Raw genomic sequence first — 94052 nt, forward strand, 5'->3', positions numbered from 1 at the left:
GTCCGCCGGAGCCGCTGTTGTCGGTCATGATGTTCCTTCCTCCGGCCACCCTGACGAGCCGCCGGTCAACGCTGTCCAGTGTCCTCAGGAATCAGTGGCTCCGCCACTCCGATCCTCAGGAATCAGTGGCTCCGCCACTCCGGTCCTCAGGAATCAGCGGCTCCGCCACCCGCGTTCTCCGTCTCGTCGAGCCGCTGATGCAGGCGTGCCCGGACATCGTCGGCCGAATAGGACTTCCGCTGCCGCTGGTCACGCGCGACCATCACCCCGCCGGTGGCCACCCCGACCGCGCCCGCCAATCCCAGCCATTTCCACAGGTTCCTCATGCGGGCAGGATAGGTCGCGCGGGCGTCGTGCGTGCTCCGGACGCATTAGCCTGCTCTCGTGCCCACCAGCAGAATTCTCCTCGGCCGAGACCACGCCGACGCCGGTATCTCGTTGACCGACGCACTCGACGCCACCCGCACCGGCGACATCTGGCTCTTCCGCGGCCATTCCGGACCGGACCGGGCCATCCGCACCCTGACCAACGCGCCCGTGAACCATGTCGCGATGGCGGTCTGCATCGACGATCTGCCACCGCTGCTGTGGCACGCAGAGCTCGGCGATCGGCTGACCGACGTGTGGACCGGATCGAATCATCGCGGCGTGCAGCTACACGACGCTCGAGAAGCCGCGGAGCAGTGGATGATTCGCTACAAGCAGGCGTGCTGGTTCCGACAGCTCACGCCGGAGGTCTCCCCGGATCAGGAGAATGCTCTCCTCAAGGTGATCGCCGAACTCGACGGGACGCCGTTCCCGACCACCGCGCGCCTGGCCGGCCGGTGGTTTCGCGGCCGGGTGCCCAACTCGACCGACCTCGTCCGGGGCATCCCCTACCTCGACCGCAAGGTCCGTCAACGACGCGACGAACGGCAGCAACGGAAAAGCCAGAACACCGAGGGCGTCGGATTAGAAGCCGCCTACTGCGCCGAGGTGGTGGCCATCACCTATCGGGAGATGGGCATCCTCGACGCGTCCAAGGACTCCAACTGGTTCGACCCCGGGCGATTCTGGAGCGGCGACAATCTCCCCCTCCACGCGCCGCACGAACTCACCCCCGAGATCGGAGTCCGGCTGGACTGACGACGGCGCGGACCGGGCCGACCGTCATCTCCCTCCGAAGGCCCGGAGCGTCGCCTCGACGAGTGCGTCGGCGTAGATGTCGGTCAGCGGGCCGCTGCGGTGCAACCACCGCTGGAACAACGGGGCGTAGAGCATCTCCAGAAACAGGTCGAGGTCGGTGTCGGGGGGCAGCTGGCCCGCCCGCTCGGCCGTGCGAAGCCGAGCCTTCTTGGCGTCGTCCAGCGGTCGCGACAGCTTCTCCCGGTACTCCGCCGCAAGGTCGGCGTCATTCGCGATCTCCGTGTTCACCGCCCGGATCAGGCGATCGAAGGACGGATCGGCGAACTCTGCCACCGTCTCCCGCATGACCTGTTTCAGGTCCGCCTCGAGATCTCCGGTATCCGGCAGTTCGACCGACTGCCCGTCGGCCCCCTCGCTCAGTGCGAGCACCGCTGCGAAGACGACCGCGCTCTTCGACGGCCACCGTCGATAGATCGTCTGTTTGCCGACACCGGCCCGGGCCGCGATCGCCTCCACCGTGACCTTGTCGTACGACTGCTCCACGACCAGGGCTCGGGTCGCTTCGAGGATCGCCTGGCGAGACCGCTCTCTGCGGCGTGAGTGATCGGGACCTGCAGCTGTCGTCATGGGTCGAGCCTAGTTCATGAAACGAGACGTTGCGTTTGACAAGCGAGGCGGACTTGGCCATAGCCATTCTGAGACGGACCGTTCCGTTTACTTAGGAGGAAATTCGATGATCGACGCACGGGTCTGGTTCATCACCGGCGCATCCCGCGGACTCGGACGCGCGTTCACCGAAGCGGCACTTGCCGCCGGCGACGAGGTCGTGGCCGTCGCCCGCAACATCGAACCGCTGGCGTCGCTGGCCACGCGACATCCCGATCAACTCCATCCCCTGTCGCTCGACGTCACGGACCGGCAGGCCGTGTTCGACGGCGTCGATGCAGCGGTCACCGCGTTCGGCCGACTCGACATCGTCGTCAACAACGCCGGCGGAATGCTCTACGGGATGGTCGAGGAAGCCACCGAGGCCCAGATCAGGGCGCACCTCGACCTGAACTTCTTCGGTGCCGTCTGGGTCGCGCAAGCCGTGCTGCCCCACCTGCGCGCCGGCGGCGGCGGACGCCTGCTGCAGGTGACGTCGATGGGCAGCGGCGGAGGAATGGCCACCGTCGGCTTCTACGGAGCGGGCAAGGCCGCGCTCGACTCGGTCAGTGAGGCGCTGGCGATGGAGGCCGAGCAATTCGGCGTCAAGGTCACCATCCTGCAGATGGGCGGTTACGACACCGGGTTGTTCACTGCCGGTACGACGAACACCGAACCGATGCCGGAGTATCGGGACCTGCGAGCCGAGATGGAATCGTCGTGGGGTGACGACGCCGGACCTCCGCCGACCACGGCCGCGCCGGTCATCCTGGAACTCGTGGCGCTCCCCGACCCGCCTCGGCGCCTGATCGTCGGCAGCCAGTCGTTCGACCACGTGCTCGAGATGGACCGCGCACGTGACCGGGACTACCACAAGTGGGAACACCTCAGCCGGCAGGCGCCCGGCTGAGGTGGCCCGCGCGTCGTACTAGATCGTCATCGCCTCGCGCACAGCACTTTCGGCGGTCGTGCCGCCCTCACCCGACGACGTCACGCGGCCGCTCTCCAGCACGTAGTACCGCTGCGCCGCCTCGAGGGCGAACCCGATGTGCTGTTCGACGAGGAGTACGCCCAGCCCCCCGCGCTGGGTGAGCGTGGTGATGGTCTGCTCGATCTCGGCGACGACCGACGGCTGGATGCCCTCGGTCGGTTCGTCGAGGATGAGCATCCGCGGCTCGGTGATGAGCGCCCGCGCGATCGCCAGCTGCTGACGCTGGCCGCCGGACAACAGGCCGGCGCGTCGTCCCAGCAGCTCCTTGAGTGCCGGGAACATGTCCAGCATCTCGGCGACCAGCTCCTTGCCGCGTTTGCGGCCGTCGGCCACCACCTGCAGGTTCTCGGCGGTGGTGAGGTGGCCGAAACTCTGCTGCCCCTGGGGCACGTAGGCGATGCCGTGCCCGACCCGTACGCTCGGACGCGCCCGGGTGATGTCGACGCCGTCGAACGTGATGGTGCCCTTGGTGGTCTTCACCAACCCGACGGCCGCGCGCAGCAGGGTCGTCTTCCCGGCCCCGTTGTGTCCCATCACCGCGACGACGCCGTCGGCCGGTACCTCGATGTCGACCCCGTGGATCACCTCGGTCCGACCGTAGCCCGCATGGACTCCGGAGATCTTCAGCATGGTTCAGCCCTTCTCCGTGATCGGTTGCGTTGCAGCCGCGCTCACCGCAGTCGCAGTCGTGTCGGTGTCGGCGGCGATCTCCTCGAGTTCCTCACCGCCGGCCGCGGTCCCGAGGTACACCTCCTGGACCTTCGGGTTCGCCTGGACCTCGGCGACCGTGCCCTCGGCGAGCACCCGCCCCCGCGCGAGCACGGTGACCGATGTCGCGAAGGACCTCATGAAGTCCATGTCGTGCTCGACGACCACGACGGTGCGCTCACCGCCGATGCGGCGCAACAGGTTCCCGGTCTCCTCACGCTCTTCGTGGCTCATCCCGGCGACCGGCTCGTCCAGCAGCAGCACCGAGGCGTTCTGCACCAGCAGCATCCCGATCTCGAGCCATTGCTTCTGACCATGGGCCAGTACGCCCGCGGGTGTGTCGGCCAGGTCCTGCAGGCCGATGGTTTCGAGCGCCTCGGCGATCGAGTCGGGGATCTGTGTCGGTCGACGCCGCAGCATCGTCCACACCGAACGCCCGGCGCCCGCGGCGATGTCGAGGTTCTGCAGCACACTCAGTTCCTCGAAGACGCTCGCGGTCTGGAAGGTCCGGCCCACCCCGAGCCGCGCGATCTGGTGCACCTTCTTGCCGACCAGTTCGACACCGGACTTCTGGATCGAACCGGTGGACTTCACCAGGCCGGTGATGGCGTCGATGATGGTGGTCTTGCCGGCACCGTTCGGACCGATCAGGAACCGCAGATCACCCTGCAGCAGTGTGAGATCCACGTCGGAGACGGCCTTGAAACCGTCGAACTCCACGCTGAGACCGCGCACCTGGAGGTAGTCGCTGTCCATCCCGGCGTTGCCGCCGGCGACCGGCGGGTGCCCGACGACCGTCGAATCTGCTTCGGTCATGACGACGCTCCTACCTTGCTGCTGGTGTGTTCGTCGATGTCGCCGGTCGGGGACGAATCCGGTGCTCTCTTCCGGCGCCACTTGACCAGTGCTCCCAGGCCGGCCAGCCCGGCCGGGAAGAACCCGACGACCACGATGAACAGGATTCCCTGCGCGTATGTCCAGCCGGACGGGAAGCTCTCCGACAGACTGGTCTGCGCCCAGGCCACCGCGATGGCGCCGAGGACCGGCCCGAGAAGCGTTGTGCGCCCGCCGATGGCGACGCCGATCAGGAAGGCGATCGACGGCACGATCCCGACGTCGGCGGGCGAGATGATGCCGACGATGGGAACGAACATGGCCCCCGCGATGCTCGCGAACAACGCCGCGATGGCGTAGGCGACGACCTTGGTGTTGGCCGGGTCGTAGCCGAGGAACCGGACCCGCTCCTCCTGGTCGCGGACGGCGACCAGCAGTTCGCCGTACCGGCTGTACATCAGCTGACGGGTGATCGCCACGACGGCGAGCAGGATGGCCGCGGTGATGAAGAACAGCAGCTGCCGGTTCACCGGGTCGTTCAGGGCGAGCCCGAAGAAGCTGCGAAAACGGTTGAGTCCGTTGCTGCCACCGGTGGTCTGCTGACCGATGAGCAGGATCGCGAAGGCGGCGGCCAGCGCCTGGGACAGGATGGCGAAGTAGGCACCCTTGACGCGCCGTTTGAACACGCCGAGACCCAGCAGGATCGCCAGCAACGTCGGTACCAGCAGGATGCCCAGGATCGTCACCACCGGTGAGGCGAAGGGCTTCCAGTACCCGGGCAGTTCGCTGATCCCGGCGATCTGCATGAAGTCGGGCACGTCGTCGCCGCGCAGTTCCGCGTCGGAGATCTTGAGGTGCATTGCCATGATGTACGCACCCAGCCCGAAGTACACACCCTGGCCGAGGGTGAGCATGCCACCACGACCCCAGGCCAGGCCGATGCCCACCGCGACGATGCCGAAGCAGAGGAACTTGCCGAGCAGGTTGAGACGGAAGTCCGAGAGGACGGCGGGCGCAACCGCGAACAACAGGATGGCGGCGACGCCGAAGCCCGCCCAGACCTTCCAGGAACTGCTGAAATAGTCCTTCACACAAGACTCCTCGACTGGACCGTGAACAGCCCCTGCGGCCGGATCTGCAGGAAGATCACGATGATGACGAACACGGCGACCTTCGCCACCGACGCGGTCGTGTTGTATTCGATGAACGAGTTCAGGACGCCGAGCGCGATGGCCGCGATGACCGCGCCCTTGATCTGGCCCAGCCCGCCGATGACGACGACCAGGAATGCGTCGATCAGATAGGTCATCCCGGTGTTCGAGCTGGTGGAGCCGATCAACGTCAGTGCGACCCCGGCGATGCCGGCGAGTCCCGAACCGATGAAGAACGTCGTGATGTCGGTTCGGCGGCTGGAGATCCCGCTCGTCTCGGCGAGATCCCGGTGCTGCACGACGGCGCGGATGCGACGACCCATCGGCGTGTACTTCATGGTCACCGCGATCGCGGTGACCGCGACAATGGCCAGCAGCATGATGAACAGGCGCGTCTTCGGGACGACCGCGCCGAGGATGTCGACGCCGCCGGACAACCACGACGGTGCGACGACGTCGACCGCCGGCGCGCCGAAGATGTCGCGGGCGAGCTGCTGGAGGATCAATCCGACACCGAACGTCACCAGGAGTGTGTCCAGTGGGCGGTCGTACATCCGCTTGATCAGGGTGACCTCGAGGAGAACGCCCATCAGGCCGCCGACGAGGAACCCGATGACGAGCGAGACCAGCAGGGACACCCCGGCATTGGAGATCAGGTATTCCTGCACCGTGTACGCGGTGTAGGACCCGGCCATGATGAACGACCCGTGGGCCATGTTGATCACGCCCATCTGACCGAAGGTCAGGGACAGGCCGAGAGCTGCGAGAAGCAGGATCGAACCGAGACTGAGCCCGGTGAAGAGCTGTCCGATAACGGTTTCCACGTGTCTATCCGTTCGTCGTCGGCGAGTGCCGCGTTCGCCGGGAGGGACCGTGCGCGACCCGTCCCGCGTCGCCGGAGGACGCGGGACGGGTCGTCGACGGTGTCAGTTGCTCAGGCCCTCGGCCCACGGGTACGACTTCAGGTAGGGGTCCGGCTCGATCGGCTGACCCGAATCCCACACCGTGTAGATCAGTCCGTCGCCACGGATCTCACCGATGCGCGCGGTCTTGGTGATGTGGTTGTTCTCACCGTCGATCGTGACGAGCCCCTCCGGAGCATCGAAAGTGACTCCGCCGGCCGCCTTCTGAACGTCGGCGACGGCGAACGACTGGGCCTTCTCGACGGTGTTCTTCCACAGGTAGACCGAGACGTAGGCGGCCTCCATCGGGTCGGAGGTCGGCTTGTTGGCACCGTAGGCGGCCTTGTAGTCACGGACGAACGAGGCGTTCACCGGGTTGTCGACGGTCTGGTAGTAGTCCCACGCGACCAGCTGGCCCTCGATGTTGTCCACACCGATACCGCCGACCTCTTCCTCCGCGATGGACACCGAGACGACCGGCATGGCCTGCGGGGTCAGTCCGACGTTCTTGTACTCGCGGAAGAACGCGACGTTGGAATCGCCGTTGAGAGTGTTGAACACGGCGTCGGCGTCGGCGGTACGGACCTTGTTGACGATCGTCGAGAAGTCCGTCGAACCGAGCGGGGTGTAGTCCTCGCCCTTGATCTCGATGCCGTTGGCCTCCGCGTACGCCTTGATGACACGGTTGGCCGTCTGCGGGAAGACATAGTCGCTACCGACGAGGTAGAGCGACTTCACGCCCTCCTCCTTCAGGTACTCCAGGGCCGGCACGATCTGCTGGTTCGTCGTGGCGCCGGTGTAGAAGATGTTCGGCGACGACTCCAGGCCCTCGTACTGCACCGGGTAGTACAACAGCGAGTTGTTGTCCTCGAAGACCGGCAGCATGGCCTTGCGGCTCGACGACGTCCAACCGCCGAACACCGCTGCGACGCAGTCACTCGAGATCAGCTTCTCGGCCTTCTCCGCGAAGATCGTCGGCTCGGAGGCCCCGTCCTCGCCGATGAGCTGAATCTGTTTGCCCAGCACTCCGCCGTTGTCGTTGATCTGATCGACGGCGAGCTTGATCGAGTCACGCACGGTGACCTCGGAGATCGCCATGGTGCCCGACAGCGAGTTCAGCGAGCCGACCTTGATGGTGCTCCCGGAGGTGTCGACACACGATTCGGCGCTCGATGCCGATTCCTCGCTGGCCGAACTGCCACAGGCGCTCAGGACCAGCGCCACCGCGGACAGCGCCGCGGGGACCAGGATGCCGTACCGCCGACGGCGTGACCGGGTCGGGGCGGACGGCGGGATGTCCGCCGGCGGGGGGCCGGGCGGCAACGGAACAGACGGCATCGGCGAAGCCTTTCTCATTACGTCTCAGGTCCACTCAGATGGGGGCACGACGAACACGCGGCCTGTCACCGCGTGACCCCCGATGAGATACGCGTCGCAAGCCTTGCGATCTGGCGTATGGGAGGTAAACGTAAATTGACTTTGTTACACCGGCGTGACGTGAGATGAAATCGATGTTTCCGCTTCCGGACCCGCCGTCACGATCTGATGCCGGCGAATTCCGTTGCCTTCATTGAAGTTTCGGAGCGACCCGGTTTGACACGAGCGCCCACAGCGGCTAACGGGCGAACGAGGCCTCGATTTCGGCACGGGTACGCTCGGGGTCAGATCCGAGTTCATAGCGCGGAAGCGTGTGCGGCACCGTCGTCCCGTGCGCCACGCGACGACGAGCGGCCGCGAACTCCGGCGCCTCCCCCATCGTCAGGTGGGCGGAGTTGATCAGACCCCACACCGCACTCCGGCGCGCACGCCGTTCGACCGGATTGGGCGGGCGGTACATGATGAGCTGCTGGGCCCAGCGGGGCATCGTGTCACGGATCGCCCAGTCCACGGCGCCCTGGGCCGGGTTGCGTACGTGAGCAGATGTCCTCACCGACCCGCTGGGCGGGCGTACCGCTCGCGGACCGGCGCGCGGAGCGTAGAGCGGCCCTGATCGCGGCTGCCTTCGACATCTTCGGAGGTGTCGGCGCGGAAGCCGAGCTGTCGGTTCGCTCGGTGTGCCGGTATTGCGGCTACAACACCCGGTACTTCTACGAGAGCTTCTCCGACACCGACGATCTGCTCGGCGCCGTCTACGACACCGCGACCGCGGAACTCGGTGCGGTGGTCGAGGCCGCGATGCGCGAGGCGGGCCCCTCGGTCCGGTCACGCACCCGCGCGGGTATCCGTGCGGTCCTCGGCCACGCGTCGTCGGATCCGCGGCGCGGCCGCGTGTTGTTCACCGCCGGGGTGACCAATCCCGTTCTCGCCGAACGGCGGGCCACCACCCAGGGCATGCTCCGCGACCTCGCGTTCGCCGAGGCCGACGCCCGCGACACCGACCGGCTCACGAGCCGGGTGCGGGCCGCGATCTTCACCGGCGCGATGGCCGAACTGGTGCAACAGTTCTTGGCCGGCAGCCTGGGCGCGGACCTCGACCGCGTCGTCGACGAGGCGATGGCGACCCTCCTGCCTACCCGAGACGTTTCATGAGACCGCGATCGAGGGCCCTGATCATGACCAGGCAGCCGAGGCCGGACAGGATCAGGCCGGTCGCGAAGATAGCCGGGAAGCCGAACAGGTCGCCGACGACCCCGGCGGCGAACCCGGCCGCACCCTGCACGCCGACCACGGCGCACGCGAACAAGGTGTAGTCGCTGCCCTCGTAGCCCTGCTGGCACGCATCCATCATCAGGGTGAACACCGCGACGGTCGCCGCGCCACCCAGGATGTGCTCGGCGAGGCTGGCCGTGACCACCAGCGAGAAGCCGCCGACGCCGATCGACGCGACCAGATACAGTCCGAGACTGAGTGTCTGGGTGACACCGCCGACGAGTAGTGCGTGCCGCCGACCGTAGGTGTAGGCGAGCCACCCGCCGAGCGCGGCTCCGCCGAGCGCCCCGGCCGACGACAACGCACCTTCGACGAGAGCGATCTGGCCCAGCGTGAGTCCGATGTCGGACATGAACGGGCCGACGAGCGCCGACGCCATCGAGTTGCCGAACTTGAACGCGCCGACGACGAGGATGAACGCGATCACGCCCGGACGTCGGAGCCGCGACGACCAGCCCGTCAGCAACAACCCGGGCGACACCCGCTTCGACGGTGTCGGCGGCGCATCGCCGGTCGGTCGGCTCGGCTCACGCGCGAGAAACCACACGCCGACGGTGACCGCGAACAGGAGCACCGCCATCACCACGAACAAGGCACGCCAGCCGGCGAACGAGAACAGCCAGAGGAGCCCGCCGCCGCCGGCGATCATGCCGATTCGGTACGCGCCCACCTGGATTCCGTTGCCCAGACCGCGCTGACGCGGCTCCAGCATCGACACCGCCAGCCCGTCGGTCGCGATGTCCTGCGTCGCCGACAGCAGGTTGATGACCGCGATGCCGATCAGGAGCCAGACCAGGGACCCGGACAGATCGAGCGTCGCCAAGACGAGTGCGACGACCGCCGACGACAACTGGAGGGACACCAGCCATCTGCGCCGGGTGCCGTAGGCGTCGACATAGGGCGCCCACAGGAATTTCAGACCCCAGGGCGCGAACAACAGTCCGTACACGCTGATCTGGGTCAGTGAGTAACCCTCCTCGCGGAGGATGACCGGCACCGCCTGGCTGAAGAATCCGTAGGGCAGGCCCTGCGCGAAGTAGAGAACGGTGAGCAGCGACAGCGTGCCGACCGCGAGCCGGCCCGAGCGCACAGTCGACATGGGTGACATCATGCCGCACCGATGCGAGTGCGGCGGTGGGCGGCCGGTCAGCGTGCCCGGTGACGCGTCAGGGCGAGCCGGTGGCGCGCGATGCGATGCCGTCGAGAATGAGCTGCAGCCCGAATTCACGGTCGTCGGACTCCCCGCCCGCGCTCTGCATCGCCGCGAACAGGTACGGGTACTGCGCGGGATCGGCGAGACCGGTCAGCACCTGCTCGAAGTCCGACTCCACATCGGTACCCGTCGCACGTCGCATCTCGATCTCCAACCGGGTTGCCGACAGCACATACTGGGCGAGCAGGCCGAGGATCTCGAGTTTGTCGTCACCGGGCAGGTCGAAGTCCTTCAGGATCTCGAAACCCGCCTCCATCCAACGCATTCGACGCGGCCCCGGGACCGCGACCGTCAGCGGCAGTTCGAGGAACCAGGGGCGTTCGACCATGCCGTCGATCTGCGCCCGCGTCCACGCCGCCAGATCCTCGCGCCACTCCCCTCGGCGCGGCGGCAACGGGAGCTGACCCGCCACCGCGTCCACCATGAGGCTCAGCAGCTGAGCCTTGCCGGACACGTGGCGATACAGGGCCATCGCCGAACAGCCGAGCGCCTCACCCACGCGCGCCATGGAAACCGCGTCGAGGCCGTCGGTGTCGGCGATCGCGATCGCGGCGTCGACGATGCGGTCGAGATCGAGGGCCGGTTTGGGACCACGGCTGCCCGCCCTGCCACCAGTCCACAGCCGTTGCAGCGTCCCGTCCCCACCCTCTGCCATTCGCGGTCCTCTCGGTCGGCGACCCTTGCCGTCGCGCACAACTGCGTCTACTGTACGCAGTTACCAACATAAACAGTTTCGGACATAAACAGATCGGAGTCCGACATGACCGTCCCGGACCGTTCGTCACCCATGCCGGTCGAGGCCGTCGGCCTCACGAAATCGCTGGGCCGCGGGGACTCCCGGGTGCCCGTCCTGCGCGGACTCGACCTCGACGTCGGCGCCGGGGAGGTCGTCGCCCTGCTCGGCCCCAACGGCGCGGGTAAGACGACCACCGTGCGCATCCTGTCCACCCTCACCCGCCCCGACGGGGGGACCGCCCGCGTCGGCGGCTTCGACGTCGTCGCCGATCGCCGCCGGGTCCGCGAGATCATCAGTCTCACCGGGCAATACGCGGCCGTCGACGACAAACTCACCGGTCGCGAGAACCTGAGGATGATGGGTCGGCTCGCGCACCATCCCCGCCGCACCGTCGATCACCGCGTCGACGAACTCCTGCTCGCCTTCGATCTCACCGACGCCGCCGACCGACTGGTCGCGACGTACTCCGGCGGTATGCGCCGGCGTCTCGATCTCGCCGCGGGACTCCTCGACCGGCCGGTGGTCCTCTTCCTCGACGAGCCGACCACCGGCCTCGACCCGCGCAGCCGTCAGATGCTCTGGCAGGTGATCGACGACGTGGTCGCGCAGGGGACTGCAGTCCTTTTGACCACGCAGTATCTGGAGGAGGCGGACCGCCTCGCCGACCGCGTGGCCCTCATCAGTGGCGGCCGGATCGGGACCGCCGGTACACCGGCCGACCTGAAACGCCGCGTCGGCGAGGCCGCGCTCGAGTTCGTCGTGCCGACTGCGGCCGACGCCGCCGCACTCGCCTCCGACCTGGCGGCTTTCGGGCCGTCGGTCCAGTCGACCATCGTCCGCGTGCCCACCGACCGGTCGGTGGCCCACACACGCGCGGTCCTCGATCTCGCCGATCGGACCGTCGCCACCGTCGATTCCTGGGAATTGCGCTCTCCCACACTGGACGACGTGTTTCTCGCGGCAACCGGACAACCCGCCGAACCGGCCACCGGGAACGAGGTCGCGGCATGAGTCTCACCACTGTCCTCGCCGAGGGCTCGTCGTCGAAGCGACTTCGGCACCTGCAGATCGACGCGACCACGATGTTCGGGCGATCGCTGCGCATGATGAGCCGCGATCCGGACGAGTTGATCCTCGCGCTCGTCCTGCCGATCGCCATCATGCTCATGTTCGTCTACGTCTTCGGCGGCGCGATGTCGGTGGGTACCGACTACATCACCTACGCGACTCCGGGAGTCATCCTGCTGTGCGCGGGTTACGGCGCGTCCAATACCGCACTGGCGGTGGCGAACGACATGAGCGGCGGCGTCATCGACCGCTTTCGGTCGATGCCCATCGTGGGCGCGACCATGGTGCTCGGCCATGTCGCGGCCAGCCTGGTGAAGAATTCCGTGTCCACCGCGGTCGTCCTGATCGTCGCGGTCGCCATCGGTTTCCGGCCGTCGGCGTCGCTGTTCGAATGGTTCGGTGCCGCCGGGATGGTCCTCGCCTACATCCTGGCCATCACCTGCATCGCCGCGTTCATCGGCGTGGCGGTGCGAACGCCCGCCGCGGCAGGCGGTTTCGGCTTCGTCATGCTCTTCCTGCCGTATGTCTCGAGTGCGTTCGTGCCACCCGAGACGATGCCGGCCTGGCTGCGCGGCTTCGCCGAGGCACAACCGGTCACACCGGTCATCGAGTCCATTCGAGCCCTGCTGGTCGGCATGGGCACCGGCGGGTCACCGGTGCACGATCTGCCGTCGACAGCGGTGACGGGCCTGGCCTGGTGCGCGGCGATCGCGCTGGTGTCACTCGCGGCGGCCGGCTGGGTGTTCGCGCGCAAGGGGCGGTGAGGCGAGGACGCCGACTAGCCTGTCGCGCCACGGGTGAACGGTGTTGCCGCCTTCTGCGGCGAGGCGCCGGGCCGGGGGCGGTACCCGCTCACGATGGACATCCGGTTGAACGCGTTGATGGTCACCGCCGCCCAGATCAGCACCGCGGTCTGGTCGGTGTCGAGGATGTCCGTCGCCCGGTCGTAGGCGAGGTCGGCCGCGTCGTGCGCCGGCAGTTCGGTGACGAGCTCGGCGATCTCCAGGGCCGCCTGCTCGACGTCGTCGTAGAGGTCCGGCGCATCCCGCCACCCGGCCATGACGTCGACCTGCTGTGTCGTCAGACCCGCGGAGCGGCCCAGTTGCGCATGGAGATCCATGCAGAAGGCGCAACCGTTGAGCTGCGAACACCGCAGGTTCACCAGTTCCACGAGGGACCGACTCAGCCCGATCGATTCGGCGGCCGCGGCGACCTCGGCCGATACCGCGATCAGCTTTCGGTAGACCTGCGGCGTGGTCTTGTCGATTCGCACCCGTTGCGCAGGCATGGCCCCACAGTAGACATCAGCCCGTCACAGTGGGAAACAGGCATCAGCCCGCCATCGCGGGAAACGCCAGCGCCACGAGCATGAGGGCGAACAGGAACCACGCCGCGCCCTGCCACATCGGCCAGGTGCCGCCCCGGCGATAGGTGCGGTAGGCGTTGACCAGCGCACCGATCCCGCCGAGAAGGAACACACCGGGGACGAGCGACGCGAGGACGATATTGGCGCGGTCGACGGCGAGGAAGACCGCGCAGGCCACCGCGCCGAGCGCGACCACGGCCACGACATACAGGGCCGCGGACCGGTAGCTTCCGGTGTCCTGCCAGCGCTTCTCGACGTCGGCGCGTCCACGGTCGGCGGCATTGTGCGGATCAGTCATGGTCCAGCGATACCCTGCCGGGCCGTCCGGCAATCACCTCGCCGCGCACCCCGTCACACGAATCCCCCACCCCTGATGGGTAGGACTACTCATCCATGCCGGGGCGCGACCGGTCATCGTCGACACATGAACTCTCCCAGCAGCACATTCGGCGGCGATCCGAGTACTGCCACCCTGGCGCGGATCTCGACCGAGTTCGACGCTATAGCACGCCAGATGTCCACCGTGTCAGCCGAATTCGCCGAGCTTCGACGCATCGTCGCCCAGCCCGACGAGCCTGCTCGCGACGTCGCCCCCGCACCGCAATCCGCCGCACCGAAACCTTCCGGGCAGCCACCCGCCGCCGGCCTCACACCACCGACGGTGGCGGCAGCTCCTGCGCAGGCCGCGGGACCTCGGCCCACACCCCCGTCCCGGCCCTGGTTGCCGACGGCGCCGCCAGTCGGCCACCAACGACCTCCGATCGCTCCGCCGGTCCCGCAAGGCCCTCCGCCGATGCCCCGCCCGGCGAGTGCGCGACCGTATCCGCCGGTCGCCTCGCCTCCGCGGCCGGCCGGGCCGTCGATGTCCGAACGGATCGGCGCGGCCGCCGAACGCGGGTTGATCGGCAAGATCCTCGCCACCGCCGGCGTCGGCGTGACCCTCATCGGTGTCGCACTGCTCCTCGTCCTGGCCGCGCAGGCGGGAATGCTCCGGCCGGAATTCCGCGTCGCGGGTGGCGCGGTCCTCGCCGCAGCGCTCGTCGCCGGCGGGATGTGGTTGCGCGGGCGGGCCGACGGCCGGATCGGTGCCATCGCGCTGACGGCCACCGGCATCGCGGCGGGTTACCTCGACGTCCTGGCCGCGACCAAGATCTACGACTGGTTGCCCATCGTCGTGGGCCTCGGCGTCGCGGGACTCGTCGCCGCGGCTGGGCTCGCGCTGGCCCATCGGTGGCGCAGCGAACACCTGGGGCTGCTCGTCGTCGTGCCGTTGATCGCTCTGGCACCGGTGCTCACCGGCGGACTGGACACCACCCTCATCGCGTTCATGGTGGTCCTCGCCGCCGGTTCGGCGTGGGTCCAGCTCGGTCGCGACTGGATCTGGTTGCATGCCGTACGGCTCGCCGCGCCCACGATTCCGTTGACCCTGGTCGGTGTCCTCGCGCTGGCCGGGTGGACGTCGGCCGGTGCCGCCGACACCGTCTTCGCGGCCGCGGTCGTCGTGGTCGTCGTGCTGGGGGTCGCCGGCGCCCTGATCGCGATGCCCACCACGCAGTTCCGGGAGACGCTGGCCGGTCTGGCGAGTGCGACGACCATCCCCGCGTTGTTCGCCGGAGCGGTGATGGACATGCCGGGCGCGGTGATCCTGCAGACCTGCATCGCCGGCGCGCTGATCGGAACCGTGTTGATCGGATCGGGGCTTCCCGACTCGCGTACCGGCTCCACCCCGCGCGTGCCCGACGTCGTTGCGCAGATCTGGTCCGCGACCGCCCTTCTGCTGCTGTTCGTCGCCGTTCTGGTGGCGTTCGACGGCACGGTGGCGGTCACCGTCCTGCTCGGCCTGGCAACGGTGACCGCGCTTGTCGCCCGGACACGGTCGACGACCTCGCGGGTACTCCTAGCCGGTGGCTCGGTCCTGTGGGCCATCGGTTTCGCGGCGCTGCTCGACGCGGCGCCGCCGTATGTGCTCGCCGATGCGGACCTGATGCGACGGGACGCGTCTCTGGGGATCGTCGTGGCGAGTGTGTTCGCGGCCGCCGGCGCCCTGGTCCTGGCCGCCGGGTGGGCCCGCCTCACCGACGAGAAAGTTTCGCGCGCAGCCCATATCGCCGCCGGAGTGGTCGTCGTCTACGCACTCACCGCGATCAGTGTGACCGCGGGCGTCCTGGTCGCCGGGTCGGACGGCTTCCTCGCCGGTCACGTGCTGGCGACAACCTGCTGGATGGTCCTCGCGGGGACGGCGCTGGCCTATGCCCGGCGTCGCACCGGTGCCGCACGTACCGCCGCGGTCACCGGGGGTCTCGTCCTCGTCGCCGCGGCGATGGCGAAACTGTTCCTCTTCGACCTGGCCACCCTCGACGGAATCTTCCGCGTGATCGTGTTCATCGTGACCGGACTCATCCTGCTCGGCCTGGGCGCCTGGTACGCCCGCGCTCTCCAGGACGACCCGGCCGAGCCGGATTCGGCGACAGCCGTATGACCCTGCCGAACAGTATGGCGTCGTGCCCGGAATGCGGGCACGACGTCATACGGGTCGGCGTCGGGACTAAGCGGTCGTCGTACGGACCGGCGCGGCCACGTCGACCTCGGTCGTCGCGTCGTGGGCGGGGGGTCGACGATCCGGAGCGGTCCGTACATGGGTGAAGTACAGCGTCAGACCGACGAAGGTGAGTCCGCCGACGAGATTGCCGATCACCGTGGGGATCTCGTTCCAGACGAGGTAGTCGGCGATCGAGAAGTCACCGCCGAGCATGAGACCCGAGGGGAAGAGGAACATGTTGACGATCGAGTGCTCGAAGCCCATGTAGAAGAACAGCATGATCGGCATCCACATCCCGATCACCTTGCCGGGCAGGGATGTCGACATCATCGCGGCGACGACACCGGTGGACACCATCCAGTTGCACAGCACGCCGCGGATGAACAGCGTCAGCATGCCGGCGGCGCCGTGCTCGGCGTAACCGACGGTACGGCTGTGGCCGATTTCGCCGAGCCGCTGTCCCACCTCGTCGGGTGCGACGCTGAATCCATAGGTCAGGATGACCGCCATCATCACCGCGACCAGGATGGCGCCGAGGAAGTTCCCGAGGAACACCAGACCCCAGTTGCGCAGCATCGACCGGACCGTGACTCCTCGTCGCTTGTCGAGCAGTGCGAGTGGCACCAGCGTGAACACACCGGTGAGCAGGTCGAATCCCATCAGGTAGAGCAGGATGAAGCCGACCGGGAACAACAGCGCACCGACCAGCGGCTGGCCGGTCTGCACGGTGACGGTCACCGCGAAGGCCGCGGCCAGAGCCAGGATCGCGCCGGCCATGAACGCCCTGATCAGGGTGTCGCGGGTGGACATGAACGCCTTGGACTCGCCGGCGTCGACCATCTTCACCGCGAATTCGGACGGTTTCACATAGGACATGTGGTTCTCCTCGAACTCCTCAGTTGATGCGCCCATGGAACCGAGGCCACATGTCCGTTCGGTGTCATCGACGAGTCTCCCTGTTACACCGCCCTCACTCGGTCCAGGTCGCGGTGTGAAGTTCTGGTGTCGTCGCGGTCGGCGGTGGGCGTGTCGATCGTGTGAACACTGCCGAAAGTCGCTGACTCGACTTGGCATCGTGCCCGCCGATGGGCAATGTGGGTGTGGTCCAACACTATCGATGGAGATGACGATGACCACCCCGATCATGCCGAAAACCGATGCCGCAGAGCTGATCAACGCCGCGCGAATTCGCCAGGGACTGACGTGGGCGACAATTGCCGAGAAGATCGACGCCCCGCTGGTCTGGACCGTCGCTGCGCTGCTGGGCAAACATCCGGTCCCGGCCACGAAGGCCACCGCCGTGGTGGAACTGCTCGGCCTCGGCGAGGGCGTCGCCGAGAGTCTGCGGCAACAGCCGACGCGTACACCCGACGAGGCGGCGACGAGCGATCCCACCATCTACCGCTTCTACGAGGCGCTCGACGTCTACGGGCCCGCGCTGAAGGCACTCATCCACGAGGAGTTCGGCGACGGCATCATGAGCGCCATCAACTTCAACGTCGACATCCGACGCCGGCCCGACCCGAACGGCGACCGCGTGGTCGTGACCTTCGACGGGAAGTTCCTCGACTACAACTGGTGAGCCACCTGGTGAACCTCGCGGGTCACCGAACGGAGGGCCAGCATCGTCGACGCGTAGACGGCCGGGTCGGTGGGGTCGAAACCGAGCACAGTCCGGATCCGTTCGAGCCGCTGATAGAGGCTCTGCCTGCCGATGTGGAGCGCCGCAGCCGACCGCGTCGCGCTGCAGCCGTGCGCCAGGTGCACCGCCAGGGTCCGGACGAGGTCCGACGAGGAGCGTCCATCGGCCGCGACGAGTGGTTCCACCAGGGACCGCAGCTCCGTCCGAAGAGCGGGATCCAGCGCACCGATCGCCTCGTCGACGAGGAGTTCGCGCGAGGTGAACACCCGTCGTCCCGTCCCGAGGCCCGCGGCGGTGGACGCCGCGAGCCCGAGTTGCCGCCCGCATCGGCGCAGTGCGGCGGAGAGGACGGACGCCACATCCGCGCCGGGCCCGACATCGTCGATGACACAGGGGTTTCCGACGACGACCGTGGTGCGTCCGATTCGGTTGCCCTGCCGTGTCAACGAGGACGCCACCCGGTCGACCGGGTCGGTGGCGCCCTCTCCTCCCCCGGCCGGCACCGCGGCCAGTGCGTAGACCGTGGCGTCGACGATGCTGCGTGCCACCGAATCCAACTCGGCGCCGGCGACCGCGGCATCGGCCATCCGCGGGTCGGGGGCCTCCGCCGCAAGGGGCACCACCACGGTGGGCGCCCCCACGGACACCCCCGCGGCGGCCAGGCGTGCCCGCAGATCCGCTGGTCGCATCGGTCTGCCGTCGACCAGGTCTTCGACGAGCCGCGCGGCCAGGGCCGAACCCCGGACCCCGGTCCGGGTCAGGCCGACCGCCACCGGACCGGCGGCCGCACGCAACAGACTCTGCGCGAACGGGATCGGGCCGGCGTCGGTGCGCTCGCCCACGATCAGCCGGGCGATCGGACGTCCCTTGCTGTGGACCGTGGCCTCCGACACGGCCCGGTCGACGACCCGCCACGCCGCCGAGTCGTCGTCGACACCGTGCGCGGACAGCAGCGCCCCGGATGTGGACACGAGAACGACAGGCGCATGCAGGGTTTCGGCCACATGACCGAGCATCGGCGCGACCCCCGCTCCGGCCGCCAGGTCGTCGTGGAGTGACTCCACGAGAGTCGAACGGACTCGTAACTCGTCGACCTCGCGGGCGGCGATCGCGGTGTTGACCGCTCGGCACACGTCGATGAAGGGGACCACCGCCCGGAGTTCGATGATTGGCAGCCGGACCGCCGATCCCGCCCGCACCATCTCCTCGGGTACCGCCTCGAACGTCCGACCCACTTCGATCGCGACCGCCGCGACCCCGCGCTGCGACAGGTCCTGCACATAGTGCTTGCGGGTGCCGGCATCGAGTCCGCGCAGACCGAGCCCCGTCGTGAGCAGCAACTCGCCGCCGGTGAGCAGCGGCCCGATCTCGTATATCTCGCTCGAATGCACCCACCGCACCGGTGCGTCGAGACGTTCGTGGCCGCTCAGGACCCGCGGCTCGGCGACCGCCAGGTGGTCGTCGAGGATCTCCCGAAGCGTCGGGGTGGCGGTATCCGTCGGGGGTCGATCGAGCGTCATGGACGAAGACAATATGCACCGGCGGCCTCGGCCGCAGTACGACGATCTGTCAGTTGTCACCGTCGGAGCCACCCGGCACTCTCGAAGCATGACGATTTCGCTGCCCGGCCATGCCGGTCTCGACGTGTCCGGGATGCTCGACGTCGCCTACCGGGAGGCACGGATGAGCCTCGACGAGGGCGGCATCCCGATCGGTGCGGCCCTCTTCGCGGCCGATGGCACGCTGCTCGGCGCGGGCCACAATCGGCGCGTGCAGGCCGACGATCCGTCGGCCCACGGCGAGACGGATGCCTTCCGCGCCGCGGGGCGGCAACGGGATTACGGGCCGACGATCATGGTGACGACCCTGTCGCCGTGCTGGTACTGCTCCGGCCTCATCCGCCAATTCGGCATCGGCACGGTCGTCATCGGCGAACACACCTCGTTCTACGGCGGAGAGGACTGGTTGCGTGAGCACGGTGTCGAGGTCATCGTGCTCGACGACGAGCGGTGCTCGGAGATGATGTCGTCCTACATCGCGGCCAATCCTGCGGTGTGGAACGAGGACATCGGGGTCGCCCCGGCCGACGAGAACGTGGAGATGTCATGACCGACAGCCCGGTGCTCACCGTCGACCTTCGGGAGTGGCAGGCCGGAGGTGCTGCCGCGCAACGGGTCTGCGCCGCTGTCGATGAATCCCTGCAGCAGGCCGGGTTCCTGCTCGTCACGGGGCACGGACTTGATCCCGAGTTGCCGAGCTCCCTTCGCGCGGCGGCCCGTCGGTTCTTCGCTCTCCCGGCCGACGTCAAGAGCCGGTACTCCGCCGGTGTCGGCGGCCGCGGCTGGATCGGTCCCGGCAAGGAGGCCAACGGTTTCGCCGAGGGCACCGAGACCCCGCCGGACCTGAAGGAATCGTTCACCTCCGGCGCGCAGACGCCGGTGGGCATACCCGAGATCGACGGGTACTGGTTCGCCCCCGACGTCTGGCCGGCGGAAACGCCCGAACTGCGAGAACTGTTCACTGCGTGGACGTCTCAGATGCGGCGGCTGTCCGACGACCTGCTGGCGCTCATGGCCGCCGCACTCGGCCTCGTCGGCCCGGACAATCCGTTCCGCGACCTCGCGTCGAAGCCGACGTGGTCGTCCAACATCAATCACTACCCGCCGCTGCACGACGTCGGAACCCCCGAACCCGGCCAGTTCCGCATCGGACCGCACACCGACTTCGGCACCGTCACCATCCTCGACCGCGAACCCGGCGCCGGTGGATTACAGGTCTACAGCGAGCATTCGGGGTGGGCCGACGCACCGTGGAACGCCGACGCCCTGACCGTCAACATCGGGGACATCCTCGAGTACTGGTCGGCCGGGCGCTGGCCCGCGGGCCGGCACCGCGTCCTGCCACCGCAACCCGACGCACCCGCCGAAGACCTCGTCTCGCTGATCTTCTTCTACGAACTCGATCACGACGCCCTCGTCTCCCCCGTCGCCCCACCCGTGGGCCGCCGCGCCGGACTCGAACCGGTGGTGTCCGGAGACTTCATCCGGCAGCGCCTCGACGCGATCACCGTCGGCTGAGACCTGGCCCTCCACTCCCGAGGCGGAAAAGCGCGAACCCCCTCCGCTCCCTGAGGAGCGCCCGGAGCTTGCGGAGGTCGCGTCACGAAGGGTCCGGCGACCGAGGGTTGCGTAACCCTTCGTGACGCTCGCAGGCTCGCTCCTCAGGGAGCAGAGTGCTTTCGTGGTGCACGACGGGCGCCAGGCCGCAGATACTGAGGTGCTAGGTGCGCGACCCCCGCTCCCTGAGGTGCGAGGAGCGATAGCGACGAGCCTCGAAGGGTCTGGTGGGAATGTTCCTGTAGCCATTAGCCTTCGAGGCTCGCTTTACTCGCACCCTGGGGAGCGGCCGGCCGGCCCGGAAAAGCTCGTCCCCGTGAGCAGGGTCGAAGGGCAATGTGCCCTTCGATCCTGCTGAGGGGGACGCGAATTCACGCGTAGCGCCAGACCGCTGGAGCGGCCCGGCGTCGTCAACGCGGTTCCGGTCCGGTGACCAGCGGGAGCGACGGGTCGTTGGCCCACGCAGTCATCGATCCATCGTAGACCGCGACGTCGTCGCGACCGACGAGGGCGAGCGCGTGCGCGATCCCGGTGGCCGCGATGCCGCCTCCGCAGTACGTCACGACCTTGGTGTCGTCGGCCAGCAACCCGGCCGCTTCGAATTCCCGGCGTAGCTCCTCGACCGGGCGGAGGTCGCCGGTCTCGGCGTCGTGGATCGAGAACACCGGGAGATTCACCGATCCCGGGATGTGGCCCTGACGGGCGTACGTGGTGGTCTCACCCCGATAAGTCGCCTCGTCGAGGACGTTGACCAGCAGCGTCGACGGATCATCAAGCGCGGCAGCGACCTCCGTGGTCGAGCGCAACAGTTCGGGACGACGCGTCCCGTGAAAAGTACGCGGGGTGACGGTCGACTCGGCATCGGTCACCGGGGCGCCGGCCGCCTTCCAGGCCGGCAGGCCGCCGTCGAGCACGGTCACGGCGTCGAAACCCTCGAGTCGCAGGTGCCACCAGAAGCGCGTTGCCCAGAACCCCTCGAGCTGGTCGTACACCACGACGGTCGCCCCGTCTCCGATCCCCAACGCCGATGCGGCCGTGGCGAACTGCTCGGATGACGGGACCGTCCACGGTTCGGGGCTGTCGGCGTCGGCGAAGTCGGTCAGCAGATCGGCGAACACCGCACCCGGGATGTGTTCCGCGCGAAAGGACTCCGCTCCCGATTCGGGGACATATGGCCCCTCTTTCGGAATCGGGAGATGGGTGGTCGCATCGACGATGACCACGGTGGGGTCGTCGAGCCGCTCCCGCAACCAGGCGACGTCGACCAGCGGGGGCAGGACAGATGTACTCATCGGAACCTCTCGAGAAACGGGCAAAACACCCCCGACGTCACCGAGACTAGGTGCCCGTCGGCTTCTCGGCACCGTGCCGAATCTCACCGAGCACGACGGTTGACGCACGTACGAGACCGATGCGTCGTGTCGCGGCGGCGTACGGCCCCGTCGCCGTCAGGCGCGCTCGCGCATCACTCCGACGTGGCGGACCGTCCCGGAGATGCCCGGGATCTGTTTCACCGGCGACCAGGTGCGCATCCCATCGGTGCTGTCGGAGTACAGATATCGACCGTTCCGGTAGGCGTCGAGGTACATCCGCCAGGCGCCGTTCGGTAGCTGGACGACGGCCGGACCCTCCACGAGACGACCCCAGTTGCCCGGCGGCACGAACCGGTAGGGCCCGTACAGCGAGCCCGAGACCGCGTGCTCGATGAACTTTCGCGTCTCGTTCTTGGTGAATGCATGATAGATCGGCCCGACCTTGATGACCGTGGTGTCGATGTGGTCGGCGCCGATGCTCAACAGCGGCACGGGCGGACTCCACATCCGCAGCCCAGGATCGAGCGCCGTCATCACGTACGGGACGAAACCACCACCGGTCGACATCGACAGGATCACGTTGACCCGGCCACCCTCCACGAACCATTCGGGCGCCCAAGCCTTGGTCGTGAACGGCGACAACGACGGACCGTCACTCGAACCCGCCGACCCGGACGAGCCGGACGAACCTGATCCGCTCGAGCCGAATCCCTTGCCGTCACCGGTCCCCGGCAGGAACGCACAGCACAGCGGCACCGGCCAGTTGTACAGGAAGTTCCAGTTGACGCGGTCGCGGCTGCGCGCGAACCCGATACTCGCCCCGTCGGCGGTCGTGTACGTCACGTAATACCAGCCGTCGGTGTGCCGGAAGATGCTCGCATCCCGGACGTAGCCCGTCGGCGGCCGGTACGCGGACCTGCGCACCAGGGTGTACTCGAGGCCGTCTGAGGACTCGTACACGTCCATGTCGCGCGCACTCGCATTGCTGAACGCGACCATCGTGTACCGCCAACCCGAGGGCGCGGCGGCACTGCTCGCCGGCGTCGGGACGAGAAGCCCGGCCACCGCGAGCAGGACCACGATGGCCGCGGCGAGCACGGTTCGTCTGGAAGGAGTCACCGATGCAGTATCGACGACGAACGGCGCACGATGTGCAACTTTCACCCGGAAGGTCGTCAGGTTGTTCCTGCACAGTGGATTTGACGTGGCCGAGCGGCCATTCGTCTCAGTCAGGCGTCCCAGTCGTCCGTCTGCGCGACGCCCGCAGCCGGCTGTCGAGTTCGGCCATCAGGCGGGCCGCCCGCGATGCCCCGGCACCCGGTTCCGGGTAGCGACACAGCACATCGATGAGCTCGGGTGGTGTCCGGTTGCACACGGCCTCGACCATCTCGTTCCCCACCGCCGGGTCTCCGCCGTTCTCGAGCTCGGCGATGTACACCCGGTTCGCCGCGGCCCGCAGGATGTGACCGACCTGATGCGCTTTCGCGATCGGATGCAGATATGCCGCCGCCGCGGCGTCGCCCGCGGCTTGGGCGGCCAGTCGGGCGGTTTCCGACGGGGCGTCCTTCGCGGCACGATGCGCCGCAAAGGCGGCCGTCCGCTGGCGCGTCGATCTGCTTGCGCCGGCGGCGAATTCCCGGGCCGCCTCGATGGCCGCGCGGGGACGCGGGTCGTCGGGTCGCGTTCGCTCGAAGACCGGCAGCACTTCTTCGGCCCACTCCGTGGCACAGCGCACGACGACCCGCAGGTCGTCGTCGGTCAACTCGAAGTCCGCCATCGACCGAACGCTAGCAGTGTCCTCACACGGTCGCCGACAACCCGCCGTCATCCGGATCGCGGAGCATCGAATGGACGACGAGGCCCGTGTCGACCGGAGTCGTTGCGGTGACGACGAACCCGGCACGTTCGTAGATCATCACATTGCGATCGTCGGAGGTCTCGAGCGCGACGCACGCACCCGGAGGAGGAGTCCTGTCGTCGACCGCGGCGAGTCCGGCGCGGACCAGCGCACTTCCCAGCCCCTTGCCCTGGCGGTCCGGGTGGACTCCGAGTGTCGCCAGGTTCCATGCGCCTGCCGGGTGCGCAGGGGTCTCGGCCCGGGCGACCGCGGCCAGCCGATCGGCGTGCAGGGCGGCCGCTTCGGCCTGAAACTGTCCATCCGGCTCCGGCACATCCGGGGGCAGCAGGGCGATCACGCCGCACCGGTCCGTGGTGACCAGCACGACACCGTGGTCGAAGGCGTATCCCAGATACATCCGTTGTAGTCGGTGCAACCGTTCCCGATAGCCGTCCTCGGGAATGGACCATCGAGTCCAGGGATAGGCGTCGAAAGCGGCGGCGAGAGTGCCGGCGGCATCGTCGAGATCCGCGATGATCGCGTGGTCGATGGAAATGTCACTGTCCTCGAGGGTTGAGTCGGATGCGGGTGGTCGGCGGGTCACATTACCGCGGAACCACATTCGGTCGACACTGATATCTCGTGGCGCGGGAAATCCGCAGTGGACAGGTCAGAGACACCTGAGAGTCCGCGTCGAGCTTGTCAGCAAATCCGCAGGATTTCCGTAGCCCTGTTCACATGAGGCGCAGGCATCGTGGTGTCGTGAACACGCCCCAGACCCCCATTCCCGACGACGACCACGACCCGATCACCGAACCCTTTGCGCCGCCGCGCGGACCGGTGCCGCCGCCCGGGCCCTGGGCGATGAACCCGCAGGCCACCCCGCCGCCATTCGTCTCACCCCCGCCGCCTCCTCCGGTCGCGCGGCAGCGGGCCGGCGTGACGAAGCCGATCATCGTCACCGCGCTCCTCGCGGGACTGCTCGGCGGCGCCGTCGGCATGGGAGGCAGTTCGCTGCTCGGGCACGACGCCGCGTCGGTACCGATCCTCAACTCGCAACCGGCCGCCGCGGCCAACGCCGCCGACGCGCAACCCGGTTCGGTGACGTATGCCGCGAGCGTGGCGTCGAAGTCGACGGCCGACATCAAGGTCCAGACCGCGAACGGCACGGCGGTGGGCAGCGGTATCGTCCTCTCCCCCGACGGTTACGTCCTGACGAACCACCACGTCGTCGCCGGGGCCGGCTCCGGCAGCACGATCGTCGTCACCACCGGCGACGGGCATCAGCACAACGCCACCGTCACCGGCAACGCCCCGTCGTACGATCTCGCGGTCATCAAGCTCGAGGGTGCGTCGGGCCTGACCCCGGCGGCACTCGGTGACTCGGACGCATTGAAGGTCGGCCAGCAGGTGGTCGCCGTCGGCAGCCCGGACAGCCTGACCAACACGGTGACCTCCGGCATCGTCAGCGCGCTGTCGCGGACGGTGACCGCCGGCGACGCCAGTGGCTCGTCGCTCACCGTGTACAACGGTCTGCAGACCGACACCCCCATCAACCCGGGCAATTCCGGTGGGCCACTGGTGAATCTGCAGGGGCAGGTGATCGCGGTCAATTCGGCGGTGGACACCGGCCAAGCCGCGTCCGGTGGGCCGCAGTCCTTCGGGTTGGGTTTCGCGATCCCGATCAACACCGCCAAGCGCATCGCCAACCAACTATTGCAGGACGGTCAGGCAACCAAACCCGTGATGGGAGTGTCGGGTTCACTGTCGGCGGGCGACCGGACCGAGGGCGCGACCGTCTCGTCGGTGCAGCGTGGCGGGCCCGCGGCAGATGCGGGTATCCGGCAGGGCGACGTCATCACCAAGGTCGGGGACACCACCGTCTCCGACTACGCCGACCTGATGGCGCAGATCCTCACCCACGAGCCGGGTGAGACCGTGCCGGTGACCATCGGTTCCGGTTCGGGTGCCCGGACGGTCCAGGTGAAGCTGGGCAGTGCCGTCGACGAGCAGGAGACGACGGTGCCGGAATCCGGCAGCGGATCGGGCGGTTCCCCGTTGCCGTTCGGCGGCAGCCCCTTCGGTCAGAACCCGTGACCCGAGCTGCGCCGGATCAGCCCGGCGAGAGTCGTTGGGCGAGCATGACGAGGATGTCGCTCGGCCCGCGCACGTAGGTCAGTTTGTACACGTCCTCATAGGTGGCGACGCCGCGCACGGGATGACACCCGTGCCGTGCCGCCACCTCGAGGGCCTCGTCGATGTCGTCGACCGAGAACGCGACGCGGTGCATCCCGATGTCGTTGGGTTGCGTGGGTGGCGTCTCGATGGCCTCGGGGTGGATGTATTCGAACAGTTCGAGCCGCCCGTGACCGTCGGGGGTCTGCAGCATCGCCACCTTCACGTGGTTGCCGTCGAGCCCGACCGCCGTGTCGGCCCACTCCCCGCGGACCGTGTCCCGGCCGATGACGTCGAGACCGAGGTCGGTGAAGAAGGCGATCGCGGCATCGAGGTCACGCACGGCGATGGCGACGTTCTCGAGTGTGATGGGCATGGAGGTCACGCTAGTGGGCGCCGCTGCCGGATACGACTCGTCCGACGAACCTCATCTCGACCGATGGACTTCGATCGAGGTCTGGCTGTCGAGTCGAGGTCTGGCGGTCGCTTCGTCAGACGCGGTACTTGGTCAGCAGCTCGTGCGGTAGGTGGCACGCGCTCTTCGGAAACCGCGCGAGCCGATCCTGGTGCTCGTCGGCGCTACGGACGTAGTTCGTCAGCGGGAGCACCTCGACGGCGATGCGATCCGCGTCGGCCCGCGCACCGATGAAGAGTCGCGCCTGGTCGAGGTGCTCGGGCCGGTCGGAATACACACCAGTGCGGTATTTTTCGCCGACGTCGGGACCCTGTCGGTTCACGCTGTACGGGTCGATGATCTCGAAGAGATACGAGACCAACTGCTCGACGCTCACGACAGCCGGATCGAACCGGGTCCGCACGCATTCGGCGTAGCCGTCGTACTCACCGTCGAGGGTGTGGCTCGTGCCGTTGGCCCGGCCGGCCTCGGTGAAGGTCACACCCGGCAGCGTCGCGACGAATGCCTGCACACCCCACAGGCAACCGCCCGCGAGGTAGAGCTCGTCGTTCGGCGGCACGGAAGTCATCGTTTGCCTATACGTTGAACCGGAACTCGACGACGTCACCGTCTTTCATGACGTAGTCCTTGCCCTCCATGCGCACCTTGCCGGCGGACTTGGCCGCGGCCATCGAGCCGGCGGCGTCGAGGTCGTCGAACGAGACGATCTCGGCCTTGATGAAGCCCTTTTCGAAGTCGGTGTGGATGACACCGGCCGCCTTGGGCGCGGTGTCGCCCTGGTGGATGGTCCAGGCACGGGATTCCTTGGGGCCGGCCGTGAGGTAGGTCTGCAGGCCCAAGGTGTGAAAACCGGCGCGCGCCAACGAGGTCAGGCCCGGCTCGTCCTGCCCGATCGAGTCGAGCAGCTCCTGGGCGTCCTCCTCGTCGAGTTCGAGGAGTTCGCTCTCGACCTTGGCGTCGAGGAACACCGCGTCGGCGGGTGCGACGGCGGCGCGCAGCTCCGCCTTACGGGCGTCGTCGGTGAGCACACCCTCGTCGGAGTTGAAGACATAGAGGAACGGCTTCGCGGTCATCAGGTGCAGCTCGCGCACCGACGCCAGGTCGAACGAATCCTTCTGCGAGAACAGTGTTTTGCCGGTGTCGAGGATCTCCTGCGCCTTCCTGGCGGCAGCGAGGGTCTCGGCCAGGTCCTTGTTCTTGCGCGCGTCTTTCTCCAGACGCGGGATGGCCTTCTCGAGCGTCTGCATGTCGGCCAGGATCAGCTCGGTCTCGATGACCTCGATGTCGGCGAAGGGATCGACGCGACCGTCGACGTGGACGACGTCACCGTCGTCGAACACCCGGACCACCTGGCAGATGGCGTCGGCTTCGCGGATGTTGGCGAGGAACTGGTTGCCCATGCCCTCACCTTCCGACGCACCCTTCACGATGCCGGCGATGTCGACGAAGGAAACCGTGGCGGGCAGGATCCGCTCGCTGCCGAAGATCTCCGCGAGGCGGCCCAGGCGGCTGTCCGGCAGTTCGACCACGCCGACGTTCGGCTCGATCGTCGCGAACGGGTAGTTCGCCGCGAGGACGTCGTTACGGGTCAGGGCATTGAACAGGGTCGACTTACCGACGTTGGGCAGACCGACGATTCCCAGGGTGAGACTCACGGGCGCCCAGTCTATCGGCAGGCAGCGCGACGCCCGGCGGGGCGTCGGTCCGAGGAGTCAGTCCCGGTCGAGCAACCCCTTCACCGGGTTCGGTGGATCCTTCGGCGGGTCATCGTTCGGAACACCGACCTGGGTCGTCACCGGTGTGTTCGCGGGTGGCAACGACTCGCCGGCCCGCTCGGCGATCTGCTCGTTCAGGTAGCGGAGCACAACGGCGAGCGAGGCCACCGCGGGAACCGCGAGGAACGCGCCCGTGATACCGAACAGCGTGCCGCCCAGGGTCACCGACAACAGCACGATCACCGCGTGCAGATCCATCGACTTCGACTGCAACCACGGCTGGAGCACGTTCCCCTCGAGTTGCTGCACCGCGAGGATGATGCCCAGCACGATCAGGGCCGTGGTCAGACCGTTGGACACGAGTGCGATCAACACCGCGAGCGCGCCGGCGACGAAGGCACCCACGATCGGGATGAATCCGCCGAGGAAGGTGATGACCACCAGCACAGAAGCCAACGGGACGCCCAGGATGAACAGACCGAGACCGATCAGCGCGGCGTCGACGAAACTCACGATCGCCTGTGTGCGGATGAAGCCGCCGAGGCTGTTCCACATGCGGGTCAGCACCTCACCGAGGTGGTTGCCCGAGGGCTTGCCGACGGTGCGGTCGAGCCACGGCACGAACTTCGGACCGTCCTTGAGGAAGAAGAACACCAGCACGAGCGAGGTGAACATCGTGATCAGCAGCGACGTCGCCGTTCCGACGCCGCTGAACACGCCGGCCGCGATGGTCGACGCGCTCGACTGCAGTCGGTCGGTGATGGTGCTCACCATGTTGTCGAGTTGTTGGTCGTCGACGTTCAGCGGCGGACCCTGCACCCAGTCCTGCAGACGCTCCACACCATCGGTCGCGCGGCTCGCCAGCTCGGGCGCCTGGTCGACGACCGACGGGACGATCAGCCCGATCACACCGGCGAACACACCCAGTCCGATGAGCATCATCAGGAACGACGCCGCGGCGGCCGGCACGCCCTTGTTGCGCATCCACCGCACCGGCGGCCACAGGATCGTGCACGCGATGATGGCCAGGAGGACCGGCAAGAGGATCACCCAGAACTTGCCGAGCAACCAGAACAGCACCCACAGCGCGGCGGCCACCAACACGATCTGCGCGCCGACCGTCGCGCACGACCGCAGGCCGGTCATCATCACCTGGAGCCGGGTCGGATACGTCTTCTCACCGCCGCCGAGCACCGCATCGCCGCCGAGGACGGCGTCGGCACCGACCTTGGTGGTGTCTGGTCTTGCGTCGGCGGACGAGTCGTCCGCGCGCTGATCGTCCGAGCTGTCGGTCACCCGAGGATCCTCACACATCGGCATGACAATGCGACATCGACGCGGCGACGGTCGTACGAACATGTGGTCCGTCCGACGACATGATCAGCGGCGGCGGAATTTCCGTCCGAGGTAGCGAACCAGCGAGTTGATGGCCTCGAGTTCGGCGTCGACCTGGTTGAAGACGACCGGGGTGTCGTCGCGCCCGGCTGGCCCGGCGTCCGATCGCGGCGGGGGCTCGGCCGACGACGGAGCGCATCCGGCGGCCGGGGCGACCCGCTCGGTCCGCGCCGTGATGCCGAGCTCGGTTTCCTCGGCGCAGGCACGCCTGATCGTCTCCGGGCCGTAGAGGCCCATCATCATCTCCAGCCCCCACGCGGGGAGTCCGGACAGGGACTGGTCGTCGTGCCGACTTCTGCGGCGGCCATCGAACCGGGTGGTCATGGCGCCATGCTGCCACAGACATGTAACCCAGATCACACTTTTCGTCCGCTCAGTGGGATGCCGTCGCGATGTCCGATTCCCGCCAGACCGGGACGTCGACGGATGACACAGTGGACGGGTGAGCACAGGCACCGCAACAGAACCCGACACCGGGGGTTTCGCGCCGGACTTCGACCGGTGTTATCGCGCAGTGCAGGCCCGCGACGCCCGCTTCGACGGTCAGTTCTTCGTGACGGTCCGCACCACCGGCATCTACTGCCGTCCGTCGTGTCCGGCACAGACCCCCCGGCCCGCCAACGTGGCGTTCGTCCTCACCGCGGCGGCCGCCCAGCAGCAGGGTTTCCGTGCTTGCCGACGCTGCGCACCCGACGCCGTTCCGGGGTCCCCGCTGTGGAACATCAACGCCGACATGGCGGCTCGCGCGATGCGGCTCATCGCCGACGGCGTCGTCGAGCGCGAAGGGGTCGACGGACTCGCGGCGCGTCTGAGGTATTCACCCCGGCACCTCACCCGCGTGCTGACCCGGCATCTCGGAGCCGGGCCGCTCGCGCTCGCCCGAGCACATCGCGCCACCAACGCCCGCGTGCTCATCCAGTGCACGACGATGCCGATGACCGACGTCGCGTTCGCCGCCGGATTCGCCAGCGTGCGCCAGTTCAACGACACCGTCCGCGCCGTTTTCGGACTCACCCCCACCGAGCTTCGACGCCTGCACAGCCGCAGGAAGGATGCGATCGGCACCGATTCCGCCCCGGGAAGCGTCACCCTGCGCCTGCCGTTCCGCGCGCCCTATCGCTGGCCATGGATGCGCTGGTTCCTGGACGCGCACGCCGTGGCCGGGGTCGAATCCGTCGTCGACGCCCCGGACAGTCCGCACGGCTGGCGTTACCGCCGGGTCCTCGCCCTACCCCACCGAACGGCGTCGGCGGAGGTGGAGCCGCAGGACGACCACGCCGTCGTCGCCCTTCACGGACTGGACATGCGTGACGTGGGGGTCGCGGTCAACCGGATCCGGCGTCTGCTCGACCTCGACGCCGACATCACCGCGGCCGAGGACGCACTGGCCGCCGACGCCACGATGCAGCGGCTGCTGCGCCAGGCGCCGGGCCTCCGTGCGCCCGGCAGCCTCGACCCGGCCGAGACGATCATCCGGACCATGCTCGGTCAGCAGGTGAGTCTCGCCGCCGCGCGCAACCAGGTGAACCGGCTCGTCGAGGCCCTCGGCGAACCGGTCGGCGACGCCTTCGCCACCCCGTCCGAGACGGCGACGACAGTCGACGGTCCGGCGTCGAAGTCCTTCCCGACGCCGGGTGTCATCGCCGCCCGTGGACACGAGGTCCTCCGCGGCCCGCGGCGGCGGATCGATGCCGTGATCGGCGTCGCGGCGGCACTCGCCGAAGGTCGGGTGGAACCGCATGTGGGGGTCGATGCGTCTGATCTTCGTGCCCAGCTTCTCGAGTTGCCCGGCATCGGCCCCTGGACCGCCGACATCGTCACGATGCGAGTCACCGGCGATCCCGACGTCCTGCTCACGAACGACCTCGTGGTCGTCCGGGCTGCCGCCGACCTCGGGATCGATCTGCGGGACACGCGGCACTGGGCGCCGTGGCGCTCGTACGCGACCATGCACCTGTGGCGACACCGACTCGACGCCGCCGGACAGGCCGTGTGACGAGCGGTGAGCAGACTCCGATGACCGGCATCTCGTAGCGATCCCTTCTCCGATCACATCCCAGCGATCCGCAAGGAGCGACAATGTCCGCACCGGCCACCACCCCCGCCACCTCCGGGCCCGACACCCCTGAACCGGGGAGTGCCCAATCCATCGGCCACACAACGACAGTCGGCGGCTACGCCACCGTCACCACTCCCAACGGGGCGTTCACCGTCGTCGCCGATCCCGACCACCGGGTCCTGGCGTCGGGGTGGACCGACGATCCCGCCTACCTGACGGCGCTCGTCCACCGCGCGCTACGACCGGAATCGATCCAGCCGTCCGCCGCGCTCGGCACCATCACCGACGCCGTGTCGGCGTACTACGACGGCGATCTCGCCGCGCCGTCGCGGATTCCGGTCGTCCAACGTTCCGGCGGGACCTTCCTCGGTCCGGCCTGGGACGCCCTGCGCCTGGTCGAGGCCGGGAACCCCGTCACCTACACCCGCTTCGCCGAACTGGCCGGTCAGCCGGCGGCGGTCCGGGCCGCGGCAGCCGCCTGCGCGCGCAACGCGGCTGCCCTGTTCGTGCCCTGCCACCGGGTGAAGCGCAGCGACGGAAGCCTCGGCGGTTTCCGCTACGGCCTGCCCACCAAGCAGTGGCTGCTCGACTTCGAGGCCGGCGCGCGGAGCGGCCCGGACGAGCGGAGCGGTTCCGACGACCGATAGTGCCCGTCGCCCGCGGTCCGGCCGAACTTGTCGGGGGTGTCCGACACCATCGACGACATGACTGCTGCCGCCCTCTCGCTCGTCGTCGGCCTCGCCCTGGGGATCGCCCTGGGCTGGTGGGCGCACGCCGCTCGCAGTGCCGCGACCGTGGCGGCGGCTCGTGCCGAGGTGGAGATGCTGCGCGCCGCGCGCGACGATGTGGCGTCCTCGTTGTCGTGGGCCACCGAGGACGCGGCACGCCGGCAGTCGTCGGCGATCGGCAGTTCGGTTGCGCACATCGTCGAGCCGTTGCGCGCCAACCTCGCGCAGCTCGCCGACGAACTGCGCCGGGTCGAGAACAACCGGATCGGCGCGTACGCCGGACTGACCGAGCAGGTGCGCGGGATCCACTCGGCGTCGATCGCGCTCAACGACCAGACCCGCCAGCTGGCCAACGCGTTGCACAGCCCGCACGCCCGCGGCCGATGGGGTGAGGTCCAGCTCGAGCGCGTGGTCGAGCTCGCCGGCATGACCAAGCATTGCGACTTCAGCACCCAGGTGTCGGTCACCGACCCCGCCGATCCGAACGGTTCGGGAAGCGGCCGGGGTGCCACGACGCTGCGGCCGGACCTCGTCGTCCACCTCGCCGGCGGCCGCGACATCGTCGTGGACGCCAAGGTGCCCCTCGACGCCTACCTGCGGGCGGCCGAGGCCACCGACACGTCCGTTCGCGACAAACTCATCCGCGAACATGCTCGCGCCCTGCGCGCGCACATCGCACGACTGTCTGCGAAGTCCTACTGGTCCGCCTTCGACAACACACCGGAGATGGTGGTGCTGTTCGTGCCCGGCGACGTCGTCCTGGAAGCCGCCGCCCGCACCGACCCCGATCTCCTCGAGTTCGGCTTCGCACGCAACGTCGTCATCGCCACCCCGACCACCCTCATCGCATTGCTACGGACCGTCGCACTGGGATGGCGTCACGATGCGATGGCTCGCGACGCCGCGGTCATCCATGATCTCGGTCTGCAGCTCCATCAGCGGCTCACCGGGGTGCTCACTCACCTCGGCACCCTCGGCACGTCGCTGCAGCGCACGGTCGACGCCTACAACTCGACGATCGGTTCGGTGGACAGTCGCCTCGGCGTCACCGCACGCCGGCTGGCCGAGCTCGACGCGCTGGGCGATGTCCCGGACGCCCCACGACCACCGGTGATCCACGACACCTGCCGCCCGGCGGGGCCGACCGCCCGGCCTGGGACGGCGCCGGAGGCGGCATCGACGCCCCGGTCCGGGGGTGAAACGATTTCTGTCGAGGACCCGGTACCGTGACCATGTGCCTTCCCCGCAACGTCTCCAAACCGCGGTACCACTGGACCAGCAGTCGGTACTGCCCGCGGTCCGCGGTGTGCCGTGGTGGGGCGCCGTTCTCCTGGCCACCGGGATCACGGGCCTCGGTGCGGCCATCGACGCCGGCAGCAACGATTCGCTGGGGTCGATCTACAAGTTCTGCTACCTCGTCGGATGTGTGATCGCCGCGCTGGCGGTGCGTCGTCGTGCCCTGTTCACCGCCGCCGCGCAGCCCCCGCTCATCGCCTTCTTCGTCAGCATCGTCACGCTGTACGGACTCAATTCCGAGCAGGCGTCGTCGGGACTGAAGAGCCTCGTCTTCAATGTCCTGCTCCCCATCGCGGCGGACTTCCCCTGGATGTTGACGACGTTCCTCGTGACCCTGGGGATCGTGCTCGCCCGGTGGTTCCTGACCCGCGAGGCCGCCGAGCCGGCGAAACGCCGGGCCGCGGGTCGCGACAAGGCGGGCCGGACGCCCCCGAGCAGGTCCGCGGCCGGGAGCGGCGATGCCGACCGGCCCTCGGTCCGCGCGGCAACGCATCGTCGCGCCAAGGGAGCCGGCTCGTCCGGAGCCGCCACCGAGGCCCCGTCGGCGTCTCCCGAGAAGAACCGATCGGCAGCGCAGTCTTCGCCCTCCTCGACCAAGGCCGCGCCGGGATCGCGGGCGAAACCGCGTTCGACCGGCGCTCCGGACCGGCCGTCCGCGACGTCCCGCTCGGCGACGAAGGGTTCTCGTACCGCAACGGGCGCACCGCGACCTACTGTCGCCGACCTCGCGGCCCCCGACCTCACGCCGTCGGACGCCACGCCCGCGCCGCGACGCCCGGACATCCCGACGTACGAGTCGGCAACCGACATCCCCCCGGCCGGAGTCGCCGACACGCGGTCCTGAGCCTCAGCTCGCGACGTTGCGTTCCAGCCAACGCCCCAGCCGACGCGCTGCGGCGTCGACGAGCGCGGGCCACTCCATCGCACCCTCGTCCGCGTTGTCGGTGACCGCCTTGATCAGGCGGCAGGGCACGCCGAACTCGGCACTCACGTGGGCGACCGCGCATCCCTCCATGTCGACGAGGTGGGCATGCCGGGCGAGTTCGCGCCGACGAACCGGATCCGCGACGAAGGTGTCCCCGGACGCCAGCACCGTTCCGTCGCCGCCGGGTAGCTCCCAGCGGTCGGTCATCTCATAACCCATCGCCCGTAGTTCGGCGCTGCTGATGTCGTGCTCGAGCACGGCCGACGGGAGGAACAGACCCAACTCGGCGTCGCCGCTCACACCGTCGCGCAGGGCCCCCGCGGTACCGATGTTGATGACCTCGGAGACCGGCGCCCCGCCGGCGAGTTCCCGGCTCAGCGCCATCGTCGCGCGCACCTTGCCGATGCCCGTCACGAGCACCCGCATCCCGGGCGGCACATGTCTGGCCTCGGCCCGCGTCGCCGAGACGACGAGGACACCGGGTCGGGGCAGCGCGTTGTGAGTCACGCCGACGATTATGGCGTGTGTCAGCCGCGGGCGAGCGCGGCGGACGCCCGCGCCGCGCGGCCCAGCGACGAGCCGTATCCGGGTCCGTGGCCGGCCGCGTGCACGGCGAGCGGATGCAATTGGTGGACGTCGACGCGGTCCTGCCAGCCGGGGACGAGCGGGTGCTCGTCTCGATAGCCGTCGAGGACCGCATCGAGGTGCGGGCACCCGAACAGTGCGAGCATCGCCAGATCGGTCTCCCGGTGACCGCCGTGCGCGGCCGGGTCGATCATCACGACGCCCCGCGGAGTCCACATCACATTCCCGTTCCAGAGGTCGCCGTGGATGCGTGCCGGCCCCTCGTCGTCGTCGAACACGCCGTCCGCGATCAGGGCACATGCGTCGCGGACCGCGTCCTCGTCCTCGGTCGTGAGGTTCCCGGCCGCGCGTGCCGGGGCCAGATACGGTTCCACCCGTTCCCGGACATAGAACTCACCCCACGACCGGTATTCGACCGAGCTCAACTCTCGGCGACCGATGAACAGCTGACCGGAGAACGGTGTTTCGTCCGCATCGGCAGGCGGGGAACCGAACTGCGGGGCGCCGGCGTCATGCATCCGAGCGAGCGCGGCCCCGAACTCCCGTGCCGCTCCGGGCGATGGCCGACCGCGTTCGAGGCGTTCGAGCTCGATGGCGTCTTCGCTCACCGAGATCACCTGTACGACAGGCGCTCCCGACGCCGACAGCCAACGCAACCCGGCGGCTTCGGCCGCGAAGAAGTCGGGATGACCGCCCCGCGGGCCGCTCTCGCGCAGCGTCTTGGTGAAGGCGGGACTCACCGGGAGGAATGCTCGTCGGTCGCCGTCGCCTCGAGACTCTTCGCACTCACTCGCGCGAGCCGGTCGAAACGATCGTTGGCGACTCGCATCGCGATCTCATACGGCAGTGCGAACTTTCGCGCCCACCAGTACCCGAACCGGATGTCGAACGAGGTGTAGACCATGAAGCGGTTCTTGCGAATCCCGGTCAGGATCGCCGCCGCCGCCACGTCGGGCGACACCGCGACCTTGTGAAATCCGTTGATGGCGGCCTTGACCCGCGGGTTCTCGCGGTCGATGCCGACGATCTCCACGGAGTCGACCAGCGGCGTGTCCACCCCGCCGGGGCACACCAGCGACACCCCGATCCCGTGACGCCGCAGATCGAATCGAAGAACCTCCGACACGCCCCGCAGCCCGAACTTGCTGGCGCTGTATGCGGCGTGCCACGGCAGCGCCAACAGGCCGGCGGCCGACGACACGTTCACGATGTGTCCGCCGCGTCCTCGTCGGATCATCTGCGGCACAAAGTTTTCGATGATGTGGATCGGCCCCATCAGGTTGACGTCGACCAGCTTCCGCCAGTGCCGGTGTTCGAGATTCTCCACCGTTCCCCACGCCGAGATCCCGGCGATGTTCATCACCACGTCCATGACGCCGACCTCGGCGTCGACCTGGCGGGCGAACCCGGCCACCCAGTCGAAGTCCGAGACGTCCCCGGCCACGTGGTAGAGGACCGTTCCGTCGGCCGCGGTGATGGCCGCGACGACCTCGTCGAGCTGATCCGCGTGCAGGTCGGTGAGCACCAGTTCGGCGCCCCGGGCAGCGGCGGCCTGGGCGGTGGCCCTGCCGATTCCGCTCGCCGCACCGGTGATGAGGACCTTGCGGCCACGCAGCGACGGCACCGGGGTGTCCATGAACAGCAGCTCTCTGAGACCCATGACGCGAGGTTAGCCGTCCGCCGCGGCGGACCTCAGCCGATCGACGGATCGCCCACGCCGGATCGGGCCGCGCGCCGGCGACGTCAGCCGATCGGCAGTTTCCCGTCGAAGAGCGCGTAGACGATGGTCAGCATCGCCTTGAGCACTTGTGCGGACACGTCCTGGCCCTGGGTCATCAGCAGCCGCGCCACGGCTTCGGGGTCCTCGGTGGCGAGGAGCTGCTCGACGAATGGGATGACCGAGGACAGTCCGCTGGCGTCGTCCGTCGGCACCGACGGCGCCGGGCCCGCTCCGGTGGCGGCGTTCCCGTTGACGTAGTTCAGGATGCCGTCGGTGATCGCCATGGCGTACTTGACCTGACCGTCCCGGCCGGCGAGCGCCTTGGCCTCACCGGGGTTGGCGAGGTTGCCCATCTCGATGAAGACCGCCGGGACCTTGGTCAGGTTCACCGCGGCGATGTCCGGACGGGTCTGGATGCCGTCGCGGACACCGGCGTAGTTCGCCGAGGGGAACCCGGCCTTGACGAAGGCGTCGCGCATGGTGGTCGAGGCCTTGCGTCCCTCGCCGAACTGCACGCGGTCGACGGTGGCATCCGGGACCGGCAGCGACGGCACGATCATGTGGAAGCCCTTCTTGGACTCGTCGGCTCCCCGCGCCGTCGAGTCGGCATGAAGGCTGACCGCGACCGCGGCGCCCGAGCGGCTGGCGGCGGCGGCGCGTTCGTCCACACAACCGCCCCAGCCGGTGTCGTCCGGCCTGCTCAGGACCACACGAGCCCCCTGGCTCTCGAGGCCGGCCTTCACGAGTTGCCCGATCTGCCAGTTGACCGTGTGCTCCTTGGCGCCGTTCACACCGGTCGCGCCGCTGGTCTGGCAGTCCTTCTTGCCACCGCGCCCGTCCGGCACCTGTGCCCTGAGGTCGTGACCGGCGGCCGAGGCCTGGTGACCGGGGTCGAGGAAGATCGTCTTCCCCGCCAGTGCCGTCCCGCGGGCGGGGGCCGCTTCGGCGGGTGCCGCGGCCACATTCGAGGCGACCGCCATCGACGTGGCGGCCACCATGGCGAAGCCGATCGTGGCAAGGCGTTGGGCTGTCGTCTTTCGGAACATTGCGCTGTCGAGGCCGCGACGCGCCGAGGCGCTGGTCACTTGCCTCACTCCCTCCCGTTGAGTACCACTGGTCACACTGGTCACAGACATAACAGTGAAACAAACGAATGCGGGATTCCGAAATGGTCGTCCTGGGACAACGGCATTTCGTTAGGGAGCTGTGACCTCTCCGATCGGCGTGTCGAGCGTGTCGCGGGTCAGTCCGCCAGGTGCCGCAGGATTCCGAGGATGCCGTTCTCGTCCGCAGCGCCCTCCGGTCGGGCGACGGCGGCCTCCAGCTCGGCGCGCACGGCCGCCTCGTCGAGACCGCGCCCGATCGCGACGAGTTCGGTGGCCGGACGCCGCCCTTCCCAGGATTCACGCATCACGCGCACGAAGCCGCCGACTCCGTGCACGACGAACCGCTGCCGATGCCTCGGTTCGTCGAAATGGACGATTCCCTTGATCCGGAAACACCCATTGGGCGGACGTTCGAGAAATCGCGCCAGGCGCCGCGGATCCATCGGCCGGTCACTGGAGAACGACACCGACTCGTATTCAGCGTGCAGATGCTCGTGGTCAGCGTGACCCGCGTCGTCGAGCAGCAACTCGTCGAAAGCCATCTGGCCGGACCGAGCCTGCGCGACGTCGCGCTGAACGACATCGAACAGGAGCGCCGGATCGATCGCGGCATTCCGGGTCGCCACCCGCGGTGCGGTCGCATTGAGTTGTGCGACAAGCTCTTCGACGACGCGTCGGGACTCATCCGGGATCAGGTCGACCTTGTTGACGAGCACCAGGTCGGCGATCGCGACGTGCGAGTCCAGCTCCGGATGCGTACCGCGCACCTCCTCGACGTGCGCGGAGTCGACCACGTAGACCAGTCCGCCGTAGCGGAGTCGTGCGTCCGCCACCGACGTCACCATCCGGATGAGCGCTTTGGGTTCGGCGATCCCGCTCGCCTCGATCACGATGGCGTCGATCCCCGCGCTCGGACGAACCAGCGAGGTGAGCGCGTCCGCGAGGCCGTCGGTGTCGACGGTGCAGCACATGCACCCGTTCCCGAGGCTCACCGTGCCGTCCGCCTGCGCCGAGACGAGCAGCGCGTCGATGTTCACCTTGCCGAAGTCGTTGACCAGCACGCCCAAACGGGTGCCGGTGCGCCCGGCAGACCGCAACAGATGATTGAGCAGTGTCGTCTTTCCCGAACCCAGATACCCGGCCACCACGACGACCGGAACCGGACCGCGGCGATCGGGGGTCTTCGCAGCGCTCATCACCGGCGGTCGGGTTCCAGACAGTCCGCACAGATCACGGCGAGGTCGCGGCCGTCCCGATCGGGGTGATTGGCGACATTGCTCGTCGGACGACGGCATTCGACGCAGCGGCCGAGCACCTCCGCGTGGTCGGAGAACTCCACGCCCATGCGGTCGTCGAAGACGTAGAGCGAACCCTGCCAGAGCCCGTCGTCGCCGTACCGCTCGCCGTAACGCACGATGCCACCGTCGAGTTGGTAGACCTCGGCGAACCCGCGGTTCCGCATCACCGTGCTGAGGACCTCGCAGCGCACGCCGCCCGTGCAGTACGTGACGATCGGCCGGTCCTTGAGATGATCGAACGCGCCGCTCTCGATCAACGGCACGAAGTCCCGGGTGGTCCGCGCCTTGGTCGTGACCGCGTCGGCGAATCGCCCGACCTCTGCCTCGATCTCGTTGCGCCCGTCGAAGAAGACCACGTCGTCGCCGCGGGCGTCCACGAGCTCGTGCACCTGCTCCGGACTCAGCCGGGTTCCGGTGCCGACGACCCCGTTCTCGTCGACCTCGATCTCGTCCGGAACCCCGAAGGTCACGATCTCGGGCCGGACGCGCACGCTCAACCGCGGGAAGTCCCGGCCCGTGCCGTCGGACCATTTGATGTCCGCCCCCGCGAACCCGGGGTACGCGCGGGTCGTCCTGACGTAGCGTTTGACCGCGGCGATGTCGCCACCGACGGTGCTGTTGATCCCGTGGCGTGACACGATGATCCTGCCCCGGACCCCGAGCGACTCGCACACCGCCAGCTGCCACAACCGGATGGCCTCGGGATCGGGCAGCGGAACGAAGACGTAGAACAAGACGATCTTGGGGGTCGGCACAGTGCAAGGGTACGGAAATCGGCGACCCCGCCCCGAATCCACATCACGGTCCCGCGACCGCCGATTTCTGCGCGTGATCTGCGCAACCGCGGCAATCGGGACTCTGACCGTTTCGGTCGCACTCGCCGGATGCTCCCTGCCGTCGGACTCCGGCCCGTCCCGAATCGTCATTCCGCCCACCGACGAGTTGTCGACGGTGACCGAAATCGAGTCCTCGTCGACGACATCGACCACCGGCGAGGACTCGGCGCGGAATCTGCCCGACTGGACAATCGGGCGAGTCGTCGCAATGGCACCACGCGTCGACAACTCGCGTTTCCACCAGGGCTCGGTGACGGAGGATTCGCCGCTGCAGGACTCGTCCGGTTTCCATTTCTCGACGCCGGATCGGGCGGTGAATTGCTCGACCGGTACCAACGGTTCGTCGGCCCTCGCCTGTCGGATCGATGAGGATGCGGACGACGATTCCTCGGCGGAACGCCCGTCGTCCGACTCGGGCGCCTGTGACTGGGCCCGCGATTATGCCGTCCTGGGACCGGATGGACCGCAGCGCGGTGCGTGCGCCAATCGATATCCCGTTCTGTATCGCAGTTCGATTGTCGACTTCGGTCGCACAATTTCGATATCACGATTCTCTTGTCTCGTTGAGACCGTCGGAATGTTCTGTCTCGAATCGCGTTCTCAATCAGGATTCGCAATCACCCCGAACGGTTACCAAACCATCTATGCAGCAGATCGGGCGCCCGAAGCGTTGGTGAGCGTGTCGCCCGAGGAATCGGACGAATCGTCCCGGCGGACGACCGGGACTGTGCCCACGAGCTAGACCACACCTACTTCGAACCGGACCGCCACTGCGCGTAACCCGCCGTCGAGACCAGCATGGATCCGACTTGTCAACAAACGGACGTGTCTCGACTTCCCTAACGCTATTCAATGATTTATGGTCTAGGCGGGGGTTCTCAGCAAGTACTCATGGTTTGAGGCTAAGCTGTGCACAGTTGGAATAGATCAAAACGGGGGGACGCAGGTTTTCGGGCCTTGCACGTCCGTCTTGGTCGGATGACACAATTCGAGGGGACAAGCAATTCATGGCGAAAAAGGAAATCGTTCAGGTCATCGACGATCTCGACGGTAAGGTGCTGGATCAGTACGAAACCGTCCGGTGGTCACTCGATGGAAAGAACTACGAGTTCGACACTTCGTCGAAGCACGCGCAGCAATTCCGCGATTCGCTGTCGAAGTACCTCGACATCTCCCGCCAGACCGGTCGCGTGACCAAGCGCACCGCAACGGCGTCGACTGCGACCGGGGGCGGACGCAACAAGGAGACCACCAAGGCGATTCGCGAGTGGGCCATCCGCGAAGGTTACGAACTGAGTGATCGCGGTCGCATCCCACAGAGCATCATCGAGGCCTTCGAAGCCGCACACTGATCGGTCAGACCTGACCGTCATCACACATGAGACCTGTTGCCCGGCCGCCTTTCGCGTGCCGGGCAACAGGCGTTGAAAGGGCTGTTCGCCGATGAGGCCCCTGACCCCGCTGTCGGCTCCGGTGGACCCGATTCGCGCACTCGAGCGCATCTCGTGGCTGCTCGAGCGGCGTCGGGAGAGCACGTACCGCGTGGAGGCCTTCCGCCGCGCCGGGCAGGCGGCCGCCGGACTCGACCCGTCCGCGCTACACGCGCGGGCTGCCGCCGGCACTCTCACCGCGATCAAGGGAATCGGCAAGACCACCGCGGCGGTCATCGCCGAGGCCGCCGACGGTGAGCTACCGGGGTACCTCGCACGTTTGCAGGGCGAAGATCCACCCCTCGCCCCCGACGGCGCCGAGGGCCTCGTCGAGGCCGTGGTCGGCGACCTGCACGCCCACACCGACTGGAGCGACGGCGGCGCGCCCATCGACGAGATGGCCGCGGCTGCGGAGGCCTCCGGCCACGACTGGCTCGCGATCACCGACCACTCGCCGCGCCTCACGGTCGCGAACGGACTGAGCGCGGAACGGCTCGCCGCCCAGATCGAGGCGATCGACAACTGGAACACCGGTCACAGCAGCCACTTTCGTCTCTTCCGTGGAATCGAGATCGACATCCTCGACGACGGCACGCTCGATCAGACCGACGAGATGGTCTCCCGGCTCGACGTCGTGACCGCGTCCGTGCACTCCAATCTGCGCATGGCGCACGACGCCATGACCGACCGGCTCATCGCCGCGGTCTCTGATCCACGGGTGCACGTCCTCGGCCACTGCACCGGCCGGCGAGTGCTGAGCGGGCGCGGCCACCGCCCGCCCTCGACCTTCGACGCCGAGGCCGTGTTCGCCGCCTGCGCGGCCCACGACACCATCGTGGAGATCAACTCCCGTCCGGAGCGGGTCGACCCGCCCGACGAACTGATCGAGATCGCCGACGACGCGGGCTGCCTGTTCGCGATCGACTCCGACGCCCACGCACCCGGGCAACTCGACTTCAAGATCCTCGGCGCGCGGCGGGCCGTCGACCACGGCATCGACCCCGACCGGATCGTCACGACATGGTCGTCGGACCGGTTGTCGGAGTGGCTCGCCCGCTGAGCTGTCCCGGTGGGGGCCCGAGCGGTCCAGAACGCTGTCAGCTCAGGGCGTCGACCCGGTCTCGGATCACCGGCAGCACGCCTTCGGCGAACCAGTGCGCTTCCTCGATGTGCGGATAGCCCGACAGGATGAAGTGGGAGAAGCCCTCGGATTCGTACTCGCCGATCAGCGCCGCGACCTCGTCGTAGCTGCCGACGAGCGCGGTGCCGGCTCCCCCACGGATGAGCCCGACCCCCGCCCACAAGCCGGGATGGATCTCGAGCGCATCGCGACGTCCGCCGTGGAGTTCGGCCATCCGACGCTGACCGGTCGAGTCCGAGACCGAGTGCAGGGCGAACGCGGTCTCGATCTCGTCGTCGGAGATCCCCTGCAGCAGTGTGTCGGCGACCCGCCACGCCTCCTCGGAGGTCTCGCGGGCGATGACATGCAGCCGCACACCGTATTCGAGCGACCGGCCGACCGCCTCGGCGCGTCGCGCCACCTCCGCGATCTTCTCTCCGGCCACCGCTGGCGGCTCGCCCCACGTGAGGTAGACCTGGGCACGCGAGGCCGCAACGGTCAGTGCCGGGTCCGACGACCCGCCGAAGTAGATCCGCGGTGGATCGGTCGGCGGATCCGCGAGGAACGCCCCGGCGATCCGGTAGAACTCTCCGTCGAAGTCGACGGTCTCACCGGACCAGAGCCGGTCGACGATCTGCACGAACTCGTCGGTGCGCGCGTAACGGCGGTCGTGGTCGACCCAGTCACCGAACCGGCGTTGCTCGACCTCGTCACCGCCGGTCACGATGTTGACCGCGATCCGTCCACCCGAGAATCGCTGGAGCGTCGCCGCCTGCTGTGCGGCCAGGGTCGGCGAGATCAGCCCGGGGCGGAATGCGACGAGGAAGGTCAACTGCTCGGTGTGGGTGATCGCGGCGGCCGTGGTCAGCCACGCGTCCTCACACCAGGTTCCGGTCGGGGTCAGGACACTCTCGTAGCCGAGCCGATCGGCGGTGCGTGCGACATCGATCAGGTACGGCAGGTCTGGCGCACGGTAACCCGGAGGGTGCCGTTTCGTCGCCGATGCATGTGAGGCTCCGACGATCCCGCGGCTGTCACCGGCGGTCGGCAGAAACCAATGGAAATGGCTCATGGGCGTGTTCCCTTCTCGCACCACTAGGACTGGGGCGTGCCGAACAGCGGTGCCAGGGCCTCGTCGTAGCGGTTGTCGACGAACTTTGCGAAATCGACCTGCCCCTGGAGTTGCCCGGAGTCGGCGAAGGCATCGGCGAGCTCCTGCTCCGACGCCACGACGCTGTCGTCGAGTGCGATCGCGGGTCGAAGGCTGCGGCCCTGGGCGATCGCGCCGGCCCGCGGGTCGATCCCGACCTCGGCGGAGTACTGCTCGGCCCACTCTTCCGGGTTGGCCTTGGCCCAGTTGGCGGCCCGCGCGATCCCGAGCGCCAGTTCCCGTACCGCGGTGTTGCGACGCGGGTCGGCCAGCGCCTCGTCGCCCGCGATCCCGAAACCGTAACCGTTCGAGACGCCTTCGGCCGTGACGAGCGTCTTCGGGTTGTTCTCGAGCTGGACGATCGCGGTGTACGGGTCCCAGATCGCCCATGCGTCGACGTTCCCGGAGGTGAACGCGGACAACGCATCCGCGGGCTGAAGGAAGACCGGTTCGACGTCCTTGCCGGGCCCCAGGGTCAGATTCACCTTGTTCAGTTGCAGCAGCAGATGTCCGTGGGCCGAGCTGCCCTTCGCCACGGCGACCTTCTTGCCCTTGAGGTCGGCGACCGAGGCCAGTGTCGACGTTCCCGGGATCAGGATCGCGTCGCCGCTGGCGTTGTTCGCGTACCCGGTGACGATCTTGACCTTCGCGTTCGCGGCGGCGCCGAAGATGGGCGGCGTGTTCCCGGTGACCGCGAAGTCGATCTTGCCTGCGGTCGCGGCCTCGATCTGCGGCGGGCCGGAGGTGAAGGTGGAGAACTCGACGGTGAACGGGAGCTTCTCGAGTTCGCCCGAGGCGCGCAGCAGCGCTTCGGTGCCGCCCTTCTGGTCTCCGACACGGAGGGTGAGGTCCTGCAGTGAGGCGACGTCGACCGTCTCGTTTGCGATCGATTCGGCGGTGTCCTCCCGCTGGACACAGCCGGCGAGGCCCAGGGTCAGGGCGGCGGTGGCCAGCACGGCGGCGAGCACACGGCGCCGTCGGGGCCGGGATGCGCGCACGGAAAGATGGTGGTGTGTCATCGAGATCGGCTTTCGGTCAGGAAACGGGAGGGTCAGCGCGCCGGATCGGCGACGCCGAGTGCGGTCAGCAATTCGGCTCGCAGGCGCGGGATCTCGGAGTCGAGATCATCGACGTCGCCGGCCTGACGTGGACGGGGCACGGTGAGGTCTTCGACGATCTCGCCACCGGCCAGGACGACGACGCGGTCGGCCAGCCGCAACGCCTCGTCGACGTCGTGGGTGACGAGGAGTGCACCGAACCCGTTGTCGCGCCACAGCGAGATGAGCAGTTCGTGCATCGTGCGTCGGGTGAGGGCGTCGAGTGCGCCGAACGGCTCGTCGAGCAGCAGCAGTTGCGGACGGGCCACGAGCGCACGGGCGAGCGAGACCCGTTGCGCCTGACCACCCGAGAGTTGCGCGGGCCACGCAGCCGTCTTGTCGCTCAGGCCGACCTCGTCGAGGGTGCGGCGCGCGCGTTCGCGGGCCTGTGACTTGCCGACCTTCTCGCGCACGAGGCCGAAGGCGACGTTCTGTAAGACGGTGCGCCAGGGGAAGAGTCGCGGTTCCTGGAAGGACACCGCCGGGTGACCGGCGGTCCGGACGCTACCCGACTCGGTCTGCGACAGGCCCGCCAGCAGGCGAAGCAGCGTCGACTTGCCGCTGCCGCTGCGTCCGATGAGCGCGACGATCTCGTGCGCCCCGACCCGTAGGGTCACGTCCCGCAACACGAGATTGTCCCCGTAGCTCAGGCTCGCGTTCTCGACTTCCGCGGCGTATCCGGCGGGGTCGACCAGGTCGTCGGCGGACGGGACCTCGAGATCGCGGGTGGCGATGGCGGTCATGGTAGGGCCTCCTGGACTCGGGATGTGCGGGTTGGGGGCGTCACCGGTTCTGGTATCGGGTCGTGTAGCGCTCCAGCGCACGCACGATGGCGTCGGTGATCAAACCCAGTGCGGCGTAGACGATCAGGCCGAAGAAGATGATGTCGGTGCGCAGGAAGTCGCGCGCGTTGTTGATCAGGTATCCCAGCCCGGACGTGGCCGCGATCTGCTCGGCGACGATGAGGCTGAGCCATGCGATCGCCAGGGCCTGGCGCAGACCGACCAGGATCTGCGGCATGGCACCCGGGATGATGAGATCGCGGATGGTGGTCAGCCGCGAGAAGCCCAGCACGCGAGCGGTTTCCACCAGGCGGCCGTCGATCTGGCGAATCGCGGCGGAGGTGTTCAGGTAGAGGGGGAACAGCGCGCCGAGGGACACGAGCAGCACCTTGGGCATCTCGCCGATGCCGAACCACAGGATGAACAACGGGATCAGACCGAAGAGCGGAAGTGCGCGTATAGCCTGCATGTTCGGGTCGATGGCCGAGTCGGCGAACTTGCTCAGGCCGACCAGCAGGCCCAGACCGATCCCAACCGCGACGCCGATCGTCAGTCCGATCGCGACCCGCTGCGCCGACGCCGCGATGGCGTCGAGGAGTTGTCCGTTGTTCAGGACCTCCCACCCGGCCTCGGCGATCAGCGACGGTGCGGGCAGCTTGTCCTGCGGGATGATCCCCAGTGCGCTGCCCACCTGCCAGAGCACGAGAACGGCGATGGGTGACAGCGCGCGCAGGATGGTGTGCAGCCGGCACGACCGGCCCGCCTTGGCCGATGGGGAGTCGGACGACCCCGGGTCCACCGCCCGCGGATCGCCGGGCGCGCTGATACTGAGTGTTCGGTCGGCCACGTGCGGCAACGTTACGAATCGGGAAACACTCGCGACACCGTTGAGTTCAACGTGAGCACAAGTAGGAAACCCGCCCAGCGTTCGCGTAACGGCGAGCGGTCAGCCCCGGTCGATACCGTTCGATGCGTCAGCTCCGTTTGATGACGATGCCGGTCATCCCCGACGCCGACCCCGTCAGCTCGATCACCGGTCCGCCCGGACGCGTCGGTGCGCCGGCCTTGTCCTTCACCTTCGACCATCCGGAGAGTTGGAGGTCGCCGTACCTTATCTCCTGATCGGGGCCGATCCGGAGCTTCACCGTGGTGATGGAGACCTGCAGCTGCAGGATCGCCGACGGCCCGGGGAACGTCGCATGGGTGAAGTCCATGTCGACGGTGCCCATGCTGCCGGTGACCAGCGTCGACGGCGGAACATGCCACGTGCCCTTGCGTCGAACCGTCTCCCACTCGGCCGCGAGGTGCACGGGCCCGGCCGAAGGGACGGCGACGGCCGGGGTCGCGGCTACGGCCTGGCCCGGCTCGTTGAACAGGCGACCGGCGTTCGGCAGGTGTTCCAGGACGGCTCGCAGGTCTGCGCGGGTCTTGGCGGCGTACACCAGACCGGACCGGTCCTCGAACTCCGCGATCTCCAGATATCCCGACGAGAAGGCGTCGTTGAGAAGAGTCACGGCCCGTTCGCGTTCCGGGTTTCCGACCCGTAGATCGTCGTCGGGGAGGCGGTCGACCATACCTGCCACCTTATGGCACCCGCGCTGGGTGGGTTTTCGCAGCACGACGGCCGGGGCTCGCGGCGGCGTCAGTTCCGCGGGATCGGTGGCGCGGAGTCGGGGGCCATCAGGGCGCCGATCTGCGCGAAGATCGGATTGCCGCCGTTGGCGTACGAGCCGTCCGGACCGAACGCCTCGGCGTCGTAGGTCACCGCCACCGCGATGGCGATCTTCTCTGACGGGAGATACCCGACGACCGCCGCGTAGCCCGTTGAACAACGGGTTCTGCACGATCCAGCCGCCGGTCAGCACGACTCCCATGCCGTAGGTGTACTCCTCGTTCATCGGCCGGCACGTCGAGCAACCGGCCAGCGGACGCGCCACGCCGCGAAGCCGGGTGGAGACCATGGTGTCGTAGCCCTCGGCCGACAGCGCCTCCCCCGCGAAGAGTTTCCGGGCCGTCGCCTCGACGTCGTAGATGTTCGACGTCTGGATCGCACCGCGGGTGATGCTCCACGACGGGTTCCAGCCGGTCGTCTCCTCGTAGAACGGCGTCGACGGTGGAGGGTTCAGAATCCCGCGGCGTTCCGACGAGTAGGCATGCAGTGCGGGTTCCGGGATCACCGCCGTCAGATCCGACACCGTGTTGTCGAGGTCGAGCGGCTCGGAGATCCGCTGCCGGAGTAGATCCGCGACCGATTCACCGGTGATCTTCTCCAGCACGAGGCCGAGGATCACGTAGTTGGTGTGCGCGTAGCTCCAGTTCGTCCCCGGCGCGTAGAGCAGCGGCTTGTTCACCGCGTAGGACAACATCTCGTCGGTCGTCCACGCCTTGAACGGGTTCGTCAGCTCCTCGATCTCGAACGCGTCGTTGCCGAGCACATAGTCCTGGTACCCCGACGTCATCGTCGCCAGTTGCCGGAGGGTGACCCGGTCGCTGTTGGGGATCTGGGGCACCCATGTCGCGATGATGTCGTCGAGGGCGACCGCCTTCTCGTCGACGAGTTGCAACAGCACCGCCGCGACGTAGGCGATGGCGACCGACCCGTTGCGGAAGTGCATGTCCGCGGTGGCGGGTACACCGGTCTGCGACTCGCCGAACGCCTTGGTGGTCACCTCCTGGCCGTCGTCGGTGACACGCACGATCACCGACTTGAGGTGTTGGGACTCCATCAGTCCTTCGACGATCTACTCGATCTGCGCCGCCTGCTGCGGGTTGGACGACGACGCCTACGAGGACGCGGGTTCGGCACCGCCCCCGGTGCCGCACGCCGCCAGAACGATCGCGAGGACCGCGGCAATCAGCATTGACCAGCGCTTGTGCATTGTCGAATTTTCACGGGCGCCGAACCCCTGTCGGCGACTTCGTCGATTCCGGAGTAGCGTCGACTCCGTCCGCAATCGGCCGGAGGAGGCGACGATGTCAGCGGTAGACGCGACGAGCTCGGGGACGATGCCGGTCGCGTTCATCGGTCACGGCAACCCGATGAACGCCCTGGAGCGCAACAAGTACACCGAGGCCTGGGCCGCTCTGGGTGCATCGGTGCCGAAACCGCGAGCGATCCTGGTGATCTCGGCGCACTGGTACACCAACGCCACCGCCGTGACGGCGATGCCACGGCCGCGGACCATCCACGACTTCTACGGTTTCCCGCAGGACCTCTTCGACGTGGAGTACCCTGCCCCGGGCGACCCGGATGTCGCCGACATGGTCTCCGATGTCGTCAAACCCACGTGGTGCGGTCACGACGTCGACAGCTGGGGTATCGACCACGGGACGTGGTCGGTGCTGGTGCACACGTTCCCGGATGCGTCCGTACCCGTACTCCAGTTGTCGCTCAACGCTTTCAAGGACTACGAGCACCACTACGAACTGGGCCGCCGGCTCGCCCCGCTCCGCGACCAGGGTGTGCTGATCATCGGCAGCGGCAACATCGTGCACAACCTACGCGCGGTCGACTTCGCGAAGCCCGACAGCGGATTCGACTGGGCCCACCGGTTCGACGACGCGGCCCGAGAGGTGTTGCTGGACAAGCCGTCGAGTGTGCTGAGTCTGGACGGACATCCCGACTTCGACAAGTCCGTGCCGACCCCGGACCACTATCTACCGATGCTGTACATCGCCGGACTCGCCGGAGACGCCCCGCTGGATCTGCTCGTGGACGGCCATGCCGCCGGGTCGATCTCGATGGCCGCCTACACGCACGGGCTGGACGTCGAGCCCACGGGGTCCGGCGCCGGTGGCCCGGCCGCCGAACTGCCCGAGGGGTTTCCGACGCTCAACTCGAACCTGTGACCCTCAGGCCGCGAGGAACTCGTCGATCTGGTTGACCGCCGACGACGCACCTTCGACGACTCCCATGTCGAGCACCTTCTGCAACGCCTCGGCCGAGTCGTAGGTGCTGATGAAGGTGGCGACGGTCTTACCGTCCGTCTCGGTGAATGCGTAGGAATTGCGGGATTCGGGCATGTCGGTGATCGGGTTGAGGTCCCCGTCGGCAAAGCCGTCCAGGAAGGTGAAGCCGGTGGGCTCGTCCACCGATTCGACTTTCCAGTAGCCGCCGAACTTCTCGCCCTCGGGACTGGTCATGTAGTACGTGACCTTGCCACCCGGGCGCAGGTCGTGGTCGACGACGGTCGCCGGATAGGTGGGCGGGCCCCAGATCTTCTCGAGCTGACGCGGATCGGCGTAGATCTGCCACACCCGTTCGATCGGGGCCGCGAACTCGGCGTTGATGGTGATCGTCCGGGCGTCCAGGTCGGGTGTCACATCGATGACAGGCATTGTTCATTCCTCCGGTGTGGTTGTGGGTGAGGGTGATTCGAGCGTGAGCAGATCGTCGATGCGGGCGATACGACCACGCCACACCGCTTCGAGCTCGGTGAGCATCGAGGCCACCGAACGCACTGCCGCGACATCGCCGCTGGCCAGCTGCTCGCGTCCGGAACGACGCTTGGTGAGCAGACCGGCCTTCTCCAGGACGGCGACGTGCTTCTGTACCGCCGCGAAGCTCATGTCGTATTTCGCGGCGAGCACCGAGACCGAGTGTTCGCCGGCGAGCACGCGTCGCAGGATGTCACGACGGGTGCGGTCCGACAGCGCGTGGAACAGGGCGTCGGCCCGGTCCTCGTCTGTCGGTTCGCCTACGTTCTCGGCCACGCCTCAAACATACAACCAATTGGTTGTATGTCAAGGGTCTGTTGCGATCACGGCGGGCTCAACCCTCGCCCTCGGCGTTCGGCGCGCCTTGACTTGTCCCGATCACCTCCCTGCCCGTGGCGGCACCTCCCCGACTCGCTCCGGCGACCCAGACCGAAGGACATCATCCGTGACCCGTCAGCTCCACCTCGGTGGTTTCTTGATCGCCTCCCCCGTCACCCATTCGCACGCCGCATGGCGTCATCCCGGGTCGGAGACCGACTACTTCGGGCCAGACCACTACCACCGGGTCGGCCGCATCCTCGAACGCGGCAAGTTCGACTTCGCCTTCTTCGCCGACCTGCTCGCCGCACCGGTCCGGTTCGGCGGCGACCAGTCCGAACCCTTCCGGCGCGGCACCCAGGCCGCGGCGACGATCGATCCGAGCCTGGTCGCGGCGAGCATCGCCGCCGTCACCACCCGGCTCGGCATCGCGGTCACCAAGTCCACCACCTACTTTCACCCCTACGAACTCGCGCGCGTCTTCGGTTCCCTCGATCACCTCACCCGTGGACGGATCGCGTGGAACATCGTGACGTCGCTGTCGCAGGCCGAGGCGCAGAACTTCGGCTTCGACGACCACGTCGGACACGACGAGCGGTACGTGCGCGCCGAGGAGTTCGTCAGCACGGCGATCAAGCTGTGGTCGAGCTGGGATGCCGACGCCGTCACCGCCGACAAGGAGTCCGGCGTCTGGGCGGATCCGTCGAAGATCCACACCGTCGACCACGAAGGCACGCACTACCGCACGCGGGGTCCGCTGAACCAGCCCCGCTCACCGCAGCATCGCCCGGTACTCATCCAGGCGGGATCGTCGAACACCGGCAAGGACTTCGCCGCGCGGTGGGCCGAGGCGATCTTCGAGATCGACCCGACCCCGGAGGGACGCCGGGCCTACTACGACGACGTGAAGTCGCGGGCGGTGAACTTCGGCCGAAATCCCGACCACGTCAACATCTTCCCGTCGTTCATCCCGTTCATCGGCGAGACCGAGTCGATCGCCCGGGAGAAGCAGGCGTTCCACAACGAACTCGCCGATCCGATCTCCGGCCTGATCACGCTGTCGGTTCACACCGACCACGACTTCTCCGCCTACGATCTCGACGCTCCCGTCGAAGACGTCCAGGTGAGCGGAACACAGGGGCTGTTCGACGTCGCCCGACGCCTCTCCGAGCGGGACAGTCTCACCCTCCGCGACATCGGCAAGCTCTACGCCCAGGGAGTCCTGCTGCCGCAGTTCGTCGGCACGGCCGCCGATGTCGCGGACCATATCGAGGAGTCCTTCACCGGCGGTGAGGCCGACGGGTTCATCGTGTCGAGTGCGCAGACCCCGGGCACCTTCAACGACTTCGTGGACTACGTGGTCCCAGAGCTGCAGCGCCGCGGCCTGTTCCGCACGGAGTACGAGGGCACGACCCTGCGCGAGCACCTCGGGCTCGGGAGCGCCGAGGAGGATCTGCCGGCGGACGTGCGTGGGGTAGACACCCGGCTCGCGGGCTGAGAGATCTCAGCGCTCGCTGAACCGGCCGCCGTCGACGTCCCAGTGCCGGTCGACGCGCACGTTCTGCAGCATGCGCCGATCGTGGGTCACGAGAAGCACTGCGCCGTCGTAGGAATTGAGGGCGGACTCGAGTTGCTCGATGGCCGGCAGGTCGAGGTGGTTGGTCGGCTCGTCGAGGACGAGGACATTGGTGCCCCGCGCCTGCAGCAGGGCGAGTCCGGCCCGCGTGCGTTCGCCGGGTGACAGCTCTCCGACCGGCCGGTCCACGTGATCGGCCCGCAGCCCGAACTTGGCGAGCAACGTTCGCACGTCCGCGGTGGAGTATTCGGGGACCAGCGCTTCGAACCGTTCGGCCAGCGGCCGGGGACCGGTGAACAGGCCACGCGCCTGGTCGATCTCGCCGATCGCGACGTTGGCACCGAGTCGCGCGGTCCCCTCGTCGGGTACGACGCGACCGAGTAGTAGCCGCAGCAGCGTCGTCTTGCCGGCACCGTTGTGGCCCGTGATGCCGATGCGTTCGCCGGCGTTCACCTGTAACGACACCGGGCCCAGCACGAAATCCCCCTGTCGCACAACCGCTTCATTGAGGGTGGCAACCACCGAGCTGGAGCGCGGCGCGGACCCGATGGTGAACTCGAGAACCCATTCCTTGCGCGGTTCGGCGACCTCGTCGAGCCGAGCGATCCGGCTCTCCATCTGCCGGACCTTCTGCGCCTGCTTCTCACTGGACTCGGTGGCGGCGCGACGTCGAATCTTGTCGTTGTCCGGCGCTTTCCGGATGGCATTGCGGACACCCTGACTCGACCACTCACGCTGGGTCCGAGCGCGTGCGACGAGGTCGGCCTTCTTGGCCGCGAACTCCTCGTACTCCTCGCGACGGTGACGGCGGGCGACGGCACGCTCCTCGAGGTAGCTCTCGTAGCCGCCGCCGTACACGGTGTTGGTGTGCTGCGCGAGGTCGAGTTCGAGCACCCGGGTGACGCTGCGCGCGAGGAACTCTCGATCGTGACTGACCAGGACGACGCCGCCCCGCATGCCGGCCACGACCTCCTCCAGGCGCGCGAGACCGTCGAGATCGAGGTCGTTGGTCGGTTCGTCGAGGAGCACGATGTCGAACCGCGAGCACAGCAGCGCGGCGAGCCCGACCCGGGCGGCCTGGCCGCCGGACAGATCCGCCATCAGGGTGGCGTCCGGGTCGATGACGCCGTCGCCGAGCCCGAGGTCGGCGAGGACCGCGGGCAACCGCTCGTCGAGATCGGCCGCCCCGGTGGCCAACCAGTGGTCGAGCGCGGCCGCATACGTCTCGGCCGGATCTCCCGGCGCCGCGGCGTCGGGGTCGGCCAACGCGTCCGCCGCCGCGTCCATCGCCGCCGTCGCCGCCGCGCACCCCGTCCGGCGGGCGACGTACGCGCGCACCACCTCACCGGGAACCCGTTCGTGCTCCTGCGGCAACCATCCGACGAAAGCGTCGGACGGTGCACGGGTCACCGTCCCCTCCAGGGGCGCGAGATCACCGGCGAGTACCCGCAGCAGCGTCGTCTTCCCGGCACCGTTGGCACCGACCAAGCCGATCACGTCGCCGGGTGCCACCGTGAGATCGAGGTGGTCGAAGAGGACGCGGTGGGCATATCCCCCGGCGACGTCCTTGGCGACGAGCGTGGCGGTCATCGGTCCATGGTCGCACCAAGCGCCCGGACCACGAGGACCCGGCCGAGGCGGCCCCGGCACCCGGCACAGCCGGCTCCCCCGGTTTTCCCGACCGCCCGGCCGGGTATTGACCCGCATGACCTCATCTCGCGAGACCCGACACTTCGACGTCGTCATCGTCGGCGGCGGAAACGCCGGCCTCAGCGCGGCGGCGCGACTGCTGCGTCTGGGCGTCACCGATGTCGCGGTGATCGAACCGCAGGCCGTCCACACCTACCGCCCACTGCTCTCCTACGTCGGCGGAGGTCAGGCGACACTGCAGGACGCCGAGCGCACGCAGCGATCGGTGACGCCGGACGGGGTGACGTGGCTGCGCGACACCGCCGTCGTCGTCGACGCGGGAAAGCGGACAATCCGCTGCGCCTCGGGCGCCGACATCGGCTACCGGGACCTCGTCCTGGCCGTCGGACTAGTACCGGATCACGACGCGATGCCGGGGATCGAACTCGCGATCGCCGACCCGGCGGTGGCCAGCAATTATCTCGACCGGGCCGAACAGACCTGGGATCTCGTCACCTCGATGCCACGGGGTGGGCGAGCGGTGTTCACCGTCCCGCGTCCGCCGGTCAGCTGCACCGGGACCACACTCAAACCACTGTTCCTGGCCGCCGCCCACTGGCGGCGTCGAGGAATCCTCGAGTCGCTCGACATCACCTTGACCGTAGACCGGCCCCATCTGCTCGGCGTCGATGCCCTCGACGCCCGCCTCTTGGAGTGCCTCGACGAACTCGGCGTCCGCGTGCTGCTCGACAGTTCGGTACGACTACATCCGGTCGATCGCCGGGTCACCGTGGTCACCGGCTCGGCCACCCAGGACGTGCACTACGACATGCTGCACCTCGTCCCGCCCTTCCGAGGCGCCGACCTGGTGACCGACTCGGGCTTGGCCGGCGCCCGCGGCCGGGGGCTCGTCGACATCGATCCCCACACGCTGCGTCACCGCACCCATCCGTCCATCTGGGGAGCCGGTGACGGCGCCGCGATCGCGACCGACCCGTCGGGCGGCGGGTTGCGACGGCAGATCTCGGTGCTCGCCGACAACATCGCGGCCGCGCGGGCCGGCGAGGAGCTCACCGCCTACGACGGGTACACCGTCGCTCCGATCGCGACGGACGCACATCATCTCATCGCCGCCGAGTTCGACCGCGACGGGACCATCACGTCGTCGTTGCCGTCGGTCATCGACCCGCTCAAACCGCGCCGGAGTGCGTGGGCCTTCGACCGATATGCCCTCCCGCGCCTGTACTGGAACGCGATCCTGCGAGGGCGGGTGTGAGTCCGCGTCGAGACCTGTGACCGGTTCGGAATCGAGAAGCCCCTAGACCCGCCGCGCACTACCGTGAGAGCTGCCTCGGCCCCGAGGCCGTCGACCGCGAAGGGAACGCGAATGGGCAGCTCTGGAGGATTCTCCGATCAGGAACGGGCCGCGATGAAGGAGCGCGCCGCGGAACTCGAGAAGGAGAAGACCCGCGGGCGCGGGAACAAGAAGGCGGCCGAGGAACTCGATCTGCTCGCGAAGCTCGAGACCATGGACCCGGCCGATCGCGCGATGGCCGAACGCATCCACGCGATCGTCACCGCGACCGCGCCGGACCTCGCGCCCAAACTCTGGTACGGACAGCCGGCCTACGCGTCGCAGGGCAAGGTGGTGTGTTTCTTCCGCAGCGGGCACGACGACAAGGAGCGGTACTCCACCTTCGGGTTCACCCAGAACGCCAACCTCGACGACGGCGGATTCTGGCCGACGTCGTTCGCGGTCAGCACCCTGGACACCGAGGCGGAAAAGACCATCGCGACGCTGGTCGCCAAGGCGGTGAGCTGACCTTCCCCTTACTGCCTCATCCGAAAGACTGTAAACCCGCAGGTCCCAGCCCTGCTCCCGGAGGTGTGAGGAGCGTTAGCGACGAGCCACGAAGGGCCAGCAACCGGCGCGGGATCGTCCTCCCAGCGAATTTGCCTCCCCCTCAACAGGTTTGAAGGGTATATTGCCCTTCGCGCCGACTCACGGGGACGGAGATTCAGCGCTGGGAGCCGGTTCGGGCTTCTGCGAACAACGCCGGTTCGACTCCCGCGGCCGGACTACTCTGATCGCCATGATCACCGCGGTGCACACACTGATCTACTGCGACGACCCGGACGCCGCCCGCGCCTTCTTCCGCAACGTGTTGCGCTTCCCGCACGTCGACACGGGCGGCGGCTGGCTGATCTTCCAGACCGGTCCCAGCGAACTCGGAGCCCACCCGAATGCCTGGGAGCACGAGGGAAGCGCCGGGCGCACCGATCAGAAGTTCGACGTGTCGTTCATGTGCGACGATCTCGACTCCACCATGCGCGAACTCGCCGGCCGAGGCGCCGAGTTCGCGGGCACCCCGACCGATGAGGGCTGGGGCGTGACTGTCCGGGTCAAGGTCCCCGGTGCCGGAGAGATCACGCTGTACGAACCGAGATACTCACCGCCCGCGCTCATGTGAACGTCCGGACCCGTCTGCCGGACGTCGCTCATTCGGTCGCATGAAACCCGGCGATGCCCCCACCGAAGCGCGGTAATCTCCCGAGGTCACCGACCAAGAGGAGCCGACCGTGGGCAGTCCCTACGACCCCAACCAGCCGACCGCCATGGGTCCGCAGGGGCCGCAGCAACCCGGATGGCCGCCTTCTGGCGGTCACCAACCCGGCGGTCCGCAGCCGGCTCCCGGCCAGCCGCCGAACCCGGGCCCGTACGGTGGGCAGCCGTACGGCCAACAGCCCTATGGCGGGCAACCCTACGGCCAGCATCCGTACGCTCAACAACCGTATGGCCAGCCGTTCGGTCAGCAACCGCCCCCGCCGGCCAAGAGCGGGAGCAAGAAGTGGTGGTTCATCGGCGGCGGCGGACTGGTCCTCGTACTGATCGTCGTGGTGGCGGTGGTGCTGGCGCTGACCCTGCGCGGTGGTGGCGACGACGAACCGTCGATCCCGACCGCCTCGGCCCTCCAACTGGTGCTGCCCGAAGACCAGTTCCCGGACATCACGGGCGAATTCAGCACGGAGACGGGCAGTACCGACGACGACGGCAGCACCGTGGACAACGAGAAGTGTGCGACGCTGGTCCAGTCTCAGCAGACCGGCAACGAACGCGCGGAGCGCGAGCTCACCGAGACCTCGTCCTCCAACGAGATACTCTTCGGTCTCGACAACTACAGTGCCGACGTGACCAAGCCGGCCGACAACGGTTACGACGAGTTCGACGAGATCGTCTCCGCCTGTTCGTCTTTCACGCTGACCCTCGAGGACGGCGACGTCCCGGTCACTCTCGCGCTCGAGAAGGTCGAGCTGCCGATCGACGGTGACTACAAAGCGGTCCGGATGACCGGCGAGTACGAGGTCGGTGCGATCGAGGTTCACCTCGCCGGGATCATCGTGGTCGGCGAGGAGCGGGGCGTATCGTTCACGGTCACGCACAACACGGTTGACGACGCACCGCCCGCGATGGACACCACGGTCAGCAACAATCTGGCCGAGATGTTCACGGCCCAGCGGCAGATCATCGCCGACGCGACCTGAAGCCCGACGGTCGAGATTCGTCGGTCGTCAGAGGAGGATTCGCGCCACCGCGGCCGGGTCGTCGAAGATGCTCATATGCCAGGCCCTGGCGCAGACGATGAAGTCCGATCCCGGTATCCGCTGATGCATGGCTCTCATGGAGGCGACGTCGGACACCGTGTCGTGTTCGGCCGCGACCACGGTCACCGGGCACGAGATCGACGCGGTGCGTTGCGAACAGTCGAAGTGGGCGATCGCGCGCAGCGCCGACGCCCAGGACGCGTGGTCCGCGGCGGCCACGGCTTCGCGAGCGTAGCGGACGACCGGTCCATCGTTGCGCAATTCGTCTGCGCTGAACCAGCGTCCGAGTGTGCCGTCGACATCGACGGTGTCGGCCTCGACGGCGGCTGCCGCAGCGTCGAATGCCGGGAAGGGCGTGTCTCGGGTGCACAGCAGCGTCAGGCGGGAGACGAGCTCGGGGCGCCGGATCGCGAGTTCCAGGGCCACCTGTCCGCCGAAGGAATGTCCCACCACATGCCAGGGCGCCTCGGACGCAACCGATTCCGCGACCCCGGCGGCGAGCCGCGCGGGTAGATCGTCATCCGCATAACCCGGCGGCGGGCTGATCGCAGGCGTGATCACGTGTCCGTACTCGGCCAGCTCGGCACGCACGCCGTCCCACACCGCCGGCGACAGCGGGGTTCCCGGCAGTAGCAGCCAGGTCGGGGGTTCGGTCGTCACCACGTACTCTCCTCAGCTGTCGTCACGGATTCAGACCGGCCGCCGGATTCGTCGCCTCGATCAGCGGCACCGTCAGCATCGAGGGATGATCTCCGCCCCGATGAATCCGACACGTTCCGCGGGGACCGGTCTGATAGCGGGCGGGGAAATGTCCGGTCAACGGGTTGCCCCGGTCGATGTTCCGTCCCGCGAGCACCAGCCGCAGGCGATCGCCGGGCATGAAAGATGTTGCCGACGAACCGAGTCCGACCTCTATCTCCACGATCTGACCGGGCTCCAGCAACTGAACGCGGTCGAAGCTGTGCACCGGCCGGGCCACCGACGATGCATCGCGGTCCAGTGCTCGCAGGGAGAGCTTCTGCCTACCCGTCACGATGCGGTCCCGGCCGTATCCGTATGAACCCTCGAACGGGACCCACCGCGTTCCGGCCCATTTCTCCACTGCCACGAACAACGTCGCATCCCCACCGCGCGGCAGGCTGACCCATAGTCGAGCACTCATCGGTCCGGGGAGTTCGAGATGAGAATCGATGGCAAGGTCGTAGGCCAGCCCGGCCCCGCGCAGGTCGAGAACCGACGAACCACTCGCCACGCCTCCCCCGGTGACCCGGGTCAGACGATCACCGTCGGCGAGTAGCAGTTCGGTCCACGTGGTCGCCGCCGGCGGCCACTCATGTTCCTCGCGTACATCGGTGACCTCGGTCCGCGACCCCCGGACTTCGAGGCGGACCCGTGGCAGGGTCCTGGTCGTGTCCCCGCGCAGGTGTCGGTCGAAGAACGCGTGCTGGGTCGCCACCGCGTCGTCGCTGTAGAACGTCGCCCATTTCGGTCCGCGGTGGGTGTACAGGTACTTGTGAGCCGACCCGGCCCGCTCGAACGCACGCATCGAACCCGCGCTGTGCAGATTGCTGTCGGAGAAACTGGCGCACACCAGCATCGGCACCTCGATGGCCGTAAGATTCGGTGTCTTGCTCTGCCACCAGTCATCTCGCAGGGGGTGGCGGCGGCGTTCGGCACCGATGTCCTCCGACAACCGGGCGGCCTTCCGGGTGACGAGAGCCCAGATGCGGGAGAACCCTCTCTCGTCGACTCCACCGGGCTTCATGAAGTCGCGGTAGAGGTCGGTGAACCCTTCCCACGGACAGATCGCCGCGAGGTGGGGCGGGTGAAGTGCTGCCGCCTTGTACTGCGAGAGCGCGAGATACGACACGCCCAGCATGCCGACCGCTCCGGTCGACCAGGACTGCCGGCCGGCCCACTCGATCAGGTCGTGGACATCGAGGGCCTCGGCGTCGGAGAGCAGCGATCCGGTTCCCTCCGAGGTCCCCGCGCCGCGCAGGTCGGCATTGATGACGACGTAGCTCCGCGATGTCCAGACCGCGGGATCGGGCGCCTCCCAACCGGTCTCACTAGAGATGCGGACCGGCGCAGGCTGGTTCATGATCCGGTACTGGAAATTGATCTTCCAGCCGAACCACGTCCGGACCGGCAGCGCGTCCTTGCCGTAGGGGTGCGCCGAGAGCAGGACCGGGAACGGACCATCCCCCACCGGTCGATACACGTTGACCCGCAGGGCGACCCCGTCGCGCATCACCACCGGGACATCGGCGTCCTTGATCATGTCATCGGGTGCCGGGTAGACGGTCACCGGCGGGCGCACGGCGTTCCGCACCCGCCGCAGGCCGTAGCGGAAAGCACCCGAGCGCCGCCACGGCCGGTCGTGGCTCACCGAATCCCGCATACGACCTCCGACGACAGTGCGACACCCATGGCTGGACTCTAGGGCACAGGCCGAGACCGGTCATGGCTCTCCACGCCCTTGCGTCTTCCGTCAGACTTCGCTAACGTTAGCCATTACCGACACATTCCGGCACAAGGAGTCCTCATGGGAGCACCAGTCGCATTCTTCGAGATCACCTCGCATGACCCCACCCGTCTCACCGCGTTCTATCGCGATCTGTTCGACTGGGCCATCGACGACAGTTCCGGCCCGGAATACTCGCTCGTCGACACCGGCGCAGGTGACGGCGCCGTCTCCGGCGGCATCGGCGCCGTGTCCGAACCCGGCGGGACCGGTGGGGTGAGTGTCTACATGCGCGTCGATAATCTGCAGGCGTCCCTCGACCGGGCCGAGACGCTCGGCGGCAAGGCACTCATACCGCCCACGGACCTCCCGGATGGGTACGGCAGATTCGCCATGTTCGCCGACCCCGACGGCAACTCGATCGGACTCTGGGCGTGACCGACAAGTCCCCGGGCGTCGACGAGGCCCTGCGCGCGATGGCGGAGCCCCGTCGCCGCGCCATCCTCGAACTCGTCTCCGGCGAGGAGCTGTCCGCGGGCGACATCGCCGCCCGGTTCGACGTCAGCCGCACCGCGATCTCCCAGCACATCACGGTGTTGAAGGACGCCGGGTTGCTGGCCGAGCGCCGCGAGGGGACCCGACGCATCTACCGCGCCCGACCCGAGGGCATCGACCGACTACGCGACCTGCTCGACACCATGTGGGCGTCATCTCTCGACGTCGCGCGCCAACTGGTCGAGGCCGAACGCGGACTGACCGACGACGAGGTGAACCGTGCCGGGTGAACGCGAGGTCGACGACGCCGGGAGTCGCGATGGCGGTGCCGTTCTCCCGCTCCGGCGACCGCCGATACGTCAATCCACCACCGTACGCAGCGATCTCGACCACGTCTTCACCACCTTCGTCCGGACCATCGGGGTCTGGTGGCCGCTGCAGCCGATGTCGATCGGCGGGGACCGGGCACGGACGGTGACCATCGACGAGTACACCGGCGGCCGGGTCTATGAGACCTGGGACGACGGCACGACCGCCGAATGGGGTCGACTCGCGGTGTGGGAACCCCCGAGCCGGTTCGTCATGTCGTGGCTGAACACCCCCGAGCCGACCGAGGTCGAGCTGGCGTTCACCTCGCTCGGTCCGGCACTGACGCGGGTGTCCGTGGAACACCGCGGCTGGGAGCACCTGAGCGAGGAACAGCTTCGCGAAGACTGCGCCGCGCCAGGCGGTTACAGCTCCGGCGCGTATTCCGGCGGCTGGGCCACCGCCCTGGCGGCCTGCGTCGACGTCATCGAATCTACCCACCCCTGAAGAGAGAGAGCGTCAGAACATGACCCACTTCGTGTACAAACTCGTCCCGCCGCGTCCCACCTTCGGCCCCGGCGACATGTCCGACGACGAGGCCGCCATCATGGGCCGGCACGGCGCGTACTGGTCGAGGCTCCTCGCCGACGGCACCGCCGTGATCTTCGGTCCCGTCGTCGACCCGGCCGGGGACTGGGGCCTGGGCGTGGTGCGCGCCGACTCCGAGGACGATGTCCGGGCCATCAGCGCCACCGACCCGGCCGTCACCTCGGGCCTCGCCCGCGTCGAGATCCTCCCCATGCCGGTGGGCATCGGGCGCGACTGAACCGACCCGTTCGACGACGAAGCCCGTTCCGACATCGGTCGGAACGGGCTTCATTCAGGTGGAGCCAAGGGGATTCGAACCCCTGACCCCCTCTGCCAGTACAGCCACCAAAGGGATTGCGGATATTTCGATTAGTCGGCAAACTTGCTAAATGAGCCCGACTACCGCACCGCGCAGAACAGGAACGTTCTTCCCCCCGACCGACGCCCCCGACCTCGACGCCCTCATGGATTTGTCGCGGTTCCTTGATCACCACCACGAGCCTGCCGCACTCGTCGGGCCCGACGGTGAAGAAGTGCCTCTCCCGCTCGAGGTCTATCGGACGCTGACACAGATCGTGGATGCGATGCGCGCGCACCGCGCGGTCGTTGTCGCTCCGGTCGACCAGAAACTCTCGACGCAGGAGTCTGCCGACTACCTCGGCATCAGCCGCCCTACTCTCATCAAACTGCTGGAGAGCGGCAGAATCCCCTACGAGACCGTAGAAGGCAGCCGTCACCGGCGCGTGAAGTTAGGCGATCTACTCGAGTACCAGTCACAGCGCGCAATCGAGCGGCGCGGGGCACTGCAAGCTCTCGTCGATGACGCCGAAGACAGCGGTCTGTACGACGTGCCCGCCGAGGACTATCGGGAAGCCATGCGCACATCTCGCCGCGAGATTGCCGAGGAGCGCAAGCGGTAGTGGCGGGGTTTCGCGTGATGCTCGACGCGTGTGTTCTGGTGCCGATCCACAAGGCCGATCTGCTGCTCACCTTCGCCGAGCAACGGGCGTACTACCCGCTGTGGAGCAACCGCATCATGGACGAGACGGTGCGCGGTATCAATCGGGCGACAAAGGGACGAGTCTCAGAGGCGACCGCACGCTTGCGGGTCGACGCCATGAACGATGCCTTCGAGGACGCGTGCGTCGAAGGCTGGGAACCACTTGAAGAGGCAATCTCAGGAATGCCCGATCCTGACGACCGACACGTTGTCGCAGCCGCCGTGAGAGGCCACGCGGCCGCGATCGTCACCGACAACACCCAGCATTTTCCCAATGCAGTTGTGGAGCCGCTGGGGCTGCACATACGCAGCTCCGACCAATTCCTGTTGGACCTACTCCACCGCAATCCGGCGCGTGCGGTGGCATCTGTAGCCCAAACCGCCGACAAGCGTCGTCGCCCACCGGTGACCACCGAACAGTTCCTCGATGCTCTCGCAGCTTCTGGCACAACCGATTTCGTCAGGGATATCGCACCCTACTTCGAATCCGGTAGCTAGAACACGTTGCCGCCTCCGTAGAGCGCGCAACCGTTTGTCCCTACGCAACTCGGTTCGACAGACTCTATCCCACCAACGACGAAGCCCGTCCCGACATCTGTCGGAACGGGCTTCGTTCGGTGGAGCTAAGGGGACTCGAACCCCTGACCCCCACACTGCCAGTGTGGTGCGCTACCAGCTGCGCCATAGCCCCGTATTTTGTTGTTCCGCCCTGTTCAAGGGCACTGGCGAAGTTACACCATCTCGGCGATACCAGCCAAATCGCCAGGACGCCGACCCGAGTGGTGTCGAATCGGCGTCCCGCGACTCAGGAGTTGCCGCCACCCAGGATGCTGTCGAGCCAACCGGTGCCCTCGAGGACGCCGTTGACGGGCTCGCCGTCGTGCAGCACGGTCGGCGTGCCGACCTGTCCGCCGGTCGCCTTCGACAGTTCGTCGGTCGACTTCTGGGCGTTCTCCTCGGCCTGGGCGACCTTTGCGTTGTCGGTGATGCAGGTGGCGGTCGCCGGCGTCGCGCCCTGTTCGGTCGCGAGCCGCGCGAGTTCGGGGCTGCTGATGTTGCCGGTGCCGTCTTCGGGCGGCTGGGCGGCGAACAGCGCGCTGTGGAACCGCAGGAACAGATCGGTGTTCTGCTCGTCGGCCACGCAGGTCAGCGCACCGGCAGCACGCGAGCTGTAGTCACCGGTCGCCGACCGCGAGTTCAGGAAGTGCAGTGTGTGGTAGCGCACGCGGAGTTTGCCCTCGGTGACGGCCTTGGTGATGGCCGGTCCGGACTGCTGCTCGAACACCTTGCACACCGGACACATCGGGTCTTCGAAGACGTCGATGAGCGGAGCGGTCTCGGGACCGACGATCATCGTCGAACTCGACGCCAGCGCGGCTTGATCGGTGTCACCCTGATCGCGTCCGCTCCACCAGATCCCGCCGATCACGAGGCCCGCGATCACCAGGACGGCGATGCCGCCGAGCACGTAGGTCATCGTGTTCGACGGCGCGCTCGGCTGATACTTCGAGTTGGTGGTGCGGGGCACCGATGCTCCCGGCTTGCGCTTCTTGCTCACATTCCGACAATAACGGCGTCGCGCTGAAAATTGTCTGAGGGAACGTCCGGCCGGAACGGGGCGGTGACCGCCACGGCCGGCCCGCTACTCGCTCACGCCCCCAGCGCCGCGTCGACGACCTGCTGCGCCTCGCTCTGCACCTGCGCGAGATGGTCTGCGCCCTTGAAGGATTCGGCGTAGATCTTGTAGACGTCCTCGGTGCCCGACGGGCGAGCCGCGAACCAGGCGTTCTCCGTCGTGACCTTGAGGCCGCCGATCGGTGCGCCGTTGCCCGGTGCGGTCGTCATGATCGCCGAGATGGGTTCGCCCGCCAGTTCCGTCGCCGTCACCTGCTCCGGCGACAGCTTCGACAGCACCGCCTTCTGCTCCCGGCTGGCCGGCGCATCGATCCGCGCATACGCCGTGGTCCCGTACTCCTCGGCGAGTTCGGCGTAGCGCTGCGACGGCGACTTGCCCGTCACCGCGAGGATCTCCGACGCCAGCAGCGCCATGATGATGCCGTCCTTGTCGGTCGACCACGGGCTGCCGTCGAAGGTCAGGAACGACGCCCCGGCGCTCTCCTCGCCACCGAAGGCGACGCGACCGTTCAACAGGCCGTCGACGAACCACTTGAAGCCGACGGGAACCTCGAGCAGCGGTCGTCCGATCCCGGCGACCACCCGGTCGATCAGCGACGACGACACGAGCGTCTTGCCGACCGCCGCCGACTCGGACCACTGCGGCCGGTGCGTGAACAGGTAATCGATCGCGACGGCCAGGTAGTGGTTGGGGTTCATCAGACCGGCGTCGGGCGTGACGATGCCGTGCCGGTCCGAGTCGGCGTCGTTGCCGGTCGCGATGTCGTAGGAATCACGGGAGGAGATGAGCGAGGCCATCGCGTTGGCCGACGAACAGTCCATCCGGATCTTGCCGTCGGTGTCGAGCGTCATGAACGAGAACGTCGGGTCCACCGTCGGATTCACGACCGTCAGGTGCTCGAGGTTGTATCGGAGGCCCAGCAGCGCCCAATAGCCGACGGACGCGCCGCCGAGCGGGTCGGCGCCGATGTGGATGCCGGCGTCGCGGATCGCTCGCATGTCGACCACGTCGCCGAGTCCGTCGATGTAGTTGAGGAGGAACGAGTAGTCCTGCACGAACTCGCTGCCGCGCGCGCGCTCGAACGGGATGCGCGCGACACCGTCGAGCTTCTGCTCGAGCAGTTCGTTCGCCCGCGCCGCGACGACCGAGGTGATCGAGGTGTCCGCGGGACCGCCGGTCGGCGGGTTGTACTTGAATCCGCCGTCCCGCGGCGGATTGTGTGACGGCGTCACGACGATGCCGTCGGACAGCACCCCCGGGTTGTCCTGGTTGAACATGAGGATGGCGCGGCTGACCGCCGGCGTGGGTGTGAACGAGTCGCTCTCGGCGGTGTAGACGGTGATCTCGTTGGCCGCGAGCACTTCGAGTGCGGTGCGCCAGGCGGGGACCGAGAGAGCGTGGGTGTCGAACCCGATGAACAGCGGACCGGAGATCCCGGCCGAGCGGCGGTAGTCGACGATCGCCTGCGTCGTCGCGAGGATGTGGGCCTCGTTGAACGCGTTGTCGAAGCTCGATCCGCGATGCCCCGACGTCCCGAACACGACCTGCTGCAACGGGTCCGACGGGTCGGGTGTGTTGTCGTAATAGGCACGCACCAGGGCGTCCACGTCGACGAGGTCTTCGGGCAGGGCCAAGGTACCAGCGCGAGGATGTGCCATGACCGCGATTGTGCCACTCCACACGCCGTTCGCCCGGTCGACGAACCGATCCGTCCGGACCCGGAGACCGAATCGCTACGGTGAGACGATCGTCGACGTCGCATCGAAGGGGCCTGCACACATGCTGATCGCCGGATTGTCGGGACTGCTGTCCCCCGGACGCCGATCCCCCGGCCTGCTCGTGCTCGTCCTGCCGGGCGGCACGGACAACAGCCACAAACCGTTCAGCCCCTGGCAGCCGTCCGCCCTGCGCATGTACCCGTTCACCTGGTCGCTGCGACTGCGATTCGGCCGGTCGGTGCGCGTCCACCAGGTCGGCTACCGCGTGTACGGCTGGAACGGCGACGACAATTCACCTCTGCTCCCCGCCCGTGCGGCACTCGACGAGATCTGCCGACGGCACCCGGGCGTGCCGGTGGTCGCGATCGGACACTCGATGGGCGGACGCGTGGCCGCCCATCTCGCCGCCGACCGCCGGGTCATCGGCGTCCTCGGCCTGGCGCCGTGGTGGCAGTTCGCCGACTGGCGACACATCCAGCCCGGCGCGCGGGTCGTCGCGGTGCACGGCGACGCCGACACCCGCACGCTCGCGAAGCGGACCCGCAAGGGCATCGCCGAGCTCTCGGCGCTGGGCGTCGACGCCGAGTTCATCCCAGTCCCCGGCGGCGGTCACGCCATGCTCGATCACATCGGGCTCTGGCAGCGCAGCGCGCTCGACTTCGTCGGCGAGCGCCTGTCCGCGCTGCGCGGCGCCTGACCTCAGCGCGTCGGCCGGCCGGCCAACTCCTCGACGAACTCCGGATAGAACTCGACGTATTTCTCCCCGACGAGCACGTAGAGCGGATCGTCGCCGGTCTGCCCGTAAGCCTGTTTGCGGAGTTCGGTGCGCATGTTCTTGAACGTCGAGGTGTGTTCCAGCGCCTCGACGATCCGGACGAACAATGGCACGGCGTACGCGGGCAGACCGTCGCGAACGTGCCGGGCGAGACCGTCGGCGTCGAAGGTCTCGCCGTCTCGCAGGCTCACCGCCGCCATGCCGGCCTTGCCGTCGACCCCCGGAACGGGCACACCGAACACGACCGCCTCCTCGACGGCGGGGTGCGCGTCGAGCACCGCCTCGACCTCGGTGGTGGCCACGTTCTCACCCTTCCAGCGGAAGGTGTCACCGATGCGGTCGACGAAGCCGATGTGCGAGAAGCCCTGATCGCGGACGACGTCGCCGCTGTTGAACCACCTGTCGCCCTTGCGCTTCGCGTCGCGGACGATCTTTCGTTCGGTCGCGGCCGGGTCGGTGTAACCGTCGAACGGTACCCGTGAATTGATCTGCGCGAGAAGCAATCCGGTACCACCCTTCCCGACCGGCCGCACCCGCCCGTCGGGACCGCGCAGCGGCTCGCCGGTCTCCTCGTCGTATTCGACGATCGTGTACGGCAACGGCGAGAACCCGGCCGTCTTGGACAAGCCGAAGACGTTGATGAAACCGATGTTCGCCTCGCTCGCCGCATACAACTCGACGACGCGGTCGATACCGAACCGCTCGGTGAAGGCATCCCAGATGTCCGGGCGCAGACCGTTGCCGACGGCCAGCCGGAGGCGGTGCGCGCGATCGGTCGGCTTCGGCGGCTGCGCGAGCAGATAGCGGCACAGCTCACCGATGTAGGCGAACGCGGTGGCGTTGTTCTCGATGATCTCGTCGATGAACTTCGACGCCGAGAACTGCTTGCCGATGGCCAGGCAGGCTCCCGATGCGAGGACCGACGAGACCGAGATCGTGAGAGCGTTGTTGTGGTAGAAGGGCAACGCCGTGTACATGACGTCGTCGCCGCGCAGACGGATTCCCAGCCCGCCGATGCCGTTCATCGCCACCAGCCAGCGGTAATGACTCATCTTGCTCGCCTTCGGGTAACCCGTTGTGCCCGAGGTGAAGATGTAGATCGCGGTCGACCCGACCTCGATCGAGTCGGTGACCGGCCGGTCGAGCGGTGAGCAGCGCGCGGTCAGTGTGGCGAGTTCGGCGAAGGTGAACTCCTTGTCCGGCCGGCATCCGGTCGGCACCGATTCCAGCGCCTCCAGCAGATCGAACTGATAGAGAACCACTTTCGGCTCGATGAGTCCGAGACTGTGTTCCAGCACCGCACCGCGCTGGTTGAAGTTGAGCATTCCGCAGATCGCCCCGATCTTGACGATCGCGAACATCGCGATGACGACATCGGGGTGATTACGCGAGAGCACCGCGACCACGTCACCGCGCCCGACACCCTCGCGGGTGAGGAAATCCGCGAGCCGGTTGGCCCGAGCGTTGGCCTCGCGGTAGGTGATCGACACACCCTCGAACCGGAGGAAGTCCCGGTCAGGGTACTTCTGCGCACTCTGCTGGAACCGCTTGCCGATGGACATCTTCGTGGTCGGCGGTGTGGGCAGCATCGCCGGTAGGGTCCGCAGAATCGTGCCGGCGTCACGACGCAACGACGCGACTCCCGACACCATGTCGGCCAGCCGGATGTCCGGCAGCAGTCCCGTGCCCGACGCGTGATCAACCATGTTCTTCCCGCCCCTTCGGTGTGTTCGACGACACACACCCTAGCGTCGGCCGGTGCTCATTGACACATCGGGGGTGATTTGTTCCAAACATTCCGAGTGCGTCGGCCAGCAGGCGAGAGCGCACCGCGATCCGCCGGGCACCCGGGTCGACCCTTGGCGCACGCCGGGTGACCGGCCACACTGTCTGGATGACCGACACCTCGCCGAGACCGATGAGCGACCGTCCCGCCGGCCCGCTTGACGGCGTCACCGTCCTCGAACTGGGCACGCTCATCGCCGGACCACACGCGGCACGGCTGTTGGGTGACATGGGCGCCGACGTCATCAAGATCGAACCGCCCGGCAAGCCCGATCCGATCCGCACCTGGGGACAGGCGGAGGTCGACGGTCACCGCTTCTATTGGACGGTGCACGGCCGCAACAAGAAAGCGGTAACCCTCGATCTGCGGGCGGACCGAGGGCGCGAGCTGTTCCTCGATCTCGTCGAACGGGCCGACATCATCGTCGAGAACTTCCGTCCCGGAACGCTCGAGCGGCTCGGTATCGGCCCGGACGTACTGTCCGCACGCAACCCGGGCATCGTCGTGGTGCGCGTCTCGGGCTACGGCCAGACCGGCCCGGATTCGACACGAGCCGGGTACGCCTCCGTCGCCGAGGCCGCCAGCGGTCTGCGGTATCTCAACGGCTACCCCGGACAGCTCCCGCCCCGGCTGGCGCTGTCACTCGGCGACACCCTGGCCGGCATGTTCGCCGCGCAGGGCGCCCTCGCGGCACTGTACCGGCGTGCGGTGACCGGCAGGGGGCAGGTCGTCGACACATCCCTCATCGAATCATGTGTCGCCGTGCAGGAATCGGCCATCGCGGACTACGACGCAGGTGGCGTCGTCCGCGGCCCGTCGGGCACCCGGCTCGACGGCATCGCTCCGTCGAACCTCTACCCGACCAGTGCGGGCACGCACGTCATCATCGCCGCCAACCAGGATTCGGTGTTCGCCCGGCTGTGCGCGGCGATGGGACAACCCGAGCTCGCGACCGACGACCGCTTCGTCGATCACGCCGCGCGCGGACGCAACCAGGACGAGCTCGACGAATTGATCGGCGAATGGTCGCGGCAGTACACACCGGAGAAGCTGACCGAAGTACTCGGTGCCGCGGGAGTCGTTGTCGGACCGGTGAACTCCGTCGCCGAGGTGGTCGCCGACCCGCATCTACAGGCACGGGGGATGATCGCCGAACACTACGACGAACGCGCGCAGCGCACCGTCCTCGGTCCCGGCGTCGTGCCACAGTTCAGCGACACCCCCGGTGGCATCCGCAACGCCGGTCCCCCCGCCCCCGGTTGCGACAACGAGGCCGTCTACGGCGGATTGCTGGGGTTGTCCGCCCGCGAGATCGAGGATCTGCGGGCGTCGGGAGTCGTGTGAGTTCGCAGCCCGGTTACGACGAGCTCGCCGATCTGTACGCCGAGACCTTCCCGTCCCCGTTCACTAACATCCTGCAGCGCCACGCCTTCGGGGCGTTCGTCGAGCACGTCCGCGACAGCGGTGTCGCAGGAACGGTGCTCGACGTCGGTTGCGGGCCGGGGCTCCTGACCGCCGAGTTGGTCGCACTCGGGTTCGACGCGGTCGGCGTCGACCCGAGTACGGCGATGCTGCGGATCGCGAGGTCGAAGCACCCCGGCGTCCGGTTCGTCTCCGGCGACGCCCGCATCGACGCTCCGGAGCTCGCCGACGTCACCGTCGCGGCCGTACTGGCCCGCTTCAGCCTGATCCACGTGCCACCCGACTCCGTGCCCGAGATCGTGGGCGGCTGGGCGGAGCGGATGGCCGCGGGCAGCACCGTCCTGGTCGCCGGTCAGACGACCCCCGACGACGAGATCGTCGAGTTCGACCATCGGGTGGCACCCGCGTGGCGTTGGCACCCGGATCGGATGGCGGCGGCCCTGGCCGATGCCGGTTTCGACGAGGAGTGGCGCACCGTCAAACGTGCCGATGACGCCCATCGCTTCGCCGAGTTCCATCTCCTCGCGATACGCCGATGACGCTGTTCCAGGGCACGTACCCCCCGAACTAGAAAGTTCGGCGAACCGAAACTATAGTGTCGGCATGCCCAAGCTCGTGCGTCGCCGGTTCGTCACCGTCGGGGCACTGCTTGCTGCCGTGTGCACGATCCTCGCGGGATGCACGCTGTCGAGTCGGCTGCCCGATGAGAAGGTCGTGCTCACCACGTTCACCGTGCTCGCCGACATCGCCTCGGAGGTCGCCGGCGACCGTCTGCAGGTGGAGTCGATCACCAAGCCGGGTGCCGAGATCCACGGCTACGAGCCGACTCCCGGCGACATCCGTCGGGCCGCGACCGCGTCGCTCGTCCTCGACAACGGTCTCAATCTCGAAGCCTGGTTCGCCCAGTTCGTCGACGGCCTCGACGTCCGGCACGTCGTTGTCAGCGAGGGTGTCGAACCGATCGACATCGCGTCGGATGCCTATGCGGGCAAGCCCAATCCGCATGCGTGGATGAGTCCGGTGAATGTGCAGATCTATGTCGACAACATGGTGCGCGCGTTCACCGAGCTCGACCCCGACGGCGCCGGCACCTTCGAATCGAACGCGACCGCGTACAAGCGGCAGCTCCAGCAGGTACAGACCGATCTCACCTCCGCACTCGCCGGACTACCCGCCAACGAGCGGGCCCTCGTCACCTGCGAAGGTGCCTTCTCGTATCTCGCCCACGACGCCGGACTCGTCGAGCGCTACATCTGGCCGGTCAACGCCGAGCAGCAGGCGACGCCGCAGCAGGTCGCCGAGACGATCGACTTCGTCCGGGCGAACCGCGTTCCGGGGGTCTTCTGCGAGTCCACGGTCTCCGACGCCCCGATGCGACAGGTCGTGAACGCGACCGACGCTCGGTTCGGCGGCACCCTGTACGTCGACTCGCTCTCCGAGGCCGACGGCCCCGTACCCACCTATCTCGACCTCATCCGCCACGACGTCGCGACCATCGTGTCGGGCCTGACCGGGAGCAACACGTGAACGTCTCAGCGACAACCGGTTCCGCCATCGAGGTGACGGACGTGACCGTGCGGTACGGCGACATCCTCGCGCTCGACCACGCGTCGGTACGAGTACCGTCCGGCCAGGTGTGCGGCCTCGTCGGGATGAACGGATCGGGCAAGTCGACGCTATTCAAGACGATCGTGGGGTCGGTGACCCCGACGACCGGCACGGTCCGGCTCGGCGGCCGGACCCCCACCGCGGCGCGTCGAGCCGGCGCGCTCGGTTACGTGCCGCAGTCCGAGGACATCGACTGGAGCTTCCCGGTGTCGGTCCGTGACGTCGTGATGACGGGTCGCTACGGCCATCTCGGGTTCACGCGCCGCCCCAAGCGGGCCGACCACGACGCCGTCGACGAAGCCCTCGCACGCGTCGAGCTCACCGACTTCGCCGACCGCCAGATCGGCCAGTTGTCCGGCGGGCAGCGCAAGCGGGCCTTCGTGGCCCGCGGCATCGCGCAGGAGGCCGAGATCCTGCTGCTCGACGAACCGTTCGCCGGCGTCGACAAACGCACCGAGGGGACCATCACCGCACTGCTACGCGAACTCGCCGATGCCGGGACGACGATCCTGGTGTCCACGCACGATCTCCAGGTCCTGCCCGAGCTGGCCGACGAGGCGATCCTGCTGATGCGCCGCGTGATCGCGCAGGGCGCGCCGACCGAGGTGATCACCACCGACAACCTCGTCCGCGCGTTCGGCCTCGATCCACTCGCCCGGCCGACGTCTGAACGCCTCGACTCCGAACGCCTCACCACCGATCGCCACGAGGAGGTCTCGTGAACATCGTCGACATCCTTCTCGACCCGTTCGCCTACGCGTTCATGACGCGTGCCCTGTGGGCGACGCTGATCGCCTCGGTCGTGTGCGCGTTGTTGTCGTGCTGGCTCGTGCTGATCGGCTGGTCGCTGATGGGTGACGCGGTCTCGCACGCGGTGCTGCCGGGCGTGGTCCTCGCCTACATCGTCGGCGTGCCGTTCGCCATCGGCGCGGTGATCTTCGGCTTCCTGGCGGTGGCACTGATCGGCGCTGTCCGCGACGGCGGCCGGGTCAAGGAGGACGCCGCCATCGGCATCGTCTTCACCACCCTCTTCGCCTTCGGCCTGGTGCTGATCTCGGTGACGCCGAGCCAGACCGACCTGAACCACATCATCTTCGGCAACCTCCTGGGTGTCTCGACGTCGGATCTCGTGCAGATCGCGATCCTGGGTGCGATCGTGGCGACCTTGCTGCTGCTCAAGAGACGCGACTTCACCCTCTACGCCTTCGACCGCACGCACGCCTTCGCGATCGGACTCAGCCCGAAACTGCTCGGCGCGGCCCTTCTCGCGCTGCTCGCCCTCACCGCGGTGACCGCGCTGCAGGTGGTCGGCATCGTGCTCGTGGTCGCGATGCTCATCATCCCCGGCGCGACGGCCCGACTGCTCACCGATCGCTTCGGCCGGATGCTCGTCATCGCGCCCGCGATCTCGGCGATCTGCGGGGTCATCGGCCTCTACGTCTCCTACTACCAGGACACCTCCCCCGGCGGGATGGTCGTCCTCGTCCAGGGCATCGCGTTCTTCGGTGTCTACCTGTTCAGCCCGACCCACGGCGTCGTCACCAAACGACGCAAGCATCGCGAGAGCGCGACGCTCGATGCGTTGAGTACCGGTTAGCGAACCGGCCGGCGCGAAACGAAAGGCGCCCCACCGAGTCCGGTGGGGCGCCTTCTCGTGGAGCTGCCGGGAATTGAACCCGGGTCCTCCGTCGTGTTGTTAGGGCTTCTCCGTGTGCAGTCCGCTATGTCTCTACTCGGATCTCTCGGTCACGCGAACAAGCCGAGATGACGATCCCAGTCGCTGTTTGATGTTCCGACCTCACCCGCGACCGGCGAGGACGGTGAGCTCCCATGGATGATGCCGGCAACCGGGTCTGGGAGCATAACCCGGGCCGACAGACTAGCCGGCGCTACTTAGGCAGCGAGGGCGTAGTCGCGCTGATTGGAATCGGCGCTTAATTGGTTGCTGCGACGCTCACGGTGGTCTCCAGCCTGCACCGACACGCTTCCCCTATCTCGACGCACGAAGTCGAAACCGATCAGCCCCGAGTAGGACCCGCCGACGGATGTCAGCGAGCACTTCAGTCTAACAACTCGCCACTCGGAGTTCATTCCCATTACCTGTCTAATCCCGTTCGCCGCGATCACCAGCGCATTCACAGCCCACCGCCAGGCCTGGCCAAGACACCGCCGGGATCGTGGAGACCTCGTGAGCCGAGGACGGACTCGGCCGACCGACGAGAGCGAGACCGACATGACGCCCCCGACCCCTGGCGGACACGACCCCGACAGCACCTCCCCGGCCCCGCCGGCACCCACGACATCCGACGACGCCGCGACCACACCGATCGGCCCGGAGCCGACCCCGGGAGCGAACTCCCACGAGTCCATCAGCGCGGGCAACTCACCCGACTCGCGCGGCCCGGTCGGCGAACCGAGCCCGGTGGCCCCGAAGACCGCACCGGCCCGGTCGGCCCTGATCGCCGGCGCAGCCGGACTGGCCATCGTCGCGGGCGCACTCGGCTTCGGGACCGGCTACATCACCGGGGACAACACGACGCCCGAGCGGCCTTCGCCCGCCGCCGTCTGGCAGCAAAGCGGCAACGGGCCCGGGATGGGCGGCGGTCCCCAGATGGGTGGACCCGGGATGGGTGGACCCGGTATGGGCGGCCTGCCGGGCCGACAGAACCGAGACGGCGAGAGCGGCTCGGAATCCGACGACCAGAACGGACCGAACACGTCGCCGGGAACGTCGACTGAGCAACAGGGCCAGACCGGCACCGGCGCCTGAGTCAGCCCATGCCCTTCACCCGGCGGCCGACCTCACGTTCGACCTCGCGTTGAGCGGTCCGCTTGGCGATGTCCTGGCGCTTGTCGTGCGCCTGCTTGCCACGGGCCAGCGCGAGCTCGACCTTCACCTTGCCGTCGTTGAAATACATCGACAGCGGCACCAGCGTGAGGTTGCCGTCGCGGAGCTTGCCGACGAGGTTGTCGATCTCGCGTCGGTGCATCAGCAGTTTGCGCTTGCGGCGGACCGAGTGGTTGGTCCAGGAGCCGTTGCCGTACTCGGCGATGTGCAGGGCATGAAGCCACACCTCGCCGTCGTCGATCGTCGCGAACGCGTCGTCCAGCGAGGCCTTGCCCGCCCGCAGGCTTTTCACCTCGGTGCCGACCAGGACGACGCCGGCCTCGTAGACGTCGAGGATGGCGTAGTTGTGCCGCGCCTTGCGGTTGGACGCGATCACATTGCGTCCCTTTTCCTTCGGCATGCACTCACCTCCTCGTAGTGTGGTCGATCGCCCTGTTGGTGACCGACCGGTTGCTGATCGCCGACAATCCGAACCGCCCGGACGGACCGATCATTCCCGGACATAGACACGAAGCGTGACATATGCGGTCGCACCCGCCAACACAATTCCGCCGAGCACCAGCCACGGTGCGACGAACAGTACGTCGGTCAGCTCGATCCGGGCGAAGAAGCTGACCCCGTACAGCTCGCGTAACGCGTTGTCGAAGAAGAACTTCTTGGCCAGCAGCAGACCGCCGATGGCCAGCATCGAGCCGACAAAGGCCGACACCACCGCCTCGAGCAGGAACGGTAACTGGGTGTACCAGCGGGTCGCGCCGACGAGGCGCATGATCGACACCTCGGTCCGTCTGGTGAACGCCGCGACCTGAACCGTGTTGATGATCAACAGGATGGCGGCGATCGCCAGGACCGAAGCGATGGCGAAGGTCGCGTTGCGGACGCCGTCGAGGACACTGAAGATCCGCTGCACGAGCTTGCGGTCGTCCTTGAAGGCGTCCACCCCCAGGTCTTTCCGCGTCGCGTACTTGGTGAGCACCGCGTCGAATTGGCCGGGATCGGACACCCGCACGCGCAGCGAGGCCGGCAGCGTGCCCTCGACGATGTTCTCGGCGAGATCGGGGTTGTTCGCGAAGATCTCCTTCGCGCGTTTGAAGGCCTCGTCCTTGTCGAGGTAGGTCACCGAGGTGACGCCGGGTTCGTTCTCGAGCCCGCGGCGAAGCTGGGCGCACGGGTCGGACTCGCACTGCGGATCGCGTTCGGTCACCTCGGGATTGAGATAGAACTCCATCTCCACCCGGTCGAGGAAGATCTGCTGACTCTTGTCCGCCATCTGGATCACCAGGAGCCCACCGCCGAACATTCCCAGCGTGATCGCGGTGGTGATGATCATCGCGATGGTCATGGTCGCGTTGCGGCGGAGTCCGTGGAGAACCTCGCTGATGATGAAATTCGCTCGCATGTCTGCTCAGACAGTCCTTGGGTCTCGGGGAAGTGTGTCGGGTCGGCTGCGCGTCAGCCGATTCCGTACACGCCCTGCGGGTCGTTGCGGACGAGTTGGCCGCTGTCGAACTCGAGAACCCGTCGTCGCATCGCGTCGACGATGTGCCGGTCGTGGGTGGCCATCACCACCGTGGTGCCGCGGCGGTTGACCCGGTCGAGGACGTCGACGATCTCCTCGCTGGTCTCGGGATCGAGGTTGCCGGTGGGCTCGTCGGCCAGGAGCACCAGCGGACGGTTCACGATGGCGCGGGCGATGGCCACGCGCTGCATCTCGCCGCCCGACAACTCGTTCGGCATGCGATCGTGCTTGCCTTCCAGGCCGACGTACTCGAGCACCTCCGGCACCACCCGCTGGATGGTGGAGCGAGGCCGACCGATCACCTCGAGCGCGAACGCGACGTTCTCGGCCACCGTCTTCTTCTGGAGCAGACGGAAGTCCTGGAACACACACCCGATCGACTGCCGCAGCTTCGGCACGCTGCGCGCCTTCAGTCGGTTGACGTGGAACTCCCCGAGGTACACCTCGCCGCTCGTCGGGCGGTCCTCTTTCAGGAGGAGGCGGAAGAACGTCGACTTACCTGATCCCGACGGACCGATCAGGAACGCGAACTCCCCCTTGTCGACCTCGAAGCTCAGATCTCGCAGAGCGGGTCGACTGGACGCCTTGTACTGCATCGTGACGTTCTCCAGCTTGATCACGATGTGCCAGTGTAACGACGACTCCTGAGAGTGCGTTCAGGCACGACGCCCCAGCTCAGCCACCCGCCTGACCAGCGAATTCCCCGCCGGTTCAGCGTGTCGGGACCGTGGTGGTCGGCGTCTGTCCGCCGAAATTCGGGAGCGGGATGTTGGGCAGACCCGGGATGGTCTCGCGGCTCGTACCGGGCGCGGGCGCCGGGGCCCCGTCCGTCGACGAGCCGTCCGTACCCTCGACGCCACTGGTCGAGTCGGTCGTCGACGGTTCCGTCGAGGTGGTGGTCGTGGATGACGACGTCGACGGTGGCGGCTCGTACGTCGGTTCGACCGTCTGCGATGTCGTCGGCGCGGGCCGTGCCGGTGAGTACACCACACCGTAGCGCTGCGAGGTGTATCCGTACAGCACGCAACAGGCGAGGAAGACCGTAACCAAGATCGCGGTGCTGGTCCGCATCCGGGTGCGGGCGATGTGCCGCCAGTCGTGCCCTCGCTTGCCGTCGGACTCGTCCGGCGACTGCTGCGGCGGTGGGGCCTCGGGGGGGATGCCCTGCGTCGGGATGATCTGTGTCGGGGCGTCGTCGGCGGGGATGTCTCTACCAGGCCCACCCTCGCCGGGCTGCTCGTCGTGGGGCAGGCTCTCGTCAGGCCTGTCCCCAGCCGGCTCGTTCCGGCGCGGGGAATTCGGTGTCTCAGCCATCAGTCTCCCCCGTCCCGATTGCCCTGATCGGCGTGTGTCGCCGGCGGCCCACCCGCGGACCGGACCTCGCGGGCGGGCACATTGATACCTTCACGCGCCAGCGCTCGGATGATGTGGACACGCAGCGCGCGCCCGACCTCGAACTGCTTGCCCGGAAGCGTACGAGTGACCATGCGCACCGTGATGGCGTCGAGCTCGAGGCTGATGACACCGAGGGACGACGGTGCGTCGAGAAGCAGGTCGTGCCACCGGGGCAGGGCGTAGAACTCCCGGCCCACCCGGTCGAGCGTGTCGTTGACGAGCCCGATGTCGGCTTCGGACGGGACCGGGACGTCGACGACCGCGCGCGCCCAGTCCTTCGAAAGGTTGGTGGCCTTGACGATCTGGCCGTTGGGGACGGTGATGACCTCGCCCTCGGCGGTGCGCAGTTTGGTCACCCGCAGCGTCACGTCCTCGACTGTGCCCTCGGCAGGCGCGTTGCCCGTCACCGTCAGGTTGACGACGTCGCCGTAGCCGTACTGCTTCTCCGCAACGACGAAGAAGCCGGCGAGGATGTCCTGCACGATGCGCTGCGCACCGAAGCCGAGGGCGGCACCGATCACCGCGGTGGGGCCGGTCAACCCGCTCAACGGGATTCCGAACACCGACAGCGTGTGGATGATCACGATGATCGCGATCACCACGATCAGCGTCCACGCCACCACGTCGACCAGAGCGCGACGGTGTTTGGCGTCCTCGGTCTGGACGATGAGGTCGCTGGTGGAGAACCGCGAGTCCACACGGGAGGCGTACTTGTCGGCGCCCCACCGGATCAATCGGGCGAGCAGCACCGCGCCCAGGATCCAGATGAGGATCTCCAAGCCGTTGGTGGCCATCCACACATATACCCGACCGATCAAGACCTCGGTCGGGCTCGGCGGCGCGGCGAGCAGCAGGACTCCGGGATCGCGCATCACGCTTCGGCGGTCGCCATCCGCCAGCGGATCCCGGCCTCGATGAACTTGTCCAGCTCCCCGTCGAGCACCGACGTCGGATTGTTGTCCTCGACGCCGGTCCGCAGGTCCTTCACCATCTGATACGGGTGCAGCACGTAGGAGCGCATCTGGTTGCCCCAGCTCGAACCGCCGTCACCCTTCAGTGCGTCGAGTTCGGCGCGCTCCTCCTGGCGCTTGCGGTCGAGCAGCTTGGCCTGCAGCACGCGCATCGCTGACGCCTTGTTCTGCAGCTGGCTCTTCTCGTTCTGACAGGTCACGACGATGCCGGTGGGGATGTGGGTCAGCCGGACCGCGGAGTCGGTCGTGTTGACCGACTGCCCGCCGGGGCCCGACGAGCGGTACACGTCCACCTTGATGTCGTTCTCGTCGACGTCGATGTGGTCGGTGGTCTCCACCACGGGCAGCACCTCGACCTCGGCGAACGATGTCTGACGGCGGCTCTGGTTGTCGAACGGGCTGATACGCACGAGCCGGTGGGTGCCCTGCTCGACCGACAGCGTGCCGTACATGTACGGGGCCTTCACCGCGAACGTCGCGCTCTTGAGGCCCGCTTCTTCGGCGTAGGAGGTGTCGTAGACCTCGACGCCATAGCCCTTCTGCTCGGCCCAGCGGATGTACATGCGCATCAGCATCTGCGCCCAGTCCGCCGCGTCGACGCCGCCCGCGCCGGAGCGAATGTTGACGACGGCGTCGCGCGAGTCGTACTCGCCGGCGAGCATCGTCTTGACCTCCATCGCCTCGATGTCGGTCCGCAGGCTCTCACGTTCGGCATCGGCGTCGGCCAGCGCAGCCGTCTTGTCGTCACCCTCTTCGGCCTCGGCGAGCTCGTAGAGCACGGGTAGATCCTCGAGGCGCTGCCGCAACTCGGAGACCCTGCGGAACTCCGACTGGGCGTGCGAGAGCTCGCTGGTCACCTTCTGGGCATGGTCCTGGTCGTTCCAGAGGTCCGGGTCCGACGCCTGCATCTCGAGCTCGTCGATGCGACGACGCAGCTCCTCGAGATCGAGCACCTTCTCCACGGTGGTCAAGGTGGCGTCGAGGGAGTCGAGGTCTGCGGTCACGTCGGGATGCACGGTTATCCAGAGTACCGACAGTCGGGCGCGTCAGCGCCCGGCGGATCTACAGGGGGCCGGGACCGGCTTCGGGCATCACCCCGAACCGCCACGACGTCGCGGCCTTCTGCGGTTTGTAGAGGACCGGCAGATCGTCGCCGACCTGGGGCCAGGGGTCGCCCGCGCCCAGCACGAGCGTCCCGTACACCTCGGTCGGACTGGTCTCGGGACCGACGATCGTCCCGGAGATGGTGCAGAACCGGTTTCCGTCCTTGTCGGCCGCGCTCTTGGTCGGCTCGTCGTCGCGGTCGGAGACCCCGACGACCGTGAACGTGCCCTGTACGAACTGAGAGGCCTTGGCCGCCGACATCGGCTGCGGGTTGCGGCCGCGCTGCCACTGCACCACCAGCACCACCACGAGAGCCGCGATCAACAGGGTGAACGTCACGGTCAGCAACATGACAGCTACCCTACCGGGCATGTCCGCCCCTCCCGGTCCGACGACGTTCAGCGATGACCTCGAGCTCGCGCTCTCCCTCGCCGACTCCGCCGACGCGCTCACCATGGACCGCTTCGGCGCCGTGGATCTGAAGGTGGACGACAAGCCGGATCTCACACCGGTGTCCGATGCCGACCTGGCGTGCGAAACGCTGATCCGCGAACGCCTTTCGGCCCGTCGCCCCGCCGACACCGTGCTCGGTGAGGAGTTCGGCGGCGACGCCGTGCTCTCCGGGCGGCAGTGGGTCGTCGATCCCATCGACGGGACCAAGAACTTCGTCCGCGGCGTCCCGGTATGGGCCACGCTGATCGCGCTCCTCATCGACGGCGTGCCCACGGTCGGGGTTGTCTCGGCACCGGCACTTCGCCGACGCTGGTGGGCGGCAACAGGTCTCGGTGCGCACGTGCGTTTCGACGACGAGGATGTCCGACGCCTGTCGGTGTCGGGAGTGGCCGACCTCGGGTCGGCCAGCCTCGCGTTCTCGAGCCTGTCCGGCTGGGCCGATCGCGGCATCCGCGAGAAATTCATCGACCTCACCGACCGGGTGTGGCGCGTGCGCGGCTACGGCGACTTCTTCAACTACTGCCTCGTCGCCGAGGGTGCGGTCGACGTGACCGCCGAACCCGAGGTCTCGCTGTGGGACCTGGCGCCGCTCGACATCCTGGTCCGCGAGGCGGGCGGACGCTTCGCCGCCCTCGACGGCACGCCCGGACCCGCCGGCGGCAGTGCGATCGCCAGCAACGGACTGCTGCACGACGAGGTGCTGGGGGCGCTGCGCGTCGACCCTTCGTGAGGCTCGCAAGCTCGCTTCTCAGGGACCGGAGGGGGTCACACTTGCGTGGCGCTCTCCTTCTCCAGCACCGTGAACTCGGTCGCGTCGTCCTTCATGTCCGCGAGTCGCCCGTAGTGGATGCCGCTGCCGGCGTCGGACAGGACCGCCTGATGGATGGGGACGGCGACGCGCGGCGCCATCGCCCGGAGGTAGTCGACCGATTCGCTGAGTTTCATCCACGGCGCGGCCGACGGCAGCGCGAGGACATCGACATGCTCGAACGGGATGTAGAACGAGTCCCCCGGATGCATGAATTGGCCCGGCTGGTCGGCGGTCCCGAGGACATAGGCGACGTTGTCGATGACCGGGATCTCGGGATGGATGACGGCATGCCGGCCGCCGGTGAAACGCGCGGTGAGCGAACCGATCTCGATCTGGTCCCCGCTGCGCGCGGCCGTCCACGCGCCGGCCACGTCGTCGTCGTTGAGCTGCTTGGTCGTCTGGGGATCGGCGTAGAGGATCGCGTCGGGGTTCGCGGCTACGAGGTCGGGCAGCTTCGCGACGTCGCAGTGGTCGGGATGTTGGTGGGTGATCAGGATCGCGTCGAGATCGTCGATGCCGTCGAACCCGTGCGAGAAGTTCCCCGGGTCGAAGAGCACCTTGGTCCCGTCGATCTCGACGAGCAGACAGGAATGGCCGAAGTGGGTGATCTGCATGACTCCACTGTGCCCGTTCAGACGACAACCGGGAAGAAGCCCCACCCGAACGCGGCGTCGAGGATCCGCACGAAACCGTAGGTCAGCCACACCCCCAGCAGGACGGCACCGACGGGTCCGAGCACGCGGTCGCGCCAACCGGCGAGCAGCGCCCCGCGACGGCGCACCAGGGTGACCGTCGCCGCGACGACGGTCACCGCGGTGAGCACCAGGAACACCGGACCGAAGACATTGAAGGTGAACGCGGACCCGACGTCGCCGTGCATGAAGGCAACCCAGCTCCGGGTGAGTCCGCAGCCGGGACACGGAAGGCCGGTCATCACCGCGAACGGACACAGCGGCGGTCCGCTCTCCACACCACTCGGACTGAACACACACGCGGCGCCGAGCGCGGCGGCACCGACCACCGCGACGGTCGTCGCGCCCACCACCTGAGTGCCTGATAAGCCCTGTTCGCGGCGGTGATCGAGGGTCATGCGGCCAGCGTAGCGGGTATGCGGAACGGTGGTGTCGGGCAAGTGCGTGACAAACTTCTTACTCCGAAGTAAGGTATGGACTTACTACCGAGTAAGATAGGTCGCATCGACCCTCCACCCACACGTGGATCCACGCACAGACCCCCACCGGGGCGACTGGAAAGAAACGGCTGGTGATCATGACAACCCACACCGAACCGCGCGACACCTCCGCAGTCGGCCGCAACCCGCACCCGCGCAACTTCATCGGCACCGCGATGCGCGTACTGACCACGGTGACGGGCTCCGAGTTCGCCGAGAAGTACAAGATCCGCGAACCGATCAACCGCATCGCCTACCAGGGCACCAAGACCGGTTTCCAGACCCTCGGGGCGGCGAACCGCGCGTTCAAGGCCGCCCAAGGCGGGGGCTCGGGCCAGGCGAAGCGCCTCACCAGCACGCCCAAGGACTACTTCAACCTCACCCCCGACGACGAACAGCAGATGATCGCCGAGACGGTGAAGGAGTTCGCCACCGAGCTCCTGCGTCCGGCCGCACACGACGCCGACGCCGCCGCGGCGGCCCCCGAAGACCTGGTCAAGCGGTCTGCCGAGCTCGGCATCACGATGATCAACGTGCCGGAGGACTTCGACGGCGCGGCCTCCGAGCGCGGGGTCGTCACCAACGCGCTCGTCGCCGAAGCGATGGCCTACGGCGACATGGGCCTGGCGCTCCCGCTCCTCGCACCGAGCGGCGTGGCCACCACCCTCACCAACTTCGGCACCGACACCCAGCAGCGCACCTACCTGCCCGACTTCGCGGGCGAGAACGTGCCGCAGTCCGCTGTCGTGATCGCCGAGCCGAAGCCGCTGTTCGATGCATTCGCGTTGAGCACCAAGGTAACCCGCGTACCCAGCGGCTACCGCCTCAACGGCGTGAAGTCCTTCGTCCCGGCCGCCGGTTCGTCGGAGCTGTTCGTCGTCGGCGCCCAGCTCGACGGCAAGCCCGCCCTGTTCCTGGTCGAGTCCGACTCGAAGGGCCTCATCGTCGAAGCCGATCCCGGCATGGGTGTCCGCGCCGCCGGCATGGGCCGACTCCTGCTGCAAGACGTCGCCGTTCCCGAATCGGCGCTGATCGCCGGCGAGCGCGACGCGGCTTTCGCGGCCTACCGTGACGTGGTGCGCCTGTCGCGCCTGGGCTGGTCGGCGCTGGCCGCCGGCACCGCACGCGCCGTCCTCGACTACGTGATCCCCTACGTCAACGAGCGTGAGGCCTTCGGCGAGCCGATCTCCAACCGCCAGGCGGTCGCGTTCATGGTCGCCAACATCGCCACCGAGGTCGACTCGATCCGCCTCGTGACGCTGCGCGGCGCCGCACGCGCCGAGCAGGGCCTGAGCTTCGCCCGCGAAGCCGCCCTCGCCCGCAAACTCACCATCGACAAGGGCCTGCAGATCGGCCTCGACGGCGTCCAGCTCCTCGGCGGCCACGGCTTCACCAAGGAGCACCCGGTCGAGCGCTGGTACCGCGACCTCCGCGGCGCCGGCATCGGCGAAGGCATCGTCGTCCTCTAGACCGCCTGTGACCGAAGGAAACTGACATGAGCATCAATCTCGAACTCCCGAAGAAGCTGCACGTCACCATCGACCAGGCACACCAGGCGGCGGCGGAGATCTTCCGGCCCATTTCGCGCAAATACGATCTGCGCGAGCATGATTACCCGGTCGAGCTCGACACCCTGGCCAGCCTGTACGACGGACTCGCCGAGACCGGCCAGGCCGGCGCGGGCGCCGACGGCGGACGTAGCCAGCAGAAGAAGGCCAAGCCGCGCGAAGAGGGTGCGGTGGTCAACGGCGGCAACATGCAGTCGGCCCTCAATGTGATCGAAACATGCTGGGGCGACCTCGGTCTCATGCTGAGCATCCCCTACCAGGGGTTGGGGAACTCGGCCATCGCCGCGGTGGCCACCGACCAGCAGCTCGAACGGTTCGGCAAGGTGTGGGCCGCGATGGCCATCACCGAACCGAGCTTCGGCTCCGACTCCGCTGCCGTGAGCACCACCGCGACCCTCGACGGCGACGAGTACGTCATCAACGGCGAGAAGATCTTCGTAACCGCCGGCTCGCGTGCCACCCACATCGTCGTGTGGGCGACCGTCGACAAGAGCCTCGGCCGCGCCGCCATCAAGAGCTTCGTGGTCCCGCGCGAGCATCCGGGCGTCGAAGTCGTTCGCCTGGAACACAAGCTGGGCATCCGCGTCTCCGACACCGCGGTCATCCGCTTCGAGAACTGCCGGATCCCCAAGGAGAACCTGCTCGGCTCCCCGGAGGTGGACACCAAGAAGGGATTCGGCGGGGTCATGCAGACCTTCGACAACACCCGTCCCCTCGTCGCGGGAATGGCTGTCGGAGTCGCGCGGGCCGCGCTCGAGGAACTGCGCCGCGTGCTCGACGAGGCCGGCATCGAGGTCGACTACGACCGTCCCGCCGCCGACCAGCATGCCGCTGCCGCCGAGTTCCTGCGCATGGAGGCCGACTTCGAGGCCGCCTACCTGCACACGATGCGCGCAACCTGGATGGCCGACAACAAGCAGCCCAACTCCACCGAGGCGTCGATGTCGAAGGCGAAGGCGGGCCGCACCGCCACCGACGTCACCAACAAGGTCGTCGAACTCACCGGCACCCTCGGCTACTCGGAGCGGTTGCTGGTGGAGAAATGGGCACGCGACTCGAAGATCCTGGACATCTTCGAGGGGACCCAGCAGATCCAGAATCTGATCATCGCCCGGCGGGTGCTCAACAAGAGCAGCGCCGAGCTCAAATGAGCCGCTGACCCACAGTATTCGGCCCCGCTCCCTCGTCGAGGCGGCGGGGCCGAATCGCGTTCTGGGCGGGTCTCTCTCACACCGTCCAGGCCGCGGCCATGCCCGCGGCGCATGCCGCCACCGAGGCGAGCAGCGTGATGACGGCGTACCCGCCGGCGACCAGCCGCTGCCTGTTCTCCGCCAGGCGGACCACCTCGAAGCTGGCAGTGCTGAAAGTCGTGTAGCCGCCACAGAATCCGGTCCCGAGGATGGCCTGCAGCTCATGTGGCGCACCGTGGAAGAGCACCAGGCCGGCGAGGACCCCGAGCAGTGCCGAACCGGTGACGTTGATCACGAAGGTTCCCCACGGCGTGATCGTCGGCCATCTCCACTTGACGGCACCGTCGACGACGAACCGCGTCACCGCACCCAGCGCGCCGGCCGCCATGACGGCCAGTGCGATCACCGCGCCGCCCATCGGGTCGTGAATTTCAAGGCGAGTGCGATCCCGCCGCCTGCCGCGAGCAGACCCAGCACGACGCTGACCACCGCGTACGCAAGTGCCGTCGCCACCGCCGAGGCGCGCGTCAGCTCCGAGATCTCCAGCGCGAACGTGCTGTAGGTGGTCAGCGCCCCGCAGATGCCGGTGCCGCCGAACAGCCGAACCCGCTGACGCCAGCCCTCGTCATGCCCCAGCCGCGCAAGAAGCTCCAGCAACGCACCGAGAACGAAAGCGCCGATGACGTTGACCGCGAAGGTCGCCCACGGCCAATGCCCGTCGGCGACCGGAAATGTCTTCTCCGCCCAGTACCGCACGCCCGTACCGATCAGCCCTCCCGCGAACACCCACGCGAGGGCGTGCACGCGTAAGTGCAGCGGGCGTTCGTCGGGATCGACGGGGAGCTCGTCGTGCTTGTCCATCTGCACGCGACCAAGTCTGCGCTAGGCGACGACCGTGTACAACACGATCAGGTAGACCGGCACCAGCACGTCGAAGAAGAAGATCGGTCCGGCATTGCCCGCCTTGAAGTTCCGGCGGGTCACCATCTCCCGTACATGTCCGACGGCCGCACCGAGATAGAACACGGAGAACGCGAGGATCGTGGCCAGGGTGAACTCGTCACCGAAACCGGAGGCGAGGACACCGAGCACGCCGGTCGCCAGACTCGCGAGACCGACCTCCCACTGCCACGGCGTCTTGGACGGCCAGCCGATCGATTCCGCGATCGGCTCGCCGAAAAACATGTGGCCGCAACCGGTCATCCAGCCCTGGACGCCGATCATCCACAGCACCGAGTTCTCGAGCAGATCCCGGCCGAGTTCGCCTCCCGGCGACAGCGCATCGATCACCGTCATGACGATCGTGCCGACCAGCCCGACGAACGGGACGAGGGCTATCGCAGTGCGGAGGATGCGGTCGCGCACGTCCTCGACGCCCGTCAGCCCTTGAGCTGCTCGGCGAGGGCGGTCAGCACGTCCGGGTCCTCGATGGTCGACGGGACGGTGTACTCCTCGTGATCGGCGATCTGGCGCATCGTCTTCCGCAGGATCTTGCCCGACCGCGTCTTGGGCAGTGCCGACACCACCGTGACGTCGCGGAAGGTCGCGACCGCACCGATCTCGTTGCGCACCTTGGCCACCAGCTCGTCGCGCAGCGTGTCCGCCTCGATGTCGACACCCGACTTCAGCACCACGTAACCACTGGGTCGCTGACCCTTGAGGTCGTCGTGGATGCCGATGACCGCGCACTCGGCGACCGCCGGATGCGAGGCCACGACGGCCTCGATGCTTCCGGTCGAAAGCCGGTGTCCGGCAACGTTGATCACGTCGTCCGAGCGGCCGAGGACGAACACGTAGCCGTCTTCGTCGATGTAGCCGGAGTCGCCGGTCAGGTAATAGCCGTCGAAGGCGGCCAGGTAGGACTTGCGGTACCGCTCCTCGTCGCGCCACAACCCGGCGAGGGTTCCGGGCGGCAGCGGCAGACCGATGACGATGTTGCCCTCCTCGCCCGGGTCCAGCGAATTGCCCTCGGCGTCGACGACGCCCACGCGGTAGCCGGGAACGGCGACCGTCGGCGAGCCCGCCTTGATCGGCATCGGCTCCAGCCCACGGAGATTCGCCGCGATCGCCCAACCGGTCTCGGTCTGCCACCAGTGGTCCACGACCGGGACACCGAGCACCTCCGAGGCCCACGTGAAAGTGTCCGGGTCGAGTCGCTCGCCCGCCGCGAACAACATCTCGATCGAAGACACGTCGTACTTGCTCAGTTCGGTGGCGTCCGGGTCCGCCTTGCGGATGGCGCGGATCGCGGTGGGTGCGGTGAACAACGCCTTCACCCCGTGTTCACCGATGACACGCCAGAACGCGCCCGCGTCCGGGGTACCGACCGGCTTTCCCTCGTACATCACCGATGTCGCTCCGACGAGGAGGGGCCCGTACACGATGTAGGAGTGTCCGACGACCCACCCCACATCCGAGGCGGTCCACCACACGTCGCCGGCGGCGATGTCGTAGATGTTCGCCATCGACCATGTCAGGGCCACCGCATGCCCGCCGTTGTCGCGGACGACGCCCTTGGGCTTCCCGGTGGTCCCCGAGGTGTAGAGGATGTACAGCGGATCGGTAGCCTTGACCGCGACCGGCTCGACCGGATCGGCACCGGCGAGCACGTCGTCCCAGTCGAGCCAACCCTCGTGATCCGCTGCGACACCGCCGATCTCGGGACGGTCCTTGACGATGACGACGCGCGGGGGCGTCGCCGACAACTCGATGGCCTTGGCCACCATCGGCAGATACTCGACGACCCGGCCCGGTTCCAGACCGCCCGAGGCGGTGAGGACGGCGACGGGCTCGGCGTCGTCGATACGGGTCGCGAGCTCACGGGCGGCGAAACCGCCGAAGACCACCGAGTGCACCGCGCCGATCCGCGCGCACGCCAGCATCGCGACGGCCGCCTCGGGAATCATCGGCATGTAGATCACCACGCGATCTCCGTAACCGATCCCCTGCCCGGTGAGGACACCGGCGAATCGCGAGACCTCGTCGAGCAGTTCGGCGTAGGAGTACCGACGGACCTCGCCCACCATCGCCGAGTCCCAGATCAGCGCGGTCCGGTCGCCGTGCCCCGCCGACACGTGGCGATCGAGGGTGTTGGCACAGGTGTTCAGGGTCGCGTCCGGGAACCAGCGGTAGAGCGGGGCGGCAGAGTCGTCGAGCGCGGAGGTGGGTGGGGTGATCCATTCGACGCCGGTGGCGGCGTCGAGCCAGAAAGCCTCCCGATCGTCGGCTGCCCGTGTGAACGCTTCAATGTACCGGCCCATGGCCATCCCTTCGCCGTCGTCGGTGAGGGCACCGGTGTCGTCGGTGCCGCATCGCCCTTCGAGGGTATCGGGGTGACCGGGGACACCGTGTTCGATCCCGCGCCCGCACCGCCGGCGGGTCAGTAGAGGTACGGACGGAAGCTGTCCTCGGTGAACCGTTCGTTGCCCGCTTCGGGCATCACGCGCCGGGTGATCTCCGCGACCGAGGGCAGCGCGTCGGGTCGCCATGAGTCCGGCTTCCACAGATCGGACCGGAGAAACGCCTTGGGACAGTGGTAGAACACCTCGTCGACGGTGATCTCCACCGCGAGGATCGGCCGCTTACCGCTGACCGTGAGGTCGTCGAAGTAGTCGGCGTCCTCGACGATGCGGGCGCGGCCGTTGATCCGCAGCGTGTCCCCGCGACCGGGTACGACGAAGATGGTGCCCGCATTGGGGTTCCGGAGTATGTTCACGTAGCCGTCGACACGACGGTTGCCCGGCCGCTCGGGTATCGCGATGTGCCGGTCGTCGATGACGTGGACGACCTTGCCGGCCGGGTCGCCCTTGGGCGACACGTCGATCCGTCCGAGTTCGTCGGCCGTCGCCAGGAACACCATCGGCGACTCCGCGAGCCATTCCCGGTCGACGGCGGCGAGTGAGTTCCGCGCCTTGTCGCGGATGATCTCCATCGGATGGCCGACGATCTCCCGCAGCCTCGACTCGTCGGTGATGTGCATCTGCACATCGTGTCACGCGGCCGTTGCTACGCGGGTCGCGGTGCGGGCGCCGGCCAGGGGAAGGTCCAGGTGGTGTCGCGGACATCATCGACCCGCGCAGCCCGACGGCGCAGATGGACCGACCCGTCGGTGACGATCAGGGTGACGTCGGCGTCGAGTCGTCCGGCGAGACGTCGGGCGGTCCAGCCCGGACGTGTCCCACCGGTACCGATGACGACGGCGCCGGCCTCCACCCGTCGGGCTGCCCGGTGCAGGACCGTCGTCGGGTCGCCGACCTCGCTCATGGTCGACACCGTCCGTGCACCATGCCACCTCGCGAGTTCGGCGGCGGTCCGCAGGGTCTCGTCGACTCCCGCCTGACCGGAGAGCAGATAGGCCTCGTCCTTGAGGGCGTCGTGGAGCGTGGTGCTCGCTTCTTTCCGACGACGCCGCGTGGCGCAGATCAGGATCAGGTCGCCGGAATCGCCGAGCAGTCGAACGGCGACCTTCACCGCACGCAGTGAGGCGTCACTCCCGTCGACTCCGACGACGACCGGACGGCCGAACCCCGCGTGGCCCGGCACCGGTACGCCACGCACCGCGTCGATCGGCGGGGCCAGGGCGGGATCTGTCGGCCCTGGTCGGGTCTCGAGGCGCTCCCAGCGCCGGGGTCGTGTCCGCAGCGTGCTCATGATGTCCTCCTCGGTCGGCGATATCGGCTGCTCACAACGCTATGGAGGCCAAAGTCCCGAGTCGCCATCCCGCGGGTTGACCGGTTCTCCACCCCAGGGTGGACAGCCGAATCCACCGTGAGGCGGACGTTCGGCAGTTCTGCGGAACTATCCTGGAACGGTGACGGGCTTCACAGCGGAGATGGGCGCGGGGCTGCGCCGGCGGATCGAACGGGCGGGCGGCGACTACCCGCCGCTGTACCCCGCGGTGATCCTGTCGTCGAGCGTCGTGGTCACCCTGGTGTCGACGGCACAACGTTTCCCGTTCGATCAGATCGGGTGGGTGATCGCGGCGCTGGTCCTCGCCGTGCTCTCGCTGGTGCTCGACCTGACCCTGCCGCCGACCTCGTACCCGTGCTCTGCGGTGATCACCAGTACGGTCTGCTTCCTCATGGTCCCGACGCCCACCGACGCCGCCCCACTCCAACTCGTCCTGGTGGCGGCGATCGCCGCCGCGATGTATCCCCTTCTCGGCGGACTGATCGTGACGGCGGCCTGCTTCGCCGTCATCGTGTGGTTCGGCGCCGTCGGCGGTCTCGAGTCACCGGCCATCTACGCGCTCGGCGTCGCGTGCGGTTGGCTGATCGGCTACATGATGCTGATCCAGAAGCGTCTGGCCGACAACCGGGCCCGGGTGCTCGCCGAGCGTGCCGACCGCGCCGCGAGCGACGAACGACAGCGGATCGCCCGCGAGATCCACGATGTCATCGCGCATTCCCTGTCGATCACCATGCTCAACGTCACCGGCGCCCGTCGCGTGCTCGAACAGGATCGTGACATCGAGGAGGCACTGGAGGCACTCTCCGACGCCGAACGCCAAGGTCGACAGGCGATGACCGAGATCCGCACCATCGTCCACGTATTGGGGACGACCGAGCCGACGGGATCGACGGCCCCGTCACCGGGCGCCGGAGACCTCGTCCGGCTCGTCGAGGACTACCGCAAGGCCGGCGTCGACATCGACTTCAGCCTCGTCGGCGACCTCACCGAGCTGCCACGTCCGGTCGGTGCGGCGCTGTATCGGATCACCCAGGAGTCCCTGGCCAACGTCGTCAGACACTCGGTGGCCAAGCAGGCCTCGGTCTCGGTGTCGGTGGCCGATGCGGTGGCTCTCACGGTCGAGAACCCGGCGACCGAGGATCGGCCTCGAGAATGCGACGGCACCGGTATCGAGGGAATGACCCAGCGCGCGGCACTGCTCGGCGGCACGCTCCACACATCACATCGCGCAGGCACCTGGTCGGTACACGCGACGCTGCCGTCGCGACCGGTCACCGCAGGGGTGCCCGTATGACGACGACCGCGCCCACCGATCCCGCGACCGACCCGATCCGGGTCCTCCTCGTCGACGACCAGGAGCTCATCCGTACGGGCCTGCGTCGCATCCTGCGCCTGCGCGACGGCTTCGACATCGTGGGTGAATGCGCGGACGGTTCCGGGGTCCTCGCGGGGATCGCCGAACACCGGCCCGACATCGTCCTGATGGATCTGCGGATGCGTGACGTCGACGGCATCACCGCCACCACGATGGTGCGCACCCTGCGGGAGCCGCCGCCGGTGCTGATCCTGACCACCTTCGACGACGACGCCCTGTTGTCCCGTGCCCTGCGCGCCGGAGCGGCCGGGTTCATCCTCAAGGATTCGCCGGCCGAGGCGCTGATCTGGGCGGTCCGCGCGGTGGTTCGCGACGGCGCGTTCCTGGATCCGGCGGTGACCGAACGCGTTCTCCATGGCTTCCGACGGTCGGGTCGCGAGCAGGTGAGCGCCGTGCCCGGGCTCACCGACCGCGAGACCGATGTCCTCCGCCTGATCGCGCGGGGCCGCACCAACGCGGAAATCGGTGCGGCCCTCGGTATCTCGCAGGTGACCGTGAAGAGCCACATCAACCACATCTTCACGAAGCTCGACCTCCGCGACCGGGCGGCGGCGATCGTATACGCCTTCGACCGTGGGCTCGTGGTCGCCGAGTACGACTGAGCCCGTGTAGATCAGTCGTGCACGGTGGTGATCTCGGGGGCGAGCACCTCGACGTCGACCCCGTCGACGAACCGGTACGGGCCCGCCACGAGCAGACCACCGAAGTGCTTGCGCAGCCGGGACATCTCGGCCCGGACGGTGACCGTTCGGTCGTCGACGCCGAACAAATGGTTCGACATCTGGGCCGCGGTGACGCCGCCGGGCCGTCGCGCCAGGAGGGTGAGGATCTCGCCGTGCCGGGGCGAACAGCGATGGGTCCAGGCACCGCTCGCGCCTTCGACGGTGACCTCGACGTTTCGGATACCCGGCGCGTCCGGCGGTACCCGCACGGTCACCCGTGTGGTCGATGCGTCCGAGGTCTCCGCGACGCGCACCAACCACCCGCCGGGCAACGCCTCGACGTCGCACTCCCCCAGCGCATTCACGAAGATGCGGCCGGGGCCGAGCCGCGGCGGCAGGATCAGTCGCGATCGCGGGGACACGGTGTCGACGGCGGCGACCCACCCGTCGGTGTCGACCGCCAACGCTGGGCCGGGCATGCGGGCGAGGATCGGCGCGGCCACCGCCCGCAACGAATCGAGCCGTCGGTGGTGGCTCTCGCGTAGTTGCGATTCGGCCAGCCGGGCGACCGCATGCACCAGCGCCAAGGTGGTCGGATGGATGGTGGCGGCCGGACCACTCACATCGACCACCCCCAACATCTCACCGGTCCGCGGGTCCTTGATCGGTGCACCGGTACAGGTCCACGAATGATGACTGCGCACGAAGTGTTCGGCAGAGAACACCTGCACCGAACGCCCGGACATCAGTGCCGTACCGATCGCGTTGGTCCCCACCGAGCCCTCGGCCCAGTCGGCACCCTCGACGAACCCGAGGGTGTCCGCGCGCGTGAGCACCCTCGACGATCCGCTCCGCCATAGCACGTGCCCATCGGCATCCGAGACGACCAGGATGTTGTCGCCATCGGCGATCAGCGAGTCGAGGCCACGTGCCAGCTCGTCCACGACCTCCGCCAGGCCGGAGCGTCGGCGGCGTTCCTCGAGCTCCTCGAGCTGAAGCGTCCGTTCCCCGGCACAGTCCACGTCCGGGTCGAGACCGGCACGCCGGAGTCGCTGCCACGAGTCGTCGATGACGCTCCGCGGACGCGCCGGCATGCGCCCGCCCGACATCGCCGCGTCGTGAACCGCGCTGAGAACGGACGCGAACTCGCGCGGATCGTCGCCGGCGTGCACCGCGGGCTCCAGCTCGGAGGCCGACTCGTAAGCGTTCATCTCTTCGATTGTGCGTCACGTCACAGACGACGACAACGTACCCCGCCCCTCGCAACCCCCTGCAACCCTTGCCGCCACCCGGCGCCGGGGCGTCTGCTGTCCACAACCCGCTGTGTTCCACATCACGTTCGCGGGGCACATCTCGAGGAGGCATCATGACTCAGACATTGGAACCGCTGGTCCATCTCGACCGCACCCCGCAGGAGCGGATGGACGCCTGGCTGCGTGAGTTCGAATCCGCACTCGCCGCAGACGACATCGCCCGCGCGACGAACGCGTTTCTGACCGACAGCTACTGGCGCGACCTGACAGCATTCACCTGGAACATCAAGACGGTGGAGGGCCACGAGCAGATCGCCGACATGCTGACCGCGCGTCTCGCGGACACCCGCCCGTCGAACTTCACCACCACTGAACCGGCCACCGACGACGGGGACGGCGTCGTCTCGGCGTTCATCGCGTTCGAGACCGCCGTCGGACGGTGTGAGGGACACCTGCGCATCCGTCGCGACGACGACGGCACCGACGGTGGCGGGCGCGACGCCGGGGAGGACAAGGCCTGGACGCTGCTGACGACGATGCAGGAACTCAAGGGACACGAGGAGTCGGCCGGCCCGAATCGACCGCTCGGGGCGGTGCACGGTTCCGACCCCGACACCCGTTCCTGGGCGGAGAAGAAGGCCGACGAGGAACTGTCGCTCGGACGGTCGGCGCAACCGTACGTGCTGGTGATCGGCGGCGGGCAGGGCGGTATCGCGCTCGGCGCACGACTCCGCCAGCTCGGCGTGCCGTCGGTCGTCGTCGATCGCCATGACCGTCCCGGGGACCAGTGGCGCAAACGCTACAAGTCGCTGTGCCTGCACGACCCGGTTTGGTACGACCATCTCCCGTACCTGCCGTTCCCCGACAACTGGCCGGTCTTCGCACCCAAGGACAAGATCGGCGACTGGCTCGAGTTTTACACCAAGGTCATGGAGGTTCCGTACTGGAGTAAGACGACGTGTCTGTCCGCTGAGTACGACGAGGCCGAGTCACGGTGGACGGTTGAGGTCGACCGGGACGGTGAGCGCCTCACGCTCCATCCGACGCAGCTGGTCCTCGCGACCGGGATGTCCGGCAAACCTGCCGTCCCTTCGGTCCCCGGGCAGGATGTGTTCGCCGGCGAGCAACACCACTCGAGCGCACATCCCGGACCGGACGGCTACCTCGGCAAGAAGGTCGTCGTCATCGGCTCCAACAACTCCGCGCACGACATCTGCAAGGCGCTGGTGGACAACGGCGTCGACGCCACGATGGTGCAGCGCTCCTCGACCCACATCGTGAAATCCGACTCGCTGCGGTCCATCGCCCTCGGTTCCCTGTACAGCGAGGAGGCGGTCGCCTCCGGGATGACGACCAAGAAGGCCGATCTCACCTTCGCCTCGTTGCCCTACCGGATCATGCACCAGTTCCAGATACCCGTGTATGACCAGATCCGCCAACAGGACAAGGAATTCTACGAACGACTCGAGGCGGCCGGCTTCGAGCTCGACTTCGGCGACGACGACTCCGGACTCTTCATGAAGTACCTACGCCGCGGGTCCGGCTACTACATCGACGTGGGCGCGAGCGAACTCATCGCCGACGGAACGATCAAGCTGGTCCACGGTCAACTGGACCACCTCACCGAGAATTCGGTGGTGCTCGCCGACGGGACCGAGATCGACGCCGACGTGGTCGTCTACGCCACGGGGTACGGATCGATGAACGGCTGGGCCGCCGACCTCATGGGACAGGAGGTCGCCGACCGTGTCGGAAAGGTGTGGGGACTCGGTTCCGAGACGACCAAGGACCCGGGCCCCTGGGAGGGCGAACAGCGGAACATGTGGAAGCCCACCCAGCAACCGGGCCTGTGGTTCCACGGCGGAAATCTGCACCAGTCGCGCCACTATTCGCTGTATCTCGCCCTACAGCTGAAGGCGCGATATGAAGGAATCCCCACGCCCGTATACGGCTTGGCGGACGTCCACCACCTGAGCTGATCACCAATGAGAAAGGCCCCGCAACCACGAGGGTTG

General features: G+C 67.8%; 100 protein-coding genes, 1 tRNA gene, 1 other RNA gene and 2 pseudogenes (1 of these 104 only partly in view). 42 read left to right on the forward strand and 62 right to left on the reverse strand.

Annotation, left to right across the window (positions count from 1 at the left end; genetic code table 11):
- Together Q9R39_RS02410 and Q9R39_RS02415 are read right to left on the reverse strand one after the other, a co-directional pair.
- A protein-coding gene (locus Q9R39_RS02410) for a hypothetical protein (RefSeq protein WP_058252499.1) crosses the window boundary here: on the reverse strand, positions 1-28 show its beginning. 392 nt of this gene lie to the left of the window's left edge; only the first 28 of its 420 coding nucleotides appear in the window; the start codon lies at positions 26-28; its stop codon lies off the left edge, out of view.
- A gap of 118 nt (positions 29-146) precedes the next feature.
- On the reverse strand, positions 147-326 hold the full coding sequence (locus Q9R39_RS02415) for a hypothetical protein (RefSeq protein ID WP_311277047.1): 180 nt from the start codon (positions 324-326) through the stop codon (positions 147-149).
- Between the two features lie 58 nt (positions 327-384).
- Here Q9R39_RS02415 and Q9R39_RS02420 point away from each other — a divergent pair, with 58 nt between their 5' ends.
- Complete coding sequence (locus tag Q9R39_RS02420) at positions 385-1125, forward strand: guanylate cyclase (protein WP_311277048.1); 741 nt, start codon at positions 385-387, stop codon at positions 1123-1125.
- 24 nt (positions 1126-1149) lie between these two features.
- Here the strand turns inward: Q9R39_RS02420 and Q9R39_RS02425 are convergent, their stop codons facing one another.
- The gene (locus tag Q9R39_RS02425; protein WP_065631046.1) at positions 1150-1752 is read right to left on the reverse strand and encodes a TetR/AcrR family transcriptional regulator; all 603 of its coding nucleotides are present in this window, start codon (positions 1750-1752) and stop codon (positions 1150-1152) included.
- Positions 1753-1858: 106 nt separating this feature from the next.
- Here Q9R39_RS02425 and Q9R39_RS02430 point away from each other — a divergent pair, with 106 nt between their 5' ends.
- Positions 1859-2680, forward strand: a complete 822-nt coding sequence (locus Q9R39_RS02430; RefSeq protein WP_065631047.1) for an SDR family NAD(P)-dependent oxidoreductase — start codon at positions 1859-1861, stop codon at positions 2678-2680.
- Positions 2681-2698: 18 nt separating this feature from the next.
- Here Q9R39_RS02430 and urtE read toward each other — a convergent pair whose 3' ends face one another.
- The 6 genes and pseudogenes from urtE to Q9R39_RS02460 all read right to left on the reverse strand — a co-directional run.
- The gene (urtE, locus tag Q9R39_RS02435; protein WP_065631048.1) at positions 2699-3391 is read right to left on the reverse strand and encodes an urea ABC transporter ATP-binding subunit UrtE; all 693 of its coding nucleotides are present in this window, start codon (positions 3389-3391) and stop codon (positions 2699-2701) included.
- A gap of 3 nt (positions 3392-3394) precedes the next feature.
- Positions 3395-4285, reverse strand: coding sequence for an urea ABC transporter ATP-binding protein UrtD (urtD, locus tag Q9R39_RS02440; protein ID WP_311277049.1), 891 nt, complete (start codon positions 4283-4285; stop codon positions 3395-3397).
- Positions 4282-5394, reverse strand: a complete 1113-nt coding sequence (urtC, locus tag Q9R39_RS02445; RefSeq protein ID WP_068970914.1) for an urea ABC transporter permease subunit UrtC — start codon at positions 5392-5394, stop codon at positions 4282-4284. Before urtC ends, urtD begins: the two co-directional genes overlap by 4 nt.
- A complete protein-coding gene (gene urtB, locus Q9R39_RS02450; protein WP_058252491.1) occupies positions 5391-6278 on the reverse strand; it encodes an urea ABC transporter permease subunit UrtB in 888 nt (295 codons plus the stop codon). Before urtB ends, urtC begins: the two co-directional genes overlap by 4 nt.
- Positions 6279-6380: 102 nt before the next feature.
- Complete coding sequence (urtA, locus tag Q9R39_RS02455) at positions 6381-7694, reverse strand: urea ABC transporter substrate-binding protein (protein WP_091344393.1); 1314 nt, start codon at positions 7692-7694, stop codon at positions 6381-6383.
- A 277-nt stretch (positions 7695-7971) separates the two neighbouring features.
- Positions 7972-8274, reverse strand: a pseudogene (locus Q9R39_RS02460) (DUF2236 domain-containing protein); the annotation flags it as partial.
- A gap of 2 nt (positions 8275-8276) precedes the next feature.
- Here Q9R39_RS02460 and Q9R39_RS02465 point away from each other — a divergent pair.
- A complete protein-coding gene (locus tag Q9R39_RS02465) occupies positions 8277-8885 on the forward strand; it encodes a TetR/AcrR family transcriptional regulator (RefSeq protein WP_265965928.1) in 609 nt (202 codons plus the stop codon).
- Here Q9R39_RS02465 and Q9R39_RS02470 read toward each other — a convergent pair.
- Both Q9R39_RS02470 and Q9R39_RS02475 read right to left on the reverse strand, forming a co-directional pair.
- Positions 8866-10104 (reverse strand): MFS transporter, encoded by a 1239-nt coding sequence (locus tag Q9R39_RS02470; protein WP_265965925.1) that lies wholly within the window; start codon positions 10102-10104, stop codon positions 8866-8868. The genes Q9R39_RS02465 and Q9R39_RS02470 overlap by 20 nt on opposite strands.
- 67 nt (positions 10105-10171) lie before the next feature.
- Positions 10172-10873: a TetR/AcrR family transcriptional regulator gene (locus tag Q9R39_RS02475; protein ID WP_159371207.1), complete on the reverse strand. Its 702-nt coding sequence runs from the start codon at positions 10871-10873 to the stop codon at positions 10172-10174.
- Between the two features lie 105 nt (positions 10874-10978).
- On the opposite strand from Q9R39_RS02475, the gene Q9R39_RS02480 reads away from it, so the two are divergent.
- Positions 10979-11965: an ATP-binding cassette domain-containing protein gene (locus Q9R39_RS02480; RefSeq protein WP_058252487.1), complete on the forward strand. Its 987-nt coding sequence runs from the start codon at positions 10979-10981 to the stop codon at positions 11963-11965.
- The gene (locus Q9R39_RS02485) at positions 11962-12786 is read left to right on the forward strand and encodes an ABC transporter permease (protein WP_311277050.1); all 825 of its coding nucleotides are present in this window, start codon (positions 11962-11964) and stop codon (positions 12784-12786) included. Before Q9R39_RS02480 ends, Q9R39_RS02485 begins: the two co-directional genes overlap by 4 nt.
- A gap of 14 nt (positions 12787-12800) precedes the next feature.
- On the opposite strand, the gene Q9R39_RS02490 is transcribed toward Q9R39_RS02485, so the two are convergent.
- Positions 12801-13310 carry a carboxymuconolactone decarboxylase family protein gene (locus Q9R39_RS02490; protein ID WP_078113678.1) on the reverse strand — a complete coding sequence of 170 codons (510 nt, stop codon included), beginning with the start codon at positions 13308-13310 and terminating at the stop codon, positions 12801-12803.
- 43 nt (positions 13311-13353) lie between these two features.
- The gene (locus Q9R39_RS02495; protein WP_064571124.1) at positions 13354-13686 is read right to left on the reverse strand and encodes a hypothetical protein; all 333 of its coding nucleotides are present in this window, start codon (positions 13684-13686) and stop codon (positions 13354-13356) included.
- A 126-nt stretch (positions 13687-13812) separates the two neighbouring features.
- On the opposite strand from Q9R39_RS02495, the gene Q9R39_RS02500 reads away from it, so the two are divergent.
- On the forward strand, positions 13813-15867 hold the full coding sequence (locus tag Q9R39_RS02500) for a DUF2339 domain-containing protein (RefSeq protein WP_311277051.1): 2055 nt from the start codon (positions 13813-13815) through the stop codon (positions 15865-15867).
- Between the two features lie 66 nt (positions 15868-15933).
- On the opposite strand, the gene Q9R39_RS02505 is transcribed toward Q9R39_RS02500, so the two are convergent.
- Positions 15934-16803 carry a formate/nitrite transporter family protein gene (locus Q9R39_RS02505; protein WP_058252561.1) on the reverse strand — a complete coding sequence of 290 codons (870 nt, stop codon included), beginning with the start codon at positions 16801-16803 and terminating at the stop codon, positions 15934-15936.
- A gap of 253 nt (positions 16804-17056) precedes the next feature.
- Between Q9R39_RS02505 and cynS the strand changes: the two genes are divergently transcribed.
- On the forward strand, positions 17057-17509 hold the full coding sequence (gene cynS / locus Q9R39_RS02510) for a cyanase (protein ID WP_265965905.1): 453 nt from the start codon (positions 17057-17059) through the stop codon (positions 17507-17509).
- Here cynS and Q9R39_RS02515 read toward each other — a convergent pair.
- The gene (locus Q9R39_RS02515; RefSeq protein WP_265965902.1) at positions 17497-19089 is read right to left on the reverse strand and encodes a PucR family transcriptional regulator; all 1593 of its coding nucleotides are present in this window, start codon (positions 19087-19089) and stop codon (positions 17497-17499) included. The genes cynS and Q9R39_RS02515 overlap by 13 nt on opposite strands.
- 88 nt (positions 19090-19177) lie before the next feature.
- On the opposite strand from Q9R39_RS02515, the gene Q9R39_RS02520 reads away from it, so the two are divergent.
- Positions 19178-19678 (forward strand): nucleoside deaminase, encoded by a 501-nt coding sequence (locus tag Q9R39_RS02520; RefSeq protein WP_265965899.1) that lies wholly within the window; start codon positions 19178-19180, stop codon positions 19676-19678.
- Positions 19675-20646, forward strand: a complete 972-nt coding sequence (locus tag Q9R39_RS02525; RefSeq protein WP_265965897.1) for an isopenicillin N synthase family oxygenase — start codon at positions 19675-19677, stop codon at positions 20644-20646. The genes Q9R39_RS02520 and Q9R39_RS02525 overlap by 4 nt, the downstream gene beginning before the upstream one ends.
- A gap of 449 nt (positions 20647-21095) precedes the next feature.
- Here Q9R39_RS02525 and Q9R39_RS02530 read toward each other — a convergent pair whose 3' ends face one another.
- The 4 genes from Q9R39_RS02530 to Q9R39_RS02545 all read right to left on the reverse strand — a co-directional run bounded on the left by Q9R39_RS02530 (position 21096) and on the right by Q9R39_RS02545 (position 24457).
- Positions 21096-21977, reverse strand: coding sequence for a sulfurtransferase (locus tag Q9R39_RS02530; protein ID WP_265969159.1), 882 nt, complete (start codon positions 21975-21977; stop codon positions 21096-21098).
- A gap of 156 nt (positions 21978-22133) precedes the next feature.
- Positions 22134-23117: an arabinofuranosidase gene (locus Q9R39_RS02535; protein WP_265969161.1), complete on the reverse strand. Its 984-nt coding sequence runs from the start codon at positions 23115-23117 to the stop codon at positions 22134-22136.
- A gap of 106 nt (positions 23118-23223) precedes the next feature.
- A complete protein-coding gene (locus tag Q9R39_RS02540) occupies positions 23224-23775 on the reverse strand; it encodes a putative immunity protein (RefSeq protein ID WP_311277052.1) in 552 nt (183 codons plus the stop codon).
- 22 nt (positions 23776-23797) lie between these two features.
- Positions 23798-24457 (reverse strand): GNAT family N-acetyltransferase, encoded by a 660-nt coding sequence (locus tag Q9R39_RS02545; RefSeq protein ID WP_265969163.1) that lies wholly within the window; start codon positions 24455-24457, stop codon positions 23798-23800.
- Between the two features lie 116 nt (positions 24458-24573).
- Between Q9R39_RS02545 and Q9R39_RS02550 the strand changes: the two genes are divergently transcribed.
- Positions 24574-25932 carry a S1C family serine protease gene (locus tag Q9R39_RS02550; protein ID WP_265969164.1) on the forward strand — a complete coding sequence of 453 codons (1359 nt, stop codon included), beginning with the start codon at positions 24574-24576 and terminating at the stop codon, positions 25930-25932.
- A gap of 16 nt (positions 25933-25948) precedes the next feature.
- On the opposite strand, the gene Q9R39_RS02555 is transcribed toward Q9R39_RS02550, so the two are convergent.
- The 5 genes from Q9R39_RS02555 to Q9R39_RS02575 all read right to left on the reverse strand — a co-directional run bounded on the left by Q9R39_RS02555 (position 25949) and on the right by Q9R39_RS02575 (position 29859).
- Positions 25949-26386, reverse strand: coding sequence for a VOC family protein (locus tag Q9R39_RS02555; RefSeq protein WP_058252477.1), 438 nt, complete (start codon positions 26384-26386; stop codon positions 25949-25951).
- A 115-nt stretch (positions 26387-26501) separates the two neighbouring features.
- Entirely contained in the window at positions 26502-26993 is a 492-nt protein-coding gene (locus tag Q9R39_RS02560; RefSeq protein ID WP_058252476.1) for a peptide-methionine (S)-S-oxide reductase, read from the reverse strand.
- A 7-nt stretch (positions 26994-27000) separates the two neighbouring features.
- Positions 27001-28080: a redox-regulated ATPase YchF gene (gene ychF / locus Q9R39_RS02565; protein ID WP_058252475.1), complete on the reverse strand. Its 1080-nt coding sequence runs from the start codon at positions 28078-28080 to the stop codon at positions 27001-27003.
- 57 nt (positions 28081-28137) lie between these two features.
- Entirely contained in the window at positions 28138-29436 is a 1299-nt protein-coding gene (locus Q9R39_RS02570) for an AI-2E family transporter (RefSeq protein WP_065631088.1), read from the reverse strand.
- Positions 29437-29520: 84 nt separating this feature from the next.
- Complete coding sequence (locus Q9R39_RS02575; protein ID WP_226513736.1) at positions 29521-29859, reverse strand: hypothetical protein; 339 nt, start codon at positions 29857-29859, stop codon at positions 29521-29523.
- Positions 29860-29977: 118 nt separating this feature from the next.
- Here Q9R39_RS02575 and Q9R39_RS02580 point away from each other — a divergent pair, with 118 nt between their 5' ends.
- The 4 genes from Q9R39_RS02580 (at position 29978) to Q9R39_RS02595 (ending at position 34462) form a co-directional block, all read left to right on the forward strand.
- Positions 29978-31531: a DNA-3-methyladenine glycosylase 2 family protein gene (locus Q9R39_RS02580; protein ID WP_065631065.1), complete on the forward strand. Its 1554-nt coding sequence runs from the start codon at positions 29978-29980 to the stop codon at positions 31529-31531.
- Positions 31532-31614: 83 nt separating this feature from the next.
- Positions 31615-32241, forward strand: coding sequence for a methylated-DNA--[protein]-cysteine S-methyltransferase (locus Q9R39_RS02585; RefSeq protein ID WP_065631066.1), 627 nt, complete (start codon positions 31615-31617; stop codon positions 32239-32241).
- A 57-nt stretch (positions 32242-32298) separates the two neighbouring features.
- Complete coding sequence (locus Q9R39_RS02590) at positions 32299-33552, forward strand: DNA recombination protein RmuC (RefSeq protein WP_311277053.1); 1254 nt, start codon at positions 32299-32301, stop codon at positions 33550-33552.
- A 4-nt stretch (positions 33553-33556) separates the two neighbouring features.
- Complete coding sequence (locus tag Q9R39_RS02595) at positions 33557-34462, forward strand: DUF6542 domain-containing protein (protein WP_311277054.1); 906 nt, start codon at positions 33557-33559, stop codon at positions 34460-34462.
- 3 nt (positions 34463-34465) lie between these two features.
- Here the strand turns inward: Q9R39_RS02595 and Q9R39_RS02600 are convergent, their stop codons facing one another.
- The 6 genes from Q9R39_RS02600 to Q9R39_RS02625 all read right to left on the reverse strand — a co-directional run bounded on the left by Q9R39_RS02600 (position 34466) and on the right by Q9R39_RS02625 (position 40007).
- A complete protein-coding gene (locus Q9R39_RS02600; protein WP_159371219.1) occupies positions 34466-35050 on the reverse strand; it encodes a nucleosidase in 585 nt (194 codons plus the stop codon).
- A gap of 20 nt (positions 35051-35070) precedes the next feature.
- On the reverse strand, positions 35071-35868 hold the full coding sequence (locus Q9R39_RS02605) for a fructosamine kinase family protein (RefSeq protein WP_311277055.1): 798 nt from the start codon (positions 35866-35868) through the stop codon (positions 35071-35073).
- Entirely contained in the window at positions 35865-36788 is a 924-nt protein-coding gene (locus Q9R39_RS02610) for an SDR family oxidoreductase (protein WP_058252469.1), read from the reverse strand. The genes Q9R39_RS02605 and Q9R39_RS02610 overlap by 4 nt, the downstream gene beginning before the upstream one ends.
- Positions 36789-36871: 83 nt before the next feature.
- Complete coding sequence (locus tag Q9R39_RS02615) at positions 36872-37894, reverse strand: N-acetylmuramoyl-L-alanine amidase (RefSeq protein WP_078113691.1); 1023 nt, start codon at positions 37892-37894, stop codon at positions 36872-36874.
- 197 nt (positions 37895-38091) lie between these two features.
- Positions 38092-39150: a GTP-binding protein gene (locus Q9R39_RS02620; protein ID WP_078113692.1), complete on the reverse strand. Its 1059-nt coding sequence runs from the start codon at positions 39148-39150 to the stop codon at positions 38092-38094.
- Complete coding sequence (locus Q9R39_RS02625) at positions 39150-40007, reverse strand: rhodanese-related sulfurtransferase (RefSeq protein ID WP_058252467.1); 858 nt, start codon at positions 40005-40007, stop codon at positions 39150-39152. Before Q9R39_RS02625 ends, Q9R39_RS02620 begins: the two co-directional genes overlap by 1 nt.
- A 196-nt stretch (positions 40008-40203) precedes the next feature.
- Here Q9R39_RS02625 and Q9R39_RS02630 point away from each other — a divergent pair, with 196 nt between their 5' ends.
- The 3 genes from Q9R39_RS02630 (at position 40204) to Q9R39_RS02640 (ending at position 42578) form a co-directional block, all read left to right on the forward strand.
- Entirely contained in the window at positions 40204-40830 is a 627-nt protein-coding gene (locus Q9R39_RS02630; RefSeq protein WP_311277069.1) for a hypothetical protein, read from the forward strand.
- A 265-nt stretch (positions 40831-41095) separates the two neighbouring features.
- Positions 41096-41440: an Lsr2 family protein gene (locus Q9R39_RS02635; RefSeq protein WP_058252466.1), complete on the forward strand. Its 345-nt coding sequence runs from the start codon at positions 41096-41098 to the stop codon at positions 41438-41440.
- A gap of 91 nt (positions 41441-41531) precedes the next feature.
- Entirely contained in the window at positions 41532-42578 is a 1047-nt protein-coding gene (locus Q9R39_RS02640; RefSeq protein WP_078113694.1) for a PHP domain-containing protein, read from the forward strand.
- A 37-nt stretch (positions 42579-42615) separates the two neighbouring features.
- Here Q9R39_RS02640 and Q9R39_RS02645 read toward each other — a convergent pair whose 3' ends face one another.
- From Q9R39_RS02645 to Q9R39_RS02670, 6 genes and pseudogenes are all read right to left on the reverse strand, one after another.
- Positions 42616-43710, reverse strand: coding sequence for an LLM class flavin-dependent oxidoreductase (locus Q9R39_RS02645; protein WP_265969172.1), 1095 nt, complete (start codon positions 43708-43710; stop codon positions 42616-42618).
- Positions 43711-43733: 23 nt separating this feature from the next.
- Positions 43734-44807: an ABC transporter substrate-binding protein gene (locus Q9R39_RS02650; RefSeq protein ID WP_311277056.1), complete on the reverse strand. Its 1074-nt coding sequence runs from the start codon at positions 44805-44807 to the stop codon at positions 43734-43736.
- Between the two features lie 32 nt (positions 44808-44839).
- Complete coding sequence (locus tag Q9R39_RS02655; protein WP_078113697.1) at positions 44840-45628, reverse strand: ABC transporter ATP-binding protein; 789 nt, start codon at positions 45626-45628, stop codon at positions 44840-44842.
- A 40-nt stretch (positions 45629-45668) separates the two neighbouring features.
- A complete protein-coding gene (locus Q9R39_RS02660; RefSeq protein WP_396275638.1) occupies positions 45669-46514 on the reverse strand; it encodes an ABC transporter permease in 846 nt (281 codons plus the stop codon).
- 127 nt (positions 46515-46641) lie between these two features.
- Positions 46642-47241: a DUF1707 domain-containing protein gene (locus tag Q9R39_RS02665; protein WP_311277057.1), complete on the reverse strand. Its 600-nt coding sequence runs from the start codon at positions 47239-47241 to the stop codon at positions 46642-46644.
- Between the two features lie 68 nt (positions 47242-47309).
- Positions 47310-48546, reverse strand: a pseudogene (locus Q9R39_RS02670) (serine hydrolase domain-containing protein).
- Positions 48547-48673: 127 nt separating this feature from the next.
- On the opposite strand from Q9R39_RS02670, the gene ygiD reads away from it, so the two are divergent.
- Complete coding sequence (ygiD, locus tag Q9R39_RS02675; RefSeq protein WP_396275639.1) at positions 48674-49516, forward strand: 4,5-DOPA dioxygenase extradiol; 843 nt, start codon at positions 48674-48676, stop codon at positions 49514-49516.
- A gap of 3 nt (positions 49517-49519) precedes the next feature.
- Here the strand turns inward: ygiD and Q9R39_RS02680 are convergent, their stop codons facing one another.
- Complete coding sequence (locus tag Q9R39_RS02680) at positions 49520-50005, reverse strand: SRPBCC domain-containing protein (protein ID WP_137811013.1); 486 nt, start codon at positions 50003-50005, stop codon at positions 49520-49522.
- A 3-nt stretch (positions 50006-50008) separates the two neighbouring features.
- Complete coding sequence (locus Q9R39_RS02685) at positions 50009-50380, reverse strand: metalloregulator ArsR/SmtB family transcription factor (RefSeq protein WP_311277058.1); 372 nt, start codon at positions 50378-50380, stop codon at positions 50009-50011.
- A gap of 169 nt (positions 50381-50549) precedes the next feature.
- Here Q9R39_RS02685 and Q9R39_RS02690 point away from each other — a divergent pair, with 169 nt between their 5' ends.
- Complete coding sequence (locus Q9R39_RS02690; RefSeq protein WP_137811011.1) at positions 50550-51920, forward strand: LLM class flavin-dependent oxidoreductase; 1371 nt, start codon at positions 50550-50552, stop codon at positions 51918-51920.
- 6 nt (positions 51921-51926) lie between these two features.
- Here Q9R39_RS02690 and Q9R39_RS02695 read toward each other — a convergent pair whose 3' ends face one another.
- Positions 51927-53588, reverse strand: a complete 1662-nt coding sequence (locus tag Q9R39_RS02695; RefSeq protein ID WP_311277059.1) for an ABC-F family ATP-binding cassette domain-containing protein — start codon at positions 53586-53588, stop codon at positions 51927-51929.
- Between the two features lie 115 nt (positions 53589-53703).
- Here Q9R39_RS02695 and Q9R39_RS02700 point away from each other — a divergent pair, with 115 nt between their 5' ends.
- The 4 genes from Q9R39_RS02700 (at position 53704) to Q9R39_RS02715 (ending at position 57170) form a co-directional block, all read left to right on the forward strand.
- Complete coding sequence (locus Q9R39_RS02700) at positions 53704-54903, forward strand: NAD(P)/FAD-dependent oxidoreductase (RefSeq protein ID WP_137811009.1); 1200 nt, start codon at positions 53704-53706, stop codon at positions 54901-54903.
- 111 nt (positions 54904-55014) lie between these two features.
- Positions 55015-55449, forward strand: coding sequence for a DUF1801 domain-containing protein (locus Q9R39_RS02705; RefSeq protein ID WP_165629763.1), 435 nt, complete (start codon positions 55015-55017; stop codon positions 55447-55449).
- Between the two features lie 271 nt (positions 55450-55720).
- On the forward strand, positions 55721-56098 hold the full coding sequence (locus Q9R39_RS02710; RefSeq protein ID WP_058252455.1) for a VOC family protein: 378 nt from the start codon (positions 55721-55723) through the stop codon (positions 56096-56098).
- 109 nt (positions 56099-56207) lie between these two features.
- Complete coding sequence (locus Q9R39_RS02715) at positions 56208-57170, forward strand: hypothetical protein (protein ID WP_058252454.1); 963 nt, start codon at positions 56208-56210, stop codon at positions 57168-57170.
- A 27-nt stretch (positions 57171-57197) separates the two neighbouring features.
- On the opposite strand, the gene Q9R39_RS02720 is transcribed toward Q9R39_RS02715, so the two are convergent.
- Together Q9R39_RS02720 and Q9R39_RS02725 are read right to left on the reverse strand one after the other, a co-directional pair.
- Positions 57198-57890, reverse strand: a complete 693-nt coding sequence (locus Q9R39_RS02720) for an alpha/beta fold hydrolase (RefSeq protein ID WP_231742481.1) — start codon at positions 57888-57890, stop codon at positions 57198-57200.
- Positions 57891-57912: 22 nt separating this feature from the next.
- Positions 57913-59631, reverse strand: coding sequence for a CocE/NonD family hydrolase (locus Q9R39_RS02725; RefSeq protein ID WP_058252452.1), 1719 nt, complete (start codon positions 59629-59631; stop codon positions 57913-57915).
- Between the two features lie 144 nt (positions 59632-59775).
- Between Q9R39_RS02725 and Q9R39_RS02730 the strand changes: the two genes are divergently transcribed.
- The 6 genes from Q9R39_RS02730 to Q9R39_RS02755 all read left to right on the forward strand — a co-directional run bounded on the left by Q9R39_RS02730 (position 59776) and on the right by Q9R39_RS02755 (position 62581).
- Positions 59776-60132 carry a VOC family protein gene (locus Q9R39_RS02730; RefSeq protein ID WP_058252451.1) on the forward strand — a complete coding sequence of 119 codons (357 nt, stop codon included), beginning with the start codon at positions 59776-59778 and terminating at the stop codon, positions 60130-60132.
- Positions 60129-60479: a helix-turn-helix transcriptional regulator gene (locus Q9R39_RS02735; protein ID WP_082652949.1), complete on the forward strand. Its 351-nt coding sequence runs from the start codon at positions 60129-60131 to the stop codon at positions 60477-60479. Before Q9R39_RS02730 ends, Q9R39_RS02735 begins: the two co-directional genes overlap by 4 nt.
- Positions 60469-61002, forward strand: a complete 534-nt coding sequence (locus Q9R39_RS02740; protein WP_058252450.1) for a hypothetical protein — start codon at positions 60469-60471, stop codon at positions 61000-61002. The genes Q9R39_RS02735 and Q9R39_RS02740 overlap by 11 nt, the downstream gene beginning before the upstream one ends.
- A 19-nt stretch (positions 61003-61021) precedes the next feature.
- Positions 61022-61321, forward strand: coding sequence for a YciI family protein (locus tag Q9R39_RS02745; protein WP_058252449.1), 300 nt, complete (start codon positions 61022-61024; stop codon positions 61319-61321).
- 151 nt (positions 61322-61472) lie between these two features.
- Positions 61473-62003 (forward strand): helix-turn-helix domain-containing protein, encoded by a 531-nt coding sequence (locus tag Q9R39_RS02750; protein WP_058253655.1) that lies wholly within the window; start codon positions 61473-61475, stop codon positions 62001-62003.
- Positions 62003-62581 carry a PIN domain-containing protein gene (locus tag Q9R39_RS02755; protein WP_058253656.1) on the forward strand — a complete coding sequence of 193 codons (579 nt, stop codon included), beginning with the start codon at positions 62003-62005 and terminating at the stop codon, positions 62579-62581. Before Q9R39_RS02750 ends, Q9R39_RS02755 begins: the two co-directional genes overlap by 1 nt.
- A gap of 120 nt (positions 62582-62701) precedes the next feature.
- On the opposite strand, the gene Q9R39_RS02760 is transcribed toward Q9R39_RS02755, so the two are convergent.
- From Q9R39_RS02760 to pgm, 3 genes are all read right to left on the reverse strand, one after another.
- Positions 62702-62774: transfer RNA gene (locus Q9R39_RS02760), tRNA-Ala, on the reverse strand.
- Positions 62775-62888: 114 nt separating this feature from the next.
- Positions 62889-63641, reverse strand: coding sequence for a DsbA family protein (locus Q9R39_RS02765; RefSeq protein WP_058253657.1), 753 nt, complete (start codon positions 63639-63641; stop codon positions 62889-62891).
- Between the two features lie 92 nt (positions 63642-63733).
- Entirely contained in the window at positions 63734-65377 is a 1644-nt protein-coding gene (pgm, locus tag Q9R39_RS02770; RefSeq protein WP_058253658.1) for a phosphoglucomutase (alpha-D-glucose-1,6-bisphosphate-dependent), read from the reverse strand.
- Between pgm and Q9R39_RS02775 the strand changes: the two genes are divergently transcribed.
- Positions 65376-66134 carry a serine aminopeptidase domain-containing protein gene (locus Q9R39_RS02775; protein ID WP_091344483.1) on the forward strand — a complete coding sequence of 253 codons (759 nt, stop codon included), beginning with the start codon at positions 65376-65378 and terminating at the stop codon, positions 66132-66134. The genes pgm and Q9R39_RS02775 overlap by 2 nt on opposite strands.
- 2 nt (positions 66135-66136) lie before the next feature.
- Here Q9R39_RS02775 and Q9R39_RS02780 read toward each other — a convergent pair whose 3' ends face one another.
- Positions 66137-67918, reverse strand: coding sequence for a long-chain-acyl-CoA synthetase (locus Q9R39_RS02780; RefSeq protein WP_058253659.1), 1782 nt, complete (start codon positions 67916-67918; stop codon positions 66137-66139).
- Between the two features lie 188 nt (positions 67919-68106).
- Between Q9R39_RS02780 and Q9R39_RS02785 the strand changes: the two genes are divergently transcribed.
- From Q9R39_RS02785 to Q9R39_RS02805, 5 genes are all read left to right on the forward strand, one after another.
- Positions 68107-69342 (forward strand): CaiB/BaiF CoA-transferase family protein, encoded by a 1236-nt coding sequence (locus Q9R39_RS02785; RefSeq protein ID WP_058253684.1) that lies wholly within the window; start codon positions 68107-68109, stop codon positions 69340-69342.
- Positions 69339-69959, forward strand: coding sequence for a trans-aconitate 2-methyltransferase (locus tag Q9R39_RS02790; RefSeq protein ID WP_058253660.1), 621 nt, complete (start codon positions 69339-69341; stop codon positions 69957-69959). Before Q9R39_RS02785 ends, Q9R39_RS02790 begins: the two co-directional genes overlap by 4 nt.
- Before the next feature lie 64 nt (positions 69960-70023).
- Complete coding sequence (locus Q9R39_RS02795; protein WP_058253661.1) at positions 70024-70947, forward strand: metal ABC transporter substrate-binding protein; 924 nt, start codon at positions 70024-70026, stop codon at positions 70945-70947.
- Positions 70944-71750, forward strand: a complete 807-nt coding sequence (locus tag Q9R39_RS02800) for a metal ABC transporter ATP-binding protein (RefSeq protein WP_058253662.1) — start codon at positions 70944-70946, stop codon at positions 71748-71750. Before Q9R39_RS02795 ends, Q9R39_RS02800 begins: the two co-directional genes overlap by 4 nt.
- Positions 71747-72625, forward strand: a complete 879-nt coding sequence (locus Q9R39_RS02805; protein WP_058253663.1) for a metal ABC transporter permease — start codon at positions 71747-71749, stop codon at positions 72623-72625. The genes Q9R39_RS02800 and Q9R39_RS02805 overlap by 4 nt, the downstream gene beginning before the upstream one ends.
- Before the next feature lie 55 nt (positions 72626-72680).
- Here the strand turns inward: Q9R39_RS02805 and ssrA are convergent.
- Positions 72681-73054: a transfer-messenger RNA gene (gene ssrA, locus Q9R39_RS02810) on the reverse strand.
- A 207-nt stretch (positions 73055-73261) separates the two neighbouring features.
- On the opposite strand from ssrA, the gene Q9R39_RS02815 reads away from it, so the two are divergent.
- Positions 73262-73798 (forward strand): hypothetical protein, encoded by a 537-nt coding sequence (locus tag Q9R39_RS02815; RefSeq protein WP_265969187.1) that lies wholly within the window; start codon positions 73262-73264, stop codon positions 73796-73798.
- 1 nt (position 73799) lies between these two features.
- Here Q9R39_RS02815 and smpB read toward each other — a convergent pair whose 3' ends face one another.
- From smpB to Q9R39_RS02850, 7 genes are all read right to left on the reverse strand, one after another.
- Positions 73800-74276 (reverse strand): SsrA-binding protein SmpB, encoded by a 477-nt coding sequence (gene smpB, locus Q9R39_RS02820; protein WP_265969189.1) that lies wholly within the window; start codon positions 74274-74276, stop codon positions 73800-73802.
- A gap of 90 nt (positions 74277-74366) precedes the next feature.
- A complete protein-coding gene (ftsX, locus tag Q9R39_RS02825) occupies positions 74367-75275 on the reverse strand; it encodes a permease-like cell division protein FtsX (protein ID WP_058253666.1) in 909 nt (302 codons plus the stop codon).
- A 53-nt stretch (positions 75276-75328) separates the two neighbouring features.
- Positions 75329-76015: a cell division ATP-binding protein FtsE gene (gene ftsE / locus Q9R39_RS02830; protein ID WP_058253667.1), complete on the reverse strand. Its 687-nt coding sequence runs from the start codon at positions 76013-76015 to the stop codon at positions 75329-75331.
- Positions 76016-76106: 91 nt separating this feature from the next.
- Complete coding sequence (locus Q9R39_RS02835; protein WP_078113715.1) at positions 76107-76709, reverse strand: hypothetical protein; 603 nt, start codon at positions 76707-76709, stop codon at positions 76107-76109.
- Entirely contained in the window at positions 76709-77662 is a 954-nt protein-coding gene (locus tag Q9R39_RS02840) for a mechanosensitive ion channel family protein (protein WP_058253685.1), read from the reverse strand. The genes Q9R39_RS02835 and Q9R39_RS02840 overlap by 1 nt, the downstream gene beginning before the upstream one ends.
- Positions 77662-78777 carry a peptide chain release factor 2 gene (gene prfB, locus Q9R39_RS02845; RefSeq protein ID WP_058253669.1) on the reverse strand — a complete coding sequence of 372 codons (1116 nt, stop codon included), beginning with the start codon at positions 78775-78777 and terminating at the stop codon, positions 77662-77664. Before prfB ends, Q9R39_RS02840 begins: the two co-directional genes overlap by 1 nt.
- 46 nt (positions 78778-78823) lie before the next feature.
- Complete coding sequence (locus Q9R39_RS02850) at positions 78824-79216, reverse strand: hypothetical protein (RefSeq protein WP_159371254.1); 393 nt, start codon at positions 79214-79216, stop codon at positions 78824-78826.
- A 19-nt stretch (positions 79217-79235) separates the two neighbouring features.
- On the opposite strand from Q9R39_RS02850, the gene hisN reads away from it, so the two are divergent.
- Positions 79236-80048 carry a histidinol-phosphatase gene (gene hisN / locus Q9R39_RS02855; protein WP_265969198.1) on the forward strand — a complete coding sequence of 271 codons (813 nt, stop codon included), beginning with the start codon at positions 79236-79238 and terminating at the stop codon, positions 80046-80048.
- A 35-nt stretch (positions 80049-80083) separates the two neighbouring features.
- On the opposite strand, the gene Q9R39_RS02860 is transcribed toward hisN, so the two are convergent.
- Both Q9R39_RS02860 and Q9R39_RS02865 read right to left on the reverse strand, forming a co-directional pair.
- Entirely contained in the window at positions 80084-80743 is a 660-nt protein-coding gene (locus tag Q9R39_RS02860; RefSeq protein WP_265969199.1) for an MBL fold metallo-hydrolase, read from the reverse strand.
- Positions 80744-80760: 17 nt separating this feature from the next.
- Positions 80761-81219, reverse strand: coding sequence for a DUF2752 domain-containing protein (locus Q9R39_RS02865; protein WP_211539429.1), 459 nt, complete (start codon positions 81217-81219; stop codon positions 80761-80763).
- Positions 81220-81398: 179 nt separating this feature from the next.
- Between Q9R39_RS02865 and Q9R39_RS02870 the strand changes: the two genes are divergently transcribed.
- Together Q9R39_RS02870 and Q9R39_RS02875 are read left to right on the forward strand one after the other, a co-directional pair.
- Positions 81399-82769, forward strand: a complete 1371-nt coding sequence (locus Q9R39_RS02870; protein ID WP_211539430.1) for an acyl-CoA dehydrogenase family protein — start codon at positions 81399-81401, stop codon at positions 82767-82769.
- A 26-nt stretch (positions 82770-82795) separates the two neighbouring features.
- Entirely contained in the window at positions 82796-84019 is a 1224-nt protein-coding gene (locus Q9R39_RS02875; protein WP_211539431.1) for an acyl-CoA dehydrogenase family protein, read from the forward strand.
- Positions 84020-84095: 76 nt separating this feature from the next.
- Here the strand turns inward: Q9R39_RS02875 and Q9R39_RS02880 are convergent, their stop codons facing one another.
- The 6 genes from Q9R39_RS02880 to Q9R39_RS02905 form a co-directional block, all read right to left on the reverse strand.
- A complete protein-coding gene (locus Q9R39_RS02880; RefSeq protein ID WP_211539432.1) occupies positions 84096-84476 on the reverse strand; it encodes a CrcB family protein in 381 nt (126 codons plus the stop codon).
- Positions 84461-84925, reverse strand: coding sequence for a fluoride efflux transporter CrcB (gene crcB / locus Q9R39_RS02885; protein WP_211539433.1), 465 nt, complete (start codon positions 84923-84925; stop codon positions 84461-84463). Before crcB ends, Q9R39_RS02880 begins: the two co-directional genes overlap by 16 nt.
- A gap of 15 nt (positions 84926-84940) precedes the next feature.
- A complete protein-coding gene (locus Q9R39_RS02890; protein WP_211539434.1) occupies positions 84941-85423 on the reverse strand; it encodes a DUF6790 family protein in 483 nt (160 codons plus the stop codon).
- A 14-nt stretch (positions 85424-85437) separates the two neighbouring features.
- The gene (locus Q9R39_RS02895) at positions 85438-87318 is read right to left on the reverse strand and encodes a propionyl-CoA synthetase (RefSeq protein ID WP_311277060.1); all 1881 of its coding nucleotides are present in this window, start codon (positions 87316-87318) and stop codon (positions 85438-85440) included.
- 119 nt (positions 87319-87437) lie between these two features.
- A complete protein-coding gene (locus Q9R39_RS02900) occupies positions 87438-88037 on the reverse strand; it encodes an MSMEG_1061 family FMN-dependent PPOX-type flavoprotein (protein ID WP_058253689.1) in 600 nt (199 codons plus the stop codon).
- A gap of 26 nt (positions 88038-88063) precedes the next feature.
- Positions 88064-88708, reverse strand: a complete 645-nt coding sequence (locus Q9R39_RS02905; protein ID WP_311277061.1) for a universal stress protein — start codon at positions 88706-88708, stop codon at positions 88064-88066.
- 160 nt (positions 88709-88868) lie between these two features.
- Here Q9R39_RS02905 and Q9R39_RS02910 point away from each other — a divergent pair, with 160 nt between their 5' ends.
- Positions 88869-90041, forward strand: coding sequence for a histidine kinase (locus Q9R39_RS02910; protein WP_307848069.1), 1173 nt, complete (start codon positions 88869-88871; stop codon positions 90039-90041).
- Positions 90038-90724 carry a response regulator transcription factor gene (locus Q9R39_RS02915; protein WP_211539438.1) on the forward strand — a complete coding sequence of 229 codons (687 nt, stop codon included), beginning with the start codon at positions 90038-90040 and terminating at the stop codon, positions 90722-90724. The genes Q9R39_RS02910 and Q9R39_RS02915 overlap by 4 nt, the downstream gene beginning before the upstream one ends.
- 11 nt (positions 90725-90735) lie before the next feature.
- Here the strand turns inward: Q9R39_RS02915 and Q9R39_RS02920 are convergent, their stop codons facing one another.
- Positions 90736-91995 carry a helix-turn-helix domain-containing protein gene (locus Q9R39_RS02920; RefSeq protein ID WP_211539439.1) on the reverse strand — a complete coding sequence of 420 codons (1260 nt, stop codon included), beginning with the start codon at positions 91993-91995 and terminating at the stop codon, positions 90736-90738.
- Positions 91996-92150: 155 nt separating this feature from the next.
- Here Q9R39_RS02920 and Q9R39_RS02925 point away from each other — a divergent pair, with 155 nt between their 5' ends.
- On the forward strand, positions 92151-94016 hold the full coding sequence (locus tag Q9R39_RS02925; protein WP_211539440.1) for an NAD(P)/FAD-dependent oxidoreductase: 1866 nt from the start codon (positions 92151-92153) through the stop codon (positions 94014-94016).
- Positions 94017-94052 lie beyond the last annotated feature (36 nt).

The organism is Gordonia sp. AC31 (assembly GCF_031844505.1).
Lineage (GTDB): Bacteria > Actinomycetota > Actinomycetes > Mycobacteriales > Mycobacteriaceae > Gordonia > Gordonia hongkongensis.

Bases quoted from the DNA above. Each gene is read 5' to 3' on its own strand.
- Q9R39_RS02415 (WP_311277047.1), bottom strand. From the start codon at position 326: ATGAGGAACCTGTGGAAATGGCTGGGATTGGCGGGCGCGGTCGGGGTG.
- Q9R39_RS02425 (WP_065631046.1), bottom strand. From the start codon at position 1,752: ATGACGACAGCTGCAGGTCCCGATCACTCACGCCGCAGAGAGCGGTCT.
- Q9R39_RS02430 (WP_065631047.1), top strand. From the start codon at position 1,859: ATGATCGACGCACGGGTCTGGTTCATCACCGGCGCATCCCGCGGACTC.
- urtE (WP_065631048.1), bottom strand. From the start codon at position 3,391: ATGCTGAAGATCTCCGGAGTCCATGCGGGCTACGGTCGGACCGAGGTG.
- urtD (WP_311277049.1), bottom strand. From the start codon at position 4,285: ATGACCGAAGCAGATTCGACGGTCGTCGGGCACCCGCCGGTCGCCGGC.
- urtA (WP_091344393.1), bottom strand. From the start codon at position 7,694: ATGCCGTCTGTTCCGTTGCCGCCCGGCCCCCCGCCGGCGGACATCCCG.
- Q9R39_RS02465 (WP_265965928.1), top strand. From the start codon at position 8,277: ATGTCCTCACCGACCCGCTGGGCGGGCGTACCGCTCGCGGACCGGCGC.
- Q9R39_RS02470 (WP_265965925.1), bottom strand. From the start codon at position 10,104: ATGTCGACTGTGCGCTCGGGCCGGCTCGCGGTCGGCACGCTGTCGCTG.
- Q9R39_RS02475 (WP_159371207.1), bottom strand. From the start codon at position 10,873: ATGGCAGAGGGTGGGGACGGGACGCTGCAACGGCTGTGGACTGGTGGC.
- Q9R39_RS02480 (WP_058252487.1), top strand. From the start codon at position 10,979: ATGACCGTCCCGGACCGTTCGTCACCCATGCCGGTCGAGGCCGTCGGC.
- Q9R39_RS02485 (WP_311277050.1), top strand. From the start codon at position 11,962: ATGAGTCTCACCACTGTCCTCGCCGAGGGCTCGTCGTCGAAGCGACTT.
- Q9R39_RS02490 (WP_078113678.1), bottom strand. From the start codon at position 13,310: ATGCCTGCGCAACGGGTGCGAATCGACAAGACCACGCCGCAGGTCTAC.
- Q9R39_RS02495 (WP_064571124.1), bottom strand. From the start codon at position 13,686: ATGACTGATCCGCACAATGCCGCCGACCGTGGACGCGCCGACGTCGAG.
- Q9R39_RS02500 (WP_311277051.1), top strand. From the start codon at position 13,813: ATGAACTCTCCCAGCAGCACATTCGGCGGCGATCCGAGTACTGCCACC.
- Q9R39_RS02505 (WP_058252561.1), bottom strand. From the start codon at position 16,803: ATGTCCTATGTGAAACCGTCCGAATTCGCGGTGAAGATGGTCGACGCC.
- cynS (WP_265965905.1), top strand. From the start codon at position 17,057: ATGACCACCCCGATCATGCCGAAAACCGATGCCGCAGAGCTGATCAAC.
- Q9R39_RS02515 (WP_265965902.1), bottom strand. From the start codon at position 19,089: ATGACGCTCGATCGACCCCCGACGGATACCGCCACCCCGACGCTTCGG.
- Q9R39_RS02520 (WP_265965899.1), top strand. From the start codon at position 19,178: ATGACGATTTCGCTGCCCGGCCATGCCGGTCTCGACGTGTCCGGGATG.
- Q9R39_RS02525 (WP_265965897.1), top strand. From the start codon at position 19,675: ATGACCGACAGCCCGGTGCTCACCGTCGACCTTCGGGAGTGGCAGGCC.
- Q9R39_RS02530 (WP_265969159.1), bottom strand. From the start codon at position 21,977: ATGAGTACATCTGTCCTGCCCCCGCTGGTCGACGTCGCCTGGTTGCGG.
- Q9R39_RS02540 (WP_311277052.1), bottom strand. From the start codon at position 23,775: ATGGCGGACTTCGAGTTGACCGACGACGACCTGCGGGTCGTCGTGCGC.
- Q9R39_RS02545 (WP_265969163.1), bottom strand. From the start codon at position 24,457: ATGTGGTTCCGCGGTAATGTGACCCGCCGACCACCCGCATCCGACTCA.
- Q9R39_RS02550 (WP_265969164.1), top strand. From the start codon at position 24,574: ATGAGGCGCAGGCATCGTGGTGTCGTGAACACGCCCCAGACCCCCATT.
- Q9R39_RS02555 (WP_058252477.1), bottom strand. From the start codon at position 26,386: ATGCCCATCACACTCGAGAACGTCGCCATCGCCGTGCGTGACCTCGAT.
- Q9R39_RS02560 (WP_058252476.1), bottom strand. From the start codon at position 26,993: ATGACTTCCGTGCCGCCGAACGACGAGCTCTACCTCGCGGGCGGTTGC.
- Q9R39_RS02575 (WP_226513736.1), bottom strand. From the start codon at position 29,859: ATGACCACCCGGTTCGATGGCCGCCGCAGAAGTCGGCACGACGACCAG.
- Q9R39_RS02585 (WP_065631066.1), top strand. From the start codon at position 31,615: ATGTCCGCACCGGCCACCACCCCCGCCACCTCCGGGCCCGACACCCCT.
- Q9R39_RS02590 (WP_311277053.1), top strand. From the start codon at position 32,299: ATGACTGCTGCCGCCCTCTCGCTCGTCGTCGGCCTCGCCCTGGGGATC.
- Q9R39_RS02610 (WP_058252469.1), bottom strand. From the start codon at position 36,788: ATGGGTCTCAGAGAGCTGCTGTTCATGGACACCCCGGTGCCGTCGCTG.
- Q9R39_RS02615 (WP_078113691.1), bottom strand. From the start codon at position 37,894: ATGTTCCGAAAGACGACAGCCCAACGCCTTGCCACGATCGGCTTCGCC.
- Q9R39_RS02620 (WP_078113692.1), bottom strand. From the start codon at position 39,150: ATGAGCGCTGCGAAGACCCCCGATCGCCGCGGTCCGGTTCCGGTCGTC.
- Q9R39_RS02635 (WP_058252466.1), top strand. From the start codon at position 41,096: ATGGCGAAAAAGGAAATCGTTCAGGTCATCGACGATCTCGACGGTAAG.
- Q9R39_RS02640 (WP_078113694.1), top strand. From the start codon at position 41,532: ATGAGGCCCCTGACCCCGCTGTCGGCTCCGGTGGACCCGATTCGCGCA.
- Q9R39_RS02645 (WP_265969172.1), bottom strand. From the start codon at position 43,710: ATGAGCCATTTCCATTGGTTTCTGCCGACCGCCGGTGACAGCCGCGGG.
- Q9R39_RS02650 (WP_311277056.1), bottom strand. From the start codon at position 44,807: ATGACACACCACCATCTTTCCGTGCGCGCATCCCGGCCCCGACGGCGC.
- Q9R39_RS02655 (WP_078113697.1), bottom strand. From the start codon at position 45,628: ATGACCGCCATCGCCACCCGCGATCTCGAGGTCCCGTCCGCCGACGAC.
- Q9R39_RS02665 (WP_311277057.1), bottom strand. From the start codon at position 47,241: ATGGTCGACCGCCTCCCCGACGACGATCTACGGGTCGGAAACCCGGAA.
- ygiD (WP_396275639.1), top strand. From the start codon at position 48,674: ATGCCGGTCGCGTTCATCGGTCACGGCAACCCGATGAACGCCCTGGAG.
- Q9R39_RS02680 (WP_137811013.1), bottom strand. From the start codon at position 50,005: ATGCCTGTCATCGATGTGACACCCGACCTGGACGCCCGGACGATCACC.
- Q9R39_RS02695 (WP_311277059.1), bottom strand. From the start codon at position 53,588: ATGACCGCCACGCTCGTCGCCAAGGACGTCGCCGGGGGATATGCCCAC.
- Q9R39_RS02700 (WP_137811009.1), top strand. From the start codon at position 53,704: ATGACCTCATCTCGCGAGACCCGACACTTCGACGTCGTCATCGTCGGC.
- Q9R39_RS02705 (WP_165629763.1), top strand. From the start codon at position 55,015: ATGGGCAGCTCTGGAGGATTCTCCGATCAGGAACGGGCCGCGATGAAG.
- Q9R39_RS02710 (WP_058252455.1), top strand. From the start codon at position 55,721: ATGATCACCGCGGTGCACACACTGATCTACTGCGACGACCCGGACGCC.
- Q9R39_RS02725 (WP_058252452.1), bottom strand. From the start codon at position 59,631: ATGCGGGATTCGGTGAGCCACGACCGGCCGTGGCGGCGCTCGGGTGCT.
- Q9R39_RS02730 (WP_058252451.1), top strand. From the start codon at position 59,776: ATGGGAGCACCAGTCGCATTCTTCGAGATCACCTCGCATGACCCCACC.
- Q9R39_RS02745 (WP_058252449.1), top strand. From the start codon at position 61,022: ATGACCCACTTCGTGTACAAACTCGTCCCGCCGCGTCCCACCTTCGGC.
- Q9R39_RS02750 (WP_058253655.1), top strand. From the start codon at position 61,473: ATGAGCCCGACTACCGCACCGCGCAGAACAGGAACGTTCTTCCCCCCG.
- Q9R39_RS02775 (WP_091344483.1), top strand. From the start codon at position 65,376: ATGACCGCGATTGTGCCACTCCACACGCCGTTCGCCCGGTCGACGAAC.
- pgm (WP_058253658.1), bottom strand. From the start codon at position 65,377: ATGGCACATCCTCGCGCTGGTACCTTGGCCCTGCCCGAAGACCTCGTC.
- Q9R39_RS02780 (WP_058253659.1), bottom strand. From the start codon at position 67,918: ATGGTTGATCACGCGTCGGGCACGGGACTGCTGCCGGACATCCGGCTG.
- Q9R39_RS02785 (WP_058253684.1), top strand. From the start codon at position 68,107: ATGACCGACACCTCGCCGAGACCGATGAGCGACCGTCCCGCCGGCCCG.
- Q9R39_RS02795 (WP_058253661.1), top strand. From the start codon at position 70,024: ATGCCCAAGCTCGTGCGTCGCCGGTTCGTCACCGTCGGGGCACTGCTT.
- Q9R39_RS02815 (WP_265969187.1), top strand. From the start codon at position 73,262: ATGACGCCCCCGACCCCTGGCGGACACGACCCCGACAGCACCTCCCCG.
- smpB (WP_265969189.1), bottom strand. From the start codon at position 74,276: ATGCCGAAGGAAAAGGGACGCAATGTGATCGCGTCCAACCGCAAGGCG.
- ftsX (WP_058253666.1), bottom strand. From the start codon at position 75,275: ATGCGAGCGAATTTCATCATCAGCGAGGTTCTCCACGGACTCCGCCGC.
- Q9R39_RS02835 (WP_078113715.1), bottom strand. From the start codon at position 76,709: ATGGCTGAGACACCGAATTCCCCGCGCCGGAACGAGCCGGCTGGGGAC.
- Q9R39_RS02840 (WP_058253685.1), bottom strand. From the start codon at position 77,662: ATGCGCGATCCCGGAGTCCTGCTGCTCGCCGCGCCGCCGAGCCCGACC.
- Q9R39_RS02850 (WP_159371254.1), bottom strand. From the start codon at position 79,216: ATGTTGCTGACCGTGACGTTCACCCTGTTGATCGCGGCTCTCGTGGTG.
- hisN (WP_265969198.1), top strand. From the start codon at position 79,236: ATGTCCGCCCCTCCCGGTCCGACGACGTTCAGCGATGACCTCGAGCTC.
- Q9R39_RS02860 (WP_265969199.1), bottom strand. From the start codon at position 80,743: ATGCAGATCACCCACTTCGGCCATTCCTGTCTGCTCGTCGAGATCGAC.
- Q9R39_RS02865 (WP_211539429.1), bottom strand. From the start codon at position 81,219: ATGACCCTCGATCACCGCCGCGAACAGGGCTTATCAGGCACTCAGGTG.
- Q9R39_RS02870 (WP_211539430.1), top strand. From the start codon at position 81,399: ATGACAACCCACACCGAACCGCGCGACACCTCCGCAGTCGGCCGCAAC.
- Q9R39_RS02875 (WP_211539431.1), top strand. From the start codon at position 82,796: ATGAGCATCAATCTCGAACTCCCGAAGAAGCTGCACGTCACCATCGAC.
- Q9R39_RS02880 (WP_211539432.1), bottom strand. From the start codon at position 84,476: ATGGGCGGCGCGGTGATCGCACTGGCCGTCATGGCGGCCGGCGCGCTG.
- Q9R39_RS02895 (WP_311277060.1), bottom strand. From the start codon at position 87,318: ATGGGCCGGTACATTGAAGCGTTCACACGGGCAGCCGACGATCGGGAG.
- Q9R39_RS02900 (WP_058253689.1), bottom strand. From the start codon at position 88,037: ATGCACATCACCGACGAGTCGAGGCTGCGGGAGATCGTCGGCCATCCG.
- Q9R39_RS02905 (WP_311277061.1), bottom strand. From the start codon at position 88,708: ATGAGCACGCTGCGGACACGACCCCGGCGCTGGGAGCGCCTCGAGACC.
- Q9R39_RS02915 (WP_211539438.1), top strand. From the start codon at position 90,038: ATGACGACGACCGCGCCCACCGATCCCGCGACCGACCCGATCCGGGTC.
- Q9R39_RS02920 (WP_211539439.1), bottom strand. From the start codon at position 91,995: ATGAACGCTTACGAGTCGGCCTCCGAGCTGGAGCCCGCGGTGCACGCC.
- Q9R39_RS02925 (WP_211539440.1), top strand. From the start codon at position 92,151: ATGACTCAGACATTGGAACCGCTGGTCCATCTCGACCGCACCCCGCAG.